Raw genomic sequence first — 115343 nt, forward strand, 5'->3', positions numbered from 1 at the left:
ACACCGACCAGAACATCGTCTACGTCAATTCCGCCTTCACGACGCTGTTCGGCTACACCAGCGAGGAAGCCGAAGGCCGCCGTGCCCGGGGCCTGATCGCCGGCCGCCACACCGATCGCAAGGCCGTTGCGAAGCTCGTCAAGCGCCTGATGGATGGCGGCCACCGCGGCGAGGTCGAGATGCTCGCCTATGACAAGGATGGCGAGGAGATCTGGGTCTGTGCCCGCATCGATGCCTTCCGCGACAGGAAGGGCCAGGTCAAGCACATCTTCGCGCTGCTCGAGGACATCACGGAGACCAAGCAGCTGCACTCGCTCCAGCAGCTCATCATGGGCGCGCTCGCTGATGAGGTTCCGATCGGCGAGATTGCAGACCGGCTGTGCCGCCGTGTCGAGCAGATCGCGCCCGACGTCGTCTGTTCGCTGCTTCACGTCGATGCCGCGGGCCTGATCCATCCGCTCGGCGGCCCAAGCCTGCCCGAGGACTATTCCCGCGCACTGGAGGGCATTGCCATTGGTCCCAATGTCGGCTCGTGCGGAACCGCGGCCTTCTACGGCGAGCCGGTGCTGGCGACCGATCTGGAGACCGACCCGCGCTGGCAGCCCTACAAGGCGATGCCGCTCGCGATTGGCCTGCGCGCATGCTGGTCGACGCCGGTCAAGGCCAAGGACGGACGGGTCATCGCCACCTTCGCTTTCTACTACCGGGAGCCGCGCGCGCCGAGCAATTGGCACCGCCGCATCGTCGATGCCTGCGTCAATCTCGGCGCCTTCGCGATCGAGCGCAAGGAAGCGCGCGCCGAGATCGCGCGGCTCGCCTATCACGACATCCTCACTGGTCTGCCGAACCGCGCACAATTGCGACGCCTGATCACCACCGCCATCGATGCCTGCCCGACCGGCAGCCACGTCGCGCTGGCCTTCCTCGACGTCGATCATTTCAAGGACGTCAACGACACGCTCGGTCATGCCGCCGGCGACGAGCTCCTGATCCAGCTGGCGCAGCGCCTGCGCGAGCAGATCGGACCCGAGGACATGCTGGGGCGGCTCGGCGGCGACGAGTTCGTCATCCTGCTGCCGCGGCGCAACGCCGAGGGTGCCGAGCGCGTCGCGGCCGGAATTACCGAAGCGCTAGCGGCGCCGCTGCGGCTCGGCTCCAGGCAGCTGCAGATGTCGGCGAGCATCGGCGTCAGCCTCTATCCCGATCATGCGACCGACATCGACACCCTGATGCAACAGGCGGACGCGGCCATGTACATGGCCAAGCAGGCGGGACGTTCGACCCATCGCCTGTTCAGCGCCGAGATGAACGGGCTCACCGAGCAGCGGCTGGCCTTGATTGCGGCGCTGCGCCGCGCCATCGCCGAGGGGGCGCTGACCCTCAGGTATCAGCCGCAGATCCGCAGCTGCGACGGCGCGATCCATGGCGTCGAGGCGCTGGCGCGCTGGCACGATGCCGAGCTCGGCGACGTCTCGCCGGCAAAATTCATCCCGCTCGCCGAAGAGTGCGGCCTGATCGAGCAGATCGGCCTGTGGTCGGTGCGCGAGGCCTGCCGGCAGATGGCGAGTTGGCGCCGCGCCGGGCTCGGCATTCCATCCGTGTCGGTGAACCTGTCGCCGATCAATTTCCGCAGCGTCACGCTGGCCGCGCGGCTCAAGGACATCCTCGCCGAATACGATCTGCCGGCGGATGCGCTGATGCTCGAGATCACCGAGGGCGCGTTCATGCAGGACAGCGTCGCCGCGCTCGAGACGATGAATGCGATCCGGGAGCTCGGCGTCGGGCTTTCCGTGGACGATTTCGGCACCGGCTATTCCAGCCTCAGCCGGCTCGCCCATCTGCCGATCCGCGAGCTCAAGATCGACCGCAGCTTCATGCGCGACATCGAGCGTGACGCCGGCGCGCTCGCGATCGCCACCGCCGTGGTGCGCGTCGGGCAGGGCCTCGGCATGACCGTCGTCGGCGAAGGGGTCGAGACCGAGGCGCAGCGCAAGGTGCTGGCCGAACTTGGCTGCGACGTCGTGCAGGGTTTTCTTTACGCACCCGCGCTCGCGCCTGTTGCCTTCGAGCGCTGGCTGATCGAGCACTGCGCCGAGCAGGCGCAGGCGATGTTGGCTCGTCTCGACATTGCACCGGCCGGCGCGACTGCGGTGAAGCGGTCGGCGTAGGGCGTCTACTCTCGGAGCCGCCACGGCAGCAACGACGGGCTAGCCATCGAAATCAACGAAACGCGTTACTTCGATCGTGCCTGGTTTGGCTTTGGTCGGCATTGACGCGGCAATGCATAGTGAACGGTCAGCAAGCTTTCGTTCCTGTCGTCGAAAATCAAATGATCGGTCAAGGCCATTTCCGCGCGCATAGCATTGCAGCAGAAGATCATCCATCGATTGAACGTGGGCAGCGGGCTCATGGACCGGTAAAGCTCGCCACACTCGATGGTCACGTTCTTAAGGCCTTGCGCATTCGCCAATTCGAGCCGGGATCGAATCTCTTGCCGGAAACGGTCCGTTGAAACCATGCGACATCCGATTGCCGAAAACCCTTCTGAGAGGGGGATCAGCCGGCCAGTATTGAAATCGAGCGATGAGCCCTGTCAACTCAGACGTCAGGCCGTGTGACCATAGAGCAATGCCAACACAAAGATACAGCTAATAAAGCCGATCTGATTGATGCTCTCGTCTCGCTATTGGGCGACAGCGTTCCTATATGCTCGATATCGCCGCCCGCCCTTGGCAGTTATCGGTGACTGAGAGCATTGCGCTCCCGCCTCAACCACGAAGGCGGTCGGATGTCCGATATCCCAAAATACAAATCTCCTGGACTGATTGGTATCTCCGGTGCCGCTGCGGGTCGCTGCGTCGGCCTTCATGCAGCGGAATCCATTTTCAATTGATCTGCAGCAGCGATCTCGCACGCAGGTCGTCAGGAGGCTACGTGGCAAACACAGCAACGATCCGAAATTCGAACGGGCTTCCGGCCACATTCACGGGATCGAAGACCGGGCAGGACGACGCTCCGTTTGTCTTCGTGAAGGTCGGCGATGAAGAGCGCCGCATGCGAAGGGCCGAATGGGATGCGCTTCCGCCCTGGACCGGCCCGCGCCCGGCACGAACAGTCAACGATTGATCGCACAGCCTTTGGGGGCCCGCTTGACGATCGAACATGCTATCGTGCGAACCAAGCCGAAGCCCTGGGGCAGTCTCGATCTGCGGCCCTGGAGCCTGGCGTCGACGAGCGACGGCCCGATCGGGGAATTGTGGTTCGAGCGTCCGGGCCTTGCTGGGCCGGAGACGGCGTTGCTGCTCAAAATGCTCTTCACCTCCGAGCCGCTATCGATTCAAGTTCACCCGGATGATGCGTTCGCGCGCTCGATCGGGCTTGCCAACGGCAAGACCGAAGCCTGGTACATCGTCTCCGCGATCCCCGGTGCTAGGGTCGCGGTGGGACTGAACCATCCGCGCTCCGCCGCAGAGTTGCGAGCGGCAATCGCTGACGGCTCGATCGCCGATATCGTGGATTGGCAGCCGGTTCATCCAGGCGACGCCATTTTCATTCCTGCCGGAACCGTACATGCGATCGGCGCCGGCATCGTGCTCGTCGAAATCCAGCAGCAAAGCGACGCCACGTTCCGGCTGTTCGACTATGGACGACAGCGCCAACTGCACATCGACAATGCCGTCGCGGTGGCGACAGCAGGCCCGCGCCAGATCCAATTGCCGTCCGAACGTCTGAGCGGCGCGCGAACGGTCCTCACGGTCAATTCATATTTTGCGCTGGAGCAAATTGACCTTGCTCCGGGCTCCGTTTGGATGCTCGACGCACCGAAAGAGACCTGGCTGCTGGCGATAGAAGGCCAGGCCCAACTCGGCTCGACGAGGCTGGCGCCGGGGGAGGCGATCTTCCTGGAAGCCGACCATGCGGAAATCGAGGTCGGTGCGAACGGGTTGAAAGCGCTACTGGCCTATCCCGGCCCGAAGATAAACCTCGCTGCGTTGATAGAGCGCAGCGCCGCGAGCGCCAGTCGCGCACCGCACGCCTTTCCCAGCACCCTGGTCGCGTCTCCCTTCGAGACCGCCGCGCTCAAACAATCGGAGACGCCAAATTGGCTGCCGTAAATCGTATCGCATTCATCGGCAATTCGCTTCCCCGCCGCTGCGGCATTGCGACCTTCACCACCGACTTGCAGAGCGCCATTGCGGCGTCCCGGAGTGATCTGGAGACCGTCATCGTCGCGATGACCGATCACGGCCAGGTCTACGATTATCCTCCCACCGTGGGCCTGGAGATCAACGACGACAGGCAAGATGATTATGTCCGTGCGGCCACTTATCTGAACAGCGGCGGCTTCGAGGCCGTTTCGCTGCAACACGAGTTCGGCATTTTCGGCGGCGAGGCCGGAGGCCAGATCATGGCGCTCCTGTCGCGCCTGACCATACCGATCGTGACAACCTTGCATACGATCTTGTCCGAGCCGACGGAGGCTCAGCGTGACGTCATCGCGCGCATCGTCGAATGCTCGTCCAAGGTCGTCGTGATGGCGGAGAAGGGTCGGGAGTTGTTGCGTTCCGTCTACCACGTGGCTGACGAGAAGATCGAAATCATCCCACACGGTATCCCGGAATTTGCGTTCGTCGAACCCGACGCGGCCAAGGCTGCGCTCGGATTCAGCAACAAGTCGGTCATCCTGACCTTCGGATTGCTGTCGCCGAACAAGGGTATCGAAGTCATGATCGATGCGATGCCTTCGATTCTGAAGACCCGACCCGACGCCGTTTACGTCGTCCTCGGTGCGACGCATCCCAACCTCGTGCGCGATCGTGGCGAAGCCTATCGTGAGTCCCTGATGGCGCACGCGCGCCAGGCTGGCGTCGAGGATCACGTCGTGTTCCTCGATCAGTTCGTCGACAAGAAAACGCTGCTCGATTTCATCTCGATGTCCGACGTCTACGTGACGCCGTACCTCAGTGAGGCCCAGATGACCTCGGGCACGCTGGCCTATAGTTTCGGCCTCGGTAAAGCCGTGGTGTCCACCCCGTATTGGCATGCCCGTGAACTATTGGCCGATGGCCGCGGCATCCTGGTTCCGTTTGGCGATGCGGCAGCGCTCGGCATTGAAATCGCCAAGTTGCTGACCAACGATGTGCTTCGGCAGGCGATGCGCAAGCGCGCCTATTCGAGCAGCCGCGCGATGACGTGGGAAAGAACCGCCGAACGCTATATGTCGGTCTTCGAGAACGCCGGCCGACGGCATCGGCTCAAGACCATTGCGCGCACGGATACTGGTACGCTGCTGCGCGACAGCCGCGCCCCGCCGGAAACGCAGCTCGGTCATTTCCTGTCGATGTGTGACGACACGGGACTGTTTCAGCATGCCGTTCATAGCGTGCCGGATCGTGCCCACGGCTATTGCGTCGACGACAACGCCCGGGCGCTGCTCGTGGCCTGTGCACTCAACAATCCGGGCGAAGAGCGGCTGCCGGAAGCCCTGACGGCGCGATTTGCCGCCTTCGTCCAGCACGCCTGGAATCCGGATACACGACGATTTCGCAATTTCATGGGCTTCAACCGCTGCTGGTTGGAGGACCAGGGGTCGGAGGATAGTCACGGACGCACGCTCTGGGCCTTGGGCGTGTGCGCGTTGACCGATGCCAGCACGTCGCGGCGCTCATGGGCCGCGGCGCTGTTTTCTGAAGCGATGGCAACAGCGGAAGAGTTTCGTTCGCCCCGTGCGTGGGCGTTCGTATTGCTGGGCCTTGATGCATACTGCTCGGCTGTCCCGAACGATGTCCAGGCGACCCGTTTGCGTGCCGTGCTTGCCGATCGGTTGATCTTGATCTTCGACACCGTGGCAACAGGCGATTGGGTCTGGTTCGAGGATGGGTTGGCCTACGATAACGCGCGCTTGCCCCAGGCGCTGATCATGACGGGCCTGGCGAGTAAGACATCGCGCTATGTCAATATCGGGCTGGAGTCGCTGCGCTGGCTTGTGAAGAGGCAAACTTCGGCGAAGGGCCAATTCCGCCCGATCGGCACGGCGGGATTTGGTGAGCGACGCCAACCCTCGCAAGCCTTCGACCAGCAGCCGCTGGAGGCCGCGGCGACCATCGCGGCATGCCTTGCCGCATGGCGGGCCGATCACGATGTCGAGTGGAAAGCCGAAGCCGCGCGGGTCTTTGCGTGGTTTCTGGGCAGCAACGATCTATCGGCCTCGCTGGTCGATTTGGAAACCGGAAGCTGCCGGGATGGCTTGCACCCCGATCGTCCCAATGAGAATCGCGGAGGGGAATCCGTGGTGTCGTATTTGCTTGGGCTTTCCGAGATTCGGCAAATTGCCCGCCTGAGCGAAAGCCGGGCCAAGCCTGCTCCTCTCGTCGCCTGACGGAGCCGGTTACAATTTCCTCCTTCAACCCATCGAGGCCGTTTTGTCGCAATCTCCCTTCCTCAAACGCCAAGCCCTTCAGCTGCGGCCTGATCCGACCCGTGTCATCGTTCGGCCTTTCAAGCCGGCAACCGAGCCGCGCGACCTCAATCCGACAGACAAGACCCGCGCCAACCATATCGTCGAACGGGTCCTCGCGCTCGATCCCGAGACGGCTGACCGGCAATTGGCCGACGTTCTGGAGAATTTCCTCGGCCGTCACCGCAACCTGTTGCAGATTTTCGAGGCACGCGCCGCGGAAATGGAAGAGGCGCTGGCCGACCATGCTGTATTCACGCAGGTGCAGCGCCAACTCGCGGGCGCCTATTTTCTTAACGAATATTCGTTCGAGGCCTCGGCATTGTTCAATCCGAGTATCGTGCCACATCCCGATCAATCCGGAACGCCGGAAGGCAGCCTCCGCTTCATCCTGAGTCTTCGTGCCGTCGGCGAGGGTCATGTGTCTTCGCTGACATTTCGCTCGGGACTTATTGCGGAAGACGGGACTGTGACGATCGACGCGACGGCGCGTCTTGCATCCAGCCCCGATCTCGTCAAGCTGACATCGGGCGCCGGCGGCGACGAGATTGATGTTACATTCGCGGCTGGGCAGGATCTTAGCGAGCGGGTGATTTTTCCAGTCACCGAAGCGCAGTCGAACGGGATCGAGGATGCGCGCTTTGTGCATTTCAGCAACGCGGGCAAGACGATCTACTACGCGACCTACACCGCCTATAGTGGACGGGCGATCCGGTCGGAGCTGATCGAGACGTCCGATTTTGTATCGTTCCGGCTATCGCCGCTGAAGGGCAATGCCGCGCGCAACAAGGGCATGGCGTTATTCCCGCGCAAGGTCGGGGGCAGATATGCGATGATCGCGCGCCAGGATAACGAGAACCTCTATCTGATCTTTTCCGACGATCTCCATACGTGGGATGGCGGGCAGCCGATCCTGAAGCCGCGATACCCCTGGGAGTTCGTGCAGATCGGCAATTGCGGATCTCCGATCGAGCTCGATGAGGGATGGCTGCTGCTGACGCACGGTGTCGGCCCTGTGCGGAAATATTCGATCGGGGCCGCGCTGCTGGACAAGAACGACCCTTCGAAGGTGCTCGGCCGCCTGCGCGAGCCGCTATTGCGCCCGGACCCTTCCGAACGCGAAGGATATGTTCCGAACGTCGTCTACACCTGCGGCGCGATGCGCCACCGCGACAAGATCATCTTCCCCTACGCGGTCTCCGACAGCTTCTGCAATTTCGCGACCATCGAGATTGCATCCTTGATTGCGGCCATGGACAGTAGTGCATAGGAACTGCGCTGACCGTTCTCGATGTCCATCCGATGGATTGGAAAAGCGTGAAGCGGTCGGCGCAGAACATTGCTTCGAACGGGTGATGTCCGGGCTCAGGCATCCGGTTGCAGGAACGTGCCGTATTGCTTGGTCGCGGCGACCGCGGCCGCGGCCTTTCCGATCATCCGCATCGCTGCCATCATCGGCCATGGCCCAAGACTGACCCGCCGAACGCCGACGCGGGCCAGATCCGGAAGTGCGGGAACGCCTTGTGTCACCATGATGTTGACCGGCAGAGGCGTGAGCTGAACGAACTTTTCAATGAGCGCGAGGTCGGTGAGGCCGGGCACGAAAATTCCGTCGGCGCCGGCCTCGGCATAGACCTTCGCCCGGCTTGCCGCTTCGTTCATGCACTCGTCCGGCGATCCGAATTTGAGCAGAAACGGATCCGTTCTCGCATTGATGAACAGCTGAACTCCCAGATCTTTTGCAGCGTGCCGCACGGCCTTGATCTTGGCGGCATGGCGTTCGGGATTGACGAGTTGGCGCTTTCCCCCTGATAGTCCGTCCTCGAGATTGATGCCGACGGCGCCGGCTTTCAAAATCTCGGTCGCCGATCTGGCGGCGGCTTCTGGGGTGTCGCCATATCCAGCCTCCAGATCGATTGAGACGGGAACAGAGACGGCCGCGGTCATCCGCGACACCAGGCCGGTCACAATGTCGAGCGGGACATTTTCTCCGTCGGCGTATCCAAGTGCGGAGGCGACCGCACTGCTGCTGGTCGCGATGGCCGGAGAGGTCTTCGCGATAGCTTTGGCAGTGGCGGCGTCCCAGGCGTTGAACAGGATGAGCGGATCGCCCTTCCTGTGAAGGGCATGAAACGTCTCGGCATATTGCTGTTGGGTCTTGGCGTCCATTGCGCGTACTCCGGATTAGAGAACTCGAAGGATGTTGTGGGCCACGCCCTCTGCGTTCAGTCAGGCGCGTGCGTCTTGAACCAGTCCATGATCAGGCCGGTGACTTCTTCCTCACGCTCGAGGTGCGGGAAGTGCCCGACATCGGGCAGGACAATCCGCTGGTGCGGCCCCTTGAACAGCGGCTCCTCCTTGACCGAGTACCTTGCGGTCGGATCGTTGCTGCCATAGATCGTCAGCGTCGGCGTGTGCATGTCATTGATCGGCAGCCGGCGCGCGAGCCCCGCATCGGTCAGGCCTCCGTAATATTTAAGCGCCGCGGCCATCGTGCCGGGCGAGCTGAGCGTCTCCTTGATTGAACGGATGTGCTCGGCATTGTTGAATGTCGGCGACCACAGCTTCCAGAGATAGTCGACGAAGGGAAGTCCCTCGGTACTGACCGCGGATACGGCGCCGGGAAGCTGGAAGAAATAGACATGGAAGACGGCTCGAACGAGCTCCGGATCCCGTCTGATGCTCGAAATTGTAATCGGATGTGCGGTGTTCATGACCACGGCGGCCTTGAACGCCGATGGCGCCGTGGCCAGCGCCTGAAAGGTTGAGGTGCCGCCCCAATCCATGCCGACGACGCGCGCCTGTCCGTCGTCGCTCAGCGCCGCGATAAGGGCTTCGAGATCCTTGCCCAGTGCGATCGGATCGAAAACTCCGTCCGCCGGAATCTCGGTCGGTGCATAGCCGCGGAGGAACGGCGCGACCGCACGATAGCCTGCATCCGCGAAGACCTGCAGCTGCTTTCGATACGACCAGGCATTGTCGGGAAAGCCGTGCAGGAACATGACAAGAGGGCCGTCGCCCTGTTCGAGATAGGCGAAGCGCACGCCGTTGGCCTGCACGTATTTCAAGGCGGGTTCAATGCCTCTGGTATTCGCTTGGGCATCCGCTTGTCGTGCCGCGCTCCCGATATTCATCGTCATTCTCCATGTCATCGTGCCCCGCGGGCAAAATATGTGCGGAGCGCACATATTCGTCAAGTTGTTTTTTGTGCGCTCCGCACATATTGTCCGGCTCATGGAAAATGGAATCGCAAATTTGCTGGGGGCGCTTTCGCTCGCCGTCATGGATCGGATCGAGCAGGGTGCGCGCGAGGTCATAGGCCGCGGCGGCGAGACGCCTGCCGCACTGATCGTCATCGGCTATGGCCAGGGCATGACCAACGACAAGCTGCGGCGGATCCTTGGCCTGTCGCATTCAGGAACGGTCCGGCTGGTGGACCGTCTGGTGTCGGATCGGCTGGTCGAACGTCGGCCCGGACAGGACGGCCGCGAGGTTGCTCTGCACCTGACAGCGAAGGGCGCCTCAACCCGCAACGAGTTGATGACGTCGCGAATTTCGGCCGTCGCGTCGCTTCTGGATGTGCTGTCGCCGGCTGAAACGAAACGACTCGAAACGCTGCTCCACGAGTTGTTGGCTCGGCAGGATACGTCCGAGATGGATCGCTTCACGATCTGTCGCATGTGCGACGACAGCGCTTGTACGAACTGCCCGTTGCCCACGGACAAGGGCAAACGCGCTCGCTAGCGGGTGCACTCGACGCCATCATCCGGCTTGCGAGGTCTGGTCGAGCGACTCGGGGCGCAACGCGCGTTCACGTCGCGGATAGGAACGTCCGGCGTTTCTCCACGTTGTCGGCCGTCGAGCGCAAACTGGGCCATACGATGAAGAAGATCGCCGCCATCCTTGTGATGCTCTCTGCCTTGCCGGCTGCTGCCGGTGCGGAGAGTTGGAGCGGCTATCGCATTCCCGAGACCGGGACCAGTGTCGACATCCCTTCGTCCATCTTCACCGAGCAAGCCGGTCGGCCCGACGGCTATGGCATGCAGTACCGGACCAGCGACGGCCGGGCGGATTTGACGGTGCAGGCCGTTCCGAACGAAGGCAGTTCACCGGCGGCTTTCCTGGCGCGGAAGAATCCGCCGTCCGGCATCACCTACAAGCGCATCACGCCGCGCTTCTTCGTGGTCTCCAGCACCCGGGGCGGCAAGATCTGGTACGACCGCTGCAATTTTGGCCGCCGCTACGTGCATTGCGTGCTGATCAACTACCCGGCCGCCGAGAAGCGGCAGTGGGATGCAGTCGTAACCCGCGTCAGCCACACGCTGAGCGGCGGTTGATCGTTCACAAAGAAAAACCTGTTTACAAAAAAAATCTGCTCACAAAGAAAAAACTGCCCGCAAATCGCGGGCAGCAGTCTCGTGAGGATGGTTCAGCGCACGTTCGTCGATGTCGTCGACATGGTCGGCTTGGAGCCCGGCACGTGCGACATGGTTTTGGTGGTGGACCCGACCTCCTCGCCCGCCTTGACTTTCGTGCGGGTGTGGGAGCGGCTGAACGTACCACCCTCGTGCGCCTGCGCGCGCGCATTGGAATTGAGCACCGGACCGTTGCCCTTGTTCATGCTGGTGCCGGACTGCGCCTTGCCGTTGGCAGACGCGGCGCTGCCGCCGGCTGCAATGGACGAGCCGGTCTGTCCGGAGCCCGACGTCGACGTGCCGCCGGTGCCGAGCGTGCTGGCCGAGGTGCCGCCGGCTGCAGCCGAGCCGCCGGTGCCGCCGGTCATGCTGGTTTGCGCCGACAACGGCGAGGCGGCGGCGAGCAGGAGTGCGACCGACGAGGTCGCGATCAACATTCTCATCTGTGAAATCCTTTTGCTATGGCGACGATGTCGAGATGGTGCAGCCGTTGACTGTGACGGTGCTCGCACTGGTCGAACCCGGGCCGCCGGCCGTCGAGGACGAACTCGACACGTTGCCGCCACCGGCCTGGACGTGCACCGACGATCCGCCGGCCGAGCTCGAGCTCGACAGCGAGCCGCTCGATGAGGTCGAGCCGGTTGTGCCTGAACCCGATGACCCCAGCGCGGTAATGCTGCCGTCGGGATGTTTTTCCACCGTGACCCGGCAGGTCTCGCCGGATGCGGTCTTGCCGGTTTTCTGCATGGTTTCCCCCACAGCGGCGCTGCTCATCAAAGTCAAAACTGCGATCGCAACGATTGATCTGTTCATGCCAGTCCTCCTCAGGAAGGACGAAGGAGCGGCATTGCTGCCGCTCCGCCGGCCGGGATGTCAGTCCTTGTCCTTCTTCATCTCGTCCTTGTGGTGGCCTTTGCCCTTTTCCATGCCCATGTCGCTGGCATGTCCCGCGGAGGAGCCGGCGGCTCCCACGGTCGAGCCGCTCTTGCCGCCGCCGGCCGACGAGCCGCCGGTGCCGAGCGTCGATGCGGAGTTGGAGCCGGAGCCTGCCGCAGAGCCGCCCGTGCCGACGCTGGACGAACTCTTGCCGCCACCAGCCGACGAACCGCCGGTGCCGAGCGTCGAGGCCGAGCCTGAGCCGCTGCCGGAGCCCGCGGCAGAGCCGCCGGTGCCGATGGACGAGCTGCTGGTGCCGCCGCCGGCGGACGAGCCGCCGGTGCCAAGCGTCGAGGCCGAGCCTGAGCCGCTGCCCGAACCTGCCGATGAACCGCCCGTACCGATCGTCGAGTTGCTGGTGCCGCCGCCGGCTGACGAGCCGCCAGTGCCGACCGTCGAGCTCGACTGCGCCACGGCGAGCGCGGTACCGGCCAGCAGCGCGGCTGCGGCCGCAGACAATTTCAGAATCCTCATCGCTGTCTCCTCCAATGATCAAATTGCCAAAACAGGCCCGGGATAAAGTGGCAAGCTGCAGAAACGTTCCTTGGATCGGTATGACGATGTGGAAAATGCGCGCGAGAACTGCGACGAGGTTCCAGCGGCGCGGCGCGCCGATGTCGAGCGGGAACAGCGCGACGATCTGAAGAAAACAAACGCTACTTCGACGACAATCCCGTCCTGCGCCGCAGATCAGTGATCGCGCGCAGAAAGCTGTCGGCCGGCGTCGTCTCCGGATCGATCAGGCGATGCAGACGAAAGCCGTCTTCCAGCGCCAGCACGACGGAGGCCATCCATGGCGGATTGAGCGTGTCGTCCTTTGCGTTGCTCTTCAGTGTGGCCTCGACGATGTCGGCGACCAGCTTGCGCCGGGCGCGCAGGCGTTTTGCAAGCTCCGGCCGGCGCTTCTCGGCGCGCGCGACGAACAGGATCATCTCCATGTGCAGCAGCGGCGAGCGGCCGAGCGGGTCCTGCCTTGTGCGATCCATCGCCTTCAGCGCTGCGATGAAGTCGTCGAGATTGTCGTGCTGCGCGAGGATGTCCATGTTGCGCCGGATCGACTGCGCGACATGGTCCTCGATCATGGCGATGATCAGCTCGTCCTTGCTCTTGAAGTTGGAATAGAACGCACCGCGGCTGAATCCGGCCGCCGCTGCGATCGCCTCGATGCTGGCGCCGCCGATGCCATCCTCCTCGAACACGCGCGCGGCCGCCTCGAACAGCCTGTCGCGCGTGTCGTCCCTGGTCGGCCTGGTTCTCACCCTTGACATCGGAGCAGGTTAGGGCAGAATGCAACTCGATACAACAATGTATCGGGTTGATAATTCAGGGATGGTTACGCTGCGCAACAGGGGCTGCCCGGCGTATTCGATTCATGCGGCAACCGATATGAGGTCACCATGAACGAGCACGTGCAAGGCGCCGGCGGTCCGCTGTTCAATCCGCTGTCGCCGGACTTCATCCGCGATCCCTATCCGCATTATGACCGGCTCCGCGCGATCTACCCGATTCACGTGACGCCGTTCGGCCAGTTCGTCACCAGCCGCCATGCCGATGTCAGCCTCGTGATGCGCGACAAGCGCTTCGGCAAGGATTTCGTCGAGCGTTCCAAGCGCCGCTATAGCGAGAAGATCATGGAGGAGCCGGTCTTCCGCAGCATGAGCCACTGGATGCTGCAGGCCGATCCGCCCGACCACACCCGCCTGCGCGGCCTCGTCGTGAAGGCCTTCACCGCCCGCCGCGTCGAGGACATGCGGCCGCGCATCCAGCAGATCGTCGACCGGACCATCGATGCCGTGATCGAACGCGGCCACATGGACCTGATCGAGGATTTCGCCTTCCGCCTGCCGGTCACCATCATCTGCGACATGCTCGGCATCCCCGAGGACCATCGCGAGACTTTCTATAACAGCTCACGCGACGGCGGACGGCTGCTCGACCCCGTGCCGCTTTCGCCGGAGGAGATTGCCAAGGGCAACGCCGGCAACATGATGGCGCAGATGTATTTCCAGCAGCTGTTCGAGCTGCGTCGCAAAAATCCCGGCGACGATCTCATCACCCAGCTGGTGCAAGCCGAGGAAGACGGCAACAAGCTCACCAACGAGGAACTGACCGCCAACATCATCCTGTTGTTCGGCGCCGGCCACGAGACCACGGTCAATCTGATCGGCAACGGCCTGCTGGCGCTGCATCGCAATCCGGACCAGCTCGCGCTTTTGAAGGCGCAGCCTGAGCTGATGGTGGGCGCGATCGAGGAATTCTTGCGCTACGATTCCTCGGTGCAGATGACCGGGCGGGTCGCGCTGGAGGACATCGACGATGTCGGCGGCGCGAAGATCCCGAAGGGCGAGACCGTGCTCTGCCTGCTTGGCTCGGCCAACCGCGACCCGGCGGTCTATCCTGACCGGCCCGACCGACTCGACGTCACCCGCCAGAACGTGAGGCCGCTGTCGTTCGGCGGTGGCATCCATTTCTGCCTGGGAGCCCAATTGGCCCGCCTCGAGGCCGAGATCGCCATCGCCACGCTGTTGCGGCGGCTGCCCGACCTGCGCATCGACGACCTCGAAAACCCGGAATGGCGGCCGACCTTCGTACTACGCGGCCTGAAGCGGCTGCCTGCGAGCTGGTGATGGCCGCCAGCACTGATTCTGCGAGCATTGGCCCTCATCCTGAGGAGCCCGCAAGGCGGGCGTCTCCAAGGATGGCCGCGGGCGAGAGCGGGGCCTCTATGGTTCGAGACGGCGCTTCGCGCCTCCTCACCATGAGGGTCTCACACCCGCGTTAACCTCCGCGCGCAACAGTCGCTGTGACTTCGCCACACTTCTCCCTATATAAGGGGCTGTTCCGGTACGTCTGAGGCCCTGCGGCTCAGGCAAGGCCCGCATCCGGTTTGGCCGAGGGGAGACCCGTGCAGACGACGCTGCTCGGATTGGCGATTGCCTTTATCTTAGCGCTGCTGGCCGCTCTGATCGGGCCTTACTTCGTCGACTGGAACCAGTTCAGGCCCCAGTTCGAAGCGGAGGCCGGCAGGATCATCGGCGTGCCGGTGCGGGTGGCGGGCGAGCTCGACGCGCGGCTGTTGCCGGCGCCGACGCTGCGGCTGCGCGGGGTCACCTTCGGCGGCAACAACGATCTCGGCCGCCTGCGCGCCGACAAGCTCGACGTCGAGTTCAGCCTGAGCTCGCTGATGCGCGGCGAATGGCGCGCCACCGAGCTTTCGGTCAATGGCATGGCGGTCGATCTCGGCCTCGACGCGCGCGGGCGGGTCGATTTGCCGTCCACCGCAAGCGGCAGCTTCAATCTGGCTTCGCTGGCGATCGAGCGGCTGAACCTCACCGGCCGCATTGCCCTGCATGATGCCGCCAGCCGTTCGACGCTGGAGCTCAACGACATCGCCTTCTCCGGCGACGTGCGCTCGCTGGCCGGCTCGGTCCGGGGCGACGGCAGTTTCACCGCCGCTGGGGTGCGCTATCCGTTCCGCGTCTCCTCCGGCCCGAGCGCCGACGGCAATGCCACCCGCCTCCACCTCAACATCGATCCCGGCGAGCGCGCGATTCTCGCCGATCTCGAAGGCGTGCTTGCCTTCGACAATCGCCTGCCGAAATTCGAAGGCGCGCTGACACTCGCGGTGCCCGCGCCGAAGAAGTCGGGCGATGCGGGGCCGATGCCCTGGAAGCTCACGACGAAACTCAAGGCCGATCCGGCCGGCGCCAAGTTCGAGCAGGTCGACGCCAGCTTCGGGCCCGAAGACTCCGCGCTGAAGCTCGGCGGCGTCGGCGATGTCAGGTTCGGGGCCTCGCCGCTGCTGCGCGCGGTGCTGTCAGCGCGCCAGGTCGATGCCGACAAGCTGACGGCCAAGAACGATACCGAGCCGCAGCGCATCCTTCCGGCGCTCCGCGCAGGTCTCGCCGCAATCCCGCAGGCGCCGATCCCGGCACAGATCGAGTTCAACTCCGACCAGATCATGCTCGGCGGCCGGCCGCTCCAGAACATCACGGCCGAGCTTGCGACCGACGGACGATCCTGGACCTTCCAGCGGCTCGAGCTGCGCGCGCCAGGCCAGACGCAGCTCTCGCTCAACGGCGCGACGCCCGGCGCCGACAGTTTCAGCGGCCGTCTCAGCGTCGATTCCTCCGATCCCGATACGCTGGTGGCCTGGCTTCAGGGCCGCAGCGAGGTCAACCGCCGCAGCACCCGGCCGATGCGCCTTGCCGGTGACGTGACCATTGCCGCCAACCATTTCGCCATCGACAGGTTGAAGGCCGAGATCGAGGGCGGCGCGGTCGAGGGCCGCATCGCTTTCGTCCAGACCGGCGCGAGCAAGGGCTCGCGGATCGACGCGGAGCTCAAGGCCGATCGCCTCGACCTCGATGCCGCCGCGAGTTTCGTGCGCGCGCTTTCGGGGCCGCAGGGCGAATGGCCGGAGGAAGCGAAGCTGTCGCTCGATATCGGCCGCGCGATCTCGGCCGGGCAGGAGCTGCGGCCGTTCACCGCGAAACTCGGCTACGGTCCGGCGTCGCTCTCGCTGGAGCAGTTGCGGTTCGGCCAGGCCAGTGGCGTGACCACGGAAGCGAGCGGCAGTTTCGACCGCGCCAAGGCCATTGGCAAGCTCGCGCTGAAATCCTCCGCCAATTCGCTGCGCGATCTCACCGCACTGATCGAGCCGTTTGCGCCGTCGGTGCGCGCGCGCTTCGACGCCATCCCGTCGCTGCCAGGTGCGACCCGCCTCAAGCTCGACCTCAGCCTCGACAAGAACGCCGAGCATGCCGATCGCAACGACGCGCGCGCGGTGATCGAGCTCGACGCGCCGCAACTCAAGGCCACCGCGACGCTGGCCGCGCAGACGCCGGTGGCCGCCCTCAACGGCATCGACATCGACCGTTTGCGCAACAGCGAATTCACGCTGGATTCGAAAGTCTCGACACCGCAGGCCAGTGCATTGCTGGCGCTGCTCGGGCTCGATCGCGTGTTGGCCGCAGGCGAGGGCGCTTCGCAGTTCGAGGGCCATCTGAGCGGCGCGTGGCACCATCAGCTGCAATTGAATGCAAAGCTTAGCGGCGGCGGGCTGGACGCGGACGCACAAGGCAACGTCGAATTGTCGGAGCCGAAAGGCAGCGTGAATTTGCGCGTGCGCAACGCCAATCTGGCCCCGCTGTTCGGGACCAGCCTGGCCGATAAATCGGTGCAGAGCGTCAATCTGTCCTCGCGCGTCGGCCTCGCCGGCAACCGCCTGACCTTCAACGATCTCGACAGCACACTGGCCGGCTCGCATTTGCGCGGTCATCTGGCGGTGACGCTCGATCAGGAGAAGACCGTCGACGGCGAAGTCGGCCTCGACACGCTCGACCTCGTGCCGGCGCTCGCGATGGCCATCGGTGCGGCCGGACACGATGCCAATGCGCCGTTGAATGCCGGGCTTCTCGGCGGCTGGCGCGGCCGCGTCGCCTTCCAGGCGTTGCACGGCACGTTGCCCGGCGGCATCGAGCTGCGCCCCTTCGGCGGCACGGTCCGGAGCGACGGTCAGTCGCTCGCGCTCGACGCAATGAAGGGCGGCGTCGGCGGCGGCGAGATGTCGGCGAGCCTCGATGCGCGCAATGGCGCCAATGGTCTGACGTTGAACGCGCGCATCGAACTCGGCAATGTCGACGCGGCGGCGCTGCGCTACCGCGACCTTGCGCTGCCGAAGGGACGCGCCTCGGCGCAGATGGCGCTGATCAGCCAGGGCCGCAGCGTCGCGGCGCTCACCGGTGCGCTCGCCGGCAACGGCACGGTGACGCTCGAATCCGCTGAAATCTCCGGCCTCAATCCGCGCGCCTTCGAGATCGCCATCCGCGCCAGCGACGGCGGCCAAATTGCCGACGACAACCGGCTGCGGCAACTGGTCGAGCCCGCGCTGTCGGCGGGTCCGATTGCAGTGGCCTCGGCGCAGATCCCGTTCACGATCCGCGACGGGCGCCTGCGCGTCGGCGCAACGTCGCTGGAGGCGAAGAACGCGCGTGCCATCGTCTCCGGCGGCTACGACATCCCCGCCGACCAGGCCGACATACGCGCCAGCCTGACGCCGATCATGACCGGGCTCTCCGGCGCACCGCCGGAAATCCAGCTGTTCGCGGCCGGTCCCCCCGACAGGCTCAACCGCACCGTCGATGTCGGGCCGCTGTCCTCCTGGCTTGCGGTGCGCACGATCGACCGCGAGACGCGCCGGCTGGACGCCATCGAGCGCGGCGAGCCGCCGCCGGCGACCGCCGCGCTGCCGACGCTGGTGTCGCCGGATCCCGTGCCGGAGCCGTCGCTGCAGGATGTGCCGATGCCCGGCCGCGATCCGCGCCGCGCGCCGCCGCCGAAGCCCAAGGCCGATATCAGGGTTGCGCCGACACCGAAGCCGCCGCACGCCGCTCCCGCGGCGCCAAGCCCGCCACTGACAAGCCCTCCACTCACAAGCCAGCCGCTTGCAAGCCAACAGATCGCACCGCTGCCCCCGCCGATCGACGTGAGGCCGGCCCCGGGCCCGCCGCCCGCAAAGCCCAGGCCCAAGCCGCCGCTGGTGCTGACGCCGTCGAATCCGTGATTGGTTTGGAGGTCGGGCCGCTCGCCTTCTTAACCTCTCCCGCTTGCGGGAGAGGTCGGCGCGTCCGGGCGATGCGAAGCATCGTCCCGCGTGCCGGGTGAGGGCTCTCTCCTCTGGGGGAATCCCTCCGTTGAGACACCCTCTCCCAACCCTCTCCCGCAGGCGGGAGAGGGAGCGCACCTTCGCCGGTGGCCCACCGGTAAACTCATTCCCTCGATTTTTAACGAATTTTGCCCGGCAAAACTGATCTGCCGACTTTACCGGATTCTCGCGTTTGTTCCCTAGTCTCTGTTCCCAGAGGAACTCGGCGTCCTGCGGCACAAGCAGGATGGCTAGCCAAGAACTGGGGTCATCGGGATGAACGGCGCGACAACACTTCTGCAGGATCTGGACGACGCGATCGCACGCGGCACCGACGAAAGCCGGAACAAGGCGTTGTGGCATGCGACCGACATTCTGATCACCGGCCGCTACAGCGACGACGAGATCAGCACGTTCGGCGAGGTCATCGGCCGGCTCGCCGACGAGATCGAGGTTGCTGCGCGGGTGCAGCTCTCTGAGGTCATGGCAGCCTGCGATCACGCTCCGCTCAATGTCATTGCGCAACTCGCGACCGCCGACGAGATCGAGGTCGCAGGCCCCGTGCTGCGCGACTCCAATCGTATCGACGAGAAGCTGCTGATCGAGAGCGCCATGACCAAGAGCCAGTCGCATCTGCTCGCGATCGCCCAGCGCAAGTCGATCGGCGAGGCCGTCACCGACGTGCTGGTCAAGCGCGGCGACCAGGAGGTCGTGACGTCGGTTGCCCGGAACGAGGGCGCGCGCTTCTCCGGCTCGGGCCTGCTCCACATGGTTCGCCGTGCCGAGGGTGACTCGATTCTTGCCGAGCAGCTTGGCCTGCGCAAGGACGTGCCGCGTCACATCTTCCAGCAGCTGATCTCGAAGGCGTCGGAGGACGTCCGCCGCCGGCTCGAGCACGAGCGCCCAGAAATGATGGCGCAGATCCAGAGTTCGGTGAGCGACGTCACCGGCGACCTGCAATCCAAGTTCGGCCCATCCTCGCGCAGCTATTTCGTCGCCAAGCGCGTGGTGACGACGCAGTACCGGCAGGGCAACCTCAACCAGGATTCGATCTCGAACTATGCGCGCCAGCACCGCTTCGACGAGGTGCAGATCGGGCTGTCGCTGCTGTCATCGCTGCCTGTCGACGTGATCGAGCGTGCGATGATGGACCGCAATCGCGAGATGATCCTGGTGCTGTGCAAGGCGCTCGATTTCTCATGGGACACCACGATGTCGCTGCTGTTCCTCGGCGCCAAGGATCATCTGATCACGGCGCGCGAGCTCCACGACAACGAGCGCGATTTCGGCAAGCTCAAGATCGAGACCTCGCGCAGCGTCTTGAAGTTCTACCAGTCGCGCAAGACCGGCACCGATCCCGTCACGGGTCGTCAGCCCGAGCTGCAGGTGCACTGAGCGGTCCACCGAACAGGTACACCGAGCATCATCCGGGAATTGGCAGGGAGTATTTGCAATGTTGCCTCAATTCGGCACCGCCGTTCGCAAGAATCCAAACAAGGACCTCAACAAGGCCGCAGCCGGCGAGATCGGCGGGGGAGCAGCGGACCAGGCCTCGGTCGATGCCGCCTGGCTCGTGCTGGAAGCCGCCAACGACCTCGGTGACCACGCCGCGATCGAAGCTTGCCGCCGCGTCATCGACGCCGAGCTGAACGGCACGGTGGCCGGCAGCGCGGATGTCGATCTCGTGCTGGGGTATTTCAGGTAGGGCACCTGAGGCGTCCGCTCCATCCGCGTTACGCGGCTGTTTCCACACCGTCATTGCGAGCGCAGCGAAGCAATCCAGAATCTTCCCGCGGAGGCGGTCTGGATTGCTTCGCGGAGCCTGTCATCGGGCCGCGCTTCGCGCGGACCCGGTGGCTCGCAATGACGGAGAGCAGGGTACCACCGCCGCTCCTTCAATGGCACGCCAATGCGCCGACAGCGGCGCAGCTGTAGGATGGGTAGAGCCCTTGCGAAACCCATCTTGCCTCCGGGCGTGTTGATGCGTGATGGGTTCGCTTCGCTCTACCCATCCTACGAACTTGCGTCTCTCACCGCCGGATACGGTAGATCACGACGTCTTCGCCGTGACGGAATGTGCTTCGCTCGAAGAGATAGTTGGCCTTCTCCAGAACGCGGCGCGATGCGCCGTTGCCGACGTAGACCAGGCCGATGAGGGACGGCAGCTGGTGGTGTAACAGTCCGATATCCGTCAGTGCGGACGCGGTCTCGCTTGCAAGTCCACGGCCCCAGAATTCGCGCTTGAACGCATAGGCAATCTCGATCTCGTCGATATCGTCCACCAGGATGTGCCGGATGCCCGCTCGCCCGGCGAATGCCCCGTCTTTCGTTCGCAACACCCACAGCCCGAAGCCATGCTGGTCCCAATGCGCCATATTGGCGTCGAGATAGGTCTTGGTCCTTTCCGCCGGGCGCACGCCGCCGAGATATCGGGACACCTCGGCATCGAGATGCAATGCGACGAGGTCCGCGAGGTGATCCTCACGAAGCCTCTCGGCAGTCAGGTTCTCGGTGCTGAAATGATCCATGGACCCGGATAGCCGCTTTCGGAGCAGGGCAGGATGACGCGCCTTCGCCACCCATCATGATTTCTAACACATCCTAACGGGCAATTTCGGCGGCATTCGGTCAATGTTCCCATGGAAAAGCGGTGGAATTTCCAAATCAGCACGAAGGTCGACGGAGATTGCATGACGTCCAAAACGCAAATCGAATCACCGTCACGGCCCGCGAGCGTCTCGCGTCGTGGTTTTGTGGGAGGCCTGTCGGCGGGCGTTCTGGGCGCGGTTGCGACCGAAGCGGCGGTGGCGCAAACGCTGGCCGAAATCCCTGATCGCGGGCCCGGCGCCGATCTCGGTGCGCACAGCGAACGATCGCGCTTCGTCAAGATCGATCGCATTCCCGAGGCGGGACCTGGCAAGCGCAACGTCGACCCCAGTGATGCCATCAATTCCAAGACGCCGCATCAGAAGCTGGTGGGCAACATCACGCCAACCGATCTGCATTACGAGCGCAGCCATTCCGGGGTGCCGGACATCGATCCCGCGCAGCACCGTCTGCTCATCCATGGCCTGGTTCGGAAGCCGCTGGTGTTCAGCGTCGACGATCTCAAGCGGATGCCGTCGGTTACGCGCGTGGTCTTCATCGAATGCACTGGAAACGGATGGGAAAACTGGAAGAAGGCGGACCCTGATCTGACGGTGCAGAACACGCACGGCCTCGTCAGCACCAATGAGTGGACCGGCGTTCCGCTGAAGTTCCTGATTGGTCTCTCGGGCAAGGAGAAGAACTCGAACTGGATGCTCGCCGAGGGAGGCGATGGCGCGGGCGTCGACCGCAGCATTCCGCTGACCGACGAAATCGTGAACGAGGCCTTTATCGCCTACGGTCAGAACGGCGAACCACTGCGCCCCGCGCATGGATTTCCAATGCGGCTGGTGATGCCGGGCTTCGAGGGCAATCTCAACATCAAATGGCTGCGCCGTCTCAAGTTCGGCACTGAGCCCTGGATGACCCGCTGGGAAACGGCGCGCTACACGCAGCTGCTGGCCAACGGCACGGCCCGCCAGTTTCAGCTGAGGATGGAAACCAACTCCGTCATCACGCAGCCCTCGGGCACGATGCAGATCCAGCCCGGCTACAACATAATCTCCGGTCTCGCCTGGAGCGGCCATGGCAAGATCGCCAAGGTCGAGATATCGACCGACGGCGCGAAAATCTGGAAACAGGCGCAGCTGAATCAGCCGGTGCTGTCGAAGGCGCAGGTTCGATTCCAGATGGACTGGGTCTGGGACGGCAAGCCGACAAGGATCGTGAGTCGCTCGACCGATGAGCAAGGCAACGTTCAGCCGGACCGGCAATCCTTCATCGCCGCGACGGGGAGCAATGCGCTGTTCCACTACAATGCGCAGCAGACCTGGAGCATCGACGAGGCCGGGAGGGTCCGCAATGTCCTCGCATAACAATCGGCTTGTCGCAGCGGCTCTCACGCTCGGCCTGCTCGCGGCGCCCGCATTTGCATTCGATTTCGGCCGTCCCGCGACTCCGGAGGAGATCAAGCTATGGGACATCGACGTCGCACCCGATGGCAAGGGTCTGCCTGTGGGCAGCGGCACGGTTGCGCAAGGTAAGCAGGTCTTCGCCGACAATTGCGCGGCCTGTCATGGCGACAATGGCCAGGGCGGGATCAAGGATCGTCTGGCCGGTGGGCAGGGCACACTCGCCTCCAGCGCGCCTGTCAAGACCGTCGGCAGCTTCTGGCCTTATGCGACGACCTTGTACGACTACATTCACCGCGCGATGCCATATCCCACACCGGGTTCGCTCAGCACCGACGACACCTATGCCGTCACCGCCTACATCCTGAGTCTGAACGGCATCGTTCCTCCCGACGGCAAGGTCGACAAGGACAGCTTGCCGAAGATCAAGATGCCCAACCGCGACGGCTTCATTCCGGATCCGCAATTCGATCCGGCAAAACTATTCCGCAAGAAATGAGCGTGTGATCATGAGGGTTTCGGCGCTGCTCAAGATCCTCGTCCTGGTTGCTGCGACATGTTTATGGGAGACCCAAGCAATGGCCGTCGACGGACTCATCACGATCAGGAGCAGTTTCGGGCCTGAAGAGACGATGAAGCGGCTGGAAGCGGAAGTGACGGCCAAGGGCCTCACAATATTCGCCCATGTCGATCACGCCGCGGGCGCCGCCGCTGCCGGCCTGCCGTTGCGCCCGACCAATCTCATCATCTTCGGGAACGCCAGGGGTGGTACGCCATTGATGCAGCAGTCGCAGACCAGCGGCATCGATCTGCCGCTGAAGGCGCTGGTCTGGCAGGACGAGCAAGGCGCGACCTGGTTGTCCTACAACGATCCGGCGTATATCGCCGGGCGTCACGGCATCGGCGAGCCGGCCAAGGCTGCAATTGTCGCCATGACGGCGGCCCTGCACGCGATCGCGACCAAGGTCACCGCACCCTAGCGTGACGGGATGGCCGCGCGACGCATCGCCATGAGGAGAGATCCATGAACAGCACAGACGGGCAACCGGAATCACCCGCTCCCGGAGACGGCAAGATCGCCAGATGGCTGGTCATAGCGGTGTTATGCGCCTTCCTCGTCGGTGCCGGCGCGCTCGGCTATCTTGGCTGGTTCAGCACGACGACGGAGGTGCCAGCGTCGGGTTATGTCGCACTGGTGCTCGGTGTCGTGTTTTCGCTGGTCGTCGGCATCGGCTTGATGGCGCTGGTGTTCTACAGCAGCCGCAAGGGTTACGACGAACCGGCCGTGCTGATCCAGGAGCCGGAGAGCGATTCGAACGAAGAAGACGTCAGTTCGGGCCCCAGTACACCGAGCGAACGCACTGAGCGAGTACGCTGAGCCGGATAGCTCGGCATCGAGATGCAATGCGACGAGGAGGCCGGCCAGGTGATCTTCACGAAGCCCCTCGGCGCTTAGCCTCGCAAGACCGGGCTCAGCTTCCTGAATCTTTCAACCAGGAGGCAATCGTCTGATTAAGGTAGTCCGGCACTTCATGCTGAATGAAGTGGCCAACGCCAGGTACGATTTTGACCGTGAGATTGTCGGGATTTTCAATCCATGACTTTTCCAAATCAATAGTGCTTAGCAAAGCGTGGCTCTCCTCGATTCCGTGCACATGCAAGACCGGGCATTTGATCGCGGCACCGGTGAGCTTCTTCATGGTTGGATCGAAAAGATTGAGCGCAAGCTGAGAAAACGCGTAGTTGGCTTTGTAATAATTCATCATGGACGTGATGGAGGATTTCGCGAAAGCCTCGATGTATCGACTCCTAACTTGGGGATCGACGACCCAGTATGCCAAATCCTGCGCAGTCAGATTGTCGCCTTTGCCTCGAGCGAAGAACCGTGTGGCGTAGGCGCTGGCCTTGGCCTGCGCGATAGGGTGGTTCCAAGGGAGCAACTCCCTCGTGATGGCGCCTGGATGAGGCACGCTGAGGACGACAAGTCTTTCGATCAGATCCGGATTTTGCCCGGTGAATAGCCACGATAAAGCGGCGCCCCAGTCGTGCCCAATCAGGATGGCCTTGCGCCCGTTTGCCTCTGCATCGATCACGGCGCGGATGTCATCAAGGAGAACCGGAAACTTATAGTTCTCGACACCTTCTGGCCGATCGCTCAAATCGTAACCGCGCAGATCAAGGGCGACCACCTGATAATTTGCTGAAAATTCCTGGAGCTGATTTCGCCAGGAATACCAAAAGTCGGGAAATCCGTGCACAAACACCATCAGCGGTTTTTGATTGGATCCCATGGTGACGTAGTGGATTTTCGTTCCCGCATTCTCCGCATATCTGTGCTGAAGGTTCGGATCCTTATCGATATCAGCGGCAGGCTCACTCAAAGCGGCAGGGATTTTATTGTGCCAGATGACGTCTCTCCGGAAACGACGCGAGTGGACATCGCAGTGAACATGGCAGCTCCTAAAAGCATCATCACGCAGGATCTAGAGGCCATCTCAGTGATCCCGTTCGCTGGAGCAGTTGCCGAAACTGAAGTGGCTCGAACTCATGAGTATTTCCTGCGCAGCAATCCGGGAGAGTGTCGTGCCCTCGCATGCAACTTCTGGAGGTCGATTTGAGAGCGGTGGTACAACGGGCACATTTACTATGGTGATCGCCATAGTATGGCGATCACCATAGCGGTGTCAAGCCAGGCATGTTACGTTGAAGGATGCCCCGTAAGACTGACGCCCGCGCTCGCGCGATTGCCACTGCCGAGCGACTGTTTCGCATCCAAGGCTACACTGCGACGGGATTGAACCAGATCATCGAAGAAAGCGGCTCGCCCAAAGGATCGTTCTATTTTCATTTTCCGCGCGGTAAGGCACAGCTCGCAGAAGAAGCAATCGATCGCTACGTTGCGAGTAGAATTGCTGTGTTGCGGGCTATCTCGGCGAATACGACCGGTGATGCCCTGAGTTTCGTTCGTCAGATTTTCGGCGCGTTCGCGGCCGAAATGGTCGCCTCTGATTTCCAGTATGGATGTCTCATGCAAAATCTGGCGAACGAGCTTCCTGCACTCGACGCTGATCTGACCAAGCGAGTCGCGCGCGGATTTGCTGATTCAACCGAGATCGTTGTGGAGCATTTCAGGGGGTGCGGTTTCACTTCCGCGCGCGCTTCTTCGACCGCTTCCGCGTTGGTCGCTGCCGTCGAAGGCGCACGTACGATCGCCCGCCTGGAACGGACAGCGGCTATATTCGACGCGCTGGCGGATGTGAGTGTTCAGGGGTGGGCGGCCCCCGAGGGGCGACCCGCGGTCAGCTCTCGGCGGAGCGGACGGTAGCTGCAACGGCGGACTTCCTTGCCGCTGCGCACTATGCCGGCCTATCTTGCCGCCACGGAACGTCGCGCCAATTCTCCGACGATACCATCATGCGCCTGTTTTGCCCGACGGTGCAACCGCCGAACAGCCGGTCGCGCGGATTGTGCGGGCTCTATCCGGCTGCGGCCTGACGATTTTCACACACGCGTAACCCATTGATCTCACAGCGTCGGTCTACTGTGCATGGGGTTGTTTTCGCGCTTTTTATTTTCGGGAGGGGCTATCCCGCCCCGAACGCGACCGCGACATTGTAGGTCAGAAGGCTCGCGGCATAGGCCAGCACCAGCATGTAGAAGAAGGTCACGGCCATCCAGGTCCAGCTTCCGGTCTCGCGCCGGATCACGGCCAGCGTGGATGCGCATTGCGGGGCGAAGATGTACCAGGCCAGCATCGATAGCGCGGTCGCGAGCGACCATTTCGTCGCCAGCACCTGGCCGATCTGCTCGGCCGCTTCCTTGCCGCCTTCGATCGCATAGACGGTGCCGAGTGCTGCGACCGCGACCTCGCGCGCCGCCATGCCCGGGATCAGCGCGACCGCGATCTGCCAGTTGAAGCCGACCGGCGCGAGCAGCGGCTCGAGCGCTTTGCCGATGATCGCGGCCAGGCTGAAGTCGATCGCCGGTTCGGTTGCGCCCGCGGGCGGCTGCGGGAACGAGGCCAGGAACCAGATCAGCACCATCATCGAGAAGATCGTGGTGCCGGCACGGTGCAGGAACATCTTGGCCCGCGTGTAGACGCCGATCGCGATCGATTTCAGCCGCGGCATTTTGTAGTCCGGCAGCTCCAGCATGAACGGCGCCGGCGCATAGTCGCGCAGCATGAAGAACTTGATCAGGAACGAGACGGCAAGCGCGCTGATGATGCCGGCAGCGTAGAGGCCGAACATCACGAGGCCCTGGAGGTTGATGAAGCCCCAGACGTCTCTGGCCGGAATGAAGGCGGAGATGATCAGCGTGTAGACGGGAATGCGCGCCGAGCAGGTCATCAGCGGCGCGATCAGGATGGTGGTCAGCCGGTCGCGCTTGTTGTCGATCACGCGCGTCGCCATGATGCCGGGAATGGCGCAGGCAAAGCTCGACAGCAGCGGAATGAAGGCGCGGCCGTGCAGGCCGGCGCCGCCCATGATGCGGTCCATCAGGAACGCGGCGCGCGCCATGTAGCCGAAATCTTCCAGCAGCAGGATGAACAGGAAGATGATGATGATCTGCGGCAGGAACACGATGACGCTGCCGACGCCTGATATCACGCCGTTCTGAAGGAAGCTCTGCAGCAGGCCGGCGGGCAGGGTCGCATGCACGAACTCGCCGAGGGAGTCGAAGCCCGAATTGAGCAGCTCCATCAGCGGCTGCGCCCAGGCGAACACCGCCTGGAACATCACGAACAGGATAGCCGCGAGCACGATCAGCCCGCCGACGGGATGCAGCACGATCGCGTCGATCCGCGCGGTCCAGGTGTCGGGCCTGCTGGGCAGGCTGACGCAGTCTGCGATGATGCGGTCGGCTTCGCGCTGGGTGGCGCGCAAATCGGCCACGCTGAGCGCCCGCCAATTGTTCTCTCCCGGCTCGGCCGCGAGCTTTGCCGAAATCTCGTCGGTCAGCGACAGCAGGTCGGCGGTGCCGCCCTTGCGCACCGCGATCGAGGTGACCACGGGCACGCCGAGCTCCTTGGCGAGCCGCTCGACGTCGACAGTGATGCCGCGGCGGGTCGCGATGTCGAACATGTTGAGCACGAGGATCATCGGCCGGCCGGTGCGCTTGAGCTCCAGCAGCAGCCGAATGGTCAGGCGCAGATTGGTGGAATCGGCCACGCACAGCACCAGGTCGGGCACGATCTCGCCGGTGGCTTTGCCGAGCACGAAGTCGCGGGTGATCTCCTCGTCCGGGCTGCGGCCGCGCAGCGAATAGGTGCCGGGCAGGTCGACCACGGAGACCTGGCGTCCCATGGGCGTGACGAAGAAGCCTTCCTTGCGTTCGACGGTGACGCCGGGATAGTTCGCGACCTTCTGCCGGCTGCCGGTCAGCGCATTGAACAGCGAGGTCTTGCCGCTGTTTGGCGTGCCGACCAGGGCGAGATGAAGTAGGGGCAATTCCATGGAATTAGGGTCCGGTCGCTTCAGGCGACGATGATGGCCATGGCTTCGCGACGGCGGACCGCGATGGTGATGCTGTCGACCCGCACGGCGATCGGGTCGCGCCCGACCAGCCCCTCGTGCAGGACCTCGACCCGGGCGCCCTCGACGAAGCCGAGCTCGATCAGCCGGCTCTCGAGCTCGATGTCCGAGAGCGCCGAACCTGCGTCCTTCGGGGAAAGGTGCTGGATGACGCCGGTATAGCCGCGCTGGGCCAGGCCCAGCGGCATCTGCGGACGTGTATCATGGATGTCGGTCATGCCCTGTATTTTCAACGCAGGGCATCGAGGTCAAGCGCGCTCGGTCGCTGAAACTGCACCTTAGAGTGATTTTAAAGTATCAGCTTCGTGACGGAGGCGATTGGCGCCAAGATCGGGCACCAAGCTCGGCGCCAAGACGGCTACTGGGCCGGGACTTTTTCCGCCTGGATGGCGGCCATGGCGCGGCTCTTGAAGTAGTCGAGCACGAACAGGCGGATCGCCGAGGACAGATTGCCCTGCTGGCGGTTGCCGTCGATCTCGCCGACCAACTCGGACAGCGTCATGTTGCGCAGGCCCGAGATCTCCTTCATGCCGTTCCAGAACGCCTCTTCCAGGCTGACGCTGGTCTTGTGGCCGGCGACGACGATCGACCGTTTCACGACGGGCGACTTCATGGCTGCTCCTCGCGATCGATCCGGTGCTGGTCCAGGTGCGCCTTCGCCTGGTCCGCGCGCGTCTCCTCCGCCGACCGCTCCGCCTTCGTGCGGCCGAACTTCGTTCGGTTGGCGTCCGCCTGCTTCGCCGTGGCTTCCCGCTCGGCGCGCTTCCGGAAACGATTCAGGTTGATGACGTTCGCCATGTCGCGTCTCCATCATCCGATCCTCCGTGGGCAGGATGAAACATTCAGAAACTGTGCGCCGCACTGCGCCCAACGAGACTTGATCGCCATTCGCTTGTCCTCGTCAATCGACCCTTGGGCCATCAAACGATGAATTCCGCCCCGTTGGGGACGGAGGGGCTGCGTAACACGCAATCCCGCCGCGACATTGACGGTAATCAAATCCCGTCCTTTAAGCCCTACATTTAATGGAGCTTGGGGCTCCGTATCATTACGGATGGCTATCGGAATTCGGAATTTATCCCGGGCTGGTCATCTTCTCGGGGCGCACCAGGCGGTCGAACTCCTCCGCCGAGACGAAGCCGAGCCGCAGCGCCTCTTCCTTCAGCGTGGTGCCGTTGGCATGCGCCGTCTTGGCCACCTTGGCTGCGTTGTCGTAGCCGATCTTGGGGGCGAGCGCCGTCACCAGCATCAGCGAGCGCTGCATCAGTTCCTTGATCCGCTTCTCGTCCGCGCGGATGCCGCTGACGCAATGCTCGGTGAAGGAGCGCGCGGCGTCCGCCATCAGCCGGATCGAGTGCAGCATGTTGTAGGCCAGCACAGGCTTGTAGACGTTGAGCTCGAAATGGCCCTGGCTGCCGGCGACCGTGATCGCGGTGTGATTGCCGAACACCTGGCAGCACACCATGGTCATCGCCTCGCACTGCGTCGGATTGACCTTGCCCGGCATGATCGAGGAGCCCGGCTCGTTCTCCGGCAGCATCAGTTCGCCGAGGCCCGAACGCGGACCCGATCCGAGCAGGCGGATGTCGTTCGCGATCTTGAACAGGCCTGTCGCGACCGAATTGATGGCGCCGTGCGCCAGCACATAGGCGTCGTTCGAGGCCAGCGCCTCGAATTTGTTGGGGGCGCTGGTGAAGGGCAGCTTGGTAATCCCGGCAACGTGCTTTGCGAACAGTTTTGCAAAGCGCGGCTTCGAATTGAGCCCGGTGCCGACGGCGGTACCGCCTTGCGCCAGCGGATAGAGCTCCTTCACGGCGACCTTGAGCCGGGCGATGCCGCTTTCGACCTGCGCGGCATAGCCGGAAAATTCCTGGCCGAGCGTCAGCGGCGTCGCGTCCTGGGTGTGGGTGCGGCCGATCTTGACGATCTTTGCGAACTCCTTCTCCTTCTTGCGCAGCGCGCGCAGCAATTCGCCGAGGGCAGGGACGAGATCGGCGGTGATGCGGCTTGCCGCCGCGATATGCATCGCGGTCGGGAACGAGTCGTTCGACGACTGGCTCATGTTGACGTGATCGTTGGGATGCACCGGCTTCTTGGTGCCGAGCTCGCCGCCGAGCATCTCATTGGCGCGGTTGGCGATGACCTCGTTGAGATTCATGTTGCTCTGGGTGCCCGAGCCGGTCTGCCACACCACCAGCGGAAAATGATCGTCCAGCTTGCCCTCGATCACCTCGCGCGCGGCGCGGATAACGGCGTTGGCGCGGCGCTGGTCGAGCAGGCCGAGCTCCTGGTTGGACTGCGCCGCGGCGAGCTTGACGATGCCGAGCGCATGCACGAGCGAGATCGGCATGCGATCGGTGCCGATCCGGAAATTCTGGCGCGAGCGTTCGGTCTGCGCCCCCCAATAGCGATCGGCGAGGACCTCGATGGGGCCGAAGCTGTCGGTCTCGGTTCGGGTCGCCGGGCGCGAGGCGCGATCGGTCTTCGAACGGGAAGTCTTCGAGAGGGAAGTCTTCGAGGAGGAAGTTTTGGCCATGAGCACATCCATTCCGCCGCGCGAAATGCCGCGCGGCCTCTTCATGCGCCTCTATATAGGGAGTTTGGCCGCCTGCGACGGGCGCCAGTCCGATCTAGATCATTTCTTGCGGAAACGATCCAATCGCACGACTTCGGCGCCGCCCTGGTTCGGGGCCGCCGGCTCTTCCGTGCCTTCCGCAGGTTCAGTGGCAGGGGGCACCGCGACCGCGGACGGGGCGGGAGCGGCCGGCAATGTCTCGGCCGAGACGTCGGCGACATCGGAAGTCTCGAACTGGAGGCCGAATTTCACGGACGGATCAAGGAAGCTCTTGATGGCGCTGAACGGCACGATCAGCCGCTCCGGAATGCCGCCAAAGGACAGGCCGACCTCGAAGCGGTCCTCGAGCACGGTCAGATCCCAGAACTGGTGCTGCAGGATGATCGTCATCTCTTCCGGATATTGCGCCAGCAGCCGCGACGACAGCTTCACGCCCTCGGCCTTCGACACGAAGGTGATGAAGAAATGGTGCTCGCCGGGCAGTCCCTGGGACGCGGCGTCGGTCAGCACCTTGCGCAACACGCCGCGCAGCGCGTCGCGGGCCAGCACATCGTATCGGATATGATCGGTCGCCATGGTGGTCCTGTTGCATTCCAGGAGCTGGGCCCTGCCGGCCCGACTCGCCAAGCCGCAATAGTACCGCGCCTGACGGGTCAGCAGGAGTCCCCGCGGGGTAGGAAATAAGAGGTAAGTGGAGGCTTCTGTTGCCAGGTGCCTCCGAACCCCGCCTAACGGAGCTTAACCCGTTAGGACTTCAGAATGGTCTTTCAAACTGCGTTACGCAGCCTGAGCAACCGGAGCAAAGTTGTCGTTGGCAACTATTGCATAGCCCGATAACGGCGGAACAATACCGGGAAAAAGAACGCCCTTTACGCCCTCGTCGATCCTATTTCGCCCCCGCCAAAGCCCGCCTCAGGGCTAGCCCGCTGGTGGGCTTTGGTGGAGGCGCCGGGTACCGCCCCCGGGTCCGAATGGTTTATTGCGACGACCGTTTATTTCCATAGCCGGCGAACCGGCACTCCCAATATAGGGGGCAAACGTTTCAAATAACAGGTGTTTCGAGCGATCATTCCGGGGTTCCCTTTGGATAGGTTCCCGCCAGGCTTGGCCGCGCGCCGGCCGGCGTTCTAAGCTCCTGACATGTCCGAGGATTCCGCACCGGCCGCCCAACAACCAGTTCAAGAGCCGGACGGTCTGGCCACCAGCGCCGTTCCGCCGGGCTTGCTCGCGCTGTTCCTCGCCTTCGCCCGGATGTCGCTGGCAGGTTTCGGAGGGGTTTTGGTATTCGCCCGGCAGGCCATCGTCGAGCAGCACCGCTGGATGACGGCGGACGAGTTCAACGAGACGTTTGCGCTCTGCCATTTCCTGCCCGGGCCCAACATCGTCAATCTGTCGATGGTGTTCGGCGCGCGGCTGCGCGGAATCGCCGGCGGCATTGCCGCCTTTGCAGGGCTGTTGCTCCCGCCCACGCTGATCATGACGGTGCTCGCGATCATCTACGCCCGGTTCGGCGATGTGGACGTGCTGCGCCGCAGCCTCGCGGGCATCTCCTGTGCGGCCGTCGGCCTCTTGATCGCGGTGGTCTTCCGGATGATGACGCCGCTGCTCAAGCGGCTGGACGTCGTCGCGCTCATCCTGATGCTAGGCGTATTCCTCGCCATCGGCGTCCTTCGCCTGCCGCTCCAGGCTGTGCTTTTGGTTGCGATCCCCGTCAGCGTCGGCGCCATTTTCCTGATGCGGCGGAAGGTAGCAGCATGAACGCGGAGAACCCGATCTGGGCGCTGATCTCGACCTTCGGTCTGATGTCGCTGTTCGCGGTCGGCGGTGCCGCGGCGGCCGTGCCCGAGATGCACCGCATCGCGGTCGAGGTGCATCACTGGATGACCGACAAGCAGTTCGCCGACGCCTATGCGATCGCGCAGCTCTCACCAGGTCCGAACGTCCTTATCGTCACGTTAATCGGCTATGCCGTCGCCGGCATCCCCGGCGCCCTGGCGGCGACCTTGGCCATGTGCCTGCCCACCGCGCTGCTTGCCTATTATGTCAGCCGGCTCCTCAATCGGCCGAGCCAATCGCGCTGGCCCGGGCTGATCCAGGCTGCACTGGTTCCGCTCTCGATCGGCTTGATGGCGGCGAGCGCCCTGATCCTCGCCGAGTCGACCGATCGCACGCTTGCTGCGCTGCTTCTGACCGCGACGGTTGCAGTGGTCGCATCCGTCTCGCGCATCAATCCACTATGGATTTTGCTGGTCGGGGGCTTGTTGGGTTTTGCTGGCATTGTGTAATGAAAATGGCTAGGCAGGGATCCGGGCGGGGGCATCGATTTCCAGCCGATTAGAACAACAGTGCTCGTGGCTTACGGGTCGCGGAGGAGACATGCATGGCCGATACGATGGGCCACTCGGCGACAGCCAACCGAAACACCTCGGTGGTGATCAGCTTTTGTCTGCTGGCCATAGCGCCGCAGATTTTCGAATTCATCTGGTCGTTCGGGACGATCTTTGGCTGGGGCGCCGGACGCGGCCCGGCTGCCGTGGTGACCAGCCACGCTACGGCGCTGCTCGCGGGTGCGCCCGGCGCGTTGCTCGGGGCGGTCGGCGGTGACACCAAGAAGGCGTCCTCCGATGTGCTGCTGGCGCTGATCTATTCCTATCCGATCTTTGCGGTGGCGATTCTCACGTTCTTCATGACGATCAGGTCGGCGCAGGACTATGTCGGCGGGATCGTGTTGATGGCGCTCGCCTTGTTCGCACTGTGGGCCTCCAGCGATTTGCAGGGGATGCGCGGCTTCTCCTTCGGCGCCGGCACGGCGCCGCGGATGTTTGGCGGGCTGCTCGTCGCACTTGGCGCCGGCATCGCGTTGACGGGACTGCTGACCGACGGGCCGGGCATGGCGCACTATGCCTGGCGTGGGCCGCTCTTTGTGATGATCTCGATCGTCTTCTTCGCGCTGGCGATTCGTCCGCTTGGGGTGGTGGTTACGGCATTCGCAAGCTTCCTGATCGCGGCGATGGGCACGCATGAAACGCGCTGGCTCGAAGCGATCATCGTCGGCGCCTGCCTGACGCTCGGCTGCGCGCTGCTTTTCCCCTACGTGCTCGGGCTGCCGATGCCGATGTTCCCGCGCTTCCTGGTTCAGTGAGGGTGTGATGTTCGATCTCTTCCACAATCTGGGCCTCGGTTTCGGTGTGGTGTTTCAGATCTCCTGGTGGTCACCCTGGTGGCTCTACGGTCTGTCGCTGCCGATCTCGATCAACATTCTCATGTGCCTGATTGGCGCATTGGTCGGCACGCTGGTCGGCGTGCTGCCCGGTATCGGCACCGTCGCAACCGTGGCGATGCTCCTGCCCATCACGTTCGGATTGCCGCCGGTCGGCGCGCTGATCATGCTCGCCGGCATCTATTACGGCGCCCAGTACGGCGGCTCGACCACCTCGATCCTGGTCAATATTCCCGGTGAGGCGACGTCGGTCGTCACCGCCATCGATGGCCATCAGATGGCAAAGCAAGGCCGTGCCGGCCCGGCGCTGGCGATCGCGGCGATCGGCTCGTTCTTCGCCGGCTGCGTCGCGACCGTGCTCATTGCCGTTCTCGGTGCGCCGCTGACCAAGCTCGCGCTGGCGTTCGGCCCGGCCGAATATTTCTCGCTGATGGTGCTGGGGCTGATCTTCGCGGTGGTGCTGGCCAAGGGCTCGGTGCTGAAGGCGATCGCGATGATCGTGTTCGGCCTGATGCTGTCGATGGTCGGCTCTGACATCGAGACCGGCGCCTCGCGCATGGCGTTCAACATTCCGGAGCTTGCCGATGGTCTCGGCTTTGCGACGGTGGCGATGGGCGTGTTTGGCTTCGCCGAGATCATCCGCAACCTCGACGCCGGCGCCGAGATGAACCGCGACCTCGTGCAGCAGAAGATCACCGGCCTGATGCCGACCAGGAAGGACCTGATCGACTCGGCACCTGCGATCCTGCGCGGCACCGTGCTCGGCTCGATCCTCGGCATCCTGCCGGGCGGCGGCGCCGTCATCGCATCCTTTGCGTCCTACACGCTCGAGAAGAAGATCGCCAAGAACCCGTCGCGGTTCGGCCGCGGTGCGATCGAGGGCGTGGCGGCGCCGGAAAGCGCCAACAATGCCGCGGCGCAGACCTCTTTCATCCCGCTGCTGACACTCGGCATCCCGCCCAACGCCGTGATGGCGCTGATGGTGGGCGCGATGACCATCCACGGCATCGTACCGGGTCCGCAAGTGATGCAGAAGCAGCCGGAGCTGGTCTGGGGCATGATCGCCTCGATGTGGATCGGCAATCTGATGCTGATCATCATCAACCTGCCGCTGGTTGGAATCTGGGTGCGGCTGTTGCGCGTTCCCTACCGGCTGATGTTCCCCTCGATCGTGATCTTCTGCGCGATCGGCATCTACTCGGTGAATAACGCGCCGGTCGACGTCATCCTCGCAGGCGTGTTCGGTCTGGTCGGCTACTGGCTGATCAAGCACGATTTCGAGCCGGCGCCGCTGCTGCTCGGCATGGTGCTCGGACCGCTGATGGAAGAGAACCTGCGCCGCGCGCTGCTGATCTCGCGCGGCGACTGGAGCGTGTTCCTGACGCGTCCGCTGTCGGCCGTGCTGCTCGCGATCGCCGCTTTCCTCCTGGTGCTCACGGTGCTGCCCGCGTTGCGTGCCAAGCGCGACGAGGTATTCACGGAATCCGAAAACTAAGGGCGCCGCGCCTGCATCGGCGCGTCGTGCCTCGAACCCAGCCGGCAAGTTGGCCAGCAGGATCAATCTGATAGACGAGGGGCGGAATGCTGAGTTCCGCCCCTTGTCGTTTGCACCGGGAACGCTCACTTTTCCGGGTATAATGCGTATCGATGGCGAATCGCCGCTGTCGCAGCGCGGGGGCGGCCGCTAAATTCGCCGCCTCCCCAAAGGCTCACGCACATGCACCAGTATCAGGACCTGCTCGAGCGGATTCTTTCAGACGGCGCCGAAAAGACCGACCGGACCGGCACCGGCACGCTGTCGGTGTTCGGCCATCAGATGCGCTTCAACCTGTCTGCCGGTTTTCCGATGCTGACCACCAAGCGCCTGCCGCTGAAGGCGATCGTGCATGAGCTATTGTGGTTCCTGAAGGGCGATACCAACATCAAATATCTGCGCGACAACGGTGTCACCATCTGGGACGAGTGGGCCGACGCCAATGGCGATCTCGGCCCCGTCTACGGCCATCAGTGGCGCTCCTGGCCCGCGCCGGACGGACGCAGCATCGATCAGATCGCGAACGTGATCGACATGATCAAGCGCAATCCGGACTCGCGCCGCCTGATCGTCTCGGCCTGGAATCCGGCCGAGGTCGACAAGATGGCGCTGCCGCCGTGCCACTGCCTGTTCCAGTTCTACGTCGCCAACGGCAAGCTGTCGTGCCAGCTCTATCAGCGCTCGGCCGACGTGTTCCTCGGCGTGCCCTTCAACATCGCCTCCTATGCGCTGCTCACCCTAATGGTGGCGCAGGTCACGGGCCTGAAGGCCGGCGACTTCGTGCACTCATTCGGTGACACTCATCTCTATTCCAACCATCTGGAGCAGGCGAAGCTCCAGCTCACGCGCGCGCCGCGCGCGCTGCCGGTGATGCGGATCAATCCCGAGGTGAAGGATATCTTCTCCTTCTGTTACGAGGACTTTGAGCTCGTCGGCTACGACCCGCATCCGCACATCAAGGCCGCGGTCGCTGTCTGACGCCGATGTCGCTCAATATCCGCCGCGCGCGCCCGGGCGAGGCCGGGCTTATTCTCGCTTTTATCCGCGAGCTCGCCGCGTACGAAAAGCTTTCGCACGAGGTCGAGGCGACCGAGGCTGACATCGCCGACGCACTGTTCGGCGAGCGACAGCAAGTCCATTGCGCCTTCGCCGAGTGGAACGGCGAGCCGGTCGGCTTCGCGGTGTGGTTTGCGAATTTCTCGACGTTCAGCGGCCGCCACGGCATCTATCTCGAAGATTTGTATGTGCGGCCGTCACACCGGGGCAGGGGCCTCGGCAAGGCTCTGCTCGTGCACCTTGCCAGGGAATGCGTCGAGAACGGCTGGTCGCGGCTGCAATGGGCGGTGCTCGACTGGAACGCGCCGTCGATCGCGTTCTACAAGTCGCTCGGTGCCATCATGCTGGAGGACTGGACGCTGTGCCGCGTCACCGGTCCGGCGCTGACACGGCTTGCCGGGAGCGCGACCTGATGGAGATCGTCTTCGTCGTCGCGATCGCGGAGAACGGCGTCATCGGCGCCCGCAACGCGATGCCGTGGCGAATGAAATCCGACATGGCGCGCTTCAAGGCGCTCACGATCGGCAAGCCCGTGATCATGGGCCGCAGGACCTTCGAATCCCTGCCCCGGCCGCTTCCGGGCCGCACCAATATCGTGGTCACGCGCGATGCGAACTATCGCGCCACCGGCGCCATCGTCACGACATCGACTGCCGAGGCAGACGCCATCGCGCGCGGCGATGCCCTGCGGCGTTCGGTCACCGAGATCGCCGTGATTGGCGGTGCCGAAATCTATCGGCAATGGCTCGATCGCGCCGATCGCCTCGAAATCACCGAAGTGCATGCCCGCCCCGAGGGCGACACGCATTTCGACATCGACAGGGCCGAGTGGGATGAGGTTGAGCGCATCCGTCATCCTGCCGGACCCCACGACAGCGCCGACTACTCCTATGTGACATATCGTCGGCGGGCGGGCCATTAACCGCATTTGCCAATGTTAACATTGACTTTTCTGCCCCCAAGCTTAGCTCGGAGGGCGGCGAGGGCTGCGTTGTAAGGGACCTGCCTGTCCCCTATAAAGCCGGACCGGACAAAGCGGGCGGGGGCAATTTCACCCTGCCGAGGAGAGCGTCGAATGCCGTGGAAGAATCAGGGCGGTGGCCCATGGGGCTCGGGTCCGAAGGGACCATGGGGCAACGGCCCGCAACCGGTCGGGCCAAGGCCGCCGGATCTGGAAGATCTTCTGCGGCGCGGCCAGGATCGCCTCCAGCAGATCATGCCGGGCGGCTATTTCTCCGGCATCGGCATCACGCTGATCGTGCTGCTCATCGTCGCGTTCTGGCTGCTATCGGGCTTCTTCCGGGTGCAGTCCGAAGAGCTCGGCGTCGTGCTGCGCTTCGGCAAGCATGTCCGCACCGTGGAGCCCGGCCTGAACTATCACCTGCCGTATCCGATCGAGACCGTGCTGCTGCCAAAGGCATTGCGCGTTTCCACCATTTCCATCGGCATGACGCTGATCGACGATCCGGCGCGGCGCGGCCGCTCCATTCGTGACGTGCCGGAAGAGAGCCTGATGCTGACCGGCGACGAGAACATCGTCGACGTCGACTTCACCGTGCTCTGGCGCATCAAGCCCAACGGCGTCGGCGATTTCCTCTTCAACATCCAGAATCCCGAAGGCACCGTAAAGGCGGTCGCCGAGAGCGCGATGCGCGAGGTGATCGGCCGCTCGCAGATCCAGCCAATCCTGACCGGCGCGCGCAACGTCACCGAACAGGGCGTGCAGGAACTGATCCAGAAGACCCTGGACAGCTACGGCGCCGGCATTCAGATCAGCCAGGTGCAGATGCAGAAGGTCGACCCGCCGGCGCAGGTGATCGACGCCTTCCGCGACGTCCAGGCGGCGCGCGCCAACCTCGAGCAGCTGCAGAACGAGGCGCAGACCTACGCCAACCAGGTCGTGCCGCAGGCACGCGGACGTGCGGCGCAGATCATGCAGGCCGCCGAAGGCTACAGGGAGCAGACGGTCGCCGAGGCCAAGGGCCAGAGCTCGCGCTTCCTGAAGGTTTACGAGGAATACAAGAAGGCGCCCGACGTGACGCGTGAACGGATTTATCTGGAGACGATGGAGCGCGTGCTCGGCGGCTCGGAAAAGCTCATCTATGACGGCGGCCAGTCGGGCCAGGGCGTCGTGCCTTATCTGCCGCTCAGCGAATTGACGGCCAAGCGGCCGCCTGCAACCGGCCAGCAGACGACCGGAGGCAACCGATGAGATCTCCGGTCACAGGCATTGTCACGCTGCTCGGCCTCCTGCTCGTCGTGATCGTGGGCTACATGTCCCTGTTCACGGTGGCGCAGACCGAGCAGACCATCGTGCTGCAATTCGGCAAGCCCGTCGACGTCGTCACCGATCCCGGCCTGCACTTCAAGGCACCGTGGAATTCGGTGATCAACATCGACAAGCGCATCCTCGATCTGGAGAACCCGTCGCAGGAAGCGATCGCGTCCGACCAGAAGCGGCTCGTGGTCGACGCCTTTGCGCGTTACCGCATCAAGGACGCGCTCCGCTTCTATCAGAGCATCGGCTCGATCCAGGCCGCCAACATCCAGCTCACCACGCTCTTGAACGCGGCGCTGCGCCGCGTTCTCGGCGAGGTGACCTTCATCAACGTGGTCCGGGACGACCGCGAGAAGCTGATGCAGCGCATCCGCGATCAGCTCGATCATGAGGCCGACGGCTACGGCATCCAGGTCGTCGACGTCCGGATCCGCCGTGCCGATCTGCCCGAGCAGAACAGCCAGGCGGTCTATCAGCGCATGAAGACGGAACGCGAGCGCGAAGCCGCCGAGTTCCGCGCGCAGGGCGGCCAGAAGGCACAGGAGATCCGCTCCAAGGCCGACCGCGAGGCGACCGTGATCGAGGCGGATGCAAGGTCGCTGGCCGAGCAGACGCGCGGCGTCGGCGATGCCGAGCGCAACCGTCTGTTCGCCGAAGCCTACGGCAAGGATGCGGATTTCTTCTCCTTCTACCGCTCGATGACGGCCTATGAGAACGGGCTGCGCGCGAACGACACCCGCTTCCTGCTGCGCCCGGACTCGGATTTCTTCCGGTTCTTTGGTAACCCGTCCGGCAAGACGGCGACCACGACGCCAGCGAAGCCGTAAGTGAGACAAGGGCGGCAAGTCGGGCCTCAGGTCTGGCCGCCCCTCGTCCAGACAAGAACAGCACAACGGGAGGTTCCAATCCGATGAGGTCCATTGCGTTCACCGACTTCCTCATCGGTTTGGGCATCCTGTTCGTGCTGGAAGGCTTGATGTTCGCGGCAAGCCCGGCCTGGATGCGCAAGGCCATGAAAAGCGCGATGGCCACACCGGACAATGTCCTGCGAGCGGTCGGCATTGGTTCGGCCGTGGCCGGCTTGGTCCTGATCTGGGTTATGCGACGGCCAATTTAGCCGTCGCACCAACGCCAAAGTGAAGGCGAGGGACCGGTTTTCGCCTTATTGTCCGGGTCTTGAGGCCCGTTAAGGTCCGCGCTTGCGCCGTCCCCCCGTTCGAGCGCAGTCTTGACGCCGAATCCTTGCTTCCTGGAGATCACAATGACCGCTGCCACCATTGCCCCGACCCGTTTGCGCTTAGGGCTGGCCGCGCTCGCCGTTGGCGCTTTCAGCGCATTCGGCACACCGGCCTCTGCGCGCGGACCGGACGGCATCGCCGACGTCGCCGAGAAGGTGATCGACGCGGTCGTCAACATCTCGACCTCGCAAACCGTCGAAGCCAAGGGCGGCGGCGGCAATGCCATGCCGCAACTGCCGCCCGGCTCGCCCTTCGAGGAGTTCTTCGACGACTTCTTCAAGAATCGCAAGGGTCCCGGCGGCGGCAGCAAGGGCGGAGAGAATAGTCCGGCGCCGCGCAAGACCAACTCGCTCGGAAGCGGCTTCATCATCGACACGTCAGGCGTCGTCGTCACCAACAACCACGTCATCGCGGACGCCGACGAGATCAACGTCATCCTCAACGACGGGACCAAGATCAAGGCCGACCTGGTCGGCGTCGACAAGAAGACCGACCTTGCCGTGCTGAAGTTCAAGCCGCCGAAGCCGCTGGTGTCGGTGAAGTTCGGCGATTCCGACAAGCTGCGCCTCGGCGACTGGGTCGTCGCGATCGGCAATCCTTTCAGCCTCGGCGGCACCGTGACGGCCGGTATTGTTTCGGCGAAGAACCGTGACATCTCGTCAGGTCCGTACGACAGCTACATTCAGACCGACGCCTCCATCAACCGCGGCAATTCCGGCGGTCCGCTGTTCAACCTCGATGGCGACGTCATCGGCGTCAACACATTGATCATCTCGCCCTCCGGCGGCTCGATCGGCATCGGCTTCGCCGTACCGTCGAAGACGGTCGCGGGTGTGGTCGACCAGCTCCGCCAGTTCGGCGAGTTGCGCCGCGGCTGGCTGGGCGTGCGCATCCAGAGCGTTACCGACGAGATCGCCGAGAGCCTCAACATCAAGCCGCCGCGCGGCGCGCTGGTTGCCGGCGTCGACGACAAGGGCCCGGCCAAGCCGGCCGGCATCGAGCCCGGCGACGTCGTCGTCAAGTTCGACGGCAAGGACGTCAAGGACCCGAAGGATCTGTCTCGCGTGGTCGCCGACACGGCGGTCGGCAAGGAGGTCGACGTCGTCATCATCCGCAAGAGTCAGGAGGAGACCAAGAAGGTCACGCTCGGCCGGTTGCAGGATCCCGACAAGGTGCAGGCCGCAGTGAAGACCGACGAGCCTCCGCCTGAAAAGACCGTGACGCAGAAGGCGCTCGGCCTCGATCTCGCGGCGCTGAGCAAGGACCTGCGTGCGCGCTACAAGATCAAGGACAGCGTCAAGGGCGTGGTCGTCACCAATGTCGACGCCAATTCGGACGCCGCCGAGAAGCGCCTCTCCGCCGGCGACGTCATCGTCGAGGTGGCGCAGGAGGGCGTCTCCAGCGGCGCCGACATCCAGAAGCGGGTCGACCAGCTCAAGAAGGACGGCAAGAAGTCGGTGCTGCTGCTGGTGTCGAACGCCGACGGCGAGCTGCGCTTCGTGGCGTTGAGCGTGCAGTAAGGGGCACGAGTCGCCACACATTCACTGTCATGCTCCGCGAAAGCGGGGCATCCAGTACGCCGCGGCTTTTCCGTATCCTCGCCCTGTCTCTGGAATACTGGATCACCCGCTTTCGCGGGTGATGACAGCGGAGAGGAGGCTACGCCTCCACGAACTCCTCGCGTCGATACCCCTGGGCATACAGCAGCGCGGTGAGATCGCCATGATCGATCCGGGCTGCCGCAGCCGCGGCCACCGCAGGCTTGGCATGATACGCCACGCCCAGCCCAGCCGCCTGGATCATCGCGAGATCATTGGCGCCGTCGCCGACCGCCAGCGAGTCGACGTCGTCGAGATCGAACGACTCCATCAGATCCACCAGCGTCGCGAGCTTTGCCGCGCGCCCCAAAATCGGCTCCTTCACCTCGCCGGTGAACTTGCCGTCGCGGACGACGAGCTCGTTGGCGCGGTTCTCCTGGAAACCGATCCTGGTGGCGACCGCACTGGTGAACAGTGTGAAGCCGCCGGAGACGAGACAGGCATAGGCGCCATGGGCGCGCATGGTCGCGACCAATTCGCGGCCACCCGGCGTCAGCGTAATGCGCTTGGCCAGCACCTCGTCGACGGCACTGGCGGGGAGGTCTTTGAGCAGCGCGACGCGCTCGCGCAGCGCCGGCTCGAACTCGACCTCGCCGCGCATCGCACGCTCGGTGATGGCTGCCACATGGGCCTTCACCCCGACGCAATCGGCGAGCTCGTCGATGCATTCCTGGCCGATCATGGTGGAATCCATGTCGGCGAGAAAAAGCTTCTTGCGCCGGAAGCCGACTGGTTGCACCACGATATCAATCGGTAGGTCGCCGCGAAGCTCGCGGAGCCGCTGTTCGATGGCGTGACGGTCGCCTTCGAGGTTACTGTCGGCGCCGAAGGGGATGTCGACTGCCACCCCGTCGAACAGCCAGTGCGCGGGAGCTGCCTGAGGCAGCACGGCGCGGGCTCCGTCGACGATGGTCGAGTCGAGCGCGGGGTTATTCGGGTTGCAGATCAGCGTGGCAACGAGGGACATTTGAGGTTTTCGTGAGCGAGGGGCAAGTCGGCAGAGGGCATGTTGGCAAGGCCGTGCTTATCGCAGGCCCGACCGCCAGCGGCAAGTCGGCGCTCGCGATCGAGCTTGCGCTCGCTGCGAACGGGGTCGTGATCAATGCCGATTCCATGCAGGTCTACCGCGACCTCCGCATCATCACCGCGCGCCCCACCCTAGGCGACGAGGCGCAGGTGCCTCATCGCCTGTACGGCCATGTCGATGCGGCCGTGAATTTTTCGGCCGGAGCCTGGGTGAGTGACGCGGCGAGGGCGCTTGAAGAGGCGCAAGCCGAAGGCCGCCTGCCGATCTTCATCGGCGGCACCGGGCTGTATTTCAAGGCGCTGACGGCGGGCCTTTCCGTGGTGCCGCCAATCCCCGCCGAGGTGCGCGAGGACGTCCGGGCGCGGCTGGAGCGGAACGGCGTTGAGGCGATGCACGCGGAACTCGCAGCCGCCGATCCCAGGGCGGCCGAGCGATTGAACCTGCGTGACCGCACGCGCATTGCGCGCGCGCTCGAAGTGGTCGAAGCCACCGGCCGTTCGCTGCTGGACTGGCACCATGAGGGGCAGCCGCCGCTCTTGCCCAAGGACAGTTTTCGCGCTGTGTTCCTCGCGCCCGAGCGCGACGACCTCTATGCGCGCATCGACGCCCGCTTTGATGTCATGTTGGAGGCCGGCGCGCTGGAGGAGGTCGAGCGTCTCGCCGCCCGAGGCCTCGATCCGTTGCTGCCGGCGATGAAGGCTCACGGCGTGCCGGCCCTGGTCCGGCATCTGCGTGGTGAGCTCAGCCTGGAGCAGGCGGCCACCATCGGCCGCGCCGACACCCGCCACTACGCCAAGCGGCAGTTCACCTGGTTTCGGCACCAATTGCCCGAATTCGAGTGGGTGAAGCCGGAGGGGGTGCGGGGCTGGCTGGCGGCGGCGGTGAACGCGGCCCGGGACCCCGGTTGACACGCTTTTGTGCCTCGGTCGCCGAATTTACCTCTCGCCCAACCCCGGGAACGCCGCTACACTGCCAAAATCGCGCAGGAACGGCCGCATCGCCTTGACATCCGGGCTTTGGCCGCTATGTTTCGCGCAACCTTTGGGAAGCCGAGCCGCCGCCATGCGTAATATTATTACCAAACTCCTTATCGCCGTCGTACCCAGGCACACCGCCGGGGGTGGCTAGCTGCCATCCACATGACAGGCGGTGTGCATGGGCCCTCTTCGGGGCCTTTTTTATTTCCGAAAACCCGACACGAACGAAGCCGCTGACAACAGCGCATCCGGAGCAAGCCAATGAGCGACAAGAGCCACGATCCGAACCAGATGACCGGCGCCGCAATGATCGTCCGCGCGCTCATCGATCATGGCGTGACCGACATTTTCGGCTATCCCGGCGGCGCGGTGCTTCCGATCTACGACGAGATCTTCCAGCAGAGCGAAGTCCAGCACATCCTGGTCCGCCACGAGCAGGGGGCGGGCCACGCCGCCGAGGGCTATGCGCGTTCGACCGGCAGGCCGGGCGTTGCACTGGTGACCTCCGGCCCCGGCGCCACCAACATGGTGACGCCGCTCACCGACGCGCTGATGGACTCGATCCCGCTGGTCTGCATCTCCGGCCAAGTGCCGACGCATCTGATCGGCAACGACGCGTTCCAGGAATGCGACACGGTCGGCATCACGCGCCCCTGCACCAAACACAACTGGCTGGTGCGCGACGTCAACGATCTCGCAAAGGTGCTGCACGAGGCGTTTTACGTTGCGACCACGGGTCGGCCGGGCCCGGTGCTCGTCGACGTGCCCAAGGACGTGCAGTTCGCGACCGGCACCTATCATCCGCCGCGCAAGTCCGACGTGCATCGCTCCTACGCGCCGCGCGTGAAGGGCGATGCGACGCAGATCCGCAAGGCCGTGGCGCTGCTCGCAGGCGCCAAGCGCCCCGTGATCTACAGCGGCGGCGGCGTGATCAATTCCGGTCCCGAGGCCACCAGGCTGCTGCGCGAGCTGGTCGAGGTCACCGGCTTTCCGATCACCTCCACGCTGATGGGCCTCGGCGCATATCCCGCGTCGGGCAAGAGCTGGCTTGGCATGCTCGGCATGCACGGCACCTACGAAGCCAACATGACCATGCATGATTGTGACGTCATGCTGTGCGTCGGCGCGCGCTTCGACGACCGCATCACCGGCCGCGTCGATGCGTTCTCGCCGGGCTCGAAGAAGATCCACATCGATATCGACCCGTCCTCGATCAACAAGAACATCCGCGTCGACGTGCCGATCATCGGCGACTGCGGCAACATCCTCGGCGACATTCTCCAGGTGTTCAAGGCGGAGGCGAAGAAGCCCGACATCAAGGCCTGGTGGCAGCAGATCGCGCAGTGGCGCGCCCGCAACTCGCTCTATTACAGGAAGAGCAACGACGTCATCCTGCCGCAACACGCGATCCAGAGCCTGTTCGAGGCGACGCGCGGCAGGGACACCTACATCACCACCGAGGTCGGCCAGCATCAGATGTGGGCCGCGCAGTTCTACGGCTTCGAGGAGCCGCATCGCTGGATGACCTCGGGCGGTCTCGGCACCATGGGCTACGGCCTGCCGGCCGCGGTCGGCGTGCAGGTTGCCCATCCCGACAGTCTCGTCATCGACATCGCGGGCGATGCCTCGGTGCAGATGACGATGCAGGAGATGTCGACGGCGGTGCAGTACGAGCTGCCGATCAAGATCTTCATCCTGAACAACCAGTACATGGGCATGGTGCGGCAGTGGCAGCAGCTGCTCCATGGCAACCGGCTGTCGCATTCCTACTCGGAGGCGATGCCGGACTTTGTCAAGCTCGCGGAAGCCTATGGCGGGGTCGGCATCCAGGTGCACAAACCCGGCGATCTCGACGGCGCCATCCAGGAGATGATCTTGGTCAAGCGCCCGGTGCTGTTCGACTGCCGCGTCGCGTCGCTGGAAAATTGTTTCCCGATGATCCCCTCCGGCAAGGCGCACAACGAGATGCTGTTGCCGGAGCAGGCGAACGACGAAGCCACCGCAAAGGCGTTCGCCGGCGGAAAGGCGCTTGTGTGAGCGTGATCGTCACAAATTCCGCTGTCATCGCCCGGCTTGACCGGGCGATCCAGTATGCCGCGGCCTCTCGATCGCTCTCGGGGGCCTCTGGAATACTGGATCCCCGCCTTCGCGGGGATGACAGTCGCGAGAGATGGAGTGATGAGAAGGTGAAATGTTCGACCTGAACGAACTCGGACGCGCACATGCGATCGTGGGGCAGGCGGTGCCGCCGACGCCGGCGCACGCCTGGCCGCTGCTCGCCGAGCGGCTCGGCACGCAGGTCGTGGTCAAGCACGAGAATCACACGCCGACAGGCGCCTTCAAGGTGCGCGGCGGGTTGGTCTATCTCGATCGGCTGAAGCGCGAACGGCCGAACATTCCGGGCATCATCTCGGCGACGCGCGGCAATCATGGTCAGAGCCTCGCTTTTGCGGCGAGCCGCCATGGCGTGCCTGCCGTGATCTATGTGCCGCGCGGCAATTCGGTCGAGAAGAACCGCGCGATGAAGGCGTTTGGCGCAGAGCTCGTTGAACATGGCGAGGACTTTCAGGCCGCACGCGAGGAGGCCGGGCGCCACGCGCAGTTCGCCGGACTGCACATGGTGCCGTCGTTCCATACGGACCTGGTGCTGGGCGTGGCGACCTATGCGCTCGAAATGCTCCGGGCCGCTCCCGATCTCGACGTCCTCTATGTGCCGATCGGGCAGGGCTCGGGGATCTGCGGCTGCATCATGGCGCGCGATCTGCTCGGCCTGAAGACCGAGATCGTCGGCGTGCAGTCGACCGAGGCGCCGTCCTACGCGCTGTCGTTCGCGGCGGGCCACGTCGTGACGACCGAGACCAGCAACACGCTCGCGGACGGCATGGCGACGCGGATTCCCGATCCGGAAGCGCTCGCGGTCATCCTCAAGGGCGCCTCGCGTATCGTCCAGGTGACGGACGATGAGATCGCGCTCGCGATCCATGCGCTCTGGACCGATACGCATAATCTCGCCGAAGGCGCCGGCGCCGCCGCGCTCGCCGCAGCGCTTCAGGACAAGTCAAGACTGTCGGGCAAGCGCGTCGGTCTCGTGCTGTCAGGCGGCAATATCGATTTCGATCTGTTCCGCGGTTGGGTCGGGACGGATGCGCCGGTCGCTCGTCGGGCGACGGCGTAACGACGAGAATGAAGGGGACGACAATGAACCAGCCCGCATCCGCCTACTTCATCGAGGAGCGCCACGACCCGAACGAGACACACACGCTTTCGGTGCTCGTGCAGAACGAGCCCGGCGTGCTCGCGCGCGTCATCGGACTGTTCTCGGGGCGTGGCTACAACATCGAAAGCCTCACCGTCTCGGAGACCGAGAGCCAGAAGCATCTCTCGCGCATCACCATCGTCACCACCGGTACGCCCATGGTGATCGAGCAGATCAAGCATCAGCTCGACCGCATGATCCCGGTCTATCGTGTCGTCGACATGACGCTGACCAAGCGCTCGATCGAGCGCGAGCTCGCAATGGTCAAGGTGCGCGGACAGGGCGAGCATCGCGTCGAGGCGCTGCGGCTGGCGGACGCGTTCCGCGCCCGCGTGATCGACGCCACCACCGAGAGCTTTGTGTTCGAGATCACAGGCAATACCGAGAAAATCAATCAGTTTATCGACCTGATGCGTCCGCTTGGCCTCGTCGAAGTGTCGCGCACCGGTGTTGCCGCGATTGGTCGCGGGCCTGAAGGAATGTGAGCCATGCTGGCGCGCGACTGGTATTACAACGAGCGGAACCGGATGGGGATCGGGCCCGCTGTGGCGTCGATCTACGACAGCCACGACGATGCTGATCTACGGGCGCGCGCCGCGCTGAAAATGCTCGGCGTCCAGCGCGGCTGGCGCATCGCCGATATCGGTTGCGGCAACGGCGTGCTCGCGACCGAGGCTGCGCTCATGGGCGCCGAGGTCGACGCCATCGACATCTCGCCCGCGATGCTGGCGCTCGCCGAGATCTACGCGCGCGACCGCAAGGCGCCCGTGCGCACGCAGTCCGCCGGCCTGCTCAGCTTCGCCTACCGGCCGGAATCCTATGACCTGATCGTCAGCGAGTTCACGCTGCACCATCTGCCGGATTTCTGGAAGGCGGTGGCGATGTCGCGGATCTATCGCGCGCTCAAGCCCGGCGCCACGTTCTATTTGCGCGACATCGTCTACGCATCGATGCCCGATGTGCTCGAGCGCGACGTCGAGCAATGGGCCGACTTCGAGATCAAGAACCACGATGTCCCGCGTGAAAGCGTCGTCACCCACATGCGCGACGAGTATTCCACTTTTGGTTGGGTCATGGAGCGGATGCTGACCGACGTCGGCTTTACGCTGGTCTCGGCCGATTACCACGCCCCGATGCACGGCACTTATCTGCTGCGAAAACCCAATTCTTCCACGTAAAGGCCGGCGAGCAAGGCTAAAGCTGTGAGAGCAAACTGCAACTACGATGTAGCTGCGCTCCCTCCCCCGCTTGCGGGGGAGGGCTGGGGAGAGGGTGTCTCCGCAATCGAGAATCCCCAAGAGGAGAGAACCCTCACCCGCGCCTTCGGCGCGACCTCTCCCGCAAGCGGGAGAGGTTAGGAGTTTGGAATGAAGCCGGCCGACATCCTCATCGCCATCCTGGTGGCGATCATCTGGGGGCTTGCCTTTGTGGCGAGCCGGATCGCGCTCGACGAATTTTCGCCGGAGCTGATGACGGCGATGCGCTTCACCATTGCCGCGGTCCCGTGCCTGTTCATTCGCAAGCCGAAAGTCGCCTGGTCGCTCCTGATCGCGATCAGCTTTACGCTCTTTCTCGGCCAGTTTCTGAGCCAGGCCTATGGCATCGCCCATGGCGTGCCAGTCGGATTGACTTCCGTCGTCGTGCAGAGCCAGGCGCTGTTCACGGTCGGCTTTGCCGCGATCGCATTCGGCGAGCGGCCGACGCCGGTTCAGACGCTGGGCATCGTCATCGCAGCCGTCGGGCTTTTGATGATCTGCGGCACGGTCGGCTATGATTTCAGCGTCGGTGCCTTCGCCGTGCTGATGATCGCGCCGGTCAGCTTTGCGCTCGGTAATATCCTGCTGAGGGGCGCTCGCGGCGTGCCGATGTTCGATCTGTTCGCCTGGTTGTGCCTCGCCACCGCGGTGCCGCTGTTCGCGCTCACGCTGGTCGTCAATGGACCGTCGCCGACCTGGCAGTCACTGATCCACATGTCGCTCACCGGCCTGATTTGCCTGCTGTTGATCGGCGGCATCTCCACCAGTATCGCCTATTGGCTGTGGGGCCGGCTGCTGCGTGACTATCCCACCGCGCAAGTGGTGCCGTTCGCGCTGCTGGTGCCGTTCGTCGGCTCGGCCGCGTCCAGCATCATGTTCGGCGAGCGCTTCGGTCCGCTGCGCCTTGCCGGCATGCTCACGGTGATCGGCGGTATCGCTGTGATGGTGCTGGCGAAGCGCCCCGAGGCGGTACCCCAGAGGACCGCAGCCGAAGGCCGCGTGAGGTAAGCATGTCCCAGTCGCTGCTGTATGCCTTCCTCGCCTTCATGGCCGTGATGTATTTCACGCCTGGGCCGAACAACATCATGTTGCTGTCCTCGGGGCTGACTTATGGCTTCCGTCGCACGATTCCCCACATCGCCGGCGTCGTCATCGGCTTCGCCTTCATGATTGCAGCGGTCGGCTTCGGGCTCGGCACAGTGTTCCTGGCTTATCCGATCCTGCAGACCATTCTAACATATGCCGGTGCCGCCTACCTGGTCTACCTCTCCGCCGTGATCGCTTTATCGGGTCCGGCGAAGCCGGGCGAGGGAGACGGCCGGGGTCCGATGACCTTCCTGGGCGCCGCCATGTTCCAATGGATCAACGCAAAAGGCTGGGTGATCGTGATCGGCACCATCACCGCCTATGCGGCTATCGCCCAATTCCCGCTCAACATCGCGATCCAGACCTTGATCAGCCTGCTCGTGGGCACGGTCTCGACGGTAGCCTGGGTCTTCTTCGGCACCGCATTGCGGGCGGTCCTGACCTCCGTGCGGCTGGTCCGCGCCTTCAACATCCTGATGGCCATCCTGCTGCTGGCGTCCCTCTATCCCGTGGTCATGGATGCATGATGCCCCGACTTTCCATGCAGAAACGGGTTTCCCAGGGGGCCGAAAATGCTCTAGACAGCCCCCGAAATCCGCAAATTTCACCGTCCGAGACCTGACTGACAAGACCTGACCAACGGCCGATTTCGGCCCCTGAACGAGGAAACGACCATGCGTGTTTATTACGATCGCGACGCCGACCTGAACCTGATCAAGGGCAAGAAGGTCGTCATCGTCGGCTATGGCAGCCAGGGCCACGCCCATGCGCTGAACCTGAAGGATTCCGGCGTCAAGGACGTGGCGATCGCGCTCCGCAAGGGTTCGGCCTCGGCCAAGAAGGCGGAAGCTGCCGGCTTCAAGGTGATGGAAGTCGCCGAGGCCGCCAAATGGGCCGACCTCGTCATGATGCTGACCCCGGACGAGCTCCAGGGCGACATCTACCGCGAGCACCTGCATGACAACATGAAGAAGGGCGCCGCCCTCGTCTTCGCGCACGGTCTCAACGTCCACTTCAACCTGCTCGACCCGCGCGCCGATCTCGACGTTCTCATGATCGCGCCGAAGGGCCCCGGCCACACTGTGCGCTCGGAGTATCAGCGCGGCGGCGGCGTGCCCTGCCTGATCGCGATCGCCAAGGACGTCTCGGGTAACGCCCACGACCTCGGCCTGTCCTACGCCTCCGCCGTCGGCGGTGGCCGTGCCGGCATCATCGAGACCACCTTCAAGGAAGAGTGCGAGACCGACCTGTTCGGCGAGCAGGTGGTGCTCTGCGGCGGCCTGGTCGAGCTGATCAAGGGTGGCTACGAGACGCTGGTCGAAGCCGGCTACGCCCCGGAGATGGCCTATTTCGAGTGCCTGCACGAAGTGAAGCTGATCGTCGACCTGATCTATGAAGGCGGCATCGCCAACATGAACTACTCGATCTCCAACACCGCGGAGTACGGCGAGTACGTCACCGGTCCGCGCATTGTCACCGACGAGACCAAGAAGGAGATGAAGCGGGTTCTGAACGACATCCAGTCCGGCAAGTTCGCCCGCGACTGGATGCTCGAGAACAAGGTCAACCAGACCTCGTTCAAGGCGACCCGCGCCAAGCTCGCCGAACACCCGATCGAGGAAGTCGGCGCCAAGCTGCGCGACATGATGCCCTGGATCAAGAAGGGCGCTCTGGTCGACAAGAGCAAGAACTAACGGCAACGACGTGGTTACCGGGGGCGCGACGGAGCGCCCCCGGGCCTCCGTCCATCTTCGCCGGTTTCCCGCGCTTGCGCAGACGCCGGCCTTGGAATGACGTGGCGAGACGCCGTCCCGCCTCCGCGCGATCTCGCTAATGATCTTAGCTCACCTCGCACGCGAGGCGCCCTGCTGAAACCGGTTCTACACGGTAGTATGGTGCGTTTTTCTAAGCTTTTTCGAACATTGCGACACAGTTACTGCCGTAGTTCCGTACGATTACGGAGTGAATTAGCGATAGGCAACTCAACCAAATCTTAGTGCGACCGGGCGATGGTGGAAGCTGATCGCTCGAACCACAGAAATGTAATGCTGAGAGCTTGGCGAAGGCTGGCCGGGTCGCCGGGATCGTCCGTCACGATCCTGGGGCTGCTGTTTTCTTTCGTTGTCGTCACCCTGTTTCTGGTTGATCTGGCTGCTCGCTATCGAGAAGCGGTCGCCTCTGCGAAAACCGATGCTCTCAATCTTTCGGCCATCCTGGCCGAGCATGCCGCAGTGACGTTCGAAGACATCGATCGTGTCCTGCTCGAGGCGCAGGCAATCCGCAACGATTCCTTGTCCGGAAAATACGCCGACGCCGGCGCGGCCAACACCGCGCTCCGTCAACTGGTCAAGAGCTCGTCGATCCTGGTCGCGGTTGGTTGGACCGACGCATCCGGAGCCGTCGTTGCGCACTCCTACGACCGTGCGCCGCCGCGCGGCAACATCTCCGAAATGCCGCACTTCATCGCGCAACGCGATGGCGCTGGCACCGAGTTGTTCGTTGCGCCGCCCTATCGGTCGGCAGGCGGTGATAAATGGTTCAGTGCGGCGTCGCGCCGGTTGAACAATTCGGATGGGAGCTTTGCGGGCGTCGTGACCGCGCCATTGGATCAATCCTATCTGTTGAAGATCTATCGCAAGATCAATCTGGGCCCGGGCGGCTCCGTCGTGTTGATCCATCGCAACGGACGGATCCTGGCGCGCGTGCCGGAACAGAAAGATGTGCTGGGCATGTCTGTTGCTGGCGGCCCGATGTTTACCCAGTATCTGCCAGTCTCGGAAGCGGGCTCATACGAACTGACGAGTCCCGTCGACGGCATCAACCGCATTGCGGCCTACAAGGCCGTATCCGGGCTGCCGCTGGTTCTGGTCGTGACCTATTCGCGTGATTACGTGCTGCAGCCGTGGTATCGGCATCTCTACACCTTCGGCCCGCCGGCTGCCGCGATCGTCACCATCATCCTGATCGGAACCTTGCTGCTGCGACGGCAAACAAACGCACTCGCGGCCGCGAGTTCCCGTTTCGACGCGGCGTTGAGCAACATGCCGCATGGGCTCAGCATGTTCGACGCCGATGAGAAGCTGCTGATCGCCAACAGCCGCTATCGTGAGATGTATGATCTCACTGAGGCGCAGGTCGAACCTGGAACGCCGCTCGGCAGCATCGTCGGCCACTACAAGAGCGCCGGGGGTGATCTCGACGTCAAGGAATTCCTCGACGGCGCAAGACACCGGACTCCGAAGATCGTCATGCTCGCCGATGGCCGGATCATCTCGATCGTGCGTACGCCGATGCAGGATGGTGGCTGGGTCGCGACCCATGAGGACATCACCGAGAAGCGGCGCGACGAGACCTTGCTGGCGGAAAATGCTGCCGAGCTAAAACGCATCAACACGCGTTTCGACGTCGCCATCAGCAACATGTCCCAAGGGCTCTGCCTGTTCGATGCAGACAAAAACCTCGTGGTATCGAATAGTCGCTATCAGCAGATGTACGGTCTGCCCGACGAACTCGTCAGGCCCGGTACGCCCCTGCAACTCATATTGCAGCACTACGTGGATCGCGGCGAAGCCAGTCCGCTCAGCGTCGACCAGCATGTCCGGCTGATGCCGACCCAGCGCCAGCAGGACTACGAGCTGAGAGACCACCGGCAGATACTGATCCAGCGCAAGCCGTTGCCGGATGGCGGCTGGGTCGCGACGCACGAAGACGTCACCGAGCAAAAGAGCGCCGAGAGAATGTTGGCGCAGAAGGCCGCTGAACTCGAGGCGATCAACATGCGCTTTGATGCCGCCCTCAACAACATGGCTCAGGGGCTTTGCATGTTCGATGCGGAGCAGAGGATCGTGGTGTCGAACGCGCGCTATTGCGACATTTACCATATTGACCCCGATCGGATAAGGCGCGGAACCACACTGGCGCAAATTCTCGAATATCGCCGCGAGCAAGGCACGCATTTCGTCGATGTCGCGCCGGAGGTCTATCTCGATCAGAACGTCAAGCAGCTCAGTGAGACGCGGGAGCTTGCGGACGGACGGGTGATCGCGATTGCTCGCCACATGATGCAGTACGGCGGTTGGCTCACGACCCACGAGGACATCACCGATCGGGCGAGAAACGAGAAGCGGATCGCATATCTGGCCCAGCACGATCTGCTCACCGGCTTGGCGAACCGCGCCGTGTTTGCGGAAAAGCTCGATGAAGCGGCAAGGCGGTCGCAGCGTCGTGGCACGACGTTTACCGTGCTGATGCTCGATCTCGACAGGTTCAAGCTCGTCAACGATACGCTCGGTCACGCCGCAGGCGATCAGCTGCTGATCGAGGTCGCGCAGCGACTGAGCTCATCACTGCGAGATACCGATGTGCTGGCCCGCCTCGGTGGCGACGAATTTGCGATCATCCAGGAGAACGAAAGCGATCAGAGAGAAGGTGCCATCGCGCTGGCGCTGAAGATCATTCGTCTGGTCGAGCAACCGTTCGATCTTGGCAGCAACCGTGTCAGCGTCGGTACCAGCATTGGCATCGCGTTCGCGCCCGAGCACGGCATCGACGCGGAGATATTACTACAGAAGGCGGACGTCGCGCTCTACGCGACGAAATCCTCAGGCCGGAATGATTTCCGAATCTTCCAGCCGGAAATGACCGTGGCTGCCGACACACAGAAGTCGATGGAGGGCGAGTTGCGGGAGGCGATGGCCCGCGACGAGTTCGAGCTGCACTACCAGCCGGTGATCGAGGCCGGAACGCGCGCGCTGACCGGGCTGGAATGCTTCGTGCGATGGCACCATCCATCGAGGGGCGTGCTGGCGCCTTCGCAGTTCCTCGATGTCGCCGAGCAGGCTGGATTGATGCTGCCGCTCGGTGAATGGATCTTGCAACAGGCCTGCCTGGACGCGGCCGCTTGGCCGGCGCACATCAGAGTCGCCGTCAACATGGGTGCCGCCCAGTTCCACAGGAGTAATGTGCTCGACGTCGTGCTGTGCGCGCTGGTTGAATCGGGATTATCGCCCGAACGCCTCGAACTCGAAATTCCCGACGCTGCGCTCTTGGGCGGGAATCCTGCGGCTCACTTGCTTGCGGTCCGACAACTGAAGAACCTCGGTGTCGGCGTCGTCCTCGACAATTCCGGGCTAGGCTATTCCGCGGCCAGCTACCTCCAGAGTTTCCCATTCGACAAGTTCAAGATCGACCGGGCGATCGTGCAGGGCTGCACGACGCGAAGGGATTGCGCCGCGGTCGTCGCCTCCGCTGTGGCATTGGGGCGCGGTCTTGATGTCACGACGGTGGCCAAGGGCGTCGAGACCCCAGCGCAGTTGGACGCCCTCCTTGCGGCAGGAGTGGACTACGTACAGGGCTATCTGATCGGACGGCCCGTGCCGAATTCCGAAATCTGTTTCGATTCACCGTTACAGGCGCGAAACGTCGCGTGATCCCATGACCTCCGTCGAAATACATGCAACTCAACCGCCAGGACACGAGAGATGACTCTGGAGAACGGTCTGATCGACCGGCTCGAGATCGCACTGGCGAGCCGGGAGCTGTCGAAGCGCGCCGAACTCCTGCGCCAGGTCGCCGATCTCTTCGTGGTCGGCTCAGGCAAGTTCACCGACGAGCAGATCGACCTGTTCGACGAGGTGATGAGCGCGCTCCTCAAGAATATCGAATGCGCCGCGCGAGCGGCGTTCGGGAGCCGGCTTTCAGGATTGCCCGATGCGCCGCGTCGGACGATCCGCTTGCTGGCCTTTGACGACGCGCCCGAGGTGGCGGCGCCGGTCCTGGAGCACTCACCACAGCTCGACGAGGCGAGCTTGGCGGAGAATGCGCGGACCAAGAGCCAGGATCATCTGCTGGCTATCGCCGGCCGCAGCCTGTTGACGGAACCCGTCACCGATGCCCTCCTCGAGCGCGGCAACAACGATGTCGCCATGCGGACCGCCGGCAACGACGGCGCCAGCTTCTCGACTAACGGAATGTCCAAGCTCCTCAGCCGGGCGCGGGACAATGGCGCGCTCGCGATGTGCATCTGGGCTCGGCCCGATATTCCTCGTGAGACCATGTTGAAGTTGTTCGTCCATGCATCTGAGATGGTGAGATCCAAGCTGGAGGCAGCCGATCCCCGCCAGGCAGCTCTGACCCGGCGTGCAATTGCGGAGGGCTCCGATGAGCTGCAAGCGATGGCGCGGGCAGGCTCCAGCGAGCACGCCCGGGCGTTGGCCGAGGTGACGTCCTTGTATTCGAGTGGGCAATTGGACGAGGCACGCGTACTCGGCTTCATCGGCGAGCGAAGCTTGGACAAGACGGCTGTCGCGCTATCGCTCATGAGCGACCTGCCGATCGGAGCGATTGAGCGTGCGCTGGTCCGTTCGCAGCCCGAGCAGATTCTCATCCTCGCGAAGGCGATCGGTCTGTCCTGGGACACGACGAAGGCAATCCTGACGCTTTACCCCGGTGAGGCTCACGAGAGCCGAGAGCGATTGGAGCAGTGCTTCGCGAGCTTCCTTCGGTTGAGTCCAAATACGGCGAAGGCTGCACTCCAGTTCTACAGGCTCCGTGAGCGTGCCGGCCCGGGTCCTGTCCACTAACGGCGTTGCGCCCCAGCACCTTTCCCCTGCATGATGCGGGAGCTCTTGGGGGGAAGACCATGCGATCCGTCGTCATCACCGGCGCGTCCACCGGCATCGGCTGGGCCATTGCGAAATTTCTGGTCGGGCGCGGCTATCGTGTTTTCGGTAGTGTCCGCAAGCAGGCCGATGCGGATCGGCTCATGGGTGAATTCGGTGCGAACTTCACGCCGCTGCTGTTCGACGTCACCGACGAGGCGGCGGTCCTCGCCGCTGCGCGAAAAGTCCGCGAGGCTCTGGGCGGTGAGACGCTGGCCGGTCTCGTCAACAACGCCGGCGTCGCGGTGGCGGGGCCCGTGCTCGAATTGTCGGTCGACGACTTCCGCCGGCAGATGGAGATCAACGTCATTGGCCCGGTCATCGCGACGCAGGCCTTTGGGCCGCTGCTCGGCGCCGATCCGTCGCTGAAGGGGCCGAAAGGACGGATCGTGATGATCAGCTCGGTCGCGGGCAAGAACGGCAATCCGTTGTCGGCGCCTTACAGCACCTCCAAGCACGCCATCGAAGGCCTGTCGGAGAGCTTGCGCCGCGAATTGATGCTGTTCGGCATCGACGTCATCATCGTCGCCCCCGGCGCGGTGAAGACGCCGATCTGGAGTAAGGCCGAGCAGATCGATCTCTCGGTCTACCAGAACTCGCCTTATCTGCCGGCGCTGAACAAGGTCAGGGCGTTCATGATGAAGCTCGGCGAGACCGGGCTGCCGGCCGAGCGGATCGCCGAGGTCGTTTTCGAGGCGCTCACCGCCGAGAGGCCCAAGGTTCGCTACCAGATCACGCCGGACCGGATGCGGCATTTGATGACGGCCACGCTGCCCAAGCGTGTGGTCGACCGCATCATCGCCAAGCGACTCGGGCTGCTGCCGCAGGGCTGACCGACGTTCAGCCGCCTCGGCCGCACGTCGGGCCGCGGTTTCGCCGGGGGCATCATTCCGGCACTTCCCCAACCGCGGCGCGTTCATGTCAGCGGCGGCCGAGGAGGCGCAGCCGCGCTTTCGGGCCGAGATCGAGGTGGCGCTGGAACAGGCACCCGCCGCCGACCCGGAGGAGGCGAGATCGAGCGGATGGCGGAGAGGGTCATCGACCTCTTCATCGCGGGCATCGCCAAAGCTTAAGCGTGGCTGGCCCATGCGGCCCATTCGCCCATCGCTAACATTAAGCGAAGGTCGGATCGCGACACGCGTTGCTTGTCCGTGACCGTTCAATTACAGTTTTATGACACGGTGCAGGCCTTCCGGCTGCGCCGAACGCCGCAGGCCCGGTCAGCCGGCTCGGCATCACCGTGCCGGACCAGCAGTTGCGTGTCGTCGATGGCGTCCGCGCCCAATCCAGGTCCTTCTGCCACGACCGCCGTACTGGCGAGCGTCGCCGCGCTCGGCATCTGGCGGCTGCTCGCGGTTGCGGCGCCGCATCTCGCCGCGCTCGTCCTGATGTACGAGACCGAGACGGATTTCGGTGCACGGCTCTCCTTCGTGCTGGCCTGGGGCATCCTCAACTTCTTCTGGATCATGCTGCTGCGGCGTCCGGCGCTCTCGGGTGCGCTGTCGCTGACCATGGTCGTGGTGCTGGTGCTGCTGTCACGGCTGAAGCACGACGTCGTGCAGATGACGGTCAACTTCATCGACCTGATGATGATCGACCGCGACACGGTCGCGTTCCTGTTCACGATCTTCCCGAATTTGCGCTGGTCGGTGATCGGGGCCGGCCTCGTCACGCTGCCGCTGATGTATGCGCTGTGGTGGCTCGACCCATTCCGCATCCGCAGGCTGCCGGCGCTCGCCTGCAAGCTCGCCTGCCTCGCCGCGCTGGTCGGCTATTCGCTCTATCATCCGGACGAGGCCTGGCGCGGCTATTACGACGACGGCTATCTCTCGAAGTTCTTCCGCTCCGGCGTCAGCGCGGTCTCCGACTTCGCGCAATACGGCTTTATGGAGTCGGCCGCTTCGACCAACGAACGGCTCAACATGCCGCTGGTCGATGCCTGCCATCCCGCCGGCCGGCGGCCGAACATCATCATGGTCCATGATGAATCGAGCTTCGACATCCGCGCCGCGCAGGGCATCAAGGTGCCGGCTGGCTACGGCAGCCATTTCAAATCCTGGGACGGCAAGGAGCGCACCTTTCTGGCCGAGAGCAATGGCGGGCCGAGCTGGTTCACCGAATACAATGTGCTCGCGGGGTTGTCGTCGCGTTCGTTCGGCCGCTTCGCCTATTTCGTGACGCGCATCGCGACAGGCCGTGTCGAGCGCGGTCTGCCGCTGGCGCTGCGCCGCTGCGGCTACGATACGATGTCGCTCTACCCCGCCTATGGCGGCTTCATGGCCGCGCGCAGTTTTCAGATGACGACCGGCGTCGAACGCTTCCTCGACTCCAAGGATCTCGGCGCCAAGGATGTCGAGCCGGATAGCTTCTTCTACGACAAGGCGCTCCGGCTGATGGGCGAGCGGACGCCGAACAAGCCGCTGTTCACCTTCATCTACCTCGGCGCCAATCATTTTCCGTGGGAGACGCGCTTCCGCCCGGATCTGCTGCCGAACTGGCCCGCACCGGGCAATGTGCCGTCCATCGACGAATATCTGCGCCGGCAGGCGATGAGTGCCGAGCAATACAAGGCTTTCCTCGCGGGCCTGAAGAAGAATTTTCCCGGCGAGCCTTTCCTGATCGTGCGCTACGGCGATCATCAGCCCGAGTTTGCGCCTGCTATCCTCGAGCCCGGGCTCGACGAGGGTGCAATCGGCAAAAAGCTCGACGCCTACGACCCACGTCTCTACGCGACCTACTACGCGATCGACGCCGTCAATTTCGAGCCGGTGAAGAGCGAGGCCGTGATGGACACGGTCGATGGTCCGTATCTGCCGCTGGTCATCCAGGAAGCCGCCGGCATCCCGCTCGATCCGTCCTTCGCCGAGCAGAAGGAGATCATGCTCCGCTGCAAGGGCATCTTCTACGGCTGCAAAGACGGTGCCGAAGCGAGCCGGCTGAACCGGCTGCTGATCGATGCGGGGATGATCCGCGGGTTGTAGCGTCCTCCAACGTCGTCGAACGAATGGCGCGGCTTACCGCCCACCCACCTTCTCCCACAGCCATTTGGCCACCGCATCCGGGGACGAATTCGCGTCATTTCCGGCGGCGCGTAAATTGGCTTCGCGCATGGTCGCGATGTCGATCTTGCCGAGCAGCGGCTTCAGCGCAGCCTGCAGCCGCTCGTCCCCGGCGCGCTTCGGGGCCAGCAGCAGGATGGCATCGTAGGGCGGGATCGCGTGCCTGGGATCGTCGAGAGCAACGAGATCGTATTTTGCGATCAGCCCGTCGCTGGTGTAGCCCGCGATGACATCGACTTCGCCGCTGGCGACCGCCGCATACATGAAGTCCGGCTGCATCTGGCGCTGGGCGCGGAACGAGAGGCCATAGGCCTTTTGCAGCGCCGCCCATTCGGGTCGCGAGAAAAATTCATAGTCGCCGGCGATCGACAGCGTCGAAGCATGCGCGGCGAGATCGGCGATGGTGCGGATGCCAAGCGCCTCCGCCCGCTTCTTCGGGATCACCAGCGCATAGGCATTCTCGAAACCGAGCTCTCCCAGCAGCGTGATTTTCTCCTGCGCGAGGGTTATTTTCAGCTCCGCCAACAGCTCCGCGCGCGGCTTGATGTCCGTGCGGTGAAGCTGATTGGCCCAGAGCGTGCCGGAATAATCGACATAGAGATCGATATCACCGGCCTTCAATGCCTCGAAGATCACGCTCGAGCCGAGACCGGATCGTGCGACGGCGGAAAGACCGACCGCCTGCAGCCGGTCCCGCATCAACGCCGACAGCACGTACTGCTCGGCGAACGTCTTGGCGCCCACGACATAGCTTTGCGACGAGCGCCCCATCGTCGGCACCAATGTTGCGGCGACCAGTGCCGCGATCCCGGCCGCGCCAAGCGCGGTACGCACGCGGCTGCGCCGGCGCAGGCCGCTCTCGATCAGGCCGAGCAGTTGATCGACGGCGAGCGCCAGCAGGGCCGAGGCAAAGCAGCCGAACAGCACGAACACCCAGTTCTGGGTCTGGAGCCCGGCAAAGATATAATTGCCGAGGCTGGTCTGCCCGATCGGGGTCGACAGCGTCGCGGTGCCGATCACCCACACTGCGGCGGTACGGATGCCAGCCATCATCACGGGGAGGGCCAGCGGCAGTTCGACCATCACGAGCGACTGCCGTGCGGTCATTCCGACGCCTTTGGCAGCCTCGATCAGCGCGGGATCGATGCCGTTGAGGCCGGTGATGCCATTGCGCAGCACTGGCAGCATCGAATAGAGCGCCAGCGCCAGCATCGCCGGCAGAAAGCCGAAAGCGGAGAAGGAGACGCCGAACCAGGCCAGCGCCAGGGAGGCCGCGAGCAGCAGCAGCGGATAGAACAGCGCGAGCAGCGCCAGCCCGGGCACCGTCTGCACGATACTGGCGAGCGCGAGCAGGACGGCGCGCGGGGTGGGGCGGTTGCGCGTCAGGATCGCCAGCGGCAGGCTGACGATCAGGCCGAGCGCAAGTGCAGCGAGACTCACCCTGACGTGGTTGCCGAGATAGTCGGGCAAATGCCCCAGCGCCTCGCCCCAGCGCGGATCGGTGAAAAGGCTCATGCCGCCCCGCTCTGTAGCAGCAGCGCGTTCAATCGCTCGACCTGGCGTCGCGGCGTCCGCAGCAACTCCAGTACGTAGGCGTCGCTGCTTTTCGAAAGCTCCACTGGCGTGCCCTGCGCGAGCAGCTTTCCGCCGCGCATCACCGCGATGCGGTCGGCCAGCAAAATCGCTTCCGTCATGTCGTGGGTGATCATCACGGTGGTCAGGCCGAGCTTGCGGTGCAGCTCGCGAAAATCGTCGCCGAGCGCATCGCGGGTGAGGGGGTCGAGCGCGCCGAATGGCTCGTCCATCAGCACGATCCGGGGCCGTGCCGCGAGCGCCCGCGCCACGCCGACACGCTGGCGCTGGCCGCCCGAGAGCGCATCCGGCAGCCGCTCGCGGTGCGCGGCCCGGTCGAGCTGCACGAGCTCGAGCAACTCATCGACTCGCGTCGCGATATCCGCTGCCGGGACGCCGAGCAGCTTCGGCGTGATCCCGATATTGTCGGCGACGCTCAGATGCGGGAACAGCCCGCCGCTCTGGAAGACGTAGCCGATCCGGCGCCGCAGCGCGACCGGATCGACCGACTGCACGTCATCGCCCTCGACCGTGATCGTGCCGCCATCCGCCTCGATCAGGCGGTTGGCGAGCCGCAGCAGCGTCGTCTTGCCCGATCCCGAGCCGCCGACGACGGCCACAAACTCGCCTTCGGCGATATCGAGTGACACATCGTCCACGGCCTTGAGCGCGTCGAAGCTCTTGGTGACGTGGGCATAGCCGATCATCGGCCTGGACGGCATCGGGCTGGGCTCACTGCGCTGACCCGCCCCAAGGAGGGAGGGAGGGAGGGAGGAATGACAAGGCCCATGCGTAGCACGCTTGGCGGCTTGATTGAACTTGGCCGCGCGAGCGGCTAAGGCATCGGGCCAAGTTCGGAGGGAACACATGATAACGCCTACGGCAGTGGCGCTGGACGATGCCAAGGTCGCGTTCCAGCTGGGGGACGGGCGGGTCTATACGGCGGTGGAGAAGGCGCATCTGACGGTCGCGCAGGGCGAGTTCGTCGCCATCGTCGGCCCGACCGGCTGCGGGAAATCGACCCTGCTCAACGTCGCGGCCGGGCTGCTCAAGCCGGCTGCCGGGAGCGTCAAAATATTCGACCAGCCGCTCGCCGGGCTGAACCGGGATGCCGGCTATCTGTTCCAGGCCGATGCGCTGTTCCCCTGGAAGACCGCGCTCGACAATGTCGCGATCGGGCTCGAAGTCAGCGGCACGCCGCGTAGCGAGGCACTCCCGCGGGCGCAGAAATGGCTGACCTCGGTCGGCTTGGGCGCCTTCGCCAACCGCTATCCTCACATGCTCTCCGGCGGTCAGCGCAAGCGCGTGGCGCTGGCGCAGGTGCTGATCCGCGATCCAAAGATCCTGCTGATGGACGAGCCGTTCGGTCCGCTGGACGCGCAGACCCGGCAGGTGATGGGCAACCTGCTGCTCGACCTCTGGAACGCCGACCGCAAGGCCGTGCTGTTCGTCACCCATGATCTGGAAGAGGCGATCGCGCTCGCCGACCGCGTCGTGATCATGTCGGCGGGGCCGTCCTCCCGCATCATCGGCGACTGGCGCGTGAGCCTGCCGCGCCCGCGCGACATTTTCGAAGTGCGGCTGGACAAGGAATTCCATGCGCTTCATCGCGAGATCTGGAGCGTGCTCAAGGACGAGGTAATGAAGGGCTATGCGCAGTCCACCCAAGCGGCGGAGGCGGTGTGATGTCGCGCGTCACTCTCCTTGCGCTGCAAGTGCTGGTCGCGGTGGTCTGCCTCGCGCTGTGGCAATTACTCTCGACCGTGCCCGTGTTCGGCAAGATCCTGCTACCGCCGTTCTTCTTCTCCAATCCGGTCGATGTCTTCGCCCAGATCGTCAAATGGTTCTCGTCCGGTGTGATCTGGAAGCATCTCGGCATCACGCTGACGGAATCGATCCTGGCCTTCGTGATCGGATCGGCCGGCGGCGTGTTGATCGGCTTCTGGTTCGCGCGCCAGCCGCTGGTCGCCGCGGTGTTCGATCCCTACGTCAAGATGGTCAACGCTCTGCCGCGTGTGGTGCTGGCGCCGATCTTCGCGCTGTGGCTTGGGCTGGGCATCTGGTCCAAGGTCGCGCTCGGCGTGACGTTGGTGTTCTTCATCGTGTTCTTCAACGTATATCAGGGCGTCAAGGAGGTCAGCCGTACCGTGCTCGATAACGGCCGCATGCTCGGCATGAGCGAGCGGCAGCTGATGCAGCACGTCTATTGGCCCTCGGCGCTGTCGTGGATGTTCTCCTCGCTGCACACGTCGGTGGGCTTTGCCGTGGTCGGTGCGGTCGTCGGCGAATATCTTGGATCGGCGGCGGGGCTCGGCTATCTCATCCAGCAGGCTGAAGGCATCTTCGACGTCGCCGGGGTGTTCGCCGGCATGTTCGTGCTGTCGGCCTTCGTCATCCTGATCGACTTTGGGGTGACATTGGTGGAGCGGAGGCTGCTGGTCTGGCGGCCGACCGTGGACGGGCGCGGCTAGGCCGAAAGGGGCCCGCGCGTCGCGCGAGCCCGGATCGCGAAAGTTCAATCCAGCAACTTGGTGTCGTCGGGCGCCTGCGGCGGCGTCTTGATCGCGATGGCCTTGACCTGTCCGCTGATCGGCTTGGTGCCGCCATGCGGCGTCCCCTTCGGGATGATCACGAGGTCGCCCGGCTTCACCGTGACTTCCTTGTCGCCGAACCAGATCGTGCCGGTGCCCTCTAAAATGTACTGGATCTCGTTGGTGTTGGGATGCATGTGCTTGGGCACATTGCCGACCTGGATCGAGATGGTGGCGCCATCGGCGCTCGCGAACATCTTGGAACGGAAGCCGACGGCGTTCGCGTTTCCGAGCGCGTCGCCCTCCATCTCGCTGGTATGGATGATCTGCGGAGTGATGTTTTCCGCAGCCAGCGCCGGCCGCAGCAGGTGGGTTGCGCCGCACCCGGCGGCAAAAGCGGTGGCGATCGACAGTCCGATTGCAAGGCGATTCATGGATGATCCTCCCCATCAAGAATTGTTCTTGTGGGCTCATGCTATTGCGCCGAAAGGCCGATGGCCAGCGCCTTCGGTCCTGCTTCTCAAGCCAGTCCCGCTGCTCTATGGTGCCGCCAGCCGAACGGAGGAAACCAATGAAGAACACGATAGCCAAGCTCGCGGGCGCGCTACTCGCGCTGACGCTCACCACCGGTCTTGCCGCGGCGCAAAGCAAGGTCACCATCGCGATCGGCGGCGGCTCGTGCCTGTGCTATTTGCCGACGGTGCTGGCAAAACAGCTCGGCGAATACGACAAGGCCGGTCTCAATGTCGAGCTCGTGGACCTCAAGGGCGGCTCGGACGCGCTCAAGGCCGTGCTCGGCGGCAGCGCCGACGTGGTCTCCGGCTATTTCGACCATTGCGTCAACCTCGCGGCCAAGAAGCAGGAGCTTCAGGCATTCGTCGTCTATGACCGCTATCCCGGCCTCGTGCTGGTGGTGTCGCCGTCGCACACCAACGAGATCAAGTCGATCAAGGACCTCGCCGGCAAGAAGGTCGGCGTCAGCGCGCCCGGCTCCTCCACCGACTTCTTCCTGAAGTATATGCTGAAGAAGAACGGCGTCGATCCCGCCAGCACCGCCGTGATCGGCGTCGGCCTCGGTGCCACTGCGGTCGCTGCCATGGAGCAGGGCCAGATCGACGCGGCCGTGATGCTCGATCCGTCCGTGACCGTGCTCCAGGGCAGCCACAAGGATCTGCGCATCCTCTCGGACACCCGCACGCAAAGGGATACGCTCGAGACCTTCGGCGGCGAATATCCGGGCGGCGCGCTGTACTCGACCGCGGCCTGGGTCGCCGGCCACGAGAAGGAGACGCAGGCGCTCACCAACGCGATCCTGGGCACGCTCGCCTGGATCCACTCGCACTCGCCCGAGGAGATCATGGCGAAGATGCCGGAGGAGACGGTGGGCAAGAACAAGGACCTCTATCTCGCGGCACTCAAGAACACGATTCCGATGTACTCCGAGACCGGCAAGATGGATCCGAAGGGCGCTGACGCCGTGCTCGCGGTGTTCAGCGTCGGATCGCCCGAGGTCGCGAGCGCCAAGATCGACGTCAGCAAGACCTTCACCAACAAGTATGTCGAGCAGGCCAAGAAGACCACGGGGAGCGCCAAATAACTGACGCGAAGTCTCGGTAACCAGGCGTCATGACGTCACTGACAATCCATCGCGTCACGACGCTTGATCTTGCCGTGCGGCCGATCGTCTGGCCGTTCGCGGAGGAGCGGCGTGACGAGATCGCGGCGCATTTCGCCGAGAAGCAGCGCGAACGACCAAAACTCTGGAACGGTGGCGTCCTGCTCGGGCGCGATGCGATGTTCGCCGACGGCCATCTTTCTACGACCTATTTCGAGACGGATTTCGCGAGCTTCCTCGCCTGGCGCGACTGGGGCTTTCCCGACAAGGCCGTGTTCAACGGCTTTGGCATGGGCGCGCTGCTCACCTCCGACGGCGCCTTCGTCATGGGCGAGATGGCGCAGCACACCGCCAATGCAGGCCGGATCTATTTCCCGTCGGGCACGCCCGATCTCGGCGACGTCAGGGGCGACACGCTGGACATTCCCGGCAGTGTGATCCGCGAACTCGAGGAAGAGACCGGCCTGACCGAGGCCGACTATCGGATCGAGCCCGACTGGCACTGCGTCGTCACTGGCCCAACGATTGCGATGCTGCAAATTATCAACCTGGACATGCCGGGTGATGTGGCGCGTGCGCGGATCGAAGCCAATCTGGCGGCGGAGGCCGAGCCAGAGCTCTCGGCGATCCATCTCGTGCGCGGGATGAGTGATCTCACGCCGTCCATGCCGCGATTTGTCACGGCTTTTGTCGAGCAGCAGTTCGCGTCGCGCTGATGCGCGAGGCTTGACATCGCTGCGCCCAGCCCATGTGATGGGTAAAAATACAAAACCAAAAAGAATGCAATGCACAATCGTCCAAGGAGGTTCTGATGCGCGTGCGCATGGCTGCCCGTTTGGTGCGTGGGCTGTTGGTCGCGATATCAGCGACGGGCTTGGCGCTGTCCGTCCAGGCCCAGGATCAAGGCAAAGAGAAGAAGATCAAGATCGGCGTCGTATTCGATCTGACCGGGCCTCTCGCCGGCGGCGGCTCTGAACTCGGCTATATCGGCGCAAAGATCGTTCTCGACCATTTCGCCAAGACCGGCGTCGAGGGTTACAAGATCGAGGCGGTCTATGCCGACGCCCAGAGCAAGCCCGACATCGCGATCAACGAATCCGTCCGCCTGCTCGAGCAGGAGAAGGTCGACATGGTGCTCGGCTTCTTCTCCTCGGCGCAATGCGTGCCGGTCGCCGCTCGCGTCGAGCAGCTCAAGAAGTTCATGTGGATGACGACCTGCATCTCGTCGGCCGTGTTCAACGAGAAGGGTTATAAATACGTCTTCCGCCCGCAGGCGAGCGGCGATCAATTCGGCATGATGACGATGGATTTCATCGCGCAGAACGCCAAGGCGAAGTTCGACAAGGAGCCGAAGGATCTGCGCGTCGCCATCATTCACGAAGACGGCGCTTATGGCGTCGACGTGTCCAGGGGCAACGAGGCCGGCGCGAAGAAGGCGGGCTTCAACGTCGTGATGAAGGAGGGTTATTCGGCCACCGCGCCTGACCTCTCCGCGCTGGTGACCAAGCTGAAGCGCGCCAAGCCCGACGTCATTTTCCACACCGGCTACAACCCTGATATCACGCTGTTGCTGCGTCAGGCGCGCGAGCAGGGGCTGAAGTTCGGCGCGCTGATGGGACACGGTGCGGGTTACGGCGTCTACGAGAAGCTGAAGGAAGGCATGGGCACGGATGCCACCTACATCTTCAACACCGACCCGATCTCGATCTGGCTTGCCAACCAGAAGACCATGGATCCCAAGCTCCCGCCCGTGATCAAGATGGTCGGCGAGGAGTTCGACAAGATCCGGCCCGGCGTCGCGATCCGCTCGGCGCATGTCGGCATCGGTGCGTCCAACACGTATGTGTTCATGAATGACGTGCTGCCGCGCGCAATCAAGAAATATGGCGGGGTTGATCCGGATGCGCTGCGCAAGGCTGCGCTCGATACCGATATTCCCGAGGGCGGCACCATGCTCGGCTTCGGTGTCAAGTTTTACGGCGAGGGCACGCCGATGGCCGGGCAGAACGAGCGCTCGTTCCCGGTCGTGATCCAATACATCGACGACAAATCCTCCGTGGTGTGGCCCAAGAGCCAGGCGCAGCGCGAGGCCGTGCTGCCGCTGCCGAAGGGCACCACCTACAGCAACCAGTAGCGCCAAGGCGCGCAGAGAGGAGAGCGGGACGGTGCTGGAAGTCAACGGGCTGGTGAAGCGGTTTGGTGGCTTCACCGCCGTCAACAATGTGTCGTTCAAAGTCGATCAGGGCGAGATCCTCGGCCTGATCGGCCCCAACGGCTCGGGCAAGAGCACGATCTTCAATATGCTCTCGGGTACGCTGGCGCCGACGTCCGGTTCGATCCTGTTCGACGGCTCCGAAATCGCAGGCCTTCCGCCGCACCGGATCATCAACAGCGGCATCGGTCGCACCTTCCAGATCCCGCGACCATTCCGTCGCTTGACGATCTTCGAGAACGTCGCGCTCGCCGGATTCTACGGCCAGGGCCGCCACAGCCGTGCCAGGGCCGAGGAGGCGGCCGAGCGATCGCTGGCGATGGTCGGCTTGCCGACCGATCGCCATGCCAGTGTCGATGGCCTCGGCGCAGCCGGTCTGAAAAAGCTCGAACTGGCGAAAGCGCTCGCCACCGCGCCAAAACTTCTGCTGGCCGATGAGAGCCTCGGCGGCCTCGACGAGGCCGAGATGGGTCAGGCGGCCGACATGCTGCGCAACATCCGCGACGAACTCGGCATCACCATCATCTGGGTCGAGCACATCATGGGCGTGCTGATGCGCGTCGTCGATCGCGTCATGGTGCTCGATCACGGCGAGAAGATCTCGGAAGGGTTGCCGAGTGCCGTTGCCGGCGATCCCCGCGTCATCGAGGTCTATCTCGGCACCGACGCCGAGACAACGCAGGCCGCGGCCGCCGCAGCGCGCCGCCGCGCAGGGGTGCAGTGATGTTGGAGCTCCGCGGCGTCAATGCCGGCTACGGCACCTTCCAGGCACTGTTCGACGTCGATCTCGACGTGAGGGCGGGTGAGGCCGTCGGCGTTATCGGGCCCAACGGGGCCGGAAAGACCACCCTGATGCGTGTCATCTCCGGGCTGATCCGCCCCTCGCGCGGGTCGATCAGAATGGAAGCCGTCGACGTCGTGGCGACGCCGCCGCACAAGATCGTCAGCCTCGGGATCGCGCATGTGCCGGAGAACCGGCGGTTGTTTCCGCAGCTATCCGTCGACGACAATCTCAAGATGGGCGCCTTCATGAAGGAGGCGCGTGGGCACTATCCCGAGCGGCTGGACGTGGTGTTCGACCTATTTCCGCGCCTGAAGGAGCGACGCCACCAGATGGCCGGCACCATGTCCGGCGGCGAGCAGCAGATGTGCGCGATCGGCCGCGCGCTGATGTCGAATCCAAAGCTGCTGCTGCTCGACGAGCCGTCGGCGGGGCTCGCGCCGGTCGTGGTGCAGCAGGTGTTCGAGCTGGTGAAGCGGATCCGCGCCAGCGGGCTGACCGTGCTGATCGTCGAGCAGAATGTGCAGCAGGTGCTGCGGGTGGTCGATCGCGCCTATCTGATCGAGGCGGGCACGATCAGGTCCTCGGGCACCTCGGCCGAGATGCTGGCGAGCGACACGGTCAAGGAAGCGTATCTCGGGGTGTGAGGTTCATGCGGGCATGCAAGCATTTCTGGACATTTTCGACATCTACCTGCTGGAGGCCGTGATCAACGGCATCCTGCTCGGCGGCGTGCTGGCGCTACTCGCGCTCGGGCTCAATTTGATCTTCGGCGTCATCGACGTGACCTGGATCTGCTACGCCGAGCTGGTGATGATCGGCATGTACGCGATGTATTTCCTGGTGCAGTATTACGGCATCAGCTATTTCCTCGCCGCGCCGCTCACCATCCTGCTGGTCGCGTTGCTCGGCGCGGCGCTGCATTACCTCGTGATCGCGCCGCTGCTCACGGCGCCGCCGATCAACCAGTTGCTCGCGACCGGCGGGGTGCTGTTCGTGCTGCAGAGCTTTGCCACCGTTGCCTTCGGCATCGACTTCCGCAACCTCGGCATCCGCCTGCCGGTGCTCGCTTTCGGCGACATGAATTTCAGCTACGCACGACTTCTGTCCTTCCTGGCCGCGCTAGTCGGCATGGTCGCGGTCTATCTGTTCATGACGCGGACTTTCACCGGCACCGCGATCCGGGCGATCTCGCAGGACCGGCAGATCATGGCGCTGATGGGCGTCGATACCAAGCGCATCTATCTCATTACATCCGCGATCGGCGGTGGGCTGGCCGGGCTCGCCGCCTGCCTGTTGGTTCTGCAATATGATGTGCATCCCTTCGTCGGTCTGTCGTTCGGGCCGATCACCTTCCTGATCTGCGTGCTCGGGGGCTTGGGCAATTTCATCGGCGGCTTCATCGCCGCCTTCGTGTTCGCCGAGATCATCTCGCTCGGCGGCCTGTTCTCCGATCTCGAATGGGGCTACGTGCTCGCCTTCGCGTTCTTCATCGTCATGATGTTCGTCCGGCCCGCGGGCCTGCTTGCGAGGCGCCGATGATGGGGCGGGGACGGCTTGCAGCTTGGGGTATCGGATTGGCGGCGCTGGTCGCGCTGCCTTTCGTCTATCGCGATCCCTATCATCTGCACATCATGGTGCTGATCCTGATCTGGTCGTTCGCCTATACGTCATGGTCGATGATGGGGCGGTTCGGCCTGGTCTCGCTCGGCCATGGCGGGTTCATGGGCATCGGCGCCTATGTCACGGCGCTGCTCTGGAATCACCTGGGATGGTCGCCCTGGATCGGCATTCCCGTCAGCATGGCCGCGGCCGGCGCCCTGGCGCTGATCGTCGGCTATCCCTGTTTTCGCTTTCGCATCACCGGGCACTATTTCGTGCTGGTGACGCTGGCGCTCTCCGGCATCGTGCTCCAGGTCATCACGGCGACGCGCGATTACACCGGCGGGTCGCTCGGCTACACGCCGAACCGGGCCGCCGGCAACAAGCTCTGGTCGCTGCAATTCGACGACAAGATCACCTGGTACCTGATCGCGCTCGGGGTCTGGCTGTTCGGCATCGTGCTCTGGCACTGGGTGGACCGCAGCATGGCCCGCTATGCGCTGGAGGCGATCTCGGAGGACGAGGACGCCGCGGCCGCCGCCGGCGTCGACGTCACGGCGGAGAAGCTGAAGATCACGCTGCTCAGCGCGCTGATGACGGCCTTGGCCGGCGCGCTTTACTGCCAGTACCAGATGTTCATCACGCCCGACACCGTCAGCGGCATCGCGGTGTCGCTCCAGATGGTGTTCGCAGCCATCGTCGGCGGCCTGTTCGTTTCGCTCGGTCCGACCTTCGGCGCCATCATCACGATTATGCTGGCCGAGACCCTGCGCATCGGCTTTGGCACCAAGGCGGTCGGCTGGGACAATCTCGTCTACGGCGTGCTGCTGGTGCTTTTCATCATATTCCTTCCGAAGGGCATCCTTGGTAGCTTGCTCGATCGATTGAAGCCGCAACGCAAGGTGCCCCGCGCTCATGAGCAAGAAGCCGTCCAAATCGCTCGCCCAGGAACTTGACCGCTACATCACGCCATTCCGCTACGACGGTTCGGGCAAGTTTCATCTCAAGGACCACAAGACCGACGAGAAGGGCGATCTCGACAAGGAGAAGGCGCAGGAGCTTCTCGACGCCAACAAGAAGCGGCTGATCGCGTTTCAGGAGAAGCTCTACGCTCAGGACCGCTGGTCGGTGCTGATCGTGTTCCAGGCGATGGACGCCGGCGGCAAGGATTCTGCGATCAAGGCGATCTTCGAGGGCATCAATCCGCAGGGCTGCGCAGTCAGTGCCTTCAAGGCGCCGAGCAGCAGAGAGCTCGACCACGACTTCCTCTGGCGCCACGCGGTCGCGCTGCCGGAGCGCGGCCATATCGGCATCTTCAACCGCTCCCATTACGAGGAATGCCTGGTGACGCGGGTGCACCCGGAGATACTCGCCAAGGAGAAGCTGCCGCCAAAGCTCGTCACCAAGAGCATCTGGAAGGAGCGGTTCGAGGACATCTCTGCGTGGGAGCGCTATCTCTGTCGCAACGGCACCGTGGTGCTGAAATTCTTCCTCAACCTGTCCAAGGACGAGCAGCGCGAGCGCTTCCTCGACCGGCTGGAGGAGCCGGCCAAGCAATGGAAGTTCTCGATGGACGACATCAAGGAGCGCGCGCTGTGGCCGCGCTACCAGGCGGTCTATCAGGACATCGTCCGGCACACGGCAACGCCTCACGCGCCGTGGTATGTCGTGCCGGCCGATCACAAATGGTTCGCCCGCGTCGTGATCGGGTCGGCCATCGTCGCTGCGCTGGAAAAGCTCGATCTGCGCTTCCCCCGCGCCGACAAGGCTTCGCTGGGCGAATTCGACGAGGTGCGCAAGGCGCTGGAGAAGGAGGAGAACGAGGAGAAGGCGGGCAAGAAACAAAAAACGCGAAAACAACCCCATGCACAGTAGCCGGGGATAGCGAAATCAATGACTTGAAGGCCAGCGCGAGCGCCTGCGGATTTAACGAAATCGTTGACACGTCGGGCAAAACAGGAGCATGATGTCATCATCCCCAAACCCTCAGTCCCCGCGCGCCATCCCATAGCAGACGCGCTCCACATTGGCGGGAAGGGCGGTTCTTGCAATCCGCCTACTTCTCGTATTTCGCTGCAGCGAATCCCTCGCAGGTGAGATGGAACGCGCCCTCAAATGTGATTTGCGCACCATTGATCTTGCTTGACAGTCTTGCGTCACGGGAGGACCATCCCAATGGTCGCAAACAAGCGACGCGCAACGTCCACATCAAGAGCAAGGGGAGGTCTATGACACCACCTCCGCAGAACCAGCCGCGTTAAGTGCGATGGAGCTCGTTCGGACTATCGCATAGCGGCAGAAACGCGAACGGCACGCCGGGCCAAGGTCTAGTGGGCTGCATCAGTGTGGCATGGCCCCTACCTGCCCGGCGCTGTATTCTGCATCACACCGATTGCATCACAGCGATCATGTCGGACGGCCGTGACGAGGCCGCCGCGCTTTCGATATCCTGCTTCTCTCCTCCTCCTCCTCATCGCGTCATTCCGGGCCGACTCCCGGAATGACGCAGGGTGATCGCATATCAGCACGATCGCACATGACGTCTCGGCGGCGCCTGAGCGAGCGCCTCGTCCTTCGAGACCACCGCTTCGCGGCCTCCTCAGGATGAGGCTCAACTGCATCCATCTGCATTGAAATGCTGCCGCATACGCATCCCCTCATCCTGAGGGCCCGCCGCAGGCGGGCGTCTCGAAGGATGGCCGCAGCCGAGCTTCCAGCCGCGTGCCCGCATTCCAATCGCTGCACGTCCGGCCTTGAGACCGTGGTTCCCGCTTCCTGCACCGCGGCAAATGCCAAGAGAATGTCGCCTCATTGGCCAACTTCCGACACAGCGCCCGGGCGAATAGCGTCGATCCGACATGATGCATGTGCTTCGGCGGTGACGGTCCCGACGTCGCCGTCGCATTCATTTTTCCCAGGGAATCCCTCGTGTCGCATAAGCTTGCCTTCGCGCTTCTCGCCGCGCTCTTGATCGCGATCTCGTCTCTCTCCAGCGTCCGCGCCGCGCCGCCTGCGCCTGCGGCAAACAGCGCTGCCGCGTTATCGCCCGATGAGGCCAAGCGCGCGCTGGAGACGCTGCAGGATGACAAGAAGCGCGCGCAGATGATCGACACGCTGCGTGCGATCGCCAATGCGTCCGGTGCACAGCAGCCCGCGCCCGAACCAAAATCGCCGATCCCGCTCGCGGCCGACGGCCTCGGTGCGCAGCTCATGCTCACCGTGTCTGAGGAGATCGGCGAAATTTCGCGAGACGTCGCCGATATGGCCAGGACGCTCACGCACTTCCCGGCGTTCTATTACTGGATCGTGCGGACCGCGAACGATCCCGCGGCCTACAATCTCCTGATCGAGATTGGTTGGAAGCTCGCGCTGGTGTTCGGCTGCGCCTTCTGCGCCGAATGGGTGATGTTCCGTCTGATCCGGCGCCCCGTCGCGTTCCTGGAAGGACGCATGCCGCAGACCGCGCGCCTGCCGGTGCAGGTGTTGCCCATTGCCGATCCGCCGTCATCGGTGGCCGATGTCACCCCGGCGCCCGAACTGCACATGCGCCGCCACAGCCTGGCGCGGGCCTGGCAAATCATGCTGCGGCTGCCGCTCGTGCTGGGACGCTTCCTGCTCGAGCTGCTACCCGTGTTGGTCTTTGTCGGGGTCGCCACGGCGCTGCTCGGCACCGAGATCGGCGAGCCCACCACCGTCCGCCTCGTGATCCTCGCCGTCGTCAATGCCTATGCGTTCTCGCGCGGGCTCATCTGTGTGGTCCGTGTGCTGGCGGGACCGTTCGGCTTGTTTCCGGTCAGGGCCGAAACCGCCGCCTACATCGAGATCTGGGCGCGCCGTATCGTCGGTGTCGGCGTCTCCGGCATCGCCTTTGCGAATGTGGCGCTGCTGCTCGGCCTGCATCGCGGCGGCTATGCCGCGCTCCTGCGCATGGTGATGCTGGTCGTGCATCTCTTCATCGTCGTGATCATCCTGCAATGCCGCCGCCAGGTCGCCGAAGCCATCCGCGCTCCGGCCGACCGGCAGGGGATCGCGGCGGGACTGCGCAACCGCATTGCGGGCGGCTGGCATTATCTCGCCATCGCGCTCGACCTGGCGCTGTGGGCCGTGTGGGCGCTGAACATTCGCAACGGCTATTCGTTGCTGCTGCAATATTTCGTCGGCACCATCGCGGTGGCGCTGATCACGCGCGTTGCCATCATGCTGACGCTGGGCCTGATCGACCGCGGCTTCCGCATCAAGCCGGAAATCCTTCAGCGCTTTCCGGGCCTCGAGATCCGCGCCAACCGCTATCTGCCACTGCTGCGCAAGATCGTATCCGGCGTCATCGCCTTCATCGGCCTGGTGGCCGTGCTCGAAGTCTGGGGCGTCGACGCCATCGTCTGGTTCTATGGCGGCCAGATCGGCAGCCGGCTGATCTCGGCGGTGGTGACGATCGGACTTGCCGTATTCATTGCAGCTGCGATCTGGGAAGCCAGCAACGCGCTGCTCGACCGCCAGATCAATTCGCTGTCGCGGGACGGGCACTATGCGCGCGCAGCGCGGCTGCGGACCTTTCAGCCGATGCTGCGCACGGCATTGCTCTGCCTGATCGCCACTGTCGTCGGCCTCACGGCGCTCAGCGAAATCGGCGTCAACGTCGCACCGCTGCTGGCGGGCGCCGGCATCGTCGGTATCGCCATCGGCTTCGGTTCGCAGAAGCTGGTGCAGGACCTCATCACCGGGCTGTTCCTGCTGCTGGAGAACACCGTCCAGGTCGGCGACAACGTCAGCGTGTCCGGGCTATCGGGCGTGGTGGAGAACGTCTCGATCCGCACGATCAGGCTCCGGGCCGGCGACGGTGCCGTGCACATCGTGCCGTTCAGCGCGGTCACGACCATCACCAACGCCAGCCGCGGCGCCGGCAATGCGTCCGTCAGCGTCAACGTCGCCTACAAGGAGGATACCGACCGCGCCGGCCAGATTCTCAAGGACATCGTCGACGAGATGCGCCGCGAGGTGGAATTCCGCAGCCTGATCCGCGGCGATCTCGAGCTCTGGGGCATCGACAAGGTCGACGGCGCCATGGTGTCGATCGTGGGCCAGATCCGCTGCACCGAGGCTGGCCGCTGGCCGGTGCAGCGCGAATTCAACCGCCGCATGAAGCAGCGTTTCCAGCACAACGGCATCGAGGTCGCATCCGCCACCCAGACCATCCTGATGCACATCGCGCCGCCGGCTGACAGCGCTCCGAACCTGACGCCGCGGCGGGCGGTCGGCTAGGGTATCTGCTCATAAACGTCGGCTTACCAATCCAAAGCGGAAGTCTCCCACCTTGCGTGTGATCGGCGGCTCGTGACCCGTTGCCGACCTCGGCAATCCGCTTCTGCACGTCGCCGCGCGGCAGCGGTCGCCTTCGGTATTTGACAAGACGCGAAGAACTCAAGGTTGCGAGATATTCAGCGCTCCGTACGTCAGATTGCGCATCGCCGTGAAATAATAGCTGACCTTTTCTGGTGCGACCTGGATCATCTGTACAGCGATCATCTTCTGCGCCGGATCAACCCAGAACTGCGTCCCCCAAACTCCACTCCAACCAAAACTGCCGGCCGACCCGCCGCTGGTGCGAATGGCAAAGCCGAGGCCAAATGTTGTCCCATCGTCTGGGCCGACACTGCGGCCCACAAATCTAACATCGCTTGGTAGGGCGTTGGCGGTCATCAGCTTCACTGTCTCAGGTGCGAGTATCCTAACTCCGTCGAGCTCACCGCCATTGAGCAACATTTGGCAGAAGCGCAAGTAGTCGAGAGCCGTTGAGGCAAGTCCGCCGCCACCTGAAAGGAGCTTGCGCGGTTTTGTGATGTCGAATTGAGGAGGACGCGTCGTTGGTGCCTCGACCACGCGGTCGAGGTTTTCGCTCGGTACATAGAAGCCGGTGTCAACCATCCCGAGGGGCTTGAAGATGCGGCTCTGCAGGAATTGATCAAACTGCTGGCCGGAAGCAACTTCGACAACCCTCGCCAGAACATCTACGCCCCAGCTGTATTCCCAGACCTCACCCGGTTGGTGGGCCAGCGGCAAGCTCGAAAGACTTGTCACAAACTCGCCGAGGGAGTTGTCCGGCTCGAAAGCGGCCCTAGCATAGAGCCTGTTGATCGGCTCATCCAAATATTGCGGCGGATAGACCAAGCCGGAAGTATGACGAAGTAGGTCGCGCACGGTCATTGGTCGCTTCGGCGGTTCTAGCGCAATGTCGATCTTCCCTGACGCCGGGTTAGGCTTCGCGGTCGCGACTTGCATGGTCTTCAGCTCGGGCAGGTATTTCGCGACCGGAGCATCGAGATCGAGCTTGCCGTTGTCTACCAGCATCATGGCTGCAACACTGGTGATCGGCTTGGTCATTGACGCGATCCAGAAGATCGAGTCAGTCGTCATGGGAATGGTCTTTGCGCGATCTTGGAAGCCAATGGGTTGAAGATAGGCAAGCTTGCCCTCTTTAGCTATGGCGATGACTGCACCCGACAGGTCCTTGCCCGAAGGGTCGACTGCATCAATCCGTTTCTTGTACCAAGAGGTAATCTGCGAAAATCCCCCTATCGAAGGGTTCTTGATAGCAGGATAGATAGCTGTCGAGAGCGCGACAGTCATAACAACACATCCGATTGCACTGACGAATGCCAGCGCCTTTGTCCGCGAGTGTTGCATATGCGTCATGGCGTGCTTCCGCGAAGATAAAGTGGCTCGCTCTGCGTGCGCTTGTGGCACATTCAGCATATCGATTTGAATGAGGGGTGCTACTGCCGTTACGGTGCGCAATGTCGCTTGTTGGGCCCGAAGCTGACCTGTCCCGCGCAGCCGGCCCAAGCCCGCTACTGACCCAACCCGGACATGATCTATCGGGTCATGGCAGTTGACAGCGTTTCTCATCTGGATCATTTTATCTTCAGGTAGATACGACCTGCTGCTTGCGCCCGTGTGGGGATGGTAAACGTATCATAGGTCTTTCATAGACCTTTGCCCGAACGAACGGGTCAGCAACGCAAGCTCCTGGCACCTCGGTTTCGTTCAAAGCAAAGGATGAAAGATGATGCGCAATTATCGCCACGCCAAAGCCATGGCGCAAACGGCTCGGGCCTTTCTCGCTGACCACGGTGCGAAGATTACCAATAGTCAAAGCCTTGAACTGATTGCCAAGGCGTTTGGCGTTGCCGATTGGAACACACTTGCAGCTGCAATTCGCGGCGACGTTACCGCGCCGCGCATGAAGGATGCGGCGCCATCAACCACAGTCGATGCGGGGATTAGGCCTCGGGCACCTCGGTTTTCTACTGAACTTGAAATCACTCTGCAGCGCGCCCTCGGCTATGCCGATGCGCGAAAGCACCAGTATACGACGCTAGAACACCTGCTGCTCGCGCTGACAAATGACGCTAATGCTTCGAAGGTGATGCAAGCGTGCGATGTCGATCTTGCGGCGCTCCAGAAAAGTCTGACTGACTACATCGACAATGAGTTGATAGCCATCGTGGTCGAAACCGGCACAATCCCCGGCGAATCCCGCCCGACGGCGGCGTTTCAGCGTGTAATGCAGCGGGCTATCTCGCACGCCGAACAAATGGGCCAGCAGGAGGTTACCGGCGATAACATGATGGTGGTTTTCTTTGCCGAGCGGCTAAGCCCGGCAGTGCGACGGCTCTATAGTCAGAACATGACTGCTCAGGATGCGGCGGCCTTCGTTGAGCGCGGCATCATTAAACGAGGTGGCACCGCCGCGCCCTGATCGGTGCGGTGCCGCGCCCAATTTGGGGCTTCCGCAACTGGCCCAACTCGGACCTAGGGTGAGGTGCGCCAACACGGCCGGTACCGCGGCCAGAGCGGACCTCGCACGAAGTGCAGCGCGAGTTTATGAGTCCACGCCCTAAGCGGTCCGGCCTCAATCCCAGCTTGCCTCTGCCGGCCCGGCAGCGTTCACTCCGGCTCCAGCGCGCTGACAACATGCGGGCGACAAAAGGGTGGGAGAGACTGATGCGGGGGCGGTGGGCTGGACTGCGCGGTCATGTGATTGTCATTTGTGTGTTGCTCGGATGTGCGGCGTGGGCCACACCGGCAAACGCCCAGCCGTTTCCATCGCGTCCCATCACCCTCGTGGTGCCGTTCGCTGCGGGCGGTCCGACCGATACTCTGGCGCGGATCCTGTCCGAGCGGGTCGCTGCCGAGTTGCACGCGACGATCGTGGTCGAAAACGTCGCCGGCGCCTCCGGCAGCATCGCCGGCGCCCGCGTCGCGCGTGCAACGCCTGATGGCACCACGATCACGATCGGCCATTGGGGCACGCATGTGCTCAACGGCGCGATCTTCAAGCTGCCATACGATGTGATCGCCGATTTCGAGCCGGTCGCGACGATCGCGATGGGCACGCAGCTCATCGTCGGCCGGAAGTCGCTCGAGGCCAACACTCTGAAGGAGATGATCGCGTGGCTGAAGGCCAACCCCGGCAAGGTGACTGCCGGCACCGCCGGCGCCGGCACGGGTGCCCACGTCGCCGGTGTCTTCTTCAAGGAGAGAACCGGCACCGACTTCCAGTTCGTGCCCTATCGCGGCGCGGGGCCCGCCATGATCGACCTCGTGGCCGGGCAGATCGACATCATGTTCGATCAGGCCTCGAACTCGCTGCCGCACTACAAGAACGGTGCGATCAAGGCGTTCGCGGTGACGTCGCCGACGCGGCTCGCCTCCGCGCCCGATATCCCGACTGTCGACGAGGCGGGGCTGCCCGGTCTCTACATCTCCTACTGGCACGGCATCTGGGCACCGAAGAACACGCCGAAGGAGATCGTCGCGAAGCTCAACGCCGCCATCGTCGCCGTGCTTGCCGATCCCGCCGTCAAGCAGCGGTTTGGCGAATTGGGACAGGAGATTCCTCCGCCCGATCAGCAGACGCCCGCAGCGCTCGGAGCCTTCCAGAAGGCCGAGATCGAGAAATGGTGGCCGATCGTGAAGGCCGCCGACATCAAGGCGGAGTAGCTCGCGGCGCCACACGCGCTTCCCTCATCCTGAGGATGTCGCGCAGCGGCCGTCTCGAAGGATGGCCGCGAGTGAGATCGCGCGGGCTTGTTCCGCCTCTTCCGCTTGCGGGAGAGGCCGACGAGCCCCGGGCGATGCGCAGCATCGTCCCGCGCGCGGCGGGTGAGGGCTCTCACCGCACAGGGACATCCGCCGCGATTCTCGACAGTCCCGACGCGGAGATACCCCCACCCCAACCCTCCCCCGCAAGCGGGAGAGGGAGCCCCACCGCCAACGCGGCGCGTCTTGCACACCCTCACATGAGAGGAGTGTCTAGCTTTGCGGCGTTAACCTTTTCGTGCACGACGGCCGTCTGTCGCGAAAACCTCGCTGCGGTGCGGGATCACGATCCTTGCCGCAGGCGTCTGCCTCCTTGATCTCCAGTGAGCGCTGGCCGACAATGCCCGCCCTTCAATAAGAAACTCCCTGGGGGAATTCGTGAATAGACCTGCTCGGGTCAGCGCCCATTCGACATCGTCCGATTCCGTGCACGGCATGGCGCTGCTGCGCGATCCCCTGCTCAACAAGGGCACCGCCTTCACCGGGCAAGAGCGTGATGCGCTCGGCCTGCGCGGCCTGCTTCCGCCTTGCGTGCTGACGATGGAGACCCAGGTCGAGCGCGTGCTCGTCAATCTGCGCACGCTGCCGACCGATCTCGAGAAATATGTCGCGCTGAATGCGTTGCATGACCGCAACGAGGCGCTGTTCTTCCGTGTCGTCGTCGACAATATCGACGAGATCCAGCCGATCATCTACACGCCGACGGTCGGGCTCGCCTGCCAGAAATACGGCCTGATCTTCCAGCGCCCGCGCGGTATGTTCATCTCCTCGCGCGATCGCGGCCAGATCGCCGAGATCCTGAAGAACTGGCCCTATCCGGCCAAGCTGATCGTCGTCACCGATGGCGAGCGCATCCTCGGCCTCGGCGATCTCGGCGCCAACGGCATGGGCATTCCGGTCGGAAAGCTCTCGCTGTATTCCGCCTGCGCCGGCGTGCATCCCGAAACGTGCCTGCCGATCGTGCTCGACGTCGGCACCAACAACGAAGAGCTGCTGAAAGACCCGTATTATCTCGGCTTGCGCGAGCGGCGGCTCACGGGCGAGGCCTATGACAGCTTCGTCGACGAGTTCATGGTCGCCGCGCGAAAGACCTTTCCGGGAGTGCTGATCCAGTTCGAGGATTTCGCCAACCATTCGGCGTTCAAGCTGCTGCACAAATACCGCGATGAGGCCTGCGTCTTCAACGACGACATCCAGGGCACGGCTGCGGTGGCGCTCGCGGGCCTGTTTTCGGCGCTGCGCGTCAACGGAGGCAAGCTGAAGGAACAGCGCATCCTGTTCCTCGGCGCGGGCGAGGCCGCGACCGGCATCGCCGATCTCGTGACGTCCGCGATGATGGCGGAGGGCGCCTCTGAGGCAGAAGCGCTCCGCCGCAACTGGCTGGTGGATTCCCGCGGCCTCGTCGTCGGCGGCCGTGAAGGCCTGTCCGGCCACAAGCTCCGTTATGCCCATGCCGGCCAGGCGCCGATCGCCGACTTCCTCACGGCGATCAGGACGCTGAAGCCGACGGCGATCATCGGTGTTGCCGCGGTCGGGGGTGCCTTCACGCCCGACGTGCTCAAGGCGATGGCCGAGCTCAACGAGCAGCCGATCGTGTTCGCGCTCTCCAATCCGACTTCGAAGGCCGAATGCTCGGCGGAGGACGCCTACCGCTACACCGGGGGCCGCGCGCTGTTTGCCTGCGGCAGTCCGTATGACCCGGTCAAGCTCAACGGTCGTACCTTCGTGCCGCGCCAGGGCAACAACTCCTACATCTTTCCGGGCGTCGGCCTCGGCGTCATCGCCAGCCGCTCGCGGCTGGTGACGGACGAGATGTTCATGGCGGCCGCCCATACGCTCGCCGACTGCGTCGGCAAGGACGATCTCGCGCAGGGCAGCCTCTATCCGGCGCTGCCGCGCATCCGCGAGGTCTCGGTGCGTATCGCCGCCGCCGTCGCCGATGTCGCTTTTCAGCGCGGGCTCGCGGACGGACCCGCGCCCAATGACGTGAAGGGACTGGTTCAGTCCCAGATGTACGAGCCGCAGTACTGAGGCCTGATGATTTTGATTGCCTCGATCTGGCGGCTGGCTCAGTCACCTCTCCCGCTTGCGGGAGAGGTCGGCGTGCCCGGGCGATGCGAAGCGTCGTCCCGCGCGCCGGGTGAGGACTCTATCCTCTTGGGGAGTCCCACTGGGGAGACACCCTCACCCCAACCCTCTCCCGCAAGCGGGAGAGGGAGCGCACCGCCCTCGCAGGTCGCAACGCGCCCTCGTTAAGTCAGCACGCGATACCATTTCAGGTAGAAACTCCGTTGCGCGGCGCGGGCGTATATGCGACGCTCTGTAGCGTTACAAGAAAATGCGAAACCAAGGTAAGCCGCCATGGACGATCGTTTGCCGGACCTGGGCGACCTCGAGCACGAGGTCATGCAACTGGTTTGGGCCCATGGTCCTGTCACGGCCGAGGTTGTGCGCGAGAAGCTGTCGCGTCGGCTGAAGGAATCGACGGTCCGCACGGTGCTGCGCCGGCTGGAAGAAAAGGGCTATGCTCGGCACACGGTGGACGGACGCACCTATGTCTACCACGCAGCCGAAGCGCGCGCGCGGGTTGCGGCCAAGGCGGTGCAGCGCATCGTCGACTGGTTCTGCAACGGCTCGATGGAGGAGGTCCTCGTCGGCATGGTCGACAATGCAATGCTCGACCAGCAGCAGTTGCGCACGCTGGCCGACCAGGTGGCCAAGGCGAAGAAGGCGAGGGGAGTGAAGAAAGAATGATCGCAACTCTGGCGGAGGCGGCGCTACGCTCCCTTGTGCTGGGAGGCGTCGTCTGGTTTGGTCTCAACCTGTTTCGCGTGCGGAATCCGCACGTCCACATGACGGCGTGGGTCGTCGTGCTGCTGGCATCGCTGGCGATGCCCTTGGTGATGCATTGGCCGACGGTCACGATCACCCGGCTGCCATTGCCGGTATCGGTGCCGGCTGATGTCCTGCCGGCTGATATCTCGATGTTTGAGATGCCGCAGCCCATGCAGCCGATCGCGCCCGGCGCGGCGATTGCTTCTCCGGCGGAGAGCGGCGTCTCGATCAATTGGTGGCTGATCGCCACCGTCGTCCATGCCGGCGTTGCCAGCCTGTTGCTGCTGCGGCTGGCCATCGGCCTCTGTCTGACCTGGCGCCTCGCGCGCGCGGCAAGACCGATCAACGGTCTGCAGATGGTCGACGCCGATGTGCGCGTCAGCCGCGAGGTCGGCGGTCCCGTCACGTTTGGCTCGACCATTCTGGTGCCGCCGCAATTTTCCGGCTGGGACGCCAAGAAGCGGCTCGCGGTGCTCGCGCATGAGGGCGCGCATGTCGCCAACCGCGATTTCCATATCCTCCTGCTCGCTTCCCTCAATCGCGCGGTGTTCTGGTTCAGCCCGTTCGCCTGGTGGCAGCTCGCGCGTCTTGCCGAACTTGCCGAGATCATCAGTGACGCCGAGGCGATCGAGGTGATCGACGATCGGCTGTCCTATGCGGAAATCCTGCTTGATTTCGCAAGCACGGTAAACCCGCGGCCGGTCGAGCTCGCGATGGCGCGGGCCTCGACCGTGCGCGCGCGCGTCGAGCGCATCATCGCGACTGCCGTGATGCCGGTCGCGGTCGGCTGGCGCAAGCGGCTGTGGATCGCGGCCGCGATCGTCCCGGCCGTGATCGTGTCCGCCGGCATGATCGCCTATCGCACCCCAGAGCCTGCGCCGCTCGCCGGCGATAGTGGAGAGGTGCCGGCCCAACATTACCGCCCCTTCGTCAATTTCTACGCCATGGGCCCGGCCTCGGTGTTCGCCATCTTCCGCGAGGGTGATGATCTCTACGGCCAGCTCACCGGGCAACGTCGGCTGCGCCTGACCGTCGGCAGCGACGGCACCGCGTCCTACCTGGCTTCGTCGAGCGAGATCACGTTCCCGCTCGATGCGGAACGCCGCTCCTCCGAACTGATGCTGCGGATCAACGGCCGCGACGTGCGCGCGGTGCGTGTCGCCGAGATGCCGGCGCCGACGACCGAACCTGCCTCGCTCGATCAATATGTCGGCTGGTATAGGATTGCGCCGAACCGCGTGCTCACCGTCCGCCGCGATGGCGACCGTCTCTGGCTGCAGGAAACCGGGCAGGGGGCGACGCAAGTCCTGGCCGAGGGCACTGATGCCTTCTCCTTTCGCGGCGACCATCTCGTGATCTTCCTGCGCGACGAGCAGTCGAGGGTCTCGCGCGTGTTGCTCCAAAGTGCGGTTTTCGGCGCCCGCCTCGCAGCCCGCGTCGATGCGGCGGTGGCTCAGGCCGTCGAAGCGGATTTCGCGCGCCGCCTTGCCGAAGTCCCCGATCGCTTCAGGGAGCAGGTCCCGGCGGTCGGCGGCAAGGAGATGATCGTGCGCGGGATCGAGGATCTGCGCGCCGGCACGCCGAACTACGATCGCATGAGCGCGCCGCTCGCCGCCAAGATCCACCGCCAGCTCAATGAAATGCACGCGACGTTCGTCGCGCTCGGCGGATTGGAATCGATCTTCTTCCGCGGCGTCGGTCCCGGCGGCTACGACATCTATGGCGCGAAATTCGAAAACGGCACGGCCGAATTCCGCCTGCTGATCGAGCCCGACGGCAAGGCCGGCGATGTGATCTTCCGAGCCGACGGCAACGACGAACTCGGTGGCATCGTGCCTTGCTCGGAGGAGGCGAACGTGCGCGGCCGCGCCGGCACCTCGCCGATCAGGATCATGGTCTATAACGAGATGCGCGACGACATCCAGGTTTTCAATCTCGATGCCGACGGCAATCGCAAGACGCAGAGCGTCGTCAGGCCCAACATGACCTGGGCCTCCACCACCACCGTGAACAATCCGTGGGTGATTGCCGACAAGTCGGGACGGTGCATGGAGATCCTGGTGCCGGGTCGGCAAACGCGCTTCCACAATGTCGAGGCCTCAAACCTCGGCGCGCGTCCGGGTCGCGCAGCGCGGCGCGCCGTTCCGATCGCCAATGGCGAGGAGATGCTGCGCCGTTACATCGAGGGCGTCGGCCGGGGACAGCCGGACTACGAGCGCATGACGTCGGAAGTCGCCGACATCACACGCGCGCAGCTTCCGTTCGATCAGGCGATTCTGACGCGGCTGGGTGCGCTGCGTGCGGTCTCCTTCCGCGGCGTCACCGCGCTCGACAGCGATATCTATGTTGCCCAGTTCGCCAACGGTTCGGCGGAATGGCGCATCGGTGTCAGAAACGGCACGATCACGAAAATCGCGCTCGGGCCGAATTTTTAGGACGAGCGCCGCTGCCGCTCTGCGGGAGTGGTGGCGCCCGAGTTCGTGGCGGCGGTCGCTCAATCTATGCTTGCAGACTCACGTCGTGAATGCTACAATACGTAGCATTACGGTTCGTAGCTTCGCGCCGACACCGTCGGCAGGCTCGAAAGAATTAGGCATTCGTATGAGCAGTTCTGCAAAGGCCGATTCTGTGCTGGCGCTTCATCGCTTCGGAATGGGGCCGCGTCCGGGATCGATTGCGGCTGTCGGGACCGACCCGCGTGGCGCGCTGATCGCCGAGCTCGACCGTCCGCTCGTCCTGAACGCCGCCGCCACCCTCCCCTCCAGCGCAAAGGCCTATCGCACCGTGGCCGATGCCAATGCGCGGCGCACGGCGCGCGCCAAGCAGGCCCAGCAGCAGGCTAAAAAGCAGCAGGTGGCGGCGACGCCGACCATGTCGGAAGACCAGACGCAAGGGCAGGTAGCGGACAAGGACGCCGCCGAGATGGCGGCCAAGCAGGCAGCCGACGCCATTCCCGATCCCGGACGTCCGATCTATTTGCAGGAAGCCAAGGTGCGCACGGAGGCTGCGCTTTCCGCCGACATCGGTTTCGCCGAGCGGCTGGTGTGGTTCTGGTCCAACCATTTCTGCGTCTCGGCCAACCGGATCCAGAGCATGTCCGGCGCCTATGAGCGCGAAGCCGTTCGCGCAAATGCGCTCGGCCGCTTCGTCGATCTCCTGCTGGCCGTCGAGGGTCATCCGGCGATGCTGGTCTATCTCGACAATCTTGGTTCGATGGGCGCGAATTCGACGGCCGGCATCAACCGTAGCAGCGGCCTCAACGAAAACTTCGCGCGCGAGATCATGGAGCTGCATACGCTCGGCGTGCGCGCCGGCTACACCCAGGACGACGTCATCAGCTTCGCCAATGTGCTGACCGGCTGGACGCTGGTGCCGCCGGGCGCCGATCCTCAGCACGGCGGCGATTTCACCTTCAATCCGCGGCTGCACGAGCCCGGCGGACAGACCGTGCTCGGCAAGCGCTACGAGCAGGAGGATGCCGAGCAGGGCCGCGCCGTGTTGCGCGATCTCGCCGCGCATCCCGCGACCGCGACCCATGTCGCGACCAAGCTCGCGCGCCATTTCGTCGCCGACGATCCGCCGCCGGTGCTCGTCGAGCAGATGGCAAAAATCTTTCGCGACACAGAGGGCGATCTCAAGCAGGTCGCGATTGCGATGGTGTCCTCGGACGAGGCCTGGCGCGGGCCGCCGTCAAAGCTCAAGCGCCCCGGCGAATGGGTCGTCGGCATGGTGCGTGCGACCGGCATCACGGTCGTCGATCCCGTCCGCTTCACCGGCGGCCAGGAACTGCTCGGCGAGGCGCTGTGGCGTCCGTCGGCGCCGAAGGGCTATCCGGATGACGAGCCCAGCTGGATCGACGGCGTCGGCCGGCGGCTCGACGTCGCCAACAATTTCGCCGAGCGCATCACTGGCATGGCCGATCCGCAGGCGATCATCGAGGACGTCTTCGGATCCGAGATCGCGCCCGAGGTGAAGCAGGCGGTCGGCCGTGCCGAGAGCCGGCAGCAGGCGTTGGCGCTCTTGTTCATGTCGGCGGATTTTCAGAGGAGGTGAGCATGGGCGTCGTCAATCATTTGCCCACGCGGCGCGAGCTTCTGGTCGGGTCCGGCGCGCTGTTCGCGTGGAGCCAGATGCCTGGGATCGCGCGCGCCGAAGGGCGCGATCCGCGACTGCTGGTCATCGTGCTGCGCGGAGCGCTCGACGGCCTCGGCGCGGTTGCGCCGGTCGGCGATCCCGACTGGATTTCCTTGCGCGGCGATCGTGCGCTGGTGCTGGACGGCAAGCCGCCAGCGCTGCCGCTCGATGCCTTCTTCGCGCTCAATCCGGCGATGCCGAACCTGCATCGGCTCTACAAGAGCGGCAAGGCTGCCATCGTCCATGCCACCGCGACGCCCTATCGCGAGCGTTCGCATTTCGACGGCCAGGACGTGCTGGAAAGCGGGCTCGTCAAGCCCGGCATGACCAGCTCGGGATGGCTCAACCGCGCGCTGCTCGCGCTGGAATCCGGCGGGCGTGTCGACCCGCGCGGCAGCCGCGCGCTCGGCATCGGCTCCGTGACGCCGCTGGTGGTGCGCGGTTCGGCGCCTGTCATGACATGGGTGCCGCAGCGATTGTTGCCGGCGAGCGAGGACACGCAGAACCGCCTGCTCGATCTCTACCAGCACACCGATCCGAAGCTTGCGACCGTGCTCCAGGCCCGCATGAAGCTCGCTTCGCTCGGCGGCGCATCGGGCACGGGCGATCCGATGTCTGACGATCCGACCTTGGCGCCGCCCGGCATCGCGCGCGTCCGCGCCTACTTCGCCGAAGCCGCCGGCACGGCCGCGCGCTATCTCGCCAAGCCCGACGGTCCGCGCGTCGGCGCCATGGGCTTCGTCGGCTGGGATACGCACATCGCCGAGGGCGCGGCCTCGGGCCAGCTCTACAATCTGCTCGGTGCGCTCGACGGCGCCTTTGCCGCAATCGAGAGCAACATGGGCGAAGCGTGGCGCGAGACAGTCGTGGCCGTTGTCACGGAGTTCGGGCGAACCGCGCGCATCAACGGTACGCAGGGCACGGACCACGGTACGGGCACGGTCGCTTTCCTGATCGGCGGCGGGCTCACCGGTGGCCGCGTGATCGCGGACTGGCCGGGCCTGAAGCCGGCGCAACTCTTCGAGGATCGCGATCTCAAGCCGACCACGGATTTGCGCGCAGTGTTGAAGGGCCTGCTGAGGGATCATCTGCGTGTCGAGGAGAAGGTGCTCGCAGACGCCGTCTTCCCGGGCAGCGCCGACGTCAGGCCGATGGGAGGCCTCGTCGGCTGACGACGCGGCTCTCGCAACCGGATCGGGTTCATGATGTGCACGCTGACACAACGGGAGCTCGACTTTCTCGCCAGCCTGAAAACCGGCTGGCGGCGGCTCTATTGGCGCGAGCTCGCGCGACTCTCGAGGAGCGACGCCGAGCCTGGCGAGGTTCAGCCGCAGATGCGCCCGATGATCTGGCGCGTCGTATCGGGCCTCTCCGACGAGTCTGTCTCGATTCAGGACAAGCCAGTGTGGTGGAATCGTCACAGCTAAACGCGAAACGGCTGCGGCCTCAGGCGCGCTTTCGTTCCGACAAGGTTCTGCCCTCATTGCCCACCGAAACTCGGGGCCGTTCGGAGGGCGCATCATGTCTCGATTTGCACGTGCCGAAACTGCCCGGATTTCGCCGGCAACCCTGTGCCGGATCCTGCTCGCCGTCATCGGCGCGGCGTCGCTTGCGGCGTGTGCGCAATCGCCGGTCGGCCGCCAGAAGGCCGATCTCGGCACCCACCGCCAAGCCGCTGTCGAACGACCGCACAGGGTGGCGGCGCTGCATCCGCGTCCGATCAGCCGGGCGCGCGTCCCCGACGGTGATGCAAAGCAAAGCGTCTCGCACGGCGTCGCCAGCTTCTATTCGGACACGGAGACGGCAAGCGGCGAGCGGTTTGACAAGAACGAATTGACCGCGGCCCATCCCAGCCTGCCGTTCGGCACTAAGCTGCGCGTCACCGATGTCTCGTCCGGCCGGTTCGTGACCGTCAGGATCAACGATCGCGGGCCGTATGTTCGCGGACGCGTGGTCGACATCTCTCCCTCCGCGGCTGAGGCGCTCGGCATGGTCGACAAGGGTGTCACCAATGTCCGGCTCGACGTGGTGCGATAATTTGCAGTGACATCGATCCGAAATGCTGTGCTTAACCGACTGTTAGCCGCCTCCAGCGCACCATGGATACCGAGCAATTCGGGAATCCACCGAAGCAATTGGGGGCGGCGTTTGACCACGATCCAGTATCTCGAAGATCAGGCCGCACGCGCCGAGCGGCTGGCCAAACGGATCACGGATACATTGACGATCGAAAAGCTCCTGACCTTCGCGGGCGAACGCCGCCGCGAGATCGAGGTCATCGCCGGCAAGTACCGGCGCGCCTGATTTTCATCCTCCATGCACGCTCAGCTATGGCTCTCGACGAAGTCGCTGAGATAGTCGGGCAGCGTCACGCCATCGATGTCGCAGCGCGCCCGAATCTCGCCGGCGACGTCGGTCGAGATGTCCTTCATCCAGTGCTCGAGCGTGTTGAAGGAGATGACCTTGACGGGGTCGTTGAAGCAGCCGGCGACGAGTTCGCCAATCGTGGCGTCGAGATCGCTTCGCTCGACACGGATTTCGGTCGCCTTGTCGAGGCGGTCGATCACCACGAACAGGGTCTGGTCTGCGCCATAGGGCACGACCGGGGCTGGCACGCCGGCTTCAAGCATGTGAGGCACTCACGCCTTCGCTTCCGATCACCATCAACGGGAAAAACCGGAAGAAGGTTCCTGCGGTCAGCAAGCTTCTGCGAAGATCAGAGAAATTCGCGCAGGCGCGCCAGCTCGGTGATGTGCTCAGGCGAGAGGATGTCCGTGACCAGCGGCGGCTGCGCGATCGTGCGGATCTCATAGAGATGCCGGGTCGCCGCCGGCTTCGCCATGAACGCCGAGATGCATTCGTCGAGCGTGCCCTCGATCACCTGGTACGACGCTCGGTCCGACCGTCGCCGGTTCGCAAGCGATGGCCATTTATGCAGCACCGCAAGGACACCAAAATCGACCTTTGAATCCCCAACTACGTCCCCCATCGTCCCGCCTCACGCAAAAAGAACCCCGGCACACGATCCTGCGTACCGGGGCCTACACCCATTACTGCATCTCAATGCCACAGCACCAAACGCGATGACGGGGAAATAGTTCCCGGCCAATGTTCGCTTTCAGCTCGCGGCCGCGGCGATTCTATGCCCTGGGCCGGTGTGACTGTGGCTGGTCTCATCGCCGCGACCAACTTCGGGCGGAAGCCCGGCGAAGCGCCGCAAGGCCTCGGCCATCTGCACCCGGCCGGAGACCCCGGTGATCACCACGTCCACCATGGTGAACGACGAATGGAAATGGCCGCGCGCCCTAAGTTGCTCGACCGGGACGCCGGCGGCAGCCATTTTCTCGGCATAGGCGATGCCTTCGTCACGCAGGGGGTCGAATTCGCAGGTGACGACGAAGGCCGGCGGCAACCCTGAGACCTTGCCGCGGAGCGGCGAGACGCGCGGATCGGTGCGGTCGGCCGGCGAGCAATAGAGGTCCCAGAACCAGTACATTAGCGACCGGGTCAGGAAATAGCCGGTCGCATTGTCGTTGTAGGAGGGGCGGTCGAAGCTGCAGTCGGTGACCGGGCAGATCAGGAGCTGACCCGCGATATCAGGGCCGCCGCGATCGCGCGCAAGCTGGCAGGTGACGGCGGCGATGTTGCCGCCGGCGCTCCAGCCCGCGACCAGCACCGGGCCCGGCCTGCCGCCGAGCTCGGCGGCGTGCTCCGCGATCCAGCGCGTCGCCGCGTAGCCGTCTTCGGCCGCGGCCGGGAAACGATGCTCGGGCGCATGACGATAGCCGACGCTGACGAGCATCATGCCGGTCCGCCGCACCATGTCGCGGCAGAACGGCTCGTCGGATTGCTCGTCGCCGAGCACCCAGCCGCCGCCGTGGAAATAGACCACGACCGGATGCGGCCCCGGTGTTGCCGGCCGGTACACCCGGTAGGGCAGCGGGCCGTCGGCGCCGGGCAGGGTGCCGTCGACGATCTCGCCGATCGGCCGTCCAGCCGGGCGGCCCTTGTTGAACTCGTCGACGAAGGCGCGAGCGCCGAGCGCGCCCATCGACTCTATCGGCGGCAGGTTGAGCGACGCCAGCAGGTTCAGCACCAGCCGCACATCTGGCTGGAGGCGCACCACCTCGCCGTCATTGCATTGCGCGGCGACATCGGGGCCGGTCAGCTTGAAGCCGAGCATGCCCCGGCTGACGACCTCGTCGCAGATGCTGCGATAGGGACCGACACCGCCGGTATAGGGCATCAGCCCCTGCACCTTGCCGGGAACGTTGGCGCCGGTGTACCAGGTGTTGGCGAGCCGGTGCAGCGTCACCATCGAGCAGTCGGCCATGTGCCTGCCCCAGCCGGCCTGCGCCGTCGCGGTCGGCTCGATCGTGGTGAAGCCGGCGTCGCGCAATGCTGCGAGACGATCGACCACCCAGTCGACATGCTGTTCGATCGACACTGCCATGTTCGACAGCACCGACGGGCTGCCGGGGCCGGTGATCATGAAGAAGTTCGGGAAGCCTGCGACGGTGAGCCCGAGATAGGTCTGCGGCCCCTGCGCCCAGACATCGGTGAGCGATCTGCCGCCGCGTCCGCTGATCGGGTGCACGGCGCGGATCGCGCCGGTCATGGCGTCGAAGCCGGTCGCGAACACGATCACGTCAACGTCGACGATGCGCCTCGACGTCGTGATGCCGCTTGCGGTGATCGCCTTGATCGGTTCCTGACGCAGATTGACCAGCGTGACGTTCGGCCGGTTGTAGGTCGCGTAATAATTGGTATCGAGGCAGGGGCGTTTGGCGCCGAACGGATGATCGTCCGGCATCAGCGCCGCGGCGGTCTCGGGGTCTTTGACGGCGGCGCGGATCTTCTCGCGGATCAGGTCCTGGACGATCTTGTTGCCGTCGATGTCGACCGCTTGGTCGGCCCAGAGCTGGGTCAGGATGTGGACGAGGTCGCCGGCCGCCCAGGCGCGTTCGAACCGCTCACGACGCTCGGCATCGCTTAATTGCCAGCTCACGACCGTCTGCTGCGGATAGGGCACGCCGGCCATCGACTGGCGCGCCTGCTCGCGATAGGCCGCGCGATCGCCTTGCAGCAGGCTCATGCGATCGGAAGGCGCAGGGCCGTTATGCGCCGGTAATGCGAAATTCGGCGTGCGCTGGAACACGGTCACGTGTGCGGCCTGTTCGGCGATCAGCGGGATCGATTGGATGGCCGACGATCCCGTGCCGATCACCGCGACGCGTTTTCCCGCGAGATTGACGCCGTCATGCGGCCAGCGTCCGGTGAAATAGACCTCGCCCTTGAAGTCCTTGACGCCGTCGATCTCCGGCGGCTTCGGCGCCGAGAGGCAGCCGGTGGCCATGATGTAATGGCGGCAGGAGACCGCTGCGCCATTGTCGGTGGTGAGCTGCCAGCGTTCGGTGGCCTCGTCCCATTTCGCTTCCGTGACTTTGGTCTTGAAGCGGATGTCACGCCTGAGATCATAGCGGTCGGCGACGAAGCCGAGATAGCGCAGGATCTCCGGCTGGGTCGCGTATTTCTCCGACCAGGTCCAGGCGGTCTCGAGATCGGGATCGAAGGTGTAGCTGTAATCGATGGTCTGGATATCGCAGCGCGCGCCGGGATATCGGTTCCAGTACCAGGTGCCGCCGACGTCGCCGGCTTCTTCGAGGCCGACCGCCGTCAGGCCGGCCTTGCGCAGCCGATGGAGAAGATAGAGGCCGGCAAATCCGGCACCGACCACGGCAACATCGACCTGCTGGCTGGTTCCGCGCCCCGCGTCAGAGGCACGCGCAGCAACCATTGCATCAGGCATGGCATTTCCTCCCGTCTGTTTTGTTTTGCCGGCAGGCTATCGCTGCAGGTTCGGCTTGTCATCACGGCATGTGCAATCTTCGGTAGCCATTTGCGGCGTCATCATGGCCGCGTGAATGTTGCGGCAGCACACGCATCGCGATGCACAATGGCCGTGATTTCCCGGGCTAATCAGGGTCGATCCACCTGTGTATGCTCTTGTTTTTGCCACGCGTGCCGACGGGCGTCATGACAGAGTTGAGTGAACGGACCAAAGCGAACATGGACGTCGTCCTTGAGGAGACGTGCCGCCAACTGCCGCACGGCGGCGATCACGACAGCCGCAGGTTCATCGCCCAGCGGCTGATCGAGGCAGCGCAGTCCGGTCACACCACGCTCGGTGAACTCGGCATCATCGCACGGCACGCACTGGCGGAGCTTGCGGCCAAGCGGAGCTAGGCGCAGCCGCGGCGCTTGCCTCGCAGCGGGCCACGGACATAACCTGCCCAAAATCCTTCCGCGCATCGAGATGCTCCGAAGATGCGGTCCGTGTTCGCGCTGTTTGCGACGTCTCTCGTCCTCTGTTGCGCCGGCTCGGCCGTGGCCCAGCCGGTCGGCCAATTTCCATTTGCGCTGACGCGCGAAGGACAGATGCTTGGCGCCGTCGAAGGCGAGATAGCCTCGTTCAAGGGGCTGGCCTATGCGGCCGCGCCGATCGGGCCGCTGCGCTGGCGTCCGCCGCAGGCCGCGCCCGAGAGTTCGGAGATGCGCACCGCCTATGCCTATGGCGCGCCGTGTCTTCAGCCCTCGCTGCCGGGTTCGAGCGAGGATTGCCTGACGCTGAACGTGTTCCGTCCGTTTGGGGTCGACGGCCCGCTGCCGGTGATGATGTTCATCCACGACGGCGCTTTCGTCAGCGGCACCGCGAATGATCCGCTGTTCGATGGTGCCAGGCTCGCGCAAGCCGGCGTCATCGTGGTGACCGTGAATTTTCGCCTCGGCGCGTTCGGCTGGCTCAGCGATCCCGCGCTGTCGGAAGGCGGCTCCGGTAATTACGGCCTGATGGACCAGATCGCGGCGCTGCATTGGGTGCACGACAACATCGCGGCCTTCGGCGGCGATCCCGCCAACGTCACCTTGTTCGGCAGTGGCGCAGGCGCGACCTCGATCGCGCTGCTGATGCTGTCTGAGCAATCGCGCGATCTCTTCCAGAGAGCCATTCTGCAATCGATCCCCGGCCGTGCGCGCCTGCGTTCGGCACAAGAGGCCGAGATTGTGGGTCGGCAATTCATGGCGGCGCTGGGGCGACAGGCCGACTTGCGCGCAGCCGAGCCGCGACGCCTGCTTGCCGTCGAAAAACATCTCCTGGAAAAATCACCGCGCAGCTTTGGGCCGACGATCGATGGAAGTCTGGTGAGCGAGGATGTCGCCGCGGGCTTCGCGGCCGGACATGAGAGCCGCATTCCCTTGATCATCGGCTCGAACGACGACGAGACCGGTTTCGACGACGAGCTGGATATCCGGGAAGAGCTGGCATCGTCAGGCACCACCAGCGATGAGCTGCGCAGGCTCTATTCCGACCTCGCCAGATCTTCCAGCCGCGCGGCAAGGTTTTACACCGACAAGATCTTCTCCGAGCCGGTGAGACTGCTGGCGCGCCTGCACGCCGCCAGCGGTGCGCCCACCTTTCGCTATCGCTTCGCCTATGTGCCGGAGGCACGGCGCGCCAACCCCGAGGGCGGTCACGGGCGGGAATTGCAGTTCATCTTCGGCGTGGAAGGCATGCCGGGTGCGGGCATCCTGTCACGAGCCGATCGCGAGGTCGCAAATCGCATGCGTGCCTACTGGATCAATTTCGCCAAGAGCGGCGATCCCAACGGTGCGGACCTGCCCCATTGGGACGCGGCCGCAGGCAGCGATCGCCTGCTGCTGATCACGAACGATCGCATCGCGAGCGGAGACGACCCCTGGTCGGAGCGCCTGGACCGGTTCGGGCGTTAGGGCAGGTTGAGTTGGATTTAAGCCGCGAGTTCGACGCGCGGCGCCGGGCTCAGCCGGTCTTCCTCCAGATAATCCATCGCGCCGTCTTTCTCGACGGCATAGAATTGCTGGCCTTCCTTCGACTTGTAGGCGGCGCGAACGACGCCGCGGCGGCCCTTGTCGCTGTTGACCACGTCCCCCAACGCAAACTTCTTCATTTCACGTCCCTGGCTGCTGGCCGACTCCTTCGGCTACCCCCCGGATTCTGGGCGAAAAATCGTTAACGTCTTGCTAACCATACGGGTTTGCCTATGCTCGCGGCCGATCGCGCGGGCAGCTCGCACGCGCGTTGCCAATGAAACGAGCCTTCGCTCATGGTGCGATTTCCGACCTTCTTCCTGTCGCATGGCGGCGGTCCCTGGCCGTTCATGGAAGACAGGCGGGTGCAATATGCGAAAACCGCCGGGGCGTTCGGCCAGCTGCCGCAGCTCTTGCCGGAGAGGCCGAAGGCCGTGCTCGTCATATCAGGACATTGGGAGGCTGACGCCTTCACCGTGTCCACCTCGGCGCATCCGCCGATGGTGTACGATTATCACGGTTTTCCCGAGCACACCTACCACCTCAAATATCCGGCGCCGGGGCGGCCCGAGCTCGCCGCCGAGGTGAAGGCGCTGCTCATGCGCGCGGGCGTCGATTGCCGGGAGGATCCCAACCAGGGCTTCGATCACGGCACCTTCGTGCCGCTCGGGCTGATGTATCCGAACGCCGACATGCCGATCGTGCTGCTGTCGCTGAGATCGACTTACGATCCGGCCGAGCACATCAGGGTGGGCCAGGCCATCACTTCGCTGCGGGACGAAGGCATTCTGATCGTCGGCAGCGGGCTGACCTATCACAACATGCGCGGGTTCGGCCGTGCCGAGTCGAAGCCGGTCTCGTATGATTTCGAGGCGTATCTGAACGAGGCGATCAGCCACAAGGACGCGGCGCGCCGCAACGCGATGCTGGTTGACTGGGAGAATGCACCGAGCGCGCGCCTGGCCCATCCGCGCGAAGATCATCTGCTGCCGCTGATGGTAGCCGCCGGCGCCGCCGGCAGCGACGCGGGCAAGCGCGTCTTCGTCGACGAGGTCGCGAATGTCGCGATGGCGTCGTATGTGTTCGGATGAATCGTAGGGTGGATTAGCGAAGCGTAATCCACCATCGGGCCGCAATGAAGGCGGCGGATTACGCCTTCGGCCAATCCGCCCTACGCAGCTTCGAGCTCACCCGTATTTCAGCTTCATGAACAGGATGCCGCCGGCGAGCACGATGGTGATGGCGTTTGCGGCGACGAGGGGCGCGTCGCCCGACAGCAGGCCGTAGACGAGCCAGAGCGCCAGCCCCAGCACCATGACCAGGAACATGCCGAGCGAAATATCGCCGGTGGAGCGGGTCTTCCACACTTTGATGGCTTGCGGCGCGTAGGCCACGGTGGTGCAGGTCGCGGCGGCAAAGCCGATCAGCTTGATCAAGAACGGGTCCATGACGGCTCTATAGCATTGATTCGACGATGTCGTGCCTCAGGCGCGCGCGGTCATGAGGCCGCGATAGAGCGCGGCATAGTCACCGGCGCGGTTGCGCCAGGACACGTCGGTCGCAAGGCCGCTCAGTTGCAGGCGGCGCCAGGTCAGCTTGTCGTGGAAGGCGATGTTGGCCTTGCGCAGCGTGCCGGCGAGAGCATCCGCAGTCACAGGACCGAACTTGAAGCCGGTGGCGTCCTGGCCCGATTTATCGGCCTCGCCGATATCGACGATGGTATCCTCGAGGCCGCCGACGCGCGAAACGATGGGCACGGCGCCGTAGCGCAACGCGCAGAGTTGGGTCAGGCCGCACGGCTCGAACCGCGAGGGCACGATGAGCGCGTCCGCGCCGGCCTGGATCAGATGCGCCATGATCTCGTCGTAGCCGATCACGACTCCGATCCGGCCAGGGTGCGCGCGCGCAACGGCCTGATAGCGATCCTGGAGATCGCGGTCGCCGCTGCCGAGCAGCGCGAGCTGCATGCCTTCGCGCAAAATGGTCGGGATGGCCTCGAGCAGGAGATCGAGCCCCTTCTGCCAGGACAGGCGGCTGATGACGCCGAGCAATGGCGCTTCGTCCGAGGAATCCAGATTGAACTGTTGCTGAAGCACCGCCTTGTTGGCGGCCCGGAACGTGAGGTCCTCCGCGCCGAAGCGGTAGGCGATGTGCGGATCTTCTTGCGGATTCCAAACGGATACATCGATGCCGTTGAGGATTCCGCTCAGCACGTTGGCGCGGGCGCGAAGCAGGCCGCCGAACCCCATGCCGCCCTCGTCGGTCTGGATCTCCTGCGCATAGGTCGGCGAGACCGTGGTGATGCGATCGGCGAATTGCAGGCCGGCCTTCAAAAAACTAATGCCGCCGAAATATTCGAGGTCGTTGACGCCATAGGCGCGCCAGGGCAGGCCAATCGAACCGATCAGCTCGGGCGCGAACTTGCCCTGATAGGCCATGTTGTGGATGGTCATCACGGTGGCGGGCCGCGGCCGATTGTCGTAGTGCAGATAGGCCGGCGCCAGCCCGGCCTGCCAATCGTGGGCATGCACCACGTCGGGCACGAAGGCAGGAACGAGGCCGTGGCCGATATCGGCCGCGATGCGCGACAGCGCGGCGAACCGCACGCCATTGTCCGCCCAGTCGACGCCTTCGACCGTCACGTAGGGGTTGCCAGGCCGTGCGTAGAGATGCGGCACGTCGAGCACGAACAGATCGAGGCCGTCATGCGAGCCGGCGAGCAGACGTCCGGGTCCGCCGAAATAATCCGGCCAGCGCCGGATTTCGTCGGCTCCGCCCAGCACCCGCATCACGTCCGGATAGCCCGGCATCAGCGTGCGCATCTCGACGCCATGCGCCTTGAGCGCAATCGGCAGCGCGCCCGCGACATCGGCGAGGCCGCCGGTCTTGACGATGGGATAAACTTCAGAGGCGACCGCGAGGACGCGAACAGGCGTCATGTATTGAGCCTGTCGAGCATCGGCTGGGTGATGAGCGAAATGCCCTGCTCGGTGGTGCGGAAGCGTCTTGCGTCCAATTCGGGATCTTCGCCGACGACGAGCCCTTCCGGGATCTCGACGCCGCGATCGATCACGACGTTCTTCAGGCGCGCGCCGCGACCGACATTGACGTAGGGCATGATCACGGCGTTCTCGACATTGGCGTAGGAGTTGACGCGCACGCCGGTGAACAGCAGTGAGCGCCGCAGCGAGGCGCCGGAAATGATGCAGCCTCCCGAGACCAGCGAGCTCACGGCCTGGCCGCGCCGGCTCTCCTCGTCGTGGACGAATTTTGCCGGTGGTGTGATCTCCGAATAGGACCAGATCGGCCAGGCGCTGTCGAACAAATCGAGCTCGGGCACTACGTCGGTAAGGTCGATATTGGCGGCCCAATAGGCGTCGACGGTGCCGACATCGCGCCAATAGGCGCGGGGGTCGCTGCCGGAGCGGACGCAGGAGGTCGAGTACTGGTGCGCCATGGCGCGGCCGTTCTTGACGAGGTAGGGGATGATGTCCCTGCCGAAATCGTGGTTGGAATTCGGATCCTCGGCGTCGCGCTTGAGCTCCTCGAACAGAAATTTCGCGTCGAACACGTAGATGCCCATGCTGGCGAGCGAGACGTCCGGCTTGCCGGGCATCGGCGGCGGATCTTTCGGCTTTTCCAGGAACTCTTTGATCCATCCGTTCTCGTCGATATGCATGATGCCGAAGCCGGAAGATTCCTGGCGCGGCATCTCCAGGCACCCGACGGTGACGTCGGCGCCGCTGTCGACATGCTGGCGCAGCATCACCTCGTAGTCCATTTTATAGATATGGTCGCCGGCGAGCACGACGATGAAGCGGCAGGCATGGGATTCGATGATGTCGATGTTCTGGTAGACCGCATCGGCCGTGCCGACGTACCACATGTTTTCGGAGACGCGCTGGCTCGCCGGGAGGATATCGAAGCTCTCGTTGCGCTCGGGGCGGAAGAAGTTCCAGCCCATCTGAAGGTGCCGGATCAGGCTGTGCGCCTTGTACTGGGTGGCGACGGCGATGCGGCGGATGCCCGAGTTCACCGCGTTTGAAAGCGCGAAATCGATGATGCGGGATTTTCCGCCGAAATAGACCGCGGGCTTGGCGCGCCGATCGGTCAGCTCCAGCAGCCGGCTGCCGCGTCCGCCGGCCAGGACGAACGCCAGCGCCTGACGGGCAAGCGGCTCGGGTCTCGCGGCACTCATGTCATTCTCCCACAACTCTGGCGCTCGCGAGAAGCCTCCCGGCCGCGCTCATTTGGAACCGATAGTAACGGCACGAATAGTAAATCGGGAAGGTGGTTGTTGGTTGCGAATGCGCCGGAAGCTTAATGCTTTGCCGCGGTGATCGGGCCCCAGGCACCGTCTTGCCGGTGTCACACGCGGTGAGGTTGTCGAGCCCGTCGGGACCCGGTTGATCAGAATGGAGGCATGCGTCTTGTGCGGTGCACGCAAAACTCGAGGCTTTGACCTCGCGCCAGGATGCCCGAGGATGGCGCTGCGATCCATGTCCAAGCCAAACGTCAGAAAGGAGTAAGACGATGAGGATCTGGAAAACGGCAGTCGCCTGTTCGCTCGCCGCTGCGGTCATAGCGGGAGGAATGGAGCAAGCCGCGGCGGCTCCGCTGCCCACCAATGTCGCAACCATGAAGGCCGCCGTCGGCGATGACGTCACGCAGGTGCACTGGCGCGGCCGAGGTTTTGGATGGGGTCTCGGCGGCCTTGCCGCTGGCGCGATCATCGCAGGAGCCATCGCCAGCAGCGCGCCTTACGGCTATGGCTACTATGGCGGCGGGCCCTACTACGGCGGCTACGGATATCCGGGCTATGGCTACGGTTATGGTTATGCGCCGGCCTATTACGGCTATGGTCCAGCCTATGCTTATCCGCGCTACTATCGGCCTTACCGCCCGTATTTCGGCCCTCGTTACGGCTACTACCGGCCGTATTACCGGCACTATCACCGCGCGTATTGGTGATCGATCAAACGGGCGGACCCGCTCGCCGCAGGGCGGCGACGCTGAAGAGGTTTGGGGGCTGCTGGACGCAAGCGGCCCGATCGGCTTGCGCGCGTTGAACCCGGTGATGCGGGACGACGAGCCGGCCATGCCCGCCCGCGACAATCCCGATGCAGATCGCGACGATGATCGCGATCTCGATGCACCATTCGAGCGGTCCCGAGCTCATGGCAGCGCGATCGTGTTGGCGAGATCGAACTCGGACAGGCCCGGGCCGCCGCACGCAAGGTAGATGGCGACGAGGAAGATGCGGCTGAGGACGGTGACGCCCAATATGACCCTGACGTCGTAATGGCGAATGGCCAAAGCGAGAGGCGGGATCGCCAAATGTTTTAAAATGCTCATGGCCAACTCCTTGCCAAAATTCAGGCATCGACTGCCTGTCGACTGAAATGACAGCGTGATGAAAAGGCCGTCCGACGACTTACCGGCGTCTCTGAAATGGACAGGCCGACGCTAGTACCGGCGCAGGGCGCAGGTCTTTAGCGTGCCCTTACATTTGGCTGAGCTTTGCCTTAAGATCAGGGATCATCCGGGGGTCGGAGCCGTGCGTACAGACGCGCTTGCCTTTGGTGAATTCCGCCTCGACCGGGCCAACGCGCTATTGTGGCGAGGCGGGGAGCGGATCGCGCTGGCGCCGAAGCCGTTCGAGGTTCTTTGCTATCTCGTCGGTCGGCCCGGTGAACTCGTCACCAAGGAAGAGTTGCTCGACGCAGTCTGGTCCGATCTACACGTCAGCGAGTCGAGCCTCGCCGTTGCCGTGAACGCGCTACGCTCGGTGCTCGGCGACGACAGGCAGTCCCCCAATTACATCGAGACGGTCACGCGGCGCGGCTATCGCTTCATTGCGGCGGTCGCGACCGCCGAATTGCCTGCGATCGAGCGGGCGCCCGAAGAGGAGGCGGCGTCCGTCACGGAGCAGGCTGCCGATCGACGGCGGCACTGGAGGGTCGGGCGCACGGGCGCACTCGACACGCTGGACAAGGCGTTGCAACTCGCTCGTACCGGACAGCGTCAGGTCGTCTTCATCACCGGCGAGGCCGGGATCGGCAAGACAACCCTCTTGCAGATGACGCTCGACAGGATGAACCAGCAGGGACTGGGCGTGCTGCACTGTAGTTGCAACGAGTTGTTCGGCACCCATGAGGCCTTTCTTCCGCTGATCGGAGCGCTGAACGAGTGCTGCCGTCGAACCGACGGAGCATCGCTGCTGACGTCGATCCGCGAGCACGCGCCGACCTGGCTCGCGCAAATGCCCGGATTCCTCGGAGAAGCAGACCGGGCCGCATTCCAGCATGAGGTCTTTGGCGCAACCCGGGAGCGCATGCTGCGCGAATTTGCCGATCTCATGGAACATCTCGCCGTCACGCGACCATGGGTGATCATCCTGGAAGATCTGCATTGGAGCGACTTTGCCACCGTGGATGTGCTCTCCCGGCTGGCACGGCGGGATCGGAGGGCTTCTATCCTCGTGCTGGCCACCTACCGGCCGATGGAAGTCGCCGTCGGCGGACATCCTATCCGTGCCGTTCACCAGGACTTGCGGATTCATGGACACGCCACCGAGCTCGCGCTCGATCGACTGACCGGCATCGACGTCGAACGCTATCTTTCGCTGCGCTTCAACTCGGCCGATTTCGCCAGAGAGCTGGTCGAGCGCATCTTCGCGCGAACCGGCGGGCATCCTCTGTTCGTGTCGTCTCTGCTCGATCATCTCGTGGCGCAAGGCGCGCTGGTCGAGCACGAATTGGGCTGGCGGCTGGTCAGCGAAGACGCGGCCTCGCATGACAGCATGCCGCGCGATCTGGAAGGAATGATCAAGCAGCAGATCGATCACCTCACCGTGGACGAGCGCTGCCTGCTCGAGGTCGCCAGTGCGGCGGGAGCGGAGTTTTCCGCGCTCCATATCGCCGGTGCGCTGGACCGTCCCGTGCTGGATGTCGAGCAGATGTGCGAGGACCTGGCACGGACCGATCGCATTATCGTCGTGGCTGGCATGACCGAGTGGCCGAACGGAGGTGTCTCCGGTCGCTATGCGTTCCAGCACGCGCTGTACCAGGAGATCCTCTACCAGCGGCTCGCGCCGGCGCGCCGCACGAAAACCCATGCGCTGCTTGGGGCGGGGCTCGAGCAGGGCTACGGGCCGCAGGCTGCGGAGATCGCCGCGATTGTCGCGCGCCACTTCGAACTGGGCCGCGATTTCCCGAAGGCGATGCATTATCTGGGCGCGGCGGCCGAGGGCTCGGCGCGAAGGTTCAGCACACGCGAGGCCGCCAATTACCTGTCCCGCGCTTTGGAGCTGGTGCCGCATCTGCCGCCGGAGGTTCGGGTAACGACACGTCTGAAGTTGCTGCTTCAGCGCGCCTGGGCCTGGCGGGCCAGTGGAGATTTCCTGAATTCCCTGCAGGATCTCAGCGCAGTCGTCGCGCACGCGGCGGAGAACGGGCACGTGCGCGAAGAGGTGAACGCACTGGTCGATCTCAGCAGATTTTGTCTCTACGTCGATCGACGCCAGAGCCTGCCTGTTGCGGAACAGGCTCTTGTCAAGAGCAGGGCGATCGACGACGCCGCATTCAGTGCTCTGGTCCAGGGGAACGTTGCCAATTTGAAGCTGATGCTCCGCGGCTGGGATCGCGAGAATGCGGACCTTGCCGAGCATGCATCAGCACTGATCACCGGAGAGCAGGATCTGAGCATGCGGCTGCGACGCTGCTCGATGGAGATGGTGCTGGAATTCCTGCGCGCGAATTACCCGGCCTGCTGCGATGCGACGACCCGGGGAAAGGAGCTCGCCCGCCTGGTCGGTGACGTCTATCTGTTCGTCCTCTATGAATCGGTCGAGGCGTTTGCCCAGATTTATCTCGGTGAATGGGGACGGGCGCAACGAAACGTCGTCTCCGCGTTGGCTATCTCGGAGCGGAATGCAAATCCGCAGGCCGTCGCGCTGTGTCATCTCACGATCGGATGGCTGTATTCCGAGGCGGAGGAATATGGCAGCGCGTCACGGCGTGCGGAGGATGCGCTCGGCCCGATGATCGAGGCCAATCCGTTCACCTTCTTCGTCGGCAGGAACCTGCTGGCGCGAGCTTATGTCAGGATGGGCGACCTGCCTCGGGCGCGGCAGCATCTCGATGCGATGGAGCGGCGAATGGAGGTCGACCGGGTGCCGATGGAGTCGCTGGTCATCCCCCACTATCTGCTGACTTGCTGCGACTATTGGATCGCGATTGGCGATCTGGACCGCGCCCAGAGCTCGGCCAACCAATTTCACGAGGTGACGAGCGCGGCACCCGACCGGCCGTTTCTCGCGCTGTGCTACGAGGCCATGGCGAGAATTGCGATCGTGAAGCAGGATACGCAACTCGCCGGCGGGCATTTGGCGGCGGCCACTTCGATTCTCCGCCATGCCAGGTTACCGCACGCCGCCTGGCGGGTTTATCGCACGACTGCGGTGGTCTATGAGAGCCTCGGACAAGCGCAAAGGGCTGCCAAGTGGCGGGACCGCTCCAGCCAGGTGATCGCATCGCTGGCAGAGACGCTTGATCCCGGCGATCCGCTGCGGTCGGCGTCATTTTTCGACGCAGGCCGGGACACCGGGCCTCATCATGAGGGACGGTGATCGGCTCAATCCGGCAGGTCCGCGATCTCTCGCGGTTCGCCGGGCCGTTGCTTGACCTTGAATTGATTTTGCTGCTGCCGCAGCGTGCGGGAGGCACTGTAGGCATCCCTGCGCAACCGCATGATCGAGCCGAGCGGCTGATGCGCGGCGAGACATCGCCATGGGTCGAACGAAAGCACCTCGTCGGAATAGACGCGACGCGCGGGGCTGTCGGCGGTCTGGCGCGGAAGCGTGATCTTGCCGAGTGCTTGCGGCGGCGCGACGTCTTCGGGCCAGTCGATCGAAGCATCTTCGATCGGTGTTCGCTCCGGGTCGGTGCAGAGCTGGGCAAATAATTCGTACTCGGCCGCATTGTCCTTGAAGAAGGCAACGACGCTGTTCAGCACGGCATCATCGGAATCGTGGCAGGGCTGGCCGGTGAGTTGGCGAACCGAGGCCGAGATCGGCACCAGGCGAAGCCTTGCGATATAGTCGCCAAACCGCAATGCTCCCTCCGTGTGAAAGGTTTCTCCGAGGATGTTGCTGCCGGCATCACCGAGCGCTTTCAAGACGATCGGGATCGGAATGCCTGTTCTGTCCGATGCGGCGACCAGCACGCGCGCGAGAAAGCCTATGGGTACGTACGCCAGATCAGGCAGGAACAGGGTGCGCTCGACGTTGTGCTGTGCGCGCATATAGGCCATCGCATCCGCGAAATAGCTGGGGTGATTGACGAGCAGAAGATCCTGGTTCGTCGAATCGTCGTCGCCGAGCGCCTTGGCCCCAGTCACGCCCAAGACCTTGATGGCAAACCCCCGCGGCGAGCGTACGCGATCGCTCCTGTTGAATGCGGTGGAGAGGCGGACGATGATCGGGAAGTGGCCAGCCTGCTTGAACAGGCCCTGGCGCAGATGATCCGGCAAATCCTCGTAGACGATCAGCTCGCCCCGGAGATAGCCGGCGCCCTTGGCGTGCTGCTGTCGGGTTCCGTGCTTGTCTTTGTGAAAAGTGCGATCGCTCGTTCGCGAAATCGAGGCAACGATCTCCTCGACGGCCGCCGCTTCCTCCGGCCGGATTTGTTCGACGGACGGATCGTAACGAAGATACTGATCGGCTGACATGGCGCTGATCTCCAGCCCGAAGGTCGCCTTCCCATTGCAAGCGTCGACGGCCGCAGGGTGAATGCCACTGTAAGCCCGTCCGGTCGGGATCGGCAACCCGAGAGCGAGTTGTGATTGCCTGGACAAGCCGGGGATGAGGCATCCTGTTACCGACGCGATCACACGGTCGATGCTAGGCCAGCGGCGTCTCGTAAGTCCTTATGGGCTCCTTATGTTGTCCTGATCTTTTCCTTAAGGCCTGGCCGGCATCTAAAGCGACAGCCATACGATCAAGCTCATGCAGGCGAAATGCGCGAGCACGATCGCGGCGAGATGCAGCGGGCCTGCGTTGAGACGAAGCCCGGGCATCCCGCCGGCTCCGTCTAGTTCGATCCCGCGGCCGCAGCAGTGAAGCTGCGGTCGACGGCTTTGCTCACGTCGAGCTTTTTCGGCAGGATGCCATAGCGCGTCGAGCGGTCGGAGGCCTCCTGCACCTCCTTCACGACGTTCTCGTCGATCGGAATCGGGCTGGTGCGCTGCGCGGTATAGGCCGAGAGCAGCACGTCCTCCGGCAGCCTGGTCAGCTCGGCCGTGCTCTTGGCATATTCGCCGAGATGATCCAGCGACCACAGCCGCGCCTTGTTCAGCCGCTGCACCAGGTCCTGCACCGCCGTGCGCTTGGTGGCGATGGCGTTGTCGGAGGCGACGATGAATGTGATGGTCGGCGTCAGGCCCTCACCATCGGCGATCACGCGGGCCTTGTCTTTCAAAGTGGCGAACGAGACGTAGGGCTCCCACACCGCCCAGGCGTCGATCGAGCCCGCGACCAACGCGATCTTGGCGTCGACCGGACCGAGCGGCGCGAAGGTCGCATCCTCCAGCTTGATCTGCGCCTTCTCCAGCGTGGCGTCGATCAGGAACTGGCCCCAGCCGCCGCGCGTGCCGGCGAGGCGCTTTCCCTTGAGGTCGGCGGCCGATTTGATCGGCGAATCCTGGCGTACGAGAATGGCTTGCGTCTTGGCATCCGACCTGGTGCCGCCGATCGCCTTGAGCGGGGCGCCGGCCGCATAGACCGAAAGGAAGGAGAGATCGCCGGTGTAGCCAACGTCGAGCGCGCCGGCGTTGAGCGCCTCGAGGATCGGCGCGGCCGCGGGGAATTCCGACCACTCGATCTTGTAAGGCAGATCCTTTGCGTAGCCCGAGAACTCGAGCAGCGAACGATTGCCGCCCTTCTGATCGCCGACGCGCAGGACGATTGCGTCGGCCGCGAACGAGGCCGCGGCAGTCGACAGGGTGATGGCAGCGGCAAGCAGCGATGCAGCGAGCCGACGCGTGACGGAATGATCGAGGGAGTTGATGCTCATGTGGCCTGTCTGTTGCTTTGCTCACGACGCGTGAGCGAACGATGCAGCGAGACGATCAAGTCTATGGTTGTGCGATGCCCAGTCAATGAAATGGCCAACCGTATTGCGCGCGCGATCGGCAAGGACGTTCCAGAGGGGCGCTGATTTCGAGAACGTGCGGTATGCGCTGTGCAAGAATGAAGCAGGAGAGGGAGTAGCCCCGCACTCCTTCAACCGATGCATCGGTGGAAATCCTTTCATCGTCCCCGCAGGTGCCGATGGAGAGAATGACTTCGCCTCGCGCTACATTCGAAATTCCATTTCATTGACGACACGGCGAACGCGCCGCATGATTTGCGCATCGCATCAAGGCGGCGCAGCAGGCGCCGGCGAAAAGATTTTCTCTCGACGCAGCTCCGCATGGAACAGGCGCAACGCAAGCCGTTGTGCCGATGGCGGAGCCGTGCAAGTGCAGGAGTGGAAACGGATGAACGACGACGACAAGCACGGCGGATCGAGGCTCGACCGGCGCCATTTGCTCCAGGCGGGGTTAGCTGCGGCCTTCGCCGCGCCGCTCGGCGCCTTCGGTGCGGCACAGGCATTTGCGCCACGGGCAATCGCGCCCGGCGTCGATCTCTCGGAGTTTCCGCTGTGCCGGACCGCGTCGGATGCGCCCGCGCTCACCGGTGCGCCGCGCAAGCTGAAACTGTCCTGGAACGCCGGCGCGGTCTGTCTCGCCCCGGTCCCGGTCGCCATCGAGCACGGCTTCTTCCAGAAGCATAATCTCGACATCGAGCTCATCAACTATTCCGGTTCGACCGACCAGTTGCTCGAGGCCATCGCGACCGGCAAGAGCGATGCCGGTCTCGGCATGGCGCTGCGCTGGCTGAAACCGCTGGAGCAGGGCTTTGACGTCAAGATCGCCGCCGGCACCCATGGCGGCTGCATGCGCGTGCTGACGCGCGCCGATTCCAGCGTGAACAAGCTCGCTGATCTCAAGGGCAGGATCGTCGCGGTCGGCGATCTCGGCGGTCCTGACAAGAATTTCTTCTCCATTCAGCTCGCCAAGCTAGGCATCGATCCGAACAAGGATGTCGACTGGCGCGCCTATCCCGGCAACCTTCTCAACGTCGCCGTCGAGAAGGGCGAGGTGCAGGCCTTCCTGTCGTCCGACCCGCTGGGTTATCTCTGGCTCAAGGACACCCAGTACAAGGAGGTCGCCTCCAATCTCGACGGCGAATATCGCGACAAGAGCTGCTGCATTCTCGGCCTGCGCGGCAGCCTGGTGCGCGAGGAGCCGCAGGTCGCGCGCGCCCTGACGCAGGCGCTGCTCGATGCCGCGATGTTCACTGCGCAGAATCCATCCGTGACGGCGAAATCGTTCCAGCCTTACGCGCCGAAGACGGCGTCGCTCGCGGATATCGAAGGCATGGTGCGCTACCATACCCATCATCATCATCCCGTCGGCGAAGTCTTGAAGCGCGAGCTCAAGGCCTATGCCGACGATCTCAAGAGCGTGCAGGTGTTCAAGCAGAGCACGGACACGGCCAGATTCGCGGAGCGCATCTATGTCGACGTATTCGCTGTCTGACGGCCTTGCTTCCGGCGCGCCGCGTCTCTCGCGCGCACCGTGGCTTGCGAGCTGGATCCGGGAATCCGGTGCCGGCATTCTCGCGAGTATGGCGTGGATTGCCTTCGGCCTGTCCTGCCTGTGGTGGGAGGACGTGGGCGACTGGTCGCGGACCCACTCGCTCGGCATTGCCGCGTTTGTCATCGCGGCCATCGCGCTGTTCGGGACCGTCGGCGCCGACTACCTCGGCTCGGCGGGCCGCGCCTTACGCCAGCGCGCGCCATGGCTCGTCGTGCTCGGCGTTGTCCTGACCCTGTGGGAAGTCGCGACGGCGAAATTCGCCTGGCTGCCGTTGCCGTTCTTCCCGCCGCCGCAGTCGATCATCGAGGTCTACACCGACGATCTGCCAAAACTGCTCGACAGCGTGTTCGCCTCGGTCAAGCTCCAACTGGGCGGTTATCTGATCGGCGCGACGGTCGGGTTCCTGACCGGCGTCTCGATCGGCTGGTCGCGCGCGGTCGGCTATTGGGTGCATCCGGTGCTGCGGTTCATTGGCCCGCTGCCGGCGACCGCGTGGCTGCCGATCGCCTTTTTCACTTTCCCATCGAGCTGGAGCGCGTCGACCTTTTTGATCGCGCTCGCAACCGGCTTCCCGGTCACCGTGCTGACCTGGTCGGGTGTCGCGAGTGTGAGCAACGCCTATTACGACGTTGCGCGCACGCTCGGGGCGAAGCCGTCCTTCCTGGTGCTGAAGGTCGCGATTCCCGCGGCATTGCCGCACGTTTTCGTCGGCCTGTTCATGGGGCTCGGCTCGTCCTTTGCCGTGCTCGTCGTTGCCGAGATGATCGGCGTCAAGGCCGGGCTCGGCTGGTACCTGCAATGGGCGCAGGGCTGGGCCGCCTACGCCAACATGTATGCGGCGCTGATCGTGATGTCGCTGCTCTGCTCCGGCGCGATCACGCTGCTGTTTTCGATCCGCGATCGCCTGCTGGTCTGGCAGAAGGGGACCGTCAAATGGTAGCCGCGACTGCACTGACTGAGATCGACGCTCACCCGGCCGCCGGCGCCGCGCTCGACATCGAGCAGGTCAGCCACGCCTTCGACATCGACGGCGCCGAGCTGCCAGTGCTCAGCGACGTCAGCATCTCCGTCGAGCCGGGCGAGTTCGTTGCGCTGCTCGGTCCCTCCGGCTGCGGCAAGTCCACGCTGCTGCGCCTCGTCGCAGGCCTCGACAAGCCCAAATCCGGAACGCTCCGCGAGGACGAGGCGCGCATCACGCGACCGCACCCGTCGCGCGTTGTCGTGTTCCAGGATCCGACATTGTTTCCCTGGCGCACGGTCTGGGACAACGTCGCGCTGGGGCTGGAGGCACAGGGCATCTTGAAGAGCCAGCGTCATCGCGTCGATGCCGCGCTCGATCTCGTGGGGCTGTCGTCCTTCCGCAATGCCTATCCGCACCAGCTCTCGGGCGGCATGGCGCAGCGCGTCGCGCTGGCCCGCGCGCTGGTCAACGATCCCAAAATCCTCATTCTCGACGAGCCGCTCGGCAAGCTCGACTCGCTGACCCGCATCACCATGCAGGCCGAGCTGGTCTCGCTGTGGCAGCGCAAGGGCTTTACCACGCTGCTGGTGACGCATGACGCCGAGGAGGCGCTGGTGCTCGCCAATCGCGTCATCGTGTTCAGCGACCGCCCGGCGCGTGTGAAGGCCGACATCCGCGTCGACCGGCCGTATCCGCGCCATCGCGGCGATCCGTATCTGGCCGATTTACGCCGCCAGATTCTCGGCCTGCTCGGATTGGACGCGACATGGTGAGTTCGATCGCCAAGGGGCGCGCGGCCCATCACGAGCCCGACTACATCGCACGTGCCGAGGTGCTGGCCGAGGCTTTCGCCGCGCGGGCGGCCGAGCACGACCGCACCGGCAGCTTCCCGTTCGAGAACTTTCGCGAGCTGTCCGAGGCGGGCCTGCTGTCGCTGACGGTGCCTGCGGCCCATGGCGGGGCCGGAGCGGGCGCGCGATATGCCGCACGCGTCCTCGGCATCGTCGGCAAGGCCGATCCGTCGACCGCGCTGGTGCTGTCGATGCACTACATCAACCATCTGGTGATGGCACGGAGCCCGACCTGGCCGGCGCGGCTGTCGCGCAAGCTTGCGCGCGAGAGCGTCGAAGGCCTTTCGCTCGTCAACGCGCTCCGCGTCGAGCCCGAACTGGGTTCGCCCGCGCGCGGCGGCCTGCCCGCGACCATTGCACGTCGCACCGAGACCGGCTGGCGGCTCTCGGGGCACAAGATCTATTCGACGGGATCGCCGATCCTGAAATGGTATCTGGTCTGGGCGCGCACGGACGAAGCCGAGCCGCGCGTCGGACAGTTCCTGGTGCCGGCGGGCCTGCCGGGCACGCGCATCGTCGAGACATGGGATCATCACGGCTTGCGGGCCAGCGGCAGCCACGACGTCATCTTCGAGGACGTCGTGATTCCTCTCGATGCGGAGATCGACGTGCGCAAGCCGGCCGACTGGCGCGTACCCGATGTCGCGCAGGCGACCGTGCACACGATCTTCGTCGCCGCGATCTATGATGGCGTTGCGCGGGCTACACGTGACTGGCTAGTCGCGTTCCTGAAGCAGCGCGCGCCCGCCAGCCTGGGCGCGCCGCTTGCGACCCTGCCGCGGGCGCAGGAGATCCTCGGCGCGATCGAGGCTCGGCTCGCCGTCAATGCGCGGCTGATCGCATCCTTCGCCGGTGATTTCGATGACGGTGTCGCGCTTTCCGCGGCCGAGTCCAACGTCATCAAGCTGACCGTGACCAACAACGCCGTCGCCGCGGTCGAGGATGCCTTGTCGCTGACCGGCAATCACGGCCTGTCCCGCGCCAATCCGCTGGAGCGGCACTATCGCGACGTCCTGTGCGGCCGCGTGCACACGCCGCAGGACGATTCCACGCGCACCGGCCTCGGCCGTGCCGCATTGGGCTTCTAGCCTTCCGCCAAACATTCAGGGAGAACATCATGTCGATTGAGTTCATCGGCTTTATCGCCAACAGCAATGCTTCCGAGATCATCGTGCGCCAGGGTCCGGTGCTCGATCCCGCCTATATCGAGACGGTGGCGAAGGCGCATGAGCTCGCGGGTTTCGACCGCGCGCTGCTGGCGTTCCATTCGACTACGCCCGATGCGCTCCAGGTCGCTCAGCATGTGCTAACGATCACCAAGTCGTTGAAAGTGATGATTGCGCAGCGACCGGGCTTTACCGCGCCGACGCTGCTCGCGCGGCAGCTGGCGACGCTCGACCAACTCTATGGAGGCCGCGTCTCGCTGCACGTCATCACCGGCGGCAATGCAGCCGAGCTGAGGCAAGACGGCAACACGCTCGACGACAAGGACGAGCGTTACGCTCGCACCGGCGAGTTTCTCGATGTGGTGCGGCTGGAATGGACCAGCGAGAAGCCGTTCAACTACAGCGGCAAGTACTACAACGTCGAGAACGGTTTTTCGCAGGTGAAGCCGCTGCAGAAGGCCGGCATCTACACCTTCGTCGGCGGTGGCTCCGACGCGGCGATCGACGTCGCAGGCAAGCATGCAGACACGTTTGCCCTGTGGGGCGAATCCTATGCGCAGGTGCGCGACGTCACCTCGCGCGTTCACAATGCGGCCGTCAGGCGGGGCCGTCCGACGCCGCGCTTCAGCCTCTCGGTGCGGCCGATCATCGCTCCGACCGAAAAGCAGGCCTGGGAAAAGGCGGAAGAGATTCTTGCGCGCGCCACCGCGCTCCAGGACAAGACCGGCTATCGCAAGCCCGCCGACGGCCATGCCACGGCTGGCGCGCGGCGGCTGCTCTCGCTCGCCGACCAGGGCAGCCGCATCGACAAGCGGCTGTGGACCGAGATCGCAAAGCTCACGGGCGCCAACAGCAACACGACCGCGCTGGTCGGCACGCCGGAGCAGGTGGCCGAGGTCTTCGGCGACTATTACGACCTCGGCGTCAGCCATTTCCTGATCCGTGGCTTCGATCCGCTTCCCGATGCGATCGAATATGGCCGCGAGCTGATTCCGCTGACGCGCGAGCTGATCGCCAAGCGCCAGGCTGTTCGCGGCGAGGCGGCGGAATGATCCGTCTCATGCTGGCCGGCGCGAAAATGTTCGGCTGGTCGCGGACGAGCAGAGCGCAATCGACCTCTACCTTCACTGGGGTCTGATCAAGCAGAAGCTCGAGGCGGCCGAGATCGCTACTGCGCAGAGCCGGGACCCATGCCGCACAGATGCTCCCGGTGAGATAGGCCCCGGCTCAGCAGCGTACCACTGCGTGATGCGCTGCGTCCGGGGCACGAGATCTCACAAGGCTCTCAAGCATCCGTGAGGCGGGCAGAGCGCATTCCAACCCGGCCGGATTTCGCGAAACGTTCGTTCTGCGTTTCATGCCAGCGACAACACCCGCATTGCTATTTGCACCAACTCCCTTGCAGCACGCACCCTCCCGTCAAAAATCATCCGGACGACCACATCGGGAGACCGGCCATGGGCCTGCAAGAAACAAAAATCGAATCGCTTCCCTTCGTCACTGCCGAACTCAACTATCTCGCGCCGGTTTCCGGCAAGCCGCGCACCTATGCCTTCGATCCGCCGCCTGGCGAGCCCAAGAGCACGTCGTTGCCGGAGCCGCATCAGGTCCCGATCTTCGATGCGCGACTGATCGCGCAAAATTTCTCGCTCGACCGCGAAGGCTTTGCGCTGGTGCGGCATCCAACCCGAGTGAAGGACTTCAGCAACGACGAAGAGGTGAGGGCGGTCTACTATCCCGCCGTCGAGGCCTTCCTGCGCGCAACGCTGAAAGCCGACCGCGTCGTCATCTTCGACCACACCGTGCGCAGGCGCGTCGAGGGCGCCGCGGATATTCGCGACGGCGGACCGCGGCAGCCGGCAACGCGCGTCCACGTCGACCAGACCGCCGTCTCAGGCGCCAACCGCGTGCGCGAACATCTGCCCGATGAGGCCGAGGAGTTGCTGAAAGGCCGCGTCCAGGTGATCAATTTGTGGCGGCCGATCCGTGGTCCCTTGCGCGACTCGCCGCTGGCGATGGCCGACGGTACGACGGTCGCGCCCGACGATCTCGTTGCCTCCGATCTGATCTATCCCAACCGCCGCGGCGAGACTTACTCGGTGAAATACAATCCGAACCATCGCTGGTTCTATTTCCCCGAGATGACGGCGGACGAAGCGCTGCTGCTCAAGTGCTACGATTCCGCAACCGATGGCCGCACCCGCTTCGGGCCGCACACCGCGTTCGTCGATCCGACCACGCCGGCCGACGCGGCGCCGCGTGAGAGCATCGAAGTCCGCACGCTGGTCTTTCACAAATAGTAACAATGTGTGATGGCGCCGCCGGGCGTAGCCCGGTGGCGGCCCAGGAACCCACGGGAACCAACAAACGTTGCTGCGCGGGGCAGGGCCAACCGGGAGCGGTGCCGTGCGAGCGCAGACCACGCTGTTTTCTTGCCTTGCTACTTTTTCGCTTTCTGCAGTTTCCTTCGCCCAGGCCGAAAGCGGGCTTGCCTCCTATTACGGATACGGAAAAGCCGGGAAAGGTGAGTTGACCTGCGCGCACCGGACGCGCCCGTTCGGAAGCGTGCTGAGGGTGTCCTACGGCAGCCGCTCGATTCAATGCCGCGTCAACGATCGCGGCCCCTTCATCCGCGGTCGGATCGTCGATCTCTCCGTCCCTGCCGCCAAGGCGCTGGGCATGATGAGTGCCGGCGTGGTGCGGGTCTCGGTGGAATAGACCTGCCAGCGCGTTATAGTGCTGCCTAAAGCATGGGTCAGGGGGCGCTATGGCCAGGATCAGGGTGGGACTCGTCGGCTGCGGCTTCGTGTCGGAGCTGCATATGTATGCGTTCCGGCGCGTCTACGGCGTGGATGTCGAGGTCGCGGCGGTCGCTGCGCGCGGCGACCACGTCGTCGAATTTGCACACCGCCACCAGATCCCACGGGTCCATCGCAGCTTCGCCGAGCTGATCGCGGACGGCGAGCTCGATGTCATCGACATCTGCACGCCGCCCAATCTTCATGCGGGGATGATCGTCGCCGCCATGCAGGCCGGCAAGCATGTCATCTGCGAAAAGCCGTTCGCCGGCTATTTCGGCCGCGACGGCGACCGGCAGCCGATCGGCAAGCACGTGCCGAAGGCGCTGATGTATGAGCGCGTGCTGGAAGAGATGGGCGCCACGCGTGCCGCGATCGAGCGCACCGGAAAGCTCTTCATGTATGCCGAGGACTGGATCTACGCACCCGCAGTGACCAAGACCGCGGAGATCATCAAGGCGACGAAAGACAAAATCCTGTTCATGAAGGGCGAGGAGAGCCATTCCGGCTCGCATGCGGTCCATGCCGCGCAATGGGCGATGACCGGCGGCGGCTCGCTGATCCGAATGGGCTGCCATCCGCTCTCCGCCGTGCTGTATCTCAAGCAGGTCGAGGCCAAGGCGCGCGGTGAAACCATCCGCGTCGCCAGCGTCAGTGGCGATGTCGGCAATGTCACGGCCGTCCTCAAGCCGGAGGAGCGTACTTACATCAAGGCCAATCCTGTTGACGTCGAGGATTGGGGCACGCTGACCGCGACATTTTCGGACGGCACCAAGGCCACCGTGTTCTCCGGCGACATGATCATGGGCGGCGTGCGCAATCTGATCGAGACCTACACGTCAGGCGGCTCGCTGTTTGCCAATATCACGCCGAACAATCATCTGATGAGCTACCAAACCTCCGAGGAGAAGCTCGCCTCGGTCTACATCACCGAGAAGGTCGACCGCAAAACCGGCTGGCAATATGTCTGCCTCGAGGAGGAGTGGACCCGCGGCTATCTCCAGGAGATCCAGGACTTCATGGAATGCGCCGCGACGGGACGCCAGCCGCTGTCGGACCTGGCGCTGGCATATGAGACGATCAAGGTGAACTACGCGGGCTATTGGGCGGCGGAGGAGGGACGGCGGGTGATGTTGTAGAGCCGCGGTGAACTCACTGACCCAGCCGCAGGCACGCTGCTAATCCTTCTCCCCTTGCGGGAGAAGGTGGCGCGAAGCGCCGGATGAGGGGTTCTATCCGCAAACGCAGCTGCAAGAGGATAGCTCGCGGAGACAACCCCTCACCCGTCTCGCCGCTTCGCGGCGAGCCACCCTCTCCCGCAAGGGAGAGGGACGCACCGTCTGCGCGGCTTGAACCTACGTCCCGTAGGTCGATCCCTTCGGCAGCGGAAACACCGGGTCCCGCGTCCTGATGTTCGTCGGCCACACCACCGAGATGTGCTCGCCGGCATTTTGCATCACGACCGGGGTCGAGCGCTCGTTCTGGCCGGAGAGCGGCGTGCCCGGCGGGAAGAATTTCACGCCATAGCCCTGGATGGTGCCGCCGGCGGGAATGTCGACGTCGAGCGCGGCCTTGCGAATGGCCTCGGGCTCGAAGCTGCCGTACTTCTCCTTGGCGACCGGCAGCACGTTGTTGAGCAGGATCCAGGTCTGGTTGAAACCCATCGAGCAATGCGGCGGCACGTCGGTGGCGCCGGTCTTGGCCTGGTAGCGCGTGACCATGGTCTTGGTCAGATCGCCGATTCCAGGCGCAAGCTTGGCTGGATCGAGCAGTTGCGCGGGCACCGGATCGATGTTGCAGAAATTATCGATGTCGGGGCCGAAGGTCGCGCGCAGCTTGTCGAGCTGGCTGTAGCCGGCGCCCGCGCCGAACAGCATCTTGAACCGAAGGCCGCTCTCGCGGGCCTGACGCAGGAACAGGGTGATGTCGGGGTTGTAGCCGGCATGCGAGATCACATCGACCTTGGCGCGCTTGAGCTTGGTCACAAGCACCGACAGATCAGGGGCGGAAGCCGAATAGCCCTCGCGCATCACGACCTGGATGCCCGCCTGCTTGGCATAGGCCTCGTCCGCCGCCGCGACGCCGACGCCATAAGGGCCGTCCTCGTGAATCAGCGCAACCTTGACGTCCTTCGGGTCCATGCCGAGCTTGCCTTGCGCGTGCTCGGCGACGAAGCCTGCGAAGGCCTGGCCGTACTGATCGGAATGGATCTGCGCGCGAAACACATATTGCAGGTTCTTGTCCTTGAACACGGCGGTCGAGACCGCGGTCGTGATCCAGAGGATCTTCTTCTGCTGCTCGACCTTCGCGGCCATCGGCACCGCATGCGCGCTGGAATAGACGCCGTTGATGATGTCGATCTTCTCCTGGCTGATCAGCCGCTCGGCCTCGTTGATCGCGACGTCGGCCTTGCTCTGCGAGTCCGCCGCGACCGGCACGATCTTGGTCTTGCCGCCGATGCCGCCCTTTTCGTTGACGAGGTCGATGGCGATCTGTGCGCCGACCGACGAGGCGACCGAGCCGCCGGCGGCGAACGGACCGGTGAGGTCGTAGATCAGGCCGATGCGCAAATTCTCGGCTTGCGCCTGGGCGCGTGTCCAATCGAGGCTGAGTGCGGCGGCGGCAGCCGCCGAGCTCTTCAGCAGCTGCCTGCGTGAAGTCGGCATCCTATCCTCCCTCAAAACCGTTTTATGATTTGGTCTTGTTATTCTTTTTCGAATTATGGGGAGCGGGGCGGCGGAAAGTCAACATCACCCAAGGTCGATAGGCGGTGCGCCGCACAACGCATCTGCGAAAGACAAAGAAAAGCCCACCGCTCCCGCGGAGCGATGGGTTCGACGTCAGAGCGGGCCGGTTACTGCGACAGCTTCACGAAGCTCGGAAACTTCAGCTTGCCGTCCGCGATCTTCTCGGGCCAGACCACGACCTGCTTGGAGTCCTGCCACTGGAAGACCAGACCCGAAACGGTCGTCGGACCGGACTTGATGCCGTGGGTAAACTCGTCGTCCTTGCCGTAGAACTGGATGCGGCCGATCGTGCCCTCGTAGTCGGTCTTTTCGAGTTCAGTGACCATCTTGTCGGGATCGGTCGAGCCCGCGCGCTTGATCGCCTCCGTGATGAAGTAGACCTCGTCATAGGCGGTGTAGCCGGTATAGGCCGGCGGCGAGCCGAACTTGGCCTTGAAGGCGGCCGCGAACGGCTTCGTCTTGGAGGTCACGGCGACATCGGGCGTTGCGACCGCCAGCGACGGGACGCCGTCGGCGGCGCCATTGGTGTCCTTCCAGAAGGTCGGGCTCAGCGCCTGCGCGCTGATACCGAACATCGGGATCGGCACCTGCTGGTTCTTCCACTGCACCGTCGGCTGCACGCCGACATGCGAGATGCCGGTGACGATCACGTCCGGCTTCTTGGCCTCGATATTGTTGAAGATCGGCGTGAAGTCGGTGGTATCAGGCGAGAACCGCACGTGCTCGACGACCTTGAGGCCCGCTTTCGGGAGACAAGCCTCGTAGCCGACGTCGAGCGGCTTGGTCCAGGCGGCGTCCTCGCTCATGATCGCGACCGTCTTGAACTTGAGCTTGTCGACCAGGAGATCCTTGGCGGCGTCGCAGACGAGCTGGGCTTGCGCGGCCGAGGTCAGATAGCCGTGGAAGGTGTACTTGTTCTTCTCGTAGTCGTTGTGGATCGCCTTGGTGATCTCGTTCGAGGCCGCGCCGGGCGTGATCAGCGGCATCTTCAGCCGCGCCGCCCAGGGTTCGAGCGCGAGAACGACTTCGCTGATATAGCTTGCGATCACGGCAGAGACCTTGTCCTCGCTCACCGCGCGCTGGAACG

At 64.0% G+C, this 115343-nt stretch carries 104 protein-coding genes and 1 other RNA gene (2 of these 105 cut by a window edge); 72 read left to right on the forward strand and 33 right to left on the reverse strand.

The genetic code is table 11. From position 1 onward, the window contains the following. Window positions 1-2168, forward strand: the 3' portion of a protein-coding gene (locus ABIB80_RS18410) for an EAL domain-containing protein (RefSeq protein ID WP_007600932.1). The gene continues 418 nt to the left of window position 1, outside the view; the window shows 2168 of its 2586 coding nt (coding positions 419-2586); the start codon falls outside the window, past its left edge; it ends in the stop codon at window positions 2166-2168. Window positions 2169-2233: 65 nt separating this feature from the next. Here the strand turns inward: ABIB80_RS18410 and ABIB80_RS18415 are convergent, their stop codons facing one another. Further along, the gene (locus tag ABIB80_RS18415; protein ID WP_157158654.1) at window positions 2234-2518 is read right to left on the reverse strand and encodes a hypothetical protein; all 285 of its coding nucleotides are present in this window, start codon (window positions 2516-2518) and stop codon (window positions 2234-2236) included. A 631-nt stretch (window positions 2519-3149) separates the two neighbouring features. Here ABIB80_RS18415 and ABIB80_RS18420 point away from each other — a divergent pair. The 3 genes from ABIB80_RS18420 to ABIB80_RS18430 are packed head-to-tail and all read left to right on the forward strand — an operon-like array spanning window position 3150 to window position 7727. Further along, entirely contained in the window at window positions 3150-4115 is a 966-nt protein-coding gene (locus ABIB80_RS18420) for a class I mannose-6-phosphate isomerase (protein WP_035994260.1), read from the forward strand. After that, window positions 4103-6379, forward strand: a complete 2277-nt coding sequence (locus ABIB80_RS18425) for a glycosyltransferase family 4 protein (protein WP_354128139.1) — start codon at window positions 4103-4105, stop codon at window positions 6377-6379. The genes ABIB80_RS18420 and ABIB80_RS18425 overlap by 13 nt, the downstream gene beginning before the upstream one ends. A gap of 43 nt (window positions 6380-6422) precedes the next feature. Further along, entirely contained in the window at window positions 6423-7727 is a 1305-nt protein-coding gene (locus ABIB80_RS18430) for a glycoside hydrolase family 130 protein (RefSeq protein ID WP_354128120.1), read from the forward strand. Between the two features lie 95 nt (window positions 7728-7822). On the opposite strand, the gene ABIB80_RS18435 is transcribed toward ABIB80_RS18430, so the two are convergent. Continuing rightward, window positions 7823-8626, reverse strand: coding sequence for an isocitrate lyase/PEP mutase family protein (locus ABIB80_RS18435; RefSeq protein ID WP_007600937.1), 804 nt, complete (start codon window positions 8624-8626; stop codon window positions 7823-7825). A gap of 56 nt (window positions 8627-8682) precedes the next feature. Next, complete coding sequence (locus ABIB80_RS18440) at window positions 8683-9741, reverse strand: alpha/beta fold hydrolase (protein ID WP_245285999.1); 1059 nt, start codon at window positions 9739-9741, stop codon at window positions 8683-8685. Between ABIB80_RS18440 and ABIB80_RS18445 the strand changes: the two genes are divergently transcribed. Continuing rightward, the gene (locus ABIB80_RS18445) at window positions 9740-10201 is read left to right on the forward strand and encodes a MarR family winged helix-turn-helix transcriptional regulator (RefSeq protein WP_245286000.1); all 462 of its coding nucleotides are present in this window, start codon (window positions 9740-9742) and stop codon (window positions 10199-10201) included. The genes ABIB80_RS18440 and ABIB80_RS18445 overlap by 2 nt on opposite strands. A gap of 137 nt (window positions 10202-10338) precedes the next feature. Beyond that, complete coding sequence (locus ABIB80_RS18450) at window positions 10339-10794, forward strand: hypothetical protein (RefSeq protein WP_007600940.1); 456 nt, start codon at window positions 10339-10341, stop codon at window positions 10792-10794. Between the two features lie 92 nt (window positions 10795-10886). Here ABIB80_RS18450 and ABIB80_RS18455 read toward each other — a convergent pair whose 3' ends face one another. The 4 genes from ABIB80_RS18455 to ABIB80_RS18470 all read right to left on the reverse strand — a co-directional run bounded on the left by ABIB80_RS18455 (window position 10887) and on the right by ABIB80_RS18470 (window position 13076). Then, complete coding sequence (locus ABIB80_RS18455) at window positions 10887-11309, reverse strand: hypothetical protein (RefSeq protein WP_018454312.1); 423 nt, start codon at window positions 11307-11309, stop codon at window positions 10887-10889. Window positions 11310-11331: 22 nt separating this feature from the next. Then, window positions 11332-11685: a hypothetical protein gene (locus ABIB80_RS18460; protein WP_007600942.1), complete on the reverse strand. Its 354-nt coding sequence runs from the start codon at window positions 11683-11685 to the stop codon at window positions 11332-11334. Between the two features lie 60 nt (window positions 11686-11745). Continuing rightward, the gene (locus ABIB80_RS18465; protein ID WP_219683461.1) at window positions 11746-12282 is read right to left on the reverse strand and encodes a hypothetical protein; all 537 of its coding nucleotides are present in this window, start codon (window positions 12280-12282) and stop codon (window positions 11746-11748) included. Between the two features lie 182 nt (window positions 12283-12464). Beyond that, window positions 12465-13076 carry a TetR/AcrR family transcriptional regulator gene (locus ABIB80_RS18470; protein ID WP_007600944.1) on the reverse strand — a complete coding sequence of 204 codons (612 nt, stop codon included), beginning with the start codon at window positions 13074-13076 and terminating at the stop codon, window positions 12465-12467. A 129-nt stretch (window positions 13077-13205) separates the two neighbouring features. Here ABIB80_RS18470 and ABIB80_RS18475 point away from each other — a divergent pair, with 129 nt between their 5' ends. The 4 genes from ABIB80_RS18475 (at window position 13206) to ABIB80_RS18490 (ending at window position 20159) form a co-directional block, all read left to right on the forward strand. Beyond that, the gene (locus tag ABIB80_RS18475) at window positions 13206-14435 is read left to right on the forward strand and encodes a cytochrome P450 (protein WP_007600945.1); all 1230 of its coding nucleotides are present in this window, start codon (window positions 13206-13208) and stop codon (window positions 14433-14435) included. A 278-nt stretch (window positions 14436-14713) separates the two neighbouring features. Next, entirely contained in the window at window positions 14714-18373 is a 3660-nt protein-coding gene (locus ABIB80_RS18480; protein ID WP_007600946.1) for an AsmA family protein, read from the forward strand. 357 nt (window positions 18374-18730) lie between these two features. After that, window positions 18731-19849, forward strand: coding sequence for a DUF2336 domain-containing protein (locus ABIB80_RS18485; RefSeq protein ID WP_007600948.1), 1119 nt, complete (start codon window positions 18731-18733; stop codon window positions 19847-19849). 58 nt (window positions 19850-19907) lie between these two features. After that, window positions 19908-20159, forward strand: a complete 252-nt coding sequence (locus ABIB80_RS18490; protein ID WP_354128121.1) for a hypothetical protein — start codon at window positions 19908-19910, stop codon at window positions 20157-20159. Window positions 20160-20484: 325 nt separating this feature from the next. On the opposite strand, the gene ABIB80_RS18495 is transcribed toward ABIB80_RS18490, so the two are convergent. Next, on the reverse strand, window positions 20485-20982 hold the full coding sequence (locus ABIB80_RS18495) for a GNAT family N-acetyltransferase (RefSeq protein ID WP_007600952.1): 498 nt from the start codon (window positions 20980-20982) through the stop codon (window positions 20485-20487). A gap of 162 nt (window positions 20983-21144) precedes the next feature. On the opposite strand from ABIB80_RS18495, the gene soxC reads away from it, so the two are divergent. The 4 genes from soxC to ABIB80_RS18515 are packed head-to-tail and all read left to right on the forward strand — an operon-like array spanning window position 21145 to window position 23830. Beyond that, window positions 21145-22416, forward strand: coding sequence for a sulfite dehydrogenase (gene soxC, locus ABIB80_RS18500; protein ID WP_007600954.1), 1272 nt, complete (start codon window positions 21145-21147; stop codon window positions 22414-22416). Continuing rightward, on the forward strand, window positions 22403-22951 hold the full coding sequence (locus ABIB80_RS18505; RefSeq protein ID WP_007600955.1) for a c-type cytochrome: 549 nt from the start codon (window positions 22403-22405) through the stop codon (window positions 22949-22951). The genes soxC and ABIB80_RS18505 overlap by 14 nt, the downstream gene beginning before the upstream one ends. Before the next feature lie 10 nt (window positions 22952-22961). After that, window positions 22962-23432 (forward strand): DUF302 domain-containing protein, encoded by a 471-nt coding sequence (locus tag ABIB80_RS18510; RefSeq protein ID WP_007600956.1) that lies wholly within the window; start codon window positions 22962-22964, stop codon window positions 23430-23432. Between the two features lie 44 nt (window positions 23433-23476). After that, window positions 23477-23830 carry a hypothetical protein gene (locus ABIB80_RS18515; protein WP_007600957.1) on the forward strand — a complete coding sequence of 118 codons (354 nt, stop codon included), beginning with the start codon at window positions 23477-23479 and terminating at the stop codon, window positions 23828-23830. 94 nt (window positions 23831-23924) lie between these two features. Here the strand turns inward: ABIB80_RS18515 and ABIB80_RS18520 are convergent, their stop codons facing one another. After that, the gene (locus ABIB80_RS18520; RefSeq protein WP_354128122.1) at window positions 23925-24833 is read right to left on the reverse strand and encodes an alpha/beta fold hydrolase; all 909 of its coding nucleotides are present in this window, start codon (window positions 24831-24833) and stop codon (window positions 23925-23927) included. Between the two features lie 329 nt (window positions 24834-25162). Between ABIB80_RS18520 and ABIB80_RS18525 the strand changes: the two genes are divergently transcribed. Next, complete coding sequence (locus ABIB80_RS18525; protein ID WP_007600959.1) at window positions 25163-25777, forward strand: TetR/AcrR family transcriptional regulator; 615 nt, start codon at window positions 25163-25165, stop codon at window positions 25775-25777. Between the two features lie 259 nt (window positions 25778-26036). On the opposite strand, the gene feoB is transcribed toward ABIB80_RS18525, so the two are convergent. From feoB to ssrA, 7 genes are all read right to left on the reverse strand, one after another. Further along, window positions 26037-27908 (reverse strand): ferrous iron transporter B, encoded by a 1872-nt coding sequence (gene feoB, locus ABIB80_RS18530; protein WP_007600960.1) that lies wholly within the window; start codon window positions 27906-27908, stop codon window positions 26037-26039. A 20-nt stretch (window positions 27909-27928) separates the two neighbouring features. Beyond that, entirely contained in the window at window positions 27929-28204 is a 276-nt protein-coding gene (locus ABIB80_RS18535; RefSeq protein WP_007600961.1) for a FeoA family protein, read from the reverse strand. Between the two features lie 140 nt (window positions 28205-28344). Then, window positions 28345-28599: a ribbon-helix-helix domain-containing protein gene (locus ABIB80_RS18540; protein WP_007600962.1), complete on the reverse strand. Its 255-nt coding sequence runs from the start codon at window positions 28597-28599 to the stop codon at window positions 28345-28347. Further along, window positions 28596-28784, reverse strand: a complete 189-nt coding sequence (locus ABIB80_RS18545) for a DUF4169 family protein (protein ID WP_007600963.1) — start codon at window positions 28782-28784, stop codon at window positions 28596-28598. Before ABIB80_RS18545 ends, ABIB80_RS18540 begins: the two co-directional genes overlap by 4 nt. Before the next feature lie 277 nt (window positions 28785-29061). Continuing rightward, window positions 29062-30534: a class II fumarate hydratase gene (gene fumC / locus ABIB80_RS18550; protein ID WP_035994266.1), complete on the reverse strand. Its 1473-nt coding sequence runs from the start codon at window positions 30532-30534 to the stop codon at window positions 29062-29064. An 87-nt stretch (window positions 30535-30621) separates the two neighbouring features. Further along, the gene (locus ABIB80_RS18555; protein WP_007600965.1) at window positions 30622-31137 is read right to left on the reverse strand and encodes an SspB family protein; all 516 of its coding nucleotides are present in this window, start codon (window positions 31135-31137) and stop codon (window positions 30622-30624) included. A 114-nt stretch (window positions 31138-31251) separates the two neighbouring features. Next, window positions 31252-31617, reverse strand: a transfer-messenger RNA (tmRNA) gene (ssrA, locus tag ABIB80_RS18560). 84 nt (window positions 31618-31701) lie between these two features. Between ssrA and ABIB80_RS18565 the strand changes: the two genes are divergently transcribed. The 11 genes from ABIB80_RS18565 (at window position 31702) to ABIB80_RS18615 (ending at window position 41407) form a co-directional block, all read left to right on the forward strand. After that, window positions 31702-32319 (forward strand): chromate transporter, encoded by a 618-nt coding sequence (locus tag ABIB80_RS18565; RefSeq protein ID WP_007600970.1) that lies wholly within the window; start codon window positions 31702-31704, stop codon window positions 32317-32319. Next, window positions 32316-32846 (forward strand): chromate transporter, encoded by a 531-nt coding sequence (locus ABIB80_RS18570; RefSeq protein ID WP_007600971.1) that lies wholly within the window; start codon window positions 32316-32318, stop codon window positions 32844-32846. The genes ABIB80_RS18565 and ABIB80_RS18570 overlap by 4 nt, the downstream gene beginning before the upstream one ends. 95 nt (window positions 32847-32941) lie before the next feature. Beyond that, a complete protein-coding gene (locus ABIB80_RS18575) occupies window positions 32942-33703 on the forward strand; it encodes a tripartite tricarboxylate transporter TctB family protein (protein WP_007600972.1) in 762 nt (253 codons plus the stop codon). A gap of 7 nt (window positions 33704-33710) precedes the next feature. Continuing rightward, window positions 33711-35276 carry a tripartite tricarboxylate transporter permease gene (locus ABIB80_RS18580; RefSeq protein ID WP_007600973.1) on the forward strand — a complete coding sequence of 522 codons (1566 nt, stop codon included), beginning with the start codon at window positions 33711-33713 and terminating at the stop codon, window positions 35274-35276. 222 nt (window positions 35277-35498) lie between these two features. Continuing rightward, window positions 35499-36293, forward strand: coding sequence for a thymidylate synthase (locus ABIB80_RS18585; RefSeq protein ID WP_007600974.1), 795 nt, complete (start codon window positions 35499-35501; stop codon window positions 36291-36293). 5 nt (window positions 36294-36298) lie between these two features. Further along, window positions 36299-36784 carry a GNAT family N-acetyltransferase gene (locus ABIB80_RS18590; protein WP_007600975.1) on the forward strand — a complete coding sequence of 162 codons (486 nt, stop codon included), beginning with the start codon at window positions 36299-36301 and terminating at the stop codon, window positions 36782-36784. Then, window positions 36784-37293: a dihydrofolate reductase gene (locus ABIB80_RS18595; protein WP_007600976.1), complete on the forward strand. Its 510-nt coding sequence runs from the start codon at window positions 36784-36786 to the stop codon at window positions 37291-37293. Before ABIB80_RS18590 ends, ABIB80_RS18595 begins: the two co-directional genes overlap by 1 nt. Window positions 37294-37446: 153 nt before the next feature. Then, window positions 37447-38583, forward strand: coding sequence for an FtsH protease activity modulator HflK (gene hflK / locus ABIB80_RS18600; protein ID WP_007600977.1), 1137 nt, complete (start codon window positions 37447-37449; stop codon window positions 38581-38583). After that, window positions 38580-39476 (forward strand): protease modulator HflC, encoded by an 897-nt coding sequence (gene hflC / locus ABIB80_RS18605; RefSeq protein WP_007600978.1) that lies wholly within the window; start codon window positions 38580-38582, stop codon window positions 39474-39476. The genes hflK and hflC overlap by 4 nt, the downstream gene beginning before the upstream one ends. An 83-nt stretch (window positions 39477-39559) precedes the next feature. Then, window positions 39560-39766: a DUF2065 domain-containing protein gene (locus ABIB80_RS18610; RefSeq protein WP_007600979.1), complete on the forward strand. Its 207-nt coding sequence runs from the start codon at window positions 39560-39562 to the stop codon at window positions 39764-39766. Between the two features lie 144 nt (window positions 39767-39910). After that, a complete protein-coding gene (locus tag ABIB80_RS18615; RefSeq protein WP_007600980.1) occupies window positions 39911-41407 on the forward strand; it encodes a Do family serine endopeptidase in 1497 nt (498 codons plus the stop codon). Window positions 41408-41546: 139 nt separating this feature from the next. On the opposite strand, the gene serB is transcribed toward ABIB80_RS18615, so the two are convergent. Continuing rightward, window positions 41547-42452, reverse strand: coding sequence for a phosphoserine phosphatase SerB (gene serB / locus ABIB80_RS18620; protein WP_007600981.1), 906 nt, complete (start codon window positions 42450-42452; stop codon window positions 41547-41549). A gap of 11 nt (window positions 42453-42463) precedes the next feature. On the opposite strand from serB, the gene miaA reads away from it, so the two are divergent. From miaA to ABIB80_RS18685, 12 genes are all read left to right on the forward strand, one after another. Further along, window positions 42464-43420 carry a tRNA (adenosine(37)-N6)-dimethylallyltransferase MiaA gene (gene miaA / locus ABIB80_RS18625; protein ID WP_007600982.1) on the forward strand — a complete coding sequence of 319 codons (957 nt, stop codon included), beginning with the start codon at window positions 42464-42466 and terminating at the stop codon, window positions 43418-43420. 330 nt (window positions 43421-43750) lie between these two features. Then, window positions 43751-45526: an acetolactate synthase 3 large subunit gene (locus tag ABIB80_RS18630; RefSeq protein ID WP_354128123.1), complete on the forward strand. Its 1776-nt coding sequence runs from the start codon at window positions 43751-43753 to the stop codon at window positions 45524-45526. A gap of 154 nt (window positions 45527-45680) precedes the next feature. Beyond that, window positions 45681-46664, forward strand: coding sequence for a threonine dehydratase (locus ABIB80_RS18635; RefSeq protein WP_007600984.1), 984 nt, complete (start codon window positions 45681-45683; stop codon window positions 46662-46664). A 23-nt stretch (window positions 46665-46687) separates the two neighbouring features. Further along, a complete protein-coding gene (gene ilvN / locus ABIB80_RS18640) occupies window positions 46688-47230 on the forward strand; it encodes an acetolactate synthase small subunit (RefSeq protein ID WP_007600986.1) in 543 nt (180 codons plus the stop codon). Between the two features lie 3 nt (window positions 47231-47233). Further along, on the forward strand, window positions 47234-47923 hold the full coding sequence (locus ABIB80_RS18645) for a class I SAM-dependent methyltransferase (protein WP_007600988.1): 690 nt from the start codon (window positions 47234-47236) through the stop codon (window positions 47921-47923). 189 nt (window positions 47924-48112) lie between these two features. Then, window positions 48113-49009 (forward strand): EamA family transporter, encoded by an 897-nt coding sequence (locus ABIB80_RS18650; protein ID WP_007600990.1) that lies wholly within the window; start codon window positions 48113-48115, stop codon window positions 49007-49009. 2 nt (window positions 49010-49011) lie between these two features. Continuing rightward, complete coding sequence (locus ABIB80_RS18655) at window positions 49012-49614, forward strand: LysE family translocator (RefSeq protein WP_354128124.1); 603 nt, start codon at window positions 49012-49014, stop codon at window positions 49612-49614. 147 nt (window positions 49615-49761) lie between these two features. Further along, entirely contained in the window at window positions 49762-50781 is a 1020-nt protein-coding gene (ilvC, locus tag ABIB80_RS18660) for a ketol-acid reductoisomerase (RefSeq protein WP_007600992.1), read from the forward strand. A gap of 351 nt (window positions 50782-51132) precedes the next feature. Further along, entirely contained in the window at window positions 51133-54516 is a 3384-nt protein-coding gene (locus ABIB80_RS18665) for a bifunctional diguanylate cyclase/phosphodiesterase (protein WP_354128125.1), read from the forward strand. A 51-nt stretch (window positions 54517-54567) separates the two neighbouring features. Next, a complete protein-coding gene (locus ABIB80_RS18670) occupies window positions 54568-55668 on the forward strand; it encodes a DUF2336 domain-containing protein (protein ID WP_007600994.1) in 1101 nt (366 codons plus the stop codon). Window positions 55669-55727: 59 nt separating this feature from the next. Continuing rightward, on the forward strand, window positions 55728-56579 hold the full coding sequence (locus ABIB80_RS18675; RefSeq protein ID WP_007600995.1) for an SDR family oxidoreductase: 852 nt from the start codon (window positions 55728-55730) through the stop codon (window positions 56577-56579). A 435-nt stretch (window positions 56580-57014) separates the two neighbouring features. Continuing rightward, window positions 57015-58727, forward strand: a complete 1713-nt coding sequence (locus ABIB80_RS18685) for a sulfatase-like hydrolase/transferase (protein ID WP_007600997.1) — start codon at window positions 57015-57017, stop codon at window positions 58725-58727. Window positions 58728-58760: 33 nt separating this feature from the next. Here ABIB80_RS18685 and ABIB80_RS18690 read toward each other — a convergent pair whose 3' ends face one another. After that, window positions 58761-60320, reverse strand: a complete 1560-nt coding sequence (locus tag ABIB80_RS18690; protein WP_007600999.1) for a glycine betaine ABC transporter substrate-binding protein — start codon at window positions 60318-60320, stop codon at window positions 58761-58763. Next, a complete protein-coding gene (locus tag ABIB80_RS18695) occupies window positions 60317-61099 on the reverse strand; it encodes an ATP-binding cassette domain-containing protein (protein WP_007601001.1) in 783 nt (260 codons plus the stop codon). The genes ABIB80_RS18690 and ABIB80_RS18695 overlap by 4 nt, the downstream gene beginning before the upstream one ends. Before the next feature lie 145 nt (window positions 61100-61244). On the opposite strand from ABIB80_RS18695, the gene ABIB80_RS18700 reads away from it, so the two are divergent. Together ABIB80_RS18700 and ABIB80_RS18705 are read left to right on the forward strand one after the other, a co-directional pair. Continuing rightward, complete coding sequence (locus ABIB80_RS18700; RefSeq protein WP_007601003.1) at window positions 61245-62063, forward strand: ABC transporter ATP-binding protein; 819 nt, start codon at window positions 61245-61247, stop codon at window positions 62061-62063. Beyond that, window positions 62063-62848 carry an ABC transporter permease gene (locus ABIB80_RS18705; protein WP_007601005.1) on the forward strand — a complete coding sequence of 262 codons (786 nt, stop codon included), beginning with the start codon at window positions 62063-62065 and terminating at the stop codon, window positions 62846-62848. The genes ABIB80_RS18700 and ABIB80_RS18705 overlap by 1 nt, the downstream gene beginning before the upstream one ends. 44 nt (window positions 62849-62892) lie before the next feature. On the opposite strand, the gene ABIB80_RS18710 is transcribed toward ABIB80_RS18705, so the two are convergent. Next, a complete protein-coding gene (locus ABIB80_RS18710; protein WP_007601007.1) occupies window positions 62893-63342 on the reverse strand; it encodes a cupin domain-containing protein in 450 nt (149 codons plus the stop codon). A gap of 137 nt (window positions 63343-63479) precedes the next feature. Here ABIB80_RS18710 and ABIB80_RS18715 point away from each other — a divergent pair, with 137 nt between their 5' ends. The 9 genes from ABIB80_RS18715 to ABIB80_RS18755 all read left to right on the forward strand — a co-directional run bounded on the left by ABIB80_RS18715 (window position 63480) and on the right by ABIB80_RS18755 (window position 74377). Beyond that, window positions 63480-64505, forward strand: a complete 1026-nt coding sequence (locus tag ABIB80_RS18715) for an ABC transporter substrate-binding protein (RefSeq protein WP_007601009.1) — start codon at window positions 63480-63482, stop codon at window positions 64503-64505. Between the two features lie 29 nt (window positions 64506-64534). Continuing rightward, complete coding sequence (locus tag ABIB80_RS18720) at window positions 64535-65239, forward strand: hypothetical protein (RefSeq protein ID WP_007601019.1); 705 nt, start codon at window positions 64535-64537, stop codon at window positions 65237-65239. A gap of 95 nt (window positions 65240-65334) precedes the next feature. Next, a complete protein-coding gene (locus ABIB80_RS18725; RefSeq protein ID WP_007601021.1) occupies window positions 65335-66657 on the forward strand; it encodes an ABC transporter substrate-binding protein in 1323 nt (440 codons plus the stop codon). 31 nt (window positions 66658-66688) lie between these two features. After that, window positions 66689-67459 carry an ABC transporter ATP-binding protein gene (locus ABIB80_RS18730; RefSeq protein WP_007601023.1) on the forward strand — a complete coding sequence of 257 codons (771 nt, stop codon included), beginning with the start codon at window positions 66689-66691 and terminating at the stop codon, window positions 67457-67459. Continuing rightward, the gene (locus ABIB80_RS18735) at window positions 67459-68163 is read left to right on the forward strand and encodes an ABC transporter ATP-binding protein (protein WP_007601025.1); all 705 of its coding nucleotides are present in this window, start codon (window positions 67459-67461) and stop codon (window positions 68161-68163) included. Before ABIB80_RS18730 ends, ABIB80_RS18735 begins: the two co-directional genes overlap by 1 nt. A gap of 13 nt (window positions 68164-68176) precedes the next feature. After that, entirely contained in the window at window positions 68177-69058 is an 882-nt protein-coding gene (locus tag ABIB80_RS18740) for a branched-chain amino acid ABC transporter permease (protein ID WP_219683482.1), read from the forward strand. After that, window positions 69055-70074, forward strand: coding sequence for a branched-chain amino acid ABC transporter permease (locus ABIB80_RS18745; protein ID WP_007601029.1), 1020 nt, complete (start codon window positions 69055-69057; stop codon window positions 70072-70074). The genes ABIB80_RS18740 and ABIB80_RS18745 overlap by 4 nt, the downstream gene beginning before the upstream one ends. Then, complete coding sequence (locus ABIB80_RS18750; RefSeq protein WP_007601037.1) at window positions 70034-70993, forward strand: polyphosphate kinase 2 family protein; 960 nt, start codon at window positions 70034-70036, stop codon at window positions 70991-70993. The genes ABIB80_RS18745 and ABIB80_RS18750 overlap by 41 nt, the downstream gene beginning before the upstream one ends. Before the next feature lie 1053 nt (window positions 70994-72046). Further along, entirely contained in the window at window positions 72047-74377 is a 2331-nt protein-coding gene (locus ABIB80_RS18755) for a mechanosensitive ion channel domain-containing protein (RefSeq protein ID WP_035995549.1), read from the forward strand. Between the two features lie 159 nt (window positions 74378-74536). Here the strand turns inward: ABIB80_RS18755 and ABIB80_RS18760 are convergent, their stop codons facing one another. Next, window positions 74537-75742: a serine hydrolase domain-containing protein gene (locus tag ABIB80_RS18760; RefSeq protein ID WP_354128126.1), complete on the reverse strand. Its 1206-nt coding sequence runs from the start codon at window positions 75740-75742 to the stop codon at window positions 74537-74539. A 436-nt stretch (window positions 75743-76178) separates the two neighbouring features. Between ABIB80_RS18760 and ABIB80_RS18765 the strand changes: the two genes are divergently transcribed. The 10 genes from ABIB80_RS18765 (at window position 76179) to ABIB80_RS18810 (ending at window position 87490) form a co-directional block, all read left to right on the forward strand. Next, window positions 76179-76874 (forward strand): Clp protease N-terminal domain-containing protein, encoded by a 696-nt coding sequence (locus ABIB80_RS18765; RefSeq protein WP_354128127.1) that lies wholly within the window; start codon window positions 76179-76181, stop codon window positions 76872-76874. Between the two features lie 245 nt (window positions 76875-77119). Further along, entirely contained in the window at window positions 77120-78118 is a 999-nt protein-coding gene (locus ABIB80_RS18770) for a tripartite tricarboxylate transporter substrate-binding protein (protein ID WP_007601040.1), read from the forward strand. Window positions 78119-78595: 477 nt separating this feature from the next. After that, on the forward strand, window positions 78596-80248 hold the full coding sequence (locus tag ABIB80_RS18775; protein ID WP_083869971.1) for an NAD-dependent malic enzyme: 1653 nt from the start codon (window positions 78596-78598) through the stop codon (window positions 80246-80248). A 330-nt stretch (window positions 80249-80578) separates the two neighbouring features. Then, entirely contained in the window at window positions 80579-80971 is a 393-nt protein-coding gene (locus ABIB80_RS18780) for a BlaI/MecI/CopY family transcriptional regulator (RefSeq protein ID WP_007601043.1), read from the forward strand. Further along, window positions 80968-83487 carry a M56 family metallopeptidase gene (locus tag ABIB80_RS18785; protein ID WP_007601045.1) on the forward strand — a complete coding sequence of 840 codons (2520 nt, stop codon included), beginning with the start codon at window positions 80968-80970 and terminating at the stop codon, window positions 83485-83487. Before ABIB80_RS18780 ends, ABIB80_RS18785 begins: the two co-directional genes overlap by 4 nt. A 166-nt stretch (window positions 83488-83653) precedes the next feature. Continuing rightward, window positions 83654-85105: a DUF1800 domain-containing protein gene (locus ABIB80_RS18790; RefSeq protein ID WP_007601047.1), complete on the forward strand. Its 1452-nt coding sequence runs from the start codon at window positions 83654-83656 to the stop codon at window positions 85103-85105. Between the two features lie 2 nt (window positions 85106-85107). Beyond that, a complete protein-coding gene (locus ABIB80_RS18795) occupies window positions 85108-86358 on the forward strand; it encodes a DUF1501 domain-containing protein (RefSeq protein ID WP_007601049.1) in 1251 nt (416 codons plus the stop codon). A 30-nt stretch (window positions 86359-86388) separates the two neighbouring features. After that, the gene (locus ABIB80_RS18800) at window positions 86389-86613 is read left to right on the forward strand and encodes a hypothetical protein (protein WP_007601051.1); all 225 of its coding nucleotides are present in this window, start codon (window positions 86389-86391) and stop codon (window positions 86611-86613) included. 94 nt (window positions 86614-86707) lie between these two features. Continuing rightward, a complete protein-coding gene (locus ABIB80_RS18805; protein ID WP_007601053.1) occupies window positions 86708-87223 on the forward strand; it encodes a septal ring lytic transglycosylase RlpA family protein in 516 nt (171 codons plus the stop codon). A 111-nt stretch (window positions 87224-87334) separates the two neighbouring features. Beyond that, a complete protein-coding gene (locus ABIB80_RS18810) occupies window positions 87335-87490 on the forward strand; it encodes a hypothetical protein (protein ID WP_198288273.1) in 156 nt (51 codons plus the stop codon). Between the two features lie 20 nt (window positions 87491-87510). On the opposite strand, the gene ABIB80_RS18815 is transcribed toward ABIB80_RS18810, so the two are convergent. From ABIB80_RS18815 to ABIB80_RS18825, 3 genes are all read right to left on the reverse strand, one after another. Then, entirely contained in the window at window positions 87511-87816 is a 306-nt protein-coding gene (locus ABIB80_RS18815) for a hypothetical protein (RefSeq protein WP_007601056.1), read from the reverse strand. 86 nt (window positions 87817-87902) lie between these two features. Next, window positions 87903-88175 carry a hypothetical protein gene (locus ABIB80_RS18820; RefSeq protein ID WP_007601058.1) on the reverse strand — a complete coding sequence of 91 codons (273 nt, stop codon included), beginning with the start codon at window positions 88173-88175 and terminating at the stop codon, window positions 87903-87905. Window positions 88176-88304: 129 nt separating this feature from the next. Next, a complete protein-coding gene (locus ABIB80_RS18825) occupies window positions 88305-90995 on the reverse strand; it encodes a flavin-containing monooxygenase (RefSeq protein WP_007601060.1) in 2691 nt (896 codons plus the stop codon). A 260-nt stretch (window positions 90996-91255) separates the two neighbouring features. Here ABIB80_RS18825 and ABIB80_RS18830 point away from each other — a divergent pair, with 260 nt between their 5' ends. Then, window positions 91256-91432: a hypothetical protein gene (locus tag ABIB80_RS18830; RefSeq protein WP_245286002.1), complete on the forward strand. Its 177-nt coding sequence runs from the start codon at window positions 91256-91258 to the stop codon at window positions 91430-91432. A gap of 81 nt (window positions 91433-91513) precedes the next feature. Next, entirely contained in the window at window positions 91514-92974 is a 1461-nt protein-coding gene (locus ABIB80_RS18835) for a carboxylesterase/lipase family protein (protein WP_007601068.1), read from the forward strand. Window positions 92975-92991: 17 nt separating this feature from the next. On the opposite strand, the gene ABIB80_RS18840 is transcribed toward ABIB80_RS18835, so the two are convergent. Next, entirely contained in the window at window positions 92992-93171 is a 180-nt protein-coding gene (locus ABIB80_RS18840; protein ID WP_007601069.1) for a hypothetical protein, read from the reverse strand. Window positions 93172-93327: 156 nt separating this feature from the next. On the opposite strand from ABIB80_RS18840, the gene ABIB80_RS18845 reads away from it, so the two are divergent. Further along, complete coding sequence (locus tag ABIB80_RS18845) at window positions 93328-94122, forward strand: DODA-type extradiol aromatic ring-opening family dioxygenase (protein WP_007601070.1); 795 nt, start codon at window positions 93328-93330, stop codon at window positions 94120-94122. 96 nt (window positions 94123-94218) lie between these two features. Here ABIB80_RS18845 and ABIB80_RS18850 read toward each other — a convergent pair whose 3' ends face one another. From ABIB80_RS18850 to glgC, 3 genes are read right to left on the reverse strand one after another with little or no spacing between them, the layout of a single operon-like run. Continuing rightward, window positions 94219-94479 (reverse strand): SemiSWEET transporter, encoded by a 261-nt coding sequence (locus tag ABIB80_RS18850; RefSeq protein ID WP_007601071.1) that lies wholly within the window; start codon window positions 94477-94479, stop codon window positions 94219-94221. A 36-nt stretch (window positions 94480-94515) separates the two neighbouring features. Continuing rightward, window positions 94516-95970, reverse strand: coding sequence for a glycogen synthase GlgA (gene glgA, locus ABIB80_RS18855; RefSeq protein WP_007601075.1), 1455 nt, complete (start codon window positions 95968-95970; stop codon window positions 94516-94518). Next, the gene (gene glgC / locus ABIB80_RS18860) at window positions 95967-97229 is read right to left on the reverse strand and encodes a glucose-1-phosphate adenylyltransferase (protein ID WP_007601076.1); all 1263 of its coding nucleotides are present in this window, start codon (window positions 97227-97229) and stop codon (window positions 95967-95969) included. Before glgC ends, glgA begins: the two co-directional genes overlap by 4 nt. A gap of 335 nt (window positions 97230-97564) precedes the next feature. Here glgC and ABIB80_RS18865 point away from each other — a divergent pair, with 335 nt between their 5' ends. Then, complete coding sequence (locus ABIB80_RS18865) at window positions 97565-98002, forward strand: hypothetical protein (protein WP_007601077.1); 438 nt, start codon at window positions 97565-97567, stop codon at window positions 98000-98002. Window positions 98003-98206: 204 nt separating this feature from the next. Here ABIB80_RS18865 and ABIB80_RS18870 read toward each other — a convergent pair whose 3' ends face one another. Then, window positions 98207-98386, reverse strand: a complete 180-nt coding sequence (locus ABIB80_RS18870; protein ID WP_007601079.1) for a hypothetical protein — start codon at window positions 98384-98386, stop codon at window positions 98207-98209. Window positions 98387-98588: 202 nt separating this feature from the next. Here ABIB80_RS18870 and ABIB80_RS18875 point away from each other — a divergent pair, with 202 nt between their 5' ends. Next, on the forward strand, window positions 98589-101660 hold the full coding sequence (locus ABIB80_RS18875) for an ATP-binding protein (protein ID WP_007601080.1): 3072 nt from the start codon (window positions 98589-98591) through the stop codon (window positions 101658-101660). Window positions 101661-101665: 5 nt separating this feature from the next. Here ABIB80_RS18875 and ABIB80_RS18880 read toward each other — a convergent pair whose 3' ends face one another. Further along, window positions 101666-102760, reverse strand: a complete 1095-nt coding sequence (locus ABIB80_RS18880; RefSeq protein WP_007601081.1) for a catalase family protein — start codon at window positions 102758-102760, stop codon at window positions 101666-101668. Window positions 102761-103122: 362 nt separating this feature from the next. After that, window positions 103123-104103: an ABC transporter substrate-binding protein gene (locus ABIB80_RS18885; RefSeq protein ID WP_007601085.1), complete on the reverse strand. Its 981-nt coding sequence runs from the start codon at window positions 104101-104103 to the stop codon at window positions 103123-103125. Between the two features lie 466 nt (window positions 104104-104569). Between ABIB80_RS18885 and ABIB80_RS18890 the strand changes: the two genes are divergently transcribed. The 8 genes from ABIB80_RS18890 to ABIB80_RS18925 all read left to right on the forward strand — a co-directional run bounded on the left by ABIB80_RS18890 (window position 104570) and on the right by ABIB80_RS18925 (window position 112648). Next, on the forward strand, window positions 104570-105673 hold the full coding sequence (locus tag ABIB80_RS18890; protein ID WP_007601086.1) for an ABC transporter substrate-binding protein: 1104 nt from the start codon (window positions 104570-104572) through the stop codon (window positions 105671-105673). Beyond that, window positions 105651-106673 (forward strand): ABC transporter permease, encoded by a 1023-nt coding sequence (locus ABIB80_RS18895; RefSeq protein WP_007601088.1) that lies wholly within the window; start codon window positions 105651-105653, stop codon window positions 106671-106673. The genes ABIB80_RS18890 and ABIB80_RS18895 overlap by 23 nt, the downstream gene beginning before the upstream one ends. Continuing rightward, window positions 106667-107467 (forward strand): ABC transporter ATP-binding protein, encoded by an 801-nt coding sequence (locus tag ABIB80_RS18900; RefSeq protein ID WP_007601090.1) that lies wholly within the window; start codon window positions 106667-106669, stop codon window positions 107465-107467. The genes ABIB80_RS18895 and ABIB80_RS18900 overlap by 7 nt, the downstream gene beginning before the upstream one ends. After that, complete coding sequence (locus tag ABIB80_RS18905; RefSeq protein WP_007601092.1) at window positions 107461-108633, forward strand: acyl-CoA dehydrogenase family protein; 1173 nt, start codon at window positions 107461-107463, stop codon at window positions 108631-108633. Before ABIB80_RS18900 ends, ABIB80_RS18905 begins: the two co-directional genes overlap by 7 nt. Window positions 108634-108662: 29 nt before the next feature. Beyond that, window positions 108663-109763, forward strand: a complete 1101-nt coding sequence (locus ABIB80_RS18910; RefSeq protein WP_007601093.1) for an LLM class flavin-dependent oxidoreductase — start codon at window positions 108663-108665, stop codon at window positions 109761-109763. A 405-nt stretch (window positions 109764-110168) separates the two neighbouring features. Continuing rightward, complete coding sequence (locus ABIB80_RS18915; protein ID WP_007601094.1) at window positions 110169-111011, forward strand: CmcJ/NvfI family oxidoreductase; 843 nt, start codon at window positions 110169-110171, stop codon at window positions 111009-111011. A 106-nt stretch (window positions 111012-111117) separates the two neighbouring features. Then, window positions 111118-111429: a septal ring lytic transglycosylase RlpA family protein gene (locus tag ABIB80_RS18920; protein WP_007601095.1), complete on the forward strand. Its 312-nt coding sequence runs from the start codon at window positions 111118-111120 to the stop codon at window positions 111427-111429. A 49-nt stretch (window positions 111430-111478) separates the two neighbouring features. Beyond that, on the forward strand, window positions 111479-112648 hold the full coding sequence (locus ABIB80_RS18925) for a Gfo/Idh/MocA family protein (RefSeq protein ID WP_007601096.1): 1170 nt from the start codon (window positions 111479-111481) through the stop codon (window positions 112646-112648). 216 nt (window positions 112649-112864) lie between these two features. On the opposite strand, the gene ABIB80_RS18930 is transcribed toward ABIB80_RS18925, so the two are convergent. Beyond that, window positions 112865-114175 (reverse strand): ABC transporter substrate-binding protein, encoded by a 1311-nt coding sequence (locus ABIB80_RS18930; protein ID WP_007601097.1) that lies wholly within the window; start codon window positions 114173-114175, stop codon window positions 112865-112867. A 188-nt stretch (window positions 114176-114363) separates the two neighbouring features. Then, window positions 114364-115343 carry the 3' portion of an ABC transporter substrate-binding protein gene (locus ABIB80_RS18935; protein ID WP_007601098.1) on the reverse strand. Its footprint extends 262 nt past the window's final position, so the window shows 980 of its 1242 coding nt (coding positions 263-1242); the start codon falls outside the window, past its right edge; its stop codon occupies window positions 114364-114366.

It is taken from the genome of Bradyrhizobium sp. i1.15.2, from assembly GCF_040548425.1.
GTDB lineage: Bacteria > Pseudomonadota > Alphaproteobacteria > Rhizobiales > Xanthobacteraceae > Bradyrhizobium > Bradyrhizobium canariense.

Coding starts and splice junctions, on each gene's coding strand:
- ABIB80_RS18715 (WP_007601009.1), top strand. CDS start 63,480: ATGAAGAACACGATAGCCAAGCTCGCGGGCGCGCTACTCGCGCTGACG.
- soxC (WP_007600954.1), top strand. CDS start 21,145: ATGACGTCCAAAACGCAAATCGAATCACCGTCACGGCCCGCGAGCGTC.
- ABIB80_RS18750 (WP_007601037.1), top strand. CDS start 70,034: ATGAGCAAGAAGCCGTCCAAATCGCTCGCCCAGGAACTTGACCGCTAC.
- ABIB80_RS18495 (WP_007600952.1), bottom strand. CDS start 20,982: ATGGATCATTTCAGCACCGAGAACCTGACTGCCGAGAGGCTTCGTGAG.
- ABIB80_RS18685 (WP_007600997.1), top strand. CDS start 57,015: ATGGCGTCCGCGCCCAATCCAGGTCCTTCTGCCACGACCGCCGTACTG.
- ABIB80_RS18485 (WP_007600948.1), top strand. CDS start 18,731: ATGAACGGCGCGACAACACTTCTGCAGGATCTGGACGACGCGATCGCA.
- ABIB80_RS18915 (WP_007601094.1), top strand. CDS start 110,169: ATGGGCCTGCAAGAAACAAAAATCGAATCGCTTCCCTTCGTCACTGCC.
- ABIB80_RS18925 (WP_007601096.1), top strand. CDS start 111,479: ATGGCCAGGATCAGGGTGGGACTCGTCGGCTGCGGCTTCGTGTCGGAG.
- ABIB80_RS18690 (WP_007600999.1), bottom strand. CDS start 60,320: ATGAGCCTTTTCACCGATCCGCGCTGGGGCGAGGCGCTGGGGCATTTG.
- ABIB80_RS18725 (WP_007601021.1), top strand. CDS start 65,335: ATGCGCGTGCGCATGGCTGCCCGTTTGGTGCGTGGGCTGTTGGTCGCG.
- ABIB80_RS18540 (WP_007600962.1), bottom strand. CDS start 28,599: ATGAAGTCGCCCGTCGTGAAACGGTCGATCGTCGTCGCCGGCCACAAG.
- ABIB80_RS18515 (WP_007600957.1), top strand. CDS start 23,477: ATGAACAGCACAGACGGGCAACCGGAATCACCCGCTCCCGGAGACGGC.
- ABIB80_RS18510 (WP_007600956.1), top strand. CDS start 22,962: ATGAGGGTTTCGGCGCTGCTCAAGATCCTCGTCCTGGTTGCTGCGACA.
- ABIB80_RS18610 (WP_007600979.1), top strand. CDS start 39,560: ATGAGGTCCATTGCGTTCACCGACTTCCTCATCGGTTTGGGCATCCTG.
- ilvC (WP_007600992.1), top strand. CDS start 49,762: ATGCGTGTTTATTACGATCGCGACGCCGACCTGAACCTGATCAAGGGC.
- ABIB80_RS18845 (WP_007601070.1), top strand. CDS start 93,328: ATGGTGCGATTTCCGACCTTCTTCCTGTCGCATGGCGGCGGTCCCTGG.
- ABIB80_RS18475 (WP_007600945.1), top strand. CDS start 13,206: ATGAACGAGCACGTGCAAGGCGCCGGCGGTCCGCTGTTCAATCCGCTG.
- ABIB80_RS18825 (WP_007601060.1), bottom strand. CDS start 90,995: ATGCCTGATGCAATGGTTGCTGCGCGTGCCTCTGACGCGGGGCGCGGA.
- fumC (WP_035994266.1), bottom strand. CDS start 30,534: ATGGATGTGCTCATGGCCAAAACTTCCTCCTCGAAGACTTCCCTCTCG.
- ABIB80_RS18675 (WP_007600995.1), top strand. CDS start 55,728: ATGCGATCCGTCGTCATCACCGGCGCGTCCACCGGCATCGGCTGGGCC.
- ilvN (WP_007600986.1), top strand. CDS start 46,688: ATGAACCAGCCCGCATCCGCCTACTTCATCGAGGAGCGCCACGACCCG.
- ABIB80_RS18465 (WP_219683461.1), bottom strand. CDS start 12,282: ATGAGGATTCTGAAATTGTCTGCGGCCGCAGCCGCGCTGCTGGCCGGT.
- ABIB80_RS18885 (WP_007601085.1), bottom strand. CDS start 104,103: ATGAGCATCAACTCCCTCGATCATTCCGTCACGCGTCGGCTCGCTGCA.
- ABIB80_RS18590 (WP_007600975.1), top strand. CDS start 36,299: ATGTCGCTCAATATCCGCCGCGCGCGCCCGGGCGAGGCCGGGCTTATT.
- ABIB80_RS18760 (WP_354128126.1), bottom strand. CDS start 75,742: ATGACTGTCGCGCTCTCGACAGCTATCTATCCTGCTATCAAGAACCCT.
- ABIB80_RS18665 (WP_354128125.1), top strand. CDS start 51,133: ATGCTGAGAGCTTGGCGAAGGCTGGCCGGGTCGCCGGGATCGTCCGTC.
- ABIB80_RS18820 (WP_007601058.1), bottom strand. CDS start 88,175: ATGGGGGACGTAGTTGGGGATTCAAAGGTCGATTTTGGTGTCCTTGCG.
- ABIB80_RS18805 (WP_007601053.1), top strand. CDS start 86,708: ATGTCTCGATTTGCACGTGCCGAAACTGCCCGGATTTCGCCGGCAACC.
- serB (WP_007600981.1), bottom strand. CDS start 42,452: ATGTCCCTCGTTGCCACGCTGATCTGCAACCCGAATAACCCCGCGCTC.
- ABIB80_RS18720 (WP_007601019.1), top strand. CDS start 64,535: ATGACGTCACTGACAATCCATCGCGTCACGACGCTTGATCTTGCCGTG.
- ABIB80_RS18900 (WP_007601090.1), top strand. CDS start 106,667: ATGGTAGCCGCGACTGCACTGACTGAGATCGACGCTCACCCGGCCGCC.
- ABIB80_RS18455 (WP_018454312.1), bottom strand. CDS start 11,309: ATGTTGATCGCGACCTCGTCGGTCGCACTCCTGCTCGCCGCCGCCTCG.
- ABIB80_RS18890 (WP_007601086.1), top strand. CDS start 104,570: ATGAACGACGACGACAAGCACGGCGGATCGAGGCTCGACCGGCGCCAT.
- ABIB80_RS18705 (WP_007601005.1), top strand. CDS start 62,063: ATGTCGCGCGTCACTCTCCTTGCGCTGCAAGTGCTGGTCGCGGTGGTC.
- ABIB80_RS18800 (WP_007601051.1), top strand. CDS start 86,389: ATGATGTGCACGCTGACACAACGGGAGCTCGACTTTCTCGCCAGCCTG.
- ABIB80_RS18445 (WP_245286000.1), top strand. CDS start 9,740: ATGGATCGGATCGAGCAGGGTGCGCGCGAGGTCATAGGCCGCGGCGGC.
- ABIB80_RS18575 (WP_007600972.1), top strand. CDS start 32,942: ATGGCCGATACGATGGGCCACTCGGCGACAGCCAACCGAAACACCTCG.
- ABIB80_RS18555 (WP_007600965.1), bottom strand. CDS start 31,137: ATGGCGACCGATCATATCCGATACGATGTGCTGGCCCGCGACGCGCTG.
- ABIB80_RS18415 (WP_157158654.1), bottom strand. CDS start 2,518: ATGGTTTCAACGGACCGTTTCCGGCAAGAGATTCGATCCCGGCTCGAA.
- ABIB80_RS18835 (WP_007601068.1), top strand. CDS start 91,514: ATGCGGTCCGTGTTCGCGCTGTTTGCGACGTCTCTCGTCCTCTGTTGC.
- ABIB80_RS18460 (WP_007600942.1), bottom strand. CDS start 11,685: ATGAACAGATCAATCGTTGCGATCGCAGTTTTGACTTTGATGAGCAGC.
- ABIB80_RS18545 (WP_007600963.1), bottom strand. CDS start 28,784: ATGGCGAACGTCATCAACCTGAATCGTTTCCGGAAGCGCGCCGAGCGG.
- ABIB80_RS18910 (WP_007601093.1), top strand. CDS start 108,663: ATGTCGATTGAGTTCATCGGCTTTATCGCCAACAGCAATGCTTCCGAG.
- ABIB80_RS18850 (WP_007601071.1), bottom strand. CDS start 94,479: ATGGACCCGTTCTTGATCAAGCTGATCGGCTTTGCCGCCGCGACCTGC.
- ABIB80_RS18585 (WP_007600974.1), top strand. CDS start 35,499: ATGCACCAGTATCAGGACCTGCTCGAGCGGATTCTTTCAGACGGCGCC.
- ABIB80_RS18930 (WP_007601097.1), bottom strand. CDS start 114,175: ATGCCGACTTCACGCAGGCAGCTGCTGAAGAGCTCGGCGGCTGCCGCC.
- glgA (WP_007601075.1), bottom strand. CDS start 95,970: ATGACGCCTGTTCGCGTCCTCGCGGTCGCCTCTGAAGTTTATCCCATC.
- ABIB80_RS18615 (WP_007600980.1), top strand. CDS start 39,911: ATGACCGCTGCCACCATTGCCCCGACCCGTTTGCGCTTAGGGCTGGCC.
- hflK (WP_007600977.1), top strand. CDS start 37,447: ATGCCGTGGAAGAATCAGGGCGGTGGCCCATGGGGCTCGGGTCCGAAG.
- ABIB80_RS18740 (WP_219683482.1), top strand. CDS start 68,177: ATGCAAGCATTTCTGGACATTTTCGACATCTACCTGCTGGAGGCCGTG.
- ABIB80_RS18670 (WP_007600994.1), top strand. CDS start 54,568: ATGACTCTGGAGAACGGTCTGATCGACCGGCTCGAGATCGCACTGGCG.
- ABIB80_RS18535 (WP_007600961.1), bottom strand. CDS start 28,204: ATGACCGACATCCATGATACACGTCCGCAGATGCCGCTGGGCCTGGCC.
- ABIB80_RS18435 (WP_007600937.1), bottom strand. CDS start 8,626: ATGGACGCCAAGACCCAACAGCAATATGCCGAGACGTTTCATGCCCTT.
- ABIB80_RS18635 (WP_007600984.1), top strand. CDS start 45,681: ATGTTCGACCTGAACGAACTCGGACGCGCACATGCGATCGTGGGGCAG.
- ABIB80_RS18780 (WP_007601043.1), top strand. CDS start 80,579: ATGGACGATCGTTTGCCGGACCTGGGCGACCTCGAGCACGAGGTCATG.
- ABIB80_RS18790 (WP_007601047.1), top strand. CDS start 83,654: ATGAGCAGTTCTGCAAAGGCCGATTCTGTGCTGGCGCTTCATCGCTTC.
- ABIB80_RS18770 (WP_007601040.1), top strand. CDS start 77,120: ATGCGGGGGCGGTGGGCTGGACTGCGCGGTCATGTGATTGTCATTTGT.
- ABIB80_RS18830 (WP_245286002.1), top strand. CDS start 91,256: ATGGACGTCGTCCTTGAGGAGACGTGCCGCCAACTGCCGCACGGCGGC.
- ABIB80_RS18505 (WP_007600955.1), top strand. CDS start 22,403: ATGTCCTCGCATAACAATCGGCTTGTCGCAGCGGCTCTCACGCTCGGC.
- feoB (WP_007600960.1), bottom strand. CDS start 27,908: ATGGAATTGCCCCTACTTCATCTCGCCCTGGTCGGCACGCCAAACAGC.
- ABIB80_RS18700 (WP_007601003.1), top strand. CDS start 61,245: ATGATAACGCCTACGGCAGTGGCGCTGGACGATGCCAAGGTCGCGTTC.
- ABIB80_RS18565 (WP_007600970.1), top strand. CDS start 31,702: ATGTCCGAGGATTCCGCACCGGCCGCCCAACAACCAGTTCAAGAGCCG.
- ABIB80_RS18440 (WP_245285999.1), bottom strand. CDS start 9,741: ATGACGGCGAGCGAAAGCGCCCCCAGCAAATTTGCGATTCCATTTTCC.
- ABIB80_RS18490 (WP_354128121.1), top strand. CDS start 19,908: ATGTTGCCTCAATTCGGCACCGCCGTTCGCAAGAATCCAAACAAGGAC.
- ABIB80_RS18765 (WP_354128127.1), top strand. CDS start 76,179: ATGATGCGCAATTATCGCCACGCCAAAGCCATGGCGCAAACGGCTCGG.
- ABIB80_RS18695 (WP_007601001.1), bottom strand. CDS start 61,099: ATGCCGTCCAGGCCGATGATCGGCTATGCCCACGTCACCAAGAGCTTC.
- ABIB80_RS18880 (WP_007601081.1), bottom strand. CDS start 102,760: ATGTCAGCCGATCAGTATCTTCGTTACGATCCGTCCGTCGAACAAATC.
- ABIB80_RS18645 (WP_007600988.1), top strand. CDS start 47,234: ATGCTGGCGCGCGACTGGTATTACAACGAGCGGAACCGGATGGGGATC.
- ABIB80_RS18865 (WP_007601077.1), top strand. CDS start 97,565: ATGAGGATCTGGAAAACGGCAGTCGCCTGTTCGCTCGCCGCTGCGGTC.
- ABIB80_RS18870 (WP_007601079.1), bottom strand. CDS start 98,386: ATGAGCATTTTAAAACATTTGGCGATCCCGCCTCTCGCTTTGGCCATT.
- ABIB80_RS18745 (WP_007601029.1), top strand. CDS start 69,055: ATGATGGGGCGGGGACGGCTTGCAGCTTGGGGTATCGGATTGGCGGCG.
- ABIB80_RS18905 (WP_007601092.1), top strand. CDS start 107,461: ATGGTGAGTTCGATCGCCAAGGGGCGCGCGGCCCATCACGAGCCCGAC.
- ABIB80_RS18840 (WP_007601069.1), bottom strand. CDS start 93,171: ATGAAGAAGTTTGCGTTGGGGGACGTGGTCAACAGCGACAAGGGCCGC.
- hflC (WP_007600978.1), top strand. CDS start 38,580: ATGAGATCTCCGGTCACAGGCATTGTCACGCTGCTCGGCCTCCTGCTC.
- ABIB80_RS18795 (WP_007601049.1), top strand. CDS start 85,108: ATGGGCGTCGTCAATCATTTGCCCACGCGGCGCGAGCTTCTGGTCGGG.
- ABIB80_RS18450 (WP_007600940.1), top strand. CDS start 10,339: ATGAAGAAGATCGCCGCCATCCTTGTGATGCTCTCTGCCTTGCCGGCT.
- ABIB80_RS18570 (WP_007600971.1), top strand. CDS start 32,316: ATGAACGCGGAGAACCCGATCTGGGCGCTGATCTCGACCTTCGGTCTG.
- ABIB80_RS18735 (WP_007601025.1), top strand. CDS start 67,459: ATGTTGGAGCTCCGCGGCGTCAATGCCGGCTACGGCACCTTCCAGGCA.
- ABIB80_RS18785 (WP_007601045.1), top strand. CDS start 80,968: ATGATCGCAACTCTGGCGGAGGCGGCGCTACGCTCCCTTGTGCTGGGA.
- ABIB80_RS18525 (WP_007600959.1), top strand. CDS start 25,163: ATGCCCCGTAAGACTGACGCCCGCGCTCGCGCGATTGCCACTGCCGAG.
- glgC (WP_007601076.1), bottom strand. CDS start 97,229: ATGAGTGCCGCGAGACCCGAGCCGCTTGCCCGTCAGGCGCTGGCGTTC.
- ABIB80_RS18470 (WP_007600944.1), bottom strand. CDS start 13,076: ATGTCAAGGGTGAGAACCAGGCCGACCAGGGACGACACGCGCGACAGG.
- ABIB80_RS18710 (WP_007601007.1), bottom strand. CDS start 63,342: ATGAATCGCCTTGCAATCGGACTGTCGATCGCCACCGCTTTTGCCGCC.
- ABIB80_RS18580 (WP_007600973.1), top strand. CDS start 33,711: ATGTTCGATCTCTTCCACAATCTGGGCCTCGGTTTCGGTGTGGTGTTT.
- ABIB80_RS18630 (WP_354128123.1), top strand. CDS start 43,751: ATGAGCGACAAGAGCCACGATCCGAACCAGATGACCGGCGCCGCAATG.
- ABIB80_RS18655 (WP_354128124.1), top strand. CDS start 49,012: ATGTCCCAGTCGCTGCTGTATGCCTTCCTCGCCTTCATGGCCGTGATG.
- ABIB80_RS18815 (WP_007601056.1), bottom strand. CDS start 87,816: ATGCTTGAAGCCGGCGTGCCAGCCCCGGTCGTGCCCTATGGCGCAGAC.
- ABIB80_RS18595 (WP_007600976.1), top strand. CDS start 36,784: ATGGAGATCGTCTTCGTCGTCGCGATCGCGGAGAACGGCGTCATCGGC.
- ABIB80_RS18650 (WP_007600990.1), top strand. CDS start 48,113: ATGAAGCCGGCCGACATCCTCATCGCCATCCTGGTGGCGATCATCTGG.
- ABIB80_RS18895 (WP_007601088.1), top strand. CDS start 105,651: ATGTCGACGTATTCGCTGTCTGACGGCCTTGCTTCCGGCGCGCCGCGT.